This window comes from Natronococcus jeotgali DSM 18795 (genome assembly GCF_000337695.1).
Classification (GTDB): domain Archaea; phylum Halobacteriota; class Halobacteria; order Halobacteriales; family Natrialbaceae; genus Natronococcus; species Natronococcus jeotgali.
In genome coordinates this window covers 1-86673 of record NZ_AOIA01000158.1, presented here as the reverse complement: position 1 = coordinate 86673, position 86673 = coordinate 1, and the positions used below count along the sequence as shown (strand labels likewise).

Sequence of the window (86673 nt, the reverse complement as noted above, 5' to 3'; positions counted from 1 at the left end):
CCGCCGTCGTCGCCGGCGCGCTCGAGGCGGACCGTCCCGTCGGCGATCCCGCCGACATCGTCCTCGCCGAACGAGACCGTTTCGTCCTCGGCGTCGACGTTCTGGCCGAGCGCACCCCTGAGCGCCTCGAGCGCGTCGGAGTCGCGGTCGATCTCGGCGGTCGGCCCCTCGACGGAGGCGACGACGCCGACCCGCTCCCCGTCCGCGGTCTCGACGGGTTTGCCGACGTCGTCCTCGGTGAGTTGCGTTGCCATGGTCGGGCTACCGTCGAGCGCGAAAAGTCGACAGTGCCTGCACGCGCGTGGTCCCCGGGACGGGAGCGCGGCCGTCAGCGCTGGCGGCCCAGATCCGCCGCCTTCTCGAGTTCGCTTCGCAGCGTCGTCGAGTCGAACTCGTGGTCGGGCCGCAGCCGGACGAAGTCAAGGAAGCGCCGGGCCGACAGCAGCGTCTCCGGATCGTACACCGAGAGAGCCGCCGCGACGACGTCTCGGGAGCCGAGGCGGGGCTCCAGCACCGCGAGCGCGCAGGCCAGATCGTACGCGGTCGTCTCCTCGACCCGGTCCTCGTGGACGCTGGTGGCGTCGATGAAGTACAGCTCGCCGTCGCACAGCAGGATGTTCTCGGCCCGCAGGTCGCCGTGGGCCATGCCGTGGTCGTGTAGCGTCGCCAGCATCTCGAAGAGGTCGCCCGCCTGCGCCGCAACGACGTCGTCGGAGACGTCGTCGAAGGACTCGAACGCCGGGAGGTACTCGAGGACGAGCACTCCGAGGCCGTTGACCTCGAAGGCGTCGATCGGCCGCGGCGCGTTGAGCCCGATCTCGCGCATCCGCCTGGTCGCCTCGTACTCGTGTTCGACCATCTCGCGGGGCGTGTCGAACCGGTCGAAAAAGCCCTCGGTTCCCGAGGAGAAGGCGCCGACGTTGCGCCCGGTCGTCAGGAGGGCGTGAACGAGCGCGTTCTGGCGGGAGACGATCTTGACGAACCACTCGTCGTCGATGACGCAGGGGGTCGACAGCCAGTTGTCGGCCTCGAGGAACTCGACGCGGACGTCCTCGCGGCCGTACCGGTCCGCCAGCGTCCGGACGACGCGCTCGATGCGGCCCCACTCGACGGTCCCGCGAGCGAGCTGGCGGATGTCCATACGTCGAACCCAGGTCGCATAGCGTTAAATGCCTCTCGAACTGGCATCGACGAAACCTGTTTTCGGGGCGTCTCGAGGCCCAGGAGGCGTCGTCCCCGCCACCGCGGGGCGACGGAACAGTATTATTATCAGCTGGGCGACGGTACGGTTCGGTACCCATGGACGCTGTCGACGACCTCGGCGACGCGATCGACGCGACGCGGAACTTCCTGACGCCGGTACGGGCGGGCCTGTGGCTCCGGCTGGCGCTCGTCGCGCTGTTCGTCGGCGGGTTCGGAACCGGCTTCCCGTCGGCGCCGGCGGGAGACGTCGGACCGACGACCGAGCAGGCGCCCGGACCCGGTCTCGGAGACGTGCCCCAGGAGGCGCTCGTCGCGGCCGCGATCGCCGTCGGCGTCCTGCTCGTGGTGTGGCTCGGGTACGCGCTCGTCGCGGCCGTCATGGAGTTCGTCTTCATCGAGTCGCTCCGGTCCGAGGAGGTCCACGTTCGGCGGTACGCGAACGCGAACGTCGGCCGCGGGATCAGGCTGTTCGGCTTCCGGCTGGCGCTGATCGCGGTCGCCGGGGTCGTCGGCGTCGGACCGGTCGCCCTCTCGATTCTCGGCGCCGGCGGCCTCGAGGGCAACCTCGGCGCGGTCGGGCTCGCGGTCCTGTTCGCGGCCGCGATATACCTCGTCTACGCCGTCGTCAACCGCTTCACCTCGGAGTTCGTCGCGCCCGTCATGCTGCTCGAGGATCGGGGGGTGCTCTCGGCGTGGCGTCGGTTCTGGGGGACCGTTCGCGCGAACTGGATCGAGTACGTCGTCTACCTCGTCCTCGTCTGGATCATCCGGGCCGCGGTCGGGATCGCCGTCGGCATCCTGATGCTGATCGCCGGCATCGTCGTCGCGATCCCGTTCGCCGTCGTCGGCGTCGTGTTGTTCGCGCTCGGTGACGTCGGCGCCGTCCTCGCCGCGGTAGCGTTTCTCGGCGCCGCCCTCGCGTTCGTGCTGGCCGCGTTGCTGATCCAGGTGCCCGTCGTCTCCTATTTCAAGTACTACGCGCTGTTGTTGCTCGGGGACACGAACGCCGACCTCGATCTGATCCCCGATCGGCGGGCGGCGATCCGGAGCGGCGGGGTCGCGCCGGATCGTCGCGATCCGGACCGACGAGCGGAGTCACGGGAGGACGACGACTGGTCGAGCGACTACGGCTGGATCGACGAGGACGGCGACGAGGGCGACGACACGGACCGCGCGGACGACGATCGGGACCGCGGCTGGTAGCGCAGTCTACCGGCCTCTCACGACCGAACTCGCTGGCGTTCGCGCTGGTTCTCTCTGTAATCGTTTTTCCGGAGCGTTTATTCCGGGTCCTGTGGCAAGTATTGCACATGGAGTTCGACCTGCCGGACGAACATCGGATGATCCAGGAGACGGTCAGGGAGTTCTGTCGGGGCGAGATCGAACCGATCGCCCAGGAGATCGAGGACGACCACCGGTTCCCCGAGGAGATCTTCGACCAGCTCGCCGAGCTGGACATGATGGGCGTGCCCATCTCCGAGGAGTACGGCGGGCTCGGCGGCGATACCCTGATGTACGCGCTGGTCGCCGAGGAGATCGGCCGGGTCTCGGGCTCGGTCGGCCTCTCTTATGTCGCCCACGTCTCGCTGGCCTCGAAACCGCTCGAGCTGTTCGGCACGCCCGAGCAGAAAGAGCGGTGGCTGCGCCCGCTCGCGGAGGGCGAACACATGGGCGGCTGGGCGCTGACCGAGCCCGGCAGCGGGTCGGACGCCTCCGACATGGACACCACCGCGGAGAAAGACGGCGACGAGTGGGTGATAAACGGCACCAAGCAGTTCATCACGAACGCCTCCGAGGCGGGCTCGGTGCTTGTCAAGGCCGTCACCGACCCCGGCGCGGGCTACGACGGGATCTCGACGTTCATCGTCGATCCCCGCGAGGACGACGGCTTCGAGGTGACGACGGTCTGGGACAAGATGGGCCTGAACGCCTCCCCGACCTGCGAGATCCAACTCGAGGACGTCCGCCTGCCCGAGGACCGCCTGCTCGGCGCGGAGGGCGAGGGGTGGGATCAGACCAAGAAGACCCTCGACGGCGGGCGCATCTCGATCGCGGCGCTGTCGACCGGGCTCGCCCAGGGCGCCTACGAGCACGCGAAGGCCTACAGTCAGGAGCGCGAGCAGTTCGGCCAGCCGATCTCGCAGTTCGACGCCGTTCGCGACAAGATCGTCGACATGCACCGCAAGACCGAGCGCGCCCGGCTGCTCACCCATCGGGCGGCCTCCCGCTACGACCAGGGCGAGCCCGTCACCCGCGAGTCGGCGCTGGCGAAACTCGACGCCAGCGAGGCCGCCCGCGAGGTCGCCGAGGACGCCGTCCAGGTGCTCGGCGGTTACGGTTACACGACCGACTTCGCGCCCCAGCGGTTCTACCGCGACGCCAAGCTGATGGAGATCGGAGAGGGAACCAGCGAGATCCAACACCTCGTCATCGGTCGCGAGCTCGGGCTGTAGAGGGTTTTCGCGACCGCGCTCGGGGCGGCCCTCCTCGCGGTCGATTGCCGCTGAGAGCCGCCCTAGCGACGGAAGAGTCCGAGTACGGCCGAAACCGTCGAGCGGTCGGGGCGGTCGCTCCCTCGTTCCCGGTGGGCTCTGGTCAGCCGAGCGACGACGGCGTAGCTCGAGACCGACAGCGCCGCGGCGAGCAGGAGGTTGCCGACGAGCAGTTGTCTGGCGGCGGTTCCGGCGATTTCGGTGATCGATCCCCGGGAAAGCGACGCGGCCGCGTCGACGGGACGCAGCGAACCGCCCCCGAGAAACGCGCCGCCGAGCTGGTAGCTCGCGACGTAGACCGCGGGCTTGATCAGGGGGTTGAGAACGGCGACCGCGGCGATGGTGGCGGGCTTGCTGACCCAGGATTTCCAGGCCGCGAGCCCGGCGAGCACGCCCAGCCCGAGTCCGCCCGTGGGCAGGGCCGTGACGAAGATCCCGACCGCGAAACTCAGCCCGATCTCGTGGGGCGTGTGCTCCTCGCGGAAGGCGGCCATCAGCTTCCGGCGGATGCGGGCACGGTGCCGGGCGAGCCGTTCTCGGATCACGCTCTGTCGAAGCGATCCGGTCGGCCCGGCCAAAAGGGTGTCGACGCGCGGTCGATCGCGTTCGCTACGGCTCGAGGCCGGTCACGGGAAGCTGCCGGCTTCCTCGAACGCGTCGGCGACGCGGTCGATCGCGACGACGTAGGCCGCGGTCCGGGGGTTCGACAGGTCGTTTTCCTCGATGGTCTCGACCAGGGCGTCGAAGGCGTCGACGATGTGGCCCTCGAGTTCCTCGTTGACTTTCTTCTCGGACCAGTAGAAGCGCTGGCGGTTCTGGACCCATTCGAAGTACGAGACGGTAACGCCGCCGGCGTTGGCGAGGATATCGGGGATGACGAAGACGTCGTCCTCGGCGAGGATGGCGTCGGCGTCCGGGGTGAGCGGACCGTTGGCGGCCTCCGAGATGACGTCGGCCGAGACGTCCTCGGCGAGGTCGGCGTCGATCGCGTTCTCGAGGGCTGCGGGGATCAGCAGGTCGACGTCCATCGTCAGGACGTCCTCGTTGGTGAGTTCCTCTTCGCTTTCCTCGTAGCCGACGATACTGCCGGTCTCGTTTTTGTGCTCCTTGGCGGCGACGGGGTCGAAGCCGTCGGCGTTGTAGATTCCGCCGCTGGAGTCGCTGGCGGCGACGACGGTCGCGCCCATCTCGTCGATCAGCTTGGCGGCGATCCAGCCGGCGTTGCCGTAGCCCTGGACCGCCACGGTCGCGCCCTCGAGGTCCTTGTCGAGGTAGTCGAAGGCCTCGCGGGCCGCGATCACCGTCGATCGCCCGGTCGCCTCGACCCGGCCCTCGCTGCCGCCGCTGGCGAGGTTTTTGCCCGTGACGACGCCCGGCTCGGTGGTGTTTTCCAGGGTCTCGTAGGTGTCCTTGATCCAGTTCATCTCCCGCTGGCCCGTGTTCACGTCGGGAGCGGGGATGTCCCGGTCCTCGCCGACCAGCGGGCGCAGCTCCTTCGCGAACGCGCGAGTGAGCCGCTCGAGTTCGGCCTCGGAGTACTCGCTCGGGTCGACGACGATCCCGCCCTTGCCGCCGCCGTAGGGGATGTCGACGGTCGCGCACTTGTAGACCATCCAGCCCGACAGCGCCTTGACCTCGTCGCGGTTGACGTCGGGGTGGTACCGGATCCCGCCCTTGTAGGGTCCGCGGTCGCCGTTGAACTGCGAGCGAAACGCCTCGAAGCGCTCGAGCGAGCCGTCGTCGAGTTCGATCGTGAGGTTCGTCTCGAGGACGCGCTCGGGGTGTTTGAGTCGCTCGAGGACGTCGGCGTCGACGTCGAGGTAGTCGGCAGCCTCGTCGATCTGTGACTGGAGACTCTCGAATGGATTCGCCTGCCCGGTCATACGAGGGGTGTTTCGGCGACTGGTGGATAAACGTAGCGAATACCAGTCACAATTAAATGCGTCTGAGATATTTTAGGATGTCTTAGGTCCTTCGTCGAATTCGTCCGACACCTTCGCCCGCTCGAGGATCCGCTCGGCCTGCGCGATCAGCGGCGCGTCGATCATCTCGCCGTCGACCTCGAAGACGCCCCGTCCCGCCGCGTCTGCCTCGCGTTCGGCCTCGAGGACGCGTCGCGCCCACTCGACGTCCGCGGGGTCGGGGGAGAAGGCCTCGTTGATCGGTCCGACCTGCGCCGGGTGGATCGCGAGCTTGCCGTCGTACCCCAGCTGAACGGAGGTGGCCGCGTCCTCGCACAGCAGCTCCTCGTCGTCGAAGTCGGTGACCAGCGTGTCGATCGCCTCGACCCCGCGGGCCGCGGCGGCGAGGACGACCCGCTGGCGCGCGTACGAAACCTCCGTCCCCTCGCGGGTCCGGGTCGCGCCGAGATCCGCGGCCAGGTCCTCTGCGCCGAAGACGAGCGCGTCGGTCGCGTCGGCGCCGGCGATCTCCGGGGCCGCGAGCACGCCCGCGGCGCTCTCGAGCAGCGCCAGGACGGGGCGGGCGAGACTCCGCTGCGCGAGCCCCGCCGCCAGGTCGCGGACGTCGGTTCCACCGGTCGTCTTCGGGAGCATGACGCTGTCGAGGCGCAGCGAGTCGGCCGCCGCGAGCGCGTCGAGGTCGCGCTCGATCTCGGCGGGCGCCGCGTTAACTCGAACACAGACCTCGCAGTCGGGATCGAACGCGGGGTCGGCCAGCACCTCCCGGACGGCCGCGCGGGCCTCGTCCTTGCGTCCCGGAGAGACGGCGTCCTCGAGGTCGAACGCGATCGCGTCGGCGCCGGCGTCGGGCGCCTTGCGGAGCATCTCCGGTCGATCCCCCGGGGTAAACAGCAGGCTTCGACGTACCATACCTCCGAGTGTGCGGACCGTCCCCGTGAATGTGGGGGTCCGATCGCGTCGGTTCGTCACGGGCGCGCCGTCGCGAACCGGAATTCAGGCCTCGAGGATCGAATCGAGGAGCTTGGTCTGGGCGGCCCCCACGTGCTCCGAGAACGTCGACCGCGAGATCCCCAGCGCCTCGGCGACGTCGCCGGCGTTGGCCCGCTTCGGGTACTCGAAGTACCCCATCTCGTGGGCGGTCTCGAGAACCTCCCGCTGGCGGTCGGTAAGCCGGCTCCGGTCGACGAGCGCGAGGTCGGTCGTCTCGCCCTCGCCGGTTCGGAGCAGCCGCTGGAGTTCGACCCCGTCGAACCGCTCGCGGAGCTCGCGGACGATCGCTGACAGCGCCTCCACGTCGGCGGCGCGAACGGTCAGGTACAGCGCCCCGTCCTCGGCCCGGATCGACGATACCGGCGTCCCTCCGGCCTCGACGATCTCGCAGGCACAGTCGCCGTCGAAGACACGCTCGAACCGGTACACGTCGCCGTGCTCGTTCGAGGAAACCGTCGACAGCTCGACCCCGACGGTCCCGTCCTCGAGCGGGTCCGCGTCGCCGTCGACCGCGAACTCCTCGATCGGCGGGATCCCCGGGCTCGAGGGAGAGGACCGGGAGACGTCCTCGATCGACTCGCCGGTGGCGCCCGTGGCGCGGGCGACCGGACAGTTCTCCGGGTCGGATAGCACGACCGTGGCGGACAGTCCACTCATACGGGACCGTTCGTCACGAACTCGGATTACTTCGGCCGTCAGTTCCCAGCCCGCGAAAAGAAGGGGACGGCTGCGGGTCCGTACCGTCATGGTAGACGGCGCCGCGCGGGGACGGTCCGAGCCGAACCCGATATTCTCTTAAACCTACCCGGATATGTTGGAGGCGACGACTTCCCTACCGCGAGCCAGTCTCTACAGGAGCACACGAGGAATGTCCGAATACGAGTTCACCTGCCCGGACTGCGGGCAACAGATCGAGGTCAATCCCCCGGTTCGCGAGGCGACGCTATCGCACGGCTGTCCGGTCTGTGGCGCGTCGGTTTCGCAGGAACACTTCGCGAAACAGTGAGCGGCCGCGAGTCCGGCCGAGCGACACCGAGACGTATCACCGAGGCCCCCGACGGAGGTTCGCTTACTCGTCTTCGCGTTCGATCTCGGTTCGTCGACCGCTCAGTTCCGACGGATCGAACTCGTAGAGTTTGATATCGAGGTTCTCTTTCGAGTCCCCCCAGATCTCGAACAGCGGCCGCTTCGCCTCGCCGTACTGCTCGATGTGGGAGGCGGTGAGCTCCGAGGGGTCGATCTCCTCGAGCGAGCCGACGGCGACGACGCTCCGGTAGGTCTCCCCGCCGTCGGTCTCCTCGTAGACGACGAGTCGGGCGTCCGGCGACGAGGCGAGAAACTGCCGCTTCTCGCTTTCGGGCGTCGAGACGAGGCGCATGTAGAAACGGCGGGCGTCGGCGTCGTACCCGTAGGAAACCGGGATCGCGTACGGACTCTCCGTTTCCTCCCCGGCCAGCGCCAGGACCCCGGTCTCGTGGCGGCTAAGGAACGCGTCGATCTCGTCGGCGGTCATCTCGGTCTCCTCGGCAAGTGCCATTGTCGTACGTCGTGGATCCGGGACACTAAACTACTTCCGTTCTCTCGACTCCCGGACTACGCGTCGGCCTCGAGGACGTCCTCGAGGAGTTTCCGCTGGGCCGCGCCGAGGTGTTCGGTGAACGTCGACTGGGTGATCCCGAGCGCCTCGGCGACTTCCGTGGCGTTGGCCCGCTTGGGACGTTCGAAGTAGCCCATCTCGTAGGCGGTCTCGAGGACCTCGTACTGGCGGTCCGTGAGCTTCCCCCGGTTGACGAACACGCGCTCCTCCGGGGTCCCCGACAGCGGCGGCTGGAGGAGGCTCCGGACGTCGACGCCGGGATATCGCTCGCGGAACTCGTCCATGATCGCCTGGAGCTGGTCGAACCCGTCGGCGTGAAAGACCAGCGTCACGTCCCCGTCGCTCGCCCGGTAGCGGTGGACTGGGCAGTCGTACGCGCCGAGACACTCGCAGGGACAGCGGCTCTCCTCGCCGTGGGAGCACCGGTAGAGGTTGGTCGTTCCGTACGAGAAGACGGGACCGGTCACCGCGTCGCCGAACTCGGCGTCGGCCTCCGCCAGAAACTCGGTCGTCGAACCCTTCGTTCCGCAGTTGACGCTCGTCGAAACCTGCTCGATCGTCGTCCCGGTTTCCCGCGAGAACCTCGCGATCGGGCAGGCTTCGGGGGTATCGATCTTCACGGTGGCGCGAATTCCCGACGACATAGGTACTACCGACGGGTTCGGGCTACGTCATATTTAAAGTGGGCAGCCGAGCGCCGGTGTTCCCAGGCTCTCGGAACGAGAAGCGGTACCTTATGGGTTGGGGCCGTAGCTATCGGTATGGGCACCTGCGAGAACCTGCAGTTCGTCTGTCCGGCCTGCACCCGGTCGATCGAGGTCACCGAGTCCGTGCGTGACGCGCTGGTCGAGAGCGGGTGTGTCATCTGCGGGACGGACGTCGACGACGGCGCGTTCGCCCTCGAGAAGACGGCGTGACGAGTCGAGCCCGAGCGCGTGTGACCCTCAGTAGCACGGGGTAATAAAGGGACCTCGATATCGGTGGTCCACACTGGTGGCGTTTCAGTGCCCACAGTGTCGTATGAGCCAATCGCTGACCGGAGCGCGTCGGACGTACGGCGAGGAGACGCTGGCGGACGAACCCCGGGTCGTCGCGGGCGAGGAGGATATCGGATCGATTCTCACCGCGCTCGACGACGCCGACTGCCGCACCATCCTCGAAGAACTCGATGACGACGCCTACCGCTCCGCGTCGGAGCTCTCCGAGCGCTGCGACGTTCCCCTCTCGACGATGTATCGAAAGCTCGAACTGCTCGAGGACGCCGGCCTGCTCGAAGAGCGGCTGCGGATTCGCCAATCGGGGAGACACGCCAGCGAGTACGCCCGGCGCGTCGAGGGCGTCCGCGTCGCGGTCGACGGCGACGACGGGATCGCGCTCGAGCTCTCATAGCGGGTCTCGAAACGGCAAGACAGATAGGCGGCCTCTCCTAACCTCGACCGATGGCAACCGCCGACGCGAGAGAGCGACTCCGGGAGCGGCCGATGGGCGTAACGATCCTGTTGACGATCGTCGGCTACGGACTCGTCATCGGAACCTTCGTCGCGGACGTTCCGATCTACCCCGATCTGACGAACGCGCAGGTCAACCTGTTCACCCACGCGATCGCGGTGATCAACTCCGTGACGACCGTCTTGCTCGGCGCCGGCTGGTACTGGATCCGGGCGGGCGAGGTCGACAAACACCGCGCGGCGATGACGGGGGCGTTCGCCACGATCGTGCTGTTCCTCGTCGTCTACCTGATCCGTGTCGGCGGCGGCGGGACGAAGGAGTTCGTCGCCGCCTCCCCGGTGTACGAGCTCTACCTCGCGATGCTCGCGATCCACATCGTGCTCTCGATCGTCGCCGTCCCGGTCGTGTTGTACGCGCTGATCCTCGGGCTCACCCACACGCCCGCCGAACTGCGCGAGACCGCCCACGCCAGGGTCGGCCGCATCGCCGCGGGGAGCTGGATCCTGAGTCTCGTGCTGGGCGTCGTCACCTACCTCATGCTCAACCACATCTACGACTACGAGTTCGCGATGCTCGTGCCCCACTTCTAAACGGGACCGTTCCCGTCCTCGGTTGCAGTTTACCGTTCTCGATCGCGGAGTTCCCGAAGGAGTTGCTCTCCCCACCGCGACTCCTGCTCGGGAGCGTCGCTCCAGAGCCACTTGCAGTACCGCAAGTGGGCGAGACACTCCTCGTGGGTGAGCTGACTTTTGCAGCCGGGGCAGGTCGGCATACCCGTCGAAACGTTTCCGGAACGAGAGTAGCTTCCGGTGGGCCTCACGTCGAATCGATCGACAACAAAGACTACCGAGCCGATCCGAGAGTCGTTCCGTGTTGTACGTTAGCAAGCGCTTTTCGGTCTGGAGAGTGCGGTAGCCGTATGCAGTTCCGCGCAGCGGCGATCGGACTCGGCGGGCTCGGCCAGCTCGAGCTCGAGGTGTTGGTCGGGCTCGAGGGCGTCGAACTGGTCGCCGGAGCCGACGTCTCCGGCGAGGCCCGGGAGGTTTTCGAACGCGAGTTCGACGCGCCGGCGTACGCCGACCACGACGCGATGCTCGCCGCCCACGGTGACGGGATCGACGTCGTACTGATCGTCACCCCCCACACGCTTCACTTCGAACAGGCCCGTGCGTGTCTCGAGGCCGGCGCTCACGTCTACCTCGAGAAGCCGATGGTGACCGACGTCGGCGACGCGGTCGAACTGCTCGAGCTGGCCGACGATCGGGGACTCGTCGTGCAGGTGGGGTACCAGCGACGCTTCCATCCGGGATTCGGCGAGGTCAAACGGCTCGTCGACGCGGGTCGAGTCGGCGAGGTCCACGCTGCGAACGCGTATCTCGGCCAGAACTGGTTCGAACTGCACGAGGGAACCTGGCGCGTCGATCCGACGCTCTCGGGCGGCGGACAGCTGTACGATACGGGATCGCACCTGCTCGACGCGCTCTGCTGGATCGTCGATGGGGCTCCGACCCGCGTCTCCGCCGACGTAACGTACGCGAAACCCGAGATCGATGTCAACAGCGCGCTCTCGATCGAATTCGACCGCGACGGACAGTCGATCCTCGTCGGGGTCACGATCAGCGGGGACGGCGTCGAACTCACGCCCGCGGAGGGGTACACGATCTGGGGGACGGACGGCAGGATCACCTTCGACGGCGAGCGGATCCGCCTCGCCGGGCGCGGCGCGACGGTCTACGAGAGCACGATCGACGCCCACACCGATTTCACGTCGCTGACGACGGCGAAACTCGAGAACTTCCTCGAGTCGATCGCGGGAACCGCCGCCCCGGCCGTCCCGGGATCGGACGGACTCCGGGTGACCGCGCTGACCGAGGCGACCTACCGGGCCGACGAACGGGAGTGTCGAGTCGACGTGCAGGCGCTGATCGACGAGACACGTTGAGCCGGACTCGAGAGCACGGCCCCTGGGATTGGTATGGGAGGATCCCGTCCGTTCGGTATGAAGGTTCGAGGCTCGCTCTCTCACGAGGACGTCGCGACGTTTCTCGACGAACGGACGATTCCGGTCCGGCTCGGCTGTCGAACGCCCGCGGGCCATCCCTGGATGGTATCGCTGTGGTATCGGCATCGGTCGATCGAGGCCGACGAGAGCGGTACCGAGAACGACGGCTGGGTACTCGAGTGTGCCACCGCCGCCTCGGCGGACGTCGTCGCCTACCTCCGGGAGACTCCCCAGGTGTCGTTCGAGGTCTCGACGAATCACCCACCCTACGCCGGGGTCCGCGGCCGGGGCGAGGCATCGGTCGAGCCCGATCCCGAGAAGGCGGTGCTCCGGGACCTGCTCGAGCGCTACCTCGAGGACACCGACTCGGAGCTTGCACGGACGCTGCTTCGTGAGGGCCGCGAGGAGGTGACGATCACGCTCGAGCCCGCGGTCGTCTACGGCTGGGACTTCTCCGATCGGATGTAGGAACCGCCACGAGGGAGGATTCGGGTGATCAGTTTCGGTTCCCGGACGGTCGCTCGTACCGGATCGGCAGCGACTCGACGCCGTAGATCAGCGAACTGCGAACCGGCTGCAGGTCGGTGTCGATCGTCTCGATCGTCGCCGTTCGGGCACACAGTTCCTCGAGGGCGACCGACGCCTCGAGCCGGGCCAGCGGGGCGCCGAGACAGTAGTGGGTTCCGTGGCCGAATCCGAGGTGTTGGTTGGGCGATCGGTCGGGAACGAACGCGCCGGCGTCCTCGAACTGCCGTTCGTCCCGGTTCGCGGAGCCGAGCCAGACGACGACTCGGTCACCCGATTCGATCTCGGCGTCCCGCAGCGTCACGTCTTCGGTCGCGACCCGGGACATCGCCTGGACCGGAGAGCGGTAGCGCAACACCTCCTCGATCGCCCGGCCGATCGCGTCGGGCTCCGCGCGGAGATCCTCGAACAGGTCGTGGGCGTCGAAACACCGGACCGCGTTCGTGACGAGGTTCGTCGTCGTGATATTGCCGGCGATGAGCAACAGGATACAGGTGCCGAGCGCCTCCTCCTCCGAGAGTCGCGATCCGTCCTCGAGCTCCCGCGTGACGATCTGAGTCATGAGATCGTCCCGGGGCGACTCGCGTCGGTCGGCGATCATCTCGAAGAAGTAGTTCGCCATCTCCATCTGGGCCTGCTGCTGGCGCTCGAGGAACGCCTCGGTCTCGTCGTCCGCGCTCGAGGACTCGACGAGCGTGTCCGACCACCGCTTGAACCGATCGCGATCCTCGGCGGGAACGCCGAGCAGCTCGGCGATGACGACCACGGGAAGCGGGTACGCGAAGTCGTCGACGACGTCCAGTTCGCCCCGGTCGTCGGCCAGCGCGTCGGAGAGGAGCTCGGCCGCCAGCCCGCGGATCTCCGGCTCGAGCTGCCGGATGGTCCGCGGCTCGAACGCGTCGTCGACGACGCCGCGGAGCTCGTCGTGTCGGGGTGGGTCCTCGAACAGCATGGTCTCGAAGATCAGCCCCTCTTCGGGCCGTTCCGGCTCCCGAAAGTCGTCGGCTAACCGTGGGTCGACCGAGAACGTCGCGTCGTCGTCGAGGACTCGCTTGACGTCCGCGTACCGAAAGACGTCCCAGGTTCGACGGTCCGGATCGTACCGGATGGGTTCGTTCTCGCGCATCTCCCGGTACCAGTCGAACGGTTCGAGCCACGCCTCACGGGATGCGAGCTCGTCGGGAAACGCCTGCAGTCCCTGTGGATCTGCACTACTCATGGGCACTGGACCACGAGGACGGACAAAACGTTCGGGGGTGGCGGACCCGGGTTCGCGTCAGTCGGTCGTCGGGATCGAGCGGGCGCCGAGCGCGAAGAAGACCGCCGCGAGAACCGCGAGGATTCCCAGGTTCGCCAGCGCGGGGTCGACCCCGGCGACCGCGGCCGTCGCCGCGTTCGGGTCGGTAGCCGCGCGCACCCCGCGGGCGAAGTACGTCAGCGGCGAGAGGTTCACGAGGGGTTCGAACCAGCCGGGCAGTTGCTCGAGCGAGATGAACGTCTCGGAGAGAAAGAGCAGGGGCAGGCCGATCGCGTTGCTGGCGGCGACGGCGCCGTCCTGGGAGTCGGTGTAGCTGCCCAGCATCGCGCCGACGCCGCAAAAGCAGACGACGCCGACCAGGATGTAGGGGACCAGCAGCGCCGAGAAGGCGATCTCGGCGCCCGTCAGGACGACCACGAGCGCGAGGATCAGCAGGCTCGCCAGCCCGATGATGACGGCGTTGACGACCGTCTGGGCGAGCAGCCACTCGGCTCTGGTCTGGGGGGTCGTCGCGAGCTTCTCGAAGCGACTTCCCTCGCGGTGGCGCGCGACCTCGCTGCCCAGTCGCGACAGGGGGGTAAAGAGGACGACCACGGCCAGGTAGCCGGGAACGTAGTACGCCGGCGGCTCGGCGAACAGTCCGCCCCCGCCGGGGTCGGTCCGGACCAGCGCACCGAAGATAACGATCAGGATCACCGGGAAGAAAAACGTGAAGAAGACCGCGGTTCGGCGACGAATGAACGCCCGCCAGCCGGCGCCGGTCTCGGCGCGGACGCGACCGAGCCGGCTCACGCCGTCTCACCCGCGCGAGCGAGGCCGGTACTGGCGGTTCGCTCGAGTTCGGTTTCGTCGGCCAGCTCGAGGTAGACGTCCTCGAGGTCGGGCTCGGCCCAGGAGAGCCCGGAGTAGTCGATCCCGCGTTCCTCGAGGTAGTCGACGACGCGACCGATCTCGGCGGGCGAGACCTCGCGGACGACGATCTCGCTCCCTCGCTCGGCGGTCGCGAACGGGAGATCCTCGAACGCCGCCGGGTCGGCGGGCGTCTCGATCGTGAGTCGGCTCGAGCCCGCGTGGTCGGCGATCAGTGCCGCGGGCGTCCCCCGAGCGACGAGTTCGCCGTCGGCGAGCAGTCCGACGCGGTCGGCGAGGCGTTCGGCCTCGGCCATGTCGTGGGTCGTCAGGAAGACCGTAGTTCCCGCATCGGCGAGGTCCTCGATCAGCCGCCAGACGGTTCGCCGGCCCGCAGGGTCGATGCCCGTGGTCGGCTCGTCCAGAAAGAGCACGTCGGGGTCGTTGACCAGCGCGGTGCCGACGCAGACCCGGCGCTGCTGGCCCCCGGAGAGGTTCTCGTACCAGGTGTCGTCGGCGTCGGCGAGTCCGACGTCGGCAAGCACGGCATCGGGATCGCGGTGGTCGTCGTACAGCCCCGCGTAGTAGGCCACCAGCTCGCGGGCGGTGAGCCGATCCGGGGGCGAGAACGACTGCGGGAGCACGCCCAGGCGGTCGCGGTCGACGGCCGACGGCGCCGCCCCGAGGACGCGCGCGCTTCCGGAATCGGGCTCGGTCGTTCCCGTGAGCGCGCGAACGAGCGTCGTCTTGCCCGCCCCGTTGGGGCCGATGAGCGCGAACACCTCGCCGCGCTCGACCGACAGCGACACGCCCGCCAGCGCCGTGGTCCCGTCGTATCGCTTCTCGAGTCCCTCGGCGACGACCGCGGTATCCATACGGGTCGCTATCAGCGCGGCCGGCGTAAGGGGTTCGATTCGCCTCTCGGAGACGCGCTGGCGTTTTCGTTTGCAAGTCCGTTTCCGATATCGTTTGCGTCCGTGTCAGGCTCTCTCGGAGTAAAACTGCCGAGTCGAGAGGACGGTTCGACGGAAGCCATCCCGCCCGTCGCGACCTCGAGTCCGTGTCGAAACACTGTAGGGCAACTCGAGGGTTGTCGCTATCGATGAGCCGGAGCGAACCCCTCGAGCGAGCTGACAGGGCGTGGTGGAAGGAAGCGGTCGTCTACCAGATTTACCCACGAAGTTTCAACGACAGCGACGGCGACGGTGTCGGCGACATTCCGGGCATCGCCGAGAAGGTCGACTACCTCGAACGACTGGGCGTCGACGTGATCTGGCTCTGTCCGGTCTACGACTCCCCGAACCACGACAACGGCTACGACATCCGGGACTACCGATCGATCCTGGACGCCTTCGGAACGATGGCCGACTGGGAGGAGCTGCTCGAGAAGCTACACGCTCGGGACATGCGCCTGATCATGGATCTGGTGGTCAACCACACCTCGAGCGAGCACGAGTGGTTCCGGCGATCCCGACGACGCGACGGGAAGTACGAGGACTACTACCACTGGGAGGAGGGCCGGCCGGCCGCCGAAGCCGACTACGAAACGGCCGACGGCCCCGCGGGCGAGGTCGCGCCGAACAACTGGGATTCGATCTTCGGCGGACCCGCCTGGAGCTACGACGAGGAGCGCGGCCAGTGGTACCTCCACATCTTCGACGCACACCAGCCCGACCTGAACTGGCGCAACCCCGCCGTCCGCGCGGACGTCGAGGGAGAGATCGAGTGGTGGCTCGAGAAGGGGATCGACGGCTTCCGCATGGACGCCATCGACCTGCTCTCGAAGGCGGAGGGACTCCCCGACGGCGACCCCGACGACGCCCTCGTCGGCTCGGAACACTACAGTCACGGCCCGCGCCTCCGCGAGTACCTGCGGGAGCTGTACGACGACGTCCTCTCGAACTACGACGCGATGACCGTCGGCGAGATGGGGATGGCCTCGGTCGAGGCGGCCGCCGACTCGATCGGCGAGAACGGAGACGGACTCGACATGGTGTTCCAGTTCGATCACATGAACGTCGACGCGGGCGAGAACGGGCCCTGGGGCCGGGCCGAACCCGGGGAGTGGAAGCTGACGGAGCTCAAGGAGATCGTCAGCCGCAAACAGCGCCGCCTCGAGTGGGACGCGCTGTTCCTGAGCAACCACGACGTCCCGCGGCTCGTCTCGCGGTTCGGCGACGACGACCGATACCGCGAGGAGAGCGCGACGCTGATCGCAACGTTCCTGCTGACGATGCGGGGCACGCCCTACGTCTATCAGGGCGACGAGATCGGGATGACGAACGCCGACTTCCGGAGCCGCGAGGAGATCGACGACCCCCAGACGCTCGGGACGATCGACGACCTGCTCGAGGCGGGCGCGATCGACTCCTACGAGGACGTCCGGGAGTTCGTCAACTACCGGAGCCGGGACCACGCGCGGACGCCGGTGCAGTGGACCGACTCACCCGGCGCCGGCTTCACCGACGGCGAGCCCTGGCTCAAGGTAAACGAGAACCGCTCGAGGATCAACGTCGAGGCCGCGATCGCGAACGGCGACTCGGTCTGGCACTACTACCGGCGGCTGATCGAGCTGCGGGACGCCGAGGACGTGCTGGTCTACGGCGAGTACGACCTGTTGCTCCCGGAGGACGAGCAACTGTTCGCCTACGTCCGAACGCTCGAGGACGAGCGAGCGCTGATCGTCCTCAACTGGTCGGCCGAACCCGCGGTCGTCGACGGTCTCGGAGTCGCTGCCGACGGTCCGGACGTTCTCGTCGGCAACTACGACGATCCGCCGACCGCTCCCGAAGGCAGCGAGCTCCGGCCCTACGAGGCGGTCGTCTACCGCCTCGGATGAGACCGCCGTCGCGCTCGCCTCTTGCCTTCGCAGGGCCAACGGTTAGACCCGCGTTCGTGGTAGTCCGGGTAGATGGTACAACTCGGATACACGCTCTCGAGCGAGGAACACGGGCCGAACGAGCTCGTGTCCATCGCACAGCGGGCGGAAGCGGCCGGTTTCGACTTCCTCTCGATCTCCGATCACTTCCACCCGTGGGTCTCGGCGCAGGGAGAGTCGCCGTTCGTCTGGTCGACGCTGGGCGGGATCGCGACCGCGACCGACGACATCGAGGTCGGCGTCGGCGTCACCTGCCCGACGATCCGGATTCACCCGGTCAACGTCGCCCACGCGGTCGCGACCGTCGACGAGATGTTCGGCGATCGGTTCACGTTCGGGGTCGGTACGGGCGAGAACCTGAACGAGCACGTCACGGGCGAGCGCTGGCCCGAACACGACGTCCGCCTCGAGATGCTCGAGGAGGCGATGGACATCATGCGGAAGCTCTGGACCGGGCAGACGACGAGCCACCGCGGCGAGCACTACACGGTCGAGAACGCGCGGCTGTACACCTGCCCCGACGAGCAGCCGACGACGATCGCCAGCGCCTTCGGGCCCCAGACGGCCGAGTGGGTCGCCGACAACGCCGACGGCCTCTGGTGTTCGGGACCGAAGGAGGGCCCCGTCGAGGCCTACGAGGACGCCGGCGGCGACGGGCCGACGTACACCCAGCTGCACGGCTGTTACGCCGACAGCGAGGACGAAGCCGTCGAGACGATCTACGAGTACTGGCCCAACGGGTCGATCCCGGGCGAGCTCGGCCAGGAGCTGCCGACGCCGGCCCACTTCGAGCAGGCCGCGGAGATGGTCGAGAAAGAGGACATCGCGGAGTCGGGAACGACGACGAGCCCGGACCCGCAGGACCACATCGACAGCATCGAGCAGGCGATCGACGCCGGCTACGACCACGTCTACGTCCACCAGATCGGCGACGAGCAGGAGAGGGCCATCGAGTTCTACGAGGACGACGTGTTGCCGTCGTTCCGGTGAGGTGGTGGCGGTGGGGGCTGGTACGGTTCTCGCAGCCGCCCGGCGGATCGTCAGCGCGATTCGATCTCGAGCGCCGACTCGGATACCGCCGTCACCTCGCCGGCGATAGACGCGTGTTGCGGGTTACTGATCCCATCAGTACTCGGGGTCGCGATCCGGTCGCCGACGGCCACGCGGTCGCCGACCTCGACTGCCGGTTCGGCGGGTTCCACGACGTCGGGCTCCGGGTTCGTCGCGAGCGGGATCCGGACGCGGGGCGGTTCGAGCGTCGCGGTCGGTTCGGTTTCCACCGCTCGGTCGGTCCACTCGTACTCCTCGAGCACGTCGATTCGCCCCTCGCCGAACGTGTTTTCCGCGACGGTCTCTCCGTCGAGGACGAGCAGGCAGTTCGTGTGCTTGCAAACGCCGTAGTCCGCCGGCGTCGCATCCACGGGAAAACACCAGCCGGGCCCGCCGTCGGCGAGCACCGCGTCCGACGGTAGCGCTTCGGGCGGGCGGCCGGCGGCTCGCAGCAGTTCGCTCGCGGGCGTGCCGATCGGCACCTCGAGGAACCGATCGCGCGCCACGTCGCCGCTGACGTGGACGTACTTGTGCGTCACGGGTTCGCCGTCGGAAAGCGCGCGGGAGATGTTGTACAGGGTCTCGGTGTTTTGGACGACCCAGCCGTGATCGGCGGGGAGGTCGGTCCCGACGACCGTGCCGTCGACGGTCTTGAGGAGGACGCTCTCCATCCCGTACTGGTACTCGTTTTCCGTGTACGCGAACACGACGCCCGATTCCTCGTCCCGATCGAGCGGCAGTTCGTTCGGCGGAATCACCGTCCCGTCGGTTTCGGCCTCGAGGTCCCGCACGTGTTCGTCGCGATCCTTCCACTTCGCGCTGACGACGATCGGATCGAACGCCTCCTCGAGCAGCACGTCGAACAGCGCGGCGAACGTCTCCGCGTGGGCTCTCCCGAGCCACTTGTCGACGTAGTAGTTCGGTTCGCTCTCCTGGTGGTTCACGAGGAGGGAATCGACCCCCTCGAGGTCCGTCCACTTCGCGTAGGACGGGAATCCGGCGCCGCCCGCGCCCGCGACGCCGGCCGCCCGGATCAGGCCGCACCCCTGCGCTCGAACGTCCGGCCACTCCGCGGCTCGAGTCGACTGCACGCGTGGAGTCGTCATGGCGTGTAACGGGAGGCCCGGCGCGATCGTACGCCTTTAGCCGCAGCTATGCGGGGTATTTATCCGTCGACGGGCGGCCCCTCCGCCCGTCTCGCGCAGAAATCGACCGCGCGAGCGAGTCGGTACGTTGTAGGCGCCGGCGGACGTATCCGGATGCGACGAAATGCGCTACCTCGACGTGAGCCTTCGGCAACCGCCGGCCGATCGGCATCCGATGCACCAGTTCCTCGTCGAGCACGACGATTACGACGCCTCGCGATTGCTCTACGGGAACCAGTACGCCGCCGACGAGCACGCGGTGCTGTTCTACGTCGACGGTCCCCCTCGGGAGTCCTACGAGAGCGCCCTCGAGGGCGTCCCGTCGGTACTCGCGTTCGAACTCGCCCCCTGTCGCGACGAGTCCTTTTACCTCTACGTGCGGGAACGGCTGACGGGCCCCGATCGGACGTTCGTGGACGCGGTCGAGCAACCGGGACTGATCCTCATCCCGCCGCTCGAGTACCGGGCCGACGGAACGATCCGACTGAAAGCGGTCGGTCCGGACGAGGCGATACAGACGATCGTCGACGACGTTTCCGAGGCGATGCGCGTCGACGTTCGGTCGGTCGGCGAGTACTGCGCCGGGCGGATCGACGCGCGAGTGGATCTGACCCGGCGCCAGTTCGAAGCCGTCTCGGTAGCTGTCGACTGCGGCTACTACCGCGAGACGCGCGACGGGTCTCTCGAGGACGTCGCCGATCGGCTCGGCTGCTCGAGCGGAACGGCGGGAGAGTTGCTCCGACGAGCCGAACGAACCGTCATGGCGGCGGTCGTCGACGGCGGGCCGTTCTGAGGGCACGTCTCGTCTCGGCTCGATTGCGGGACCGGAGCGTGCGGATTGCTTCGAAGGCAAGGCATACCCGAGACTATCCGCATCGGGTACACATGAACCATCGACGACTCGGTTCGACCGGATACGAGGTCTCGGAGGTCGGACTCGGCACCTGGAACATCGGCGGGAGCTGGGGCGACGTCGACGACGAGACCGGCCGCGAGGTCGTCCGCACCGCGCTCGAGGCGGGCGTCGATTTCCTCGACACGGCCGACGTCTACGGCGACGGCCGCAGCGAGCGCCACATCGGTCACGTGCTGGACGAGCGCGACGCCCACGACGACATCCTCGTGGCGACGAAGGCGGGGCGGCGGCTCGATCCCCACGAGGCCGACCGCTACACCTACGAGAACCTGTCCGGGTTCGTCGAGCGCAGCCAGGAGAACCTCAACGAGGAGCCGCTCGACCTCCTGCAGCTGCACTGTCCGCCGACCGAGGCCTACTACCGACCCGAGACGTTCGAGGCGCTCGAGCGACTCAGAGACGAGGGCGAGATCGCCCACGCGGGCGTCAGCGTCGAGAAAGTCGAGGAGGCGCTGAAGGCGATCGAGTACGACGTCGTCGAGACGGTCCAGATCATCGTCAACCCGTTCCGCCAGCGGCCGACGGAACTGTTCTTCGAGCAGGCGCGAAAGCGAGACGTCGGCGTCGTCGTTCGCGTCCCCTTCGCGTCGGGCCTGCTGACGGGCGCGCTCGAGCGCGACCAGGAGTTTTCCGAGGACGACCACCGCAACTTCAACCGCGAGGGCGAGGCATTCGACGTCGGCGAGACGTTCGCGGGCGTCCCCTACGAGGTGGGCCACGACGCCGTCGACGCCCTCGAGCCCCACGTCCCCGAGGAGCTGTCGCTGGCCGAGTTCACGCTGCGCTGGATCCTCGATCACGAGGCCGTCTCGACGGTCATCCCGGGAACGACCTCGCCGGAGCACGTTCGCTCGAACGCCGCGGCGTCCGCTCTCGAGCCGCTGTCGAACCTGGCCCACGGCGCGGCCCGGGACGTCTACGAGGACCACGTCGCGGCACACGTCCACCACCGCTGGTAGCGTCGCCGTCCCGACGCGAGGCGGTCGGTCGGTGAGCCTATCCGAGAGGATCCGCGATCGGTTCGCCGGTTCCCCACCCGTTTTGCCGTTCGCGACGGAACCCCCGCGTATGGAGTACACCACGCTCGGCGACACGGGTACGACCGTCTCGCAGCTGTGTTTCGGTACCTGGCGGTTCGGCCGCGCCACCGGCGACCTCGAGAACGAGACGACCCGCGAGGAGGCCCACGAACTGCTCGACGCGGCCCGAGATCACGGGATCAACTTCATCGACACCGCGAACGTCTACGGCGATCCCGACGGCACCAGCGAGGAGTGGATCGGCGAGTGGCTCGCCGACCGCGACGTCGACCGCGAGGACCTCGTCATCGCCTCGAAGGTCTACTTCGAGTTCGACGGCTGGGGCGAGCCCGGACCGAACGATTCGGGGCTCGGTCGCAAACATATCCGCGCCCAGATCGAGGGAACCCTCGAGCGGCTGGGCACTGACTACCTCGACGTCTACTACATCCACCGCTGGGACGACGAGACGCCCATCGAGGAGACGATGTCCGTTCTCACCGACCTCGTCCGCGAGGGGAAGGTCAACCACCTCGGCGCCTCGACGATGGCCGCCTGGCAGCTCACGAAGGCGCTGTGGACGAGCGACGTCGAGGGCCTCGAGCGCTTCGACGTCACCCAGCCGATGGTCAACGCCGCCCACTACGACGCCGTCGGCGACTACCTCGACGTCTGTGCCGACCGAGACCTCGCCGTCTGTCCGTACTCGCCGCTGGCGGGCGGATTCCTCACTGGCAAGTACGAGCGCACCGAAGACGGCGGCGTCGAGGCGCCGGACGGTTCGCGGGGCGCCTTCGACGACCTCTTCGAGGACCGCTACGCGACCGACCGGGCGTGGGACGTCCTCGAGGCCGTCGAATCGGTCGCCGACGAGCTCGAGGCCTCCCCCGCGCAGGTGTCGCTGCGCTGGCTGATGGAGCAGGACCGCTTCACGTGCGTCCCGATCGTCGGCGCGCGCTCGCCCGACCAGCTCGCGGAGAACGTCGGCGCCGTCGATCTCGAACTGAGCGACGAACAGTTCGAACGGATCGACGCGGCTCGCGACGGCAGCGAGTAACCCGCGAGCCGACGACGTCTCGGATGCCGAGGCGCTCCCGGGCTCCGTGAGGGGACCAACCGTCGTGGCGATACCCGTCCCGACGCCGGAGCGAGGGTCCGAAGGCGGTTCATCCGTCCGGATTCGATTCGCTCGCAGCCGCGGCGCCGTCCCGGCTCCGCTCGTCCGGGTAGAAAAGGCTTCATTGCACGGTCGGCAGATGTGATCCACATGGAACGGTGGCAACGGCGGGCGGCGAAAACGATCGGCGGAGTGGTGCTCCTCATCTTCCTGACGTCTACGGCGTATCACTACGTCGCGGTCGCCGTCGAGGGCCGCACACAGAGCTACGTCCACTCGGCGCAGGTCGTCGTCGAGACCGTCACCGGGACGGGGTACGGCTCCGATTCGCCCTGGGAGTCGCCCGTCGCGAACCTCTTCGTGATGGCGATGGACCTCGGCACGTTCCTGGTCCTGTTCATCGTCCTCCCGTACGTCTTCCAGCCGATCCTCGAGGAGACGCTGTCGCCCGAGATCCCGCGGACGACCGACCTGACCGACCACATCGTCGTCTGTGGCTACTCGTCTCGCGGCGAACGCCTCGTCGACGAGTTCGAGACCCGCGGGGTCGACTACGTCGTCGTCGCCGAGGAGGAAAGCGAGGTGCTGGCGCTTGCCGAGGCGGGCGTATCGGTGATCCACGGGGACGCCTCGTCGGTCGCGGCGCTCGATCGGGCCCGGATCGGCGAGGCCGCGTCGGTCGTGGTCGATACGGCCGACGAACTCGCGGCGAGCGTCGTCCTCGCCATCAGGGATCGCACCGAAGACTGCCGAATCGTCGTGTTGAGCACCGATCCATCGTTAGCGCGGCCGCTGCGGTACGCCGGAGCCGACACCGTCGTGACGCCGCGACACCTGCTCGGACAGCGGATCGCGGAACGGGTTCAGGCCGAGGTCGATCCCCGACTGAGCGACGTGACGAGCCTCGGTGGCGGGATCTCCATCGTCGAGGTGACGGTCTTCGAGGACGGCCCGATCTGCGGACGGACCCTCGACGAAACGGGGATCCTCGAGATGGACGACGCGTCGCTGGTCGGCCTCTGGACCGACGGCGAGTTCGTCGGTTCGCCGCCGTCCGATCGCACGATCGACGAGAACAGCGTGTTGCTCGTCGCCGGCAGCGAGTCGCGATTAAAACAACTCGAGGCGCTAACCGGGCCGACCCGAGCGAACGGCGCTCGCGTCGTCGTGGCCGGCCACGGCGAGGTCGGCACAACGGTGCGTGACTCCCTCGAGTCCGCGGGCGTCGAGACGACGGTCGTCGACATCGCTGACGCCGAGGACGTCGACGTCGTCGGCGACGTGACCGAGGAGTCGGTGCTCGAGGCGGCCGAGGTCGGGACGGCGACCGCCTACGTCGTCGCGATCGCGGACGACGACGAGGCGATCCTCTCGGTGTTGCTCGCCCGGGAGCTTTCGGCCGAACTCGACGTCGTCGTTCGCGTAAACGACTCGGCGAGCCAGGGAAAGGTCCGGCGGGCGGGCGCCGACTACGTGCTCAGCCTGCCCGACATCAGCGGCCGGCTGCTCGCGCTGGACGTCCTCCGGGAGGAGATCCTCTCGTACGACCGCCAGTTGAAGGTGGTCCGATTCGAGTCCGACGACTTCGCGGGCCGATCGCTCGCCGACACGAAGATCCCGGAAACCGACTGCATCCTCGTCGGCGTCGAGCGGTCGGGCGAGATCGTCAGGGACGTCCCGGCGGAGTTCGAGTTCGAATCCGGCGACAGCCTCCTGCTCGCCGGCGACGACGAAGCGATCAACGAGGTCGAATCCTGAACGGATCCGTTCTCAGGTCGGACTATCGTCGGGGGCGTCTCCGATCGGTCGCCTCGAGTCGCTCGAGCCCTCGCGACCCCGACGGCGCTAGCGTCGATCCGGGAACGGACGAGACGGAGCGGGTCGTCAGCGGCGGGGCCGACCGCCGATAGCTCTATCGCGCGTCTTCGACCGCCGCCACGATCCCGTCGGCGTCGAGCGGATCCTCGACGGACTCGCCGTCGACGACGACCGTCGGCGTGCGGTCGATTCCCTCCCCGTTCGCGGCCTCCCACTCGGCGGCCAGCGTCGGGTAGTAGGTGTTCTCCTCGAGGGCGTCCGCGACGACCGACGGGTCGATGCCGATCGTCTCCTCGGCGATGGCGGCCAGCTCCTCGTCGTCGGGCGTTCCCGCCTCCATAACCGCGCGCTTGTAGCTGAAAAACTGGCCCGTCGGTTCGTCGTCGGTACCGGTCGCCGCCTGGACCGCTCTGGCGGCGTTGGCCATCGGGACCGAGCGGTTCTCGTCGGCCGGAAGCACGAAATCGCGGTGGCGGTAGCTCGCCGTCCCGGGATCGAGCACCCGCTCCTCGAGTTCGGGAACGACGTCGGCCTCGAAGTCGCGGCAGTGGGGGCAGGCGAAGTCCTCGTAGACGTCGATCGACACGCCGCCCGACCCGATCGTCGGCGTCGGGAGCTGGTCGGGGTCGGGGTCGACGTCCGCGAGGGCGTCGGGAAGCGACGCGTCGAACAGCGCCGCGCAGCCGGCCAGCGCGGCCGACGCGCCGGCGGCGGTGAGCGTGAGAACGGAGCGACGGTTCATTCGCTCGAGCGTAGGGATCGGGCCGTGTTATCGGTGACGCTTCCGCCCGCTCAGAACGGCGCGGTCACCACGAGCGCGTCGACGAGGATCGCGACCAGCACGGCCCCGAGGAAGGCGTTCGAGGCGTGGAACGACCGAAACGCCGCGGCCTCGGTCTGCTCGAAGTGGAGGACGACGGCGGCCCAGAGGAAGATGCCGCCGAAGACGACGACCGTCGCCGCGTAGAGCGCGCCGAGCCCGGAGATCCAGGCCAGCGCCACGGTCCCGACCAGCGTCGCTGCGATGTAGTAGACGATGTGTTTGCGGGTCTCGGTCTCGCCACGGACCACCGGCATCATCGGGAATCCGCCGCGGGCGTAGTCGTCCTTGTACGCCAGCGCGAGGTTGTAGAAGTGCGCCGGCGTCCAGAGGAAGATCACGCCCGCGAGCGCGAGTCCCGGAACGCCGATCTCGTTGGTGACGGCGGCCCAGCCGATCAGCGCCGGGAGCGCCCCCGCGGCGCCGCCGATGACCGTGTTCTGAACCGTGTTGGGCTTGAGCAACAGCGTGTAGACGACGCTGTAGAACAGGATCGCGGCGAGTCCGAGGGCGGCCGCCAGCGCGTTGATCGTCAGGAAGACGGCCATCGACGCGGCCGAGAGGAAGAGGCCGAACAACAGGGCGTTGCGAACCGGGATCAGTTCGGTCGCGAGCGGTCGGTCCGCGGTGCGGGACATCCGCTGGTCGACGTCGCGCTCGAGGACGTGGTTGAACGTGCCCGAGGCACCGATCGCGAGGACGCCGCCGCCGAGCGTGGCGACGATCGTTGCGGCGTCGAGCGCGGGGCCGGCCGCCAGAGCCATCCCCGCTGCGGCGACGAGACAGAGCAGCCACATCAGCCGCGGTTTCATCATTTTGAAATAGGCGAACGCGGTGAGTCGGGCGCGGGCGAGCCGCCCCGAGGGCAGCGTTCGGCCGCCCTCGGGGGTCGGTTCGGGGTCGATCGGGTCCGGAGTCGCCATGACGTCGTCGTCGCTGCCGGTCGCCAGCTCGAGGTCCCGGGCGAGCGCGAGGACGACGGCCGCGAAGATCGCGATTCCCAGCGCGAGGTGGAGACCGGGGACGACCGCGGCCGGACCCAGCGTCGCGGTCGCGGCGCCGACACCGACCTGAACGACGTAGAGGGCAACGCCGCCGAGCAGGGCGGCCGTGACGCCCCTCGAGGCCGATCCGAACAGGGCGGCGACCGCCGACGCGGCCACGAGCAGGCCGACGACGACGGCGGCGAGCCGGTGTCCCCAGGCGATGGCCAGATCGGTCTGGCTCAGGGGGTCGACGGGAGCGTGACACGTCGGCCACGTCGAACACGCCGTGGCCGCGTTCGTGATCGAGGTCGTGGCACCGATGATCAACAGCAGGTAGACGCCGAGCGCGGTCGCTGCAAGCAGTGCTGAGAAGCGACGACGCGTTCGAATCGGACGAGGGAACGGATCGGTTGCCACGGCTACTCTCGTCTACACCGTTCGACTCGGCGTATTTAGGGTTCCCGCTTTTCCCGCTCGCGGTTCCCCCCGTCCGGGGCGTACAGCGACGGAGCCGAACACCTCCGGCGGCCCTCGAGGGCGACGGCGACGCGACGCTTACATCCCCATGTCCGCGGCCGCGTCCGGAACCGGGAGCTCGTGCGGCGGGACGCCCAGCAGTTCGCCGACGTGATCCAGCGCCATGTCGAACCCGTAGTAGCGTTCGAGCTCGTCGCCCTCTGGCGTCGGCCGCACCTTCAGCATCGCGTACCCCTCGAGGTTCTGGGCGACGGCCGCGGTCGCGGCGCCGGAGTCGGCGTCGACCCGCTCGAACGAGAGGCGCCGTTCCCCGTCGATCTCCTCGTAGCTGGCCGCGATCCCGTCGGCTTCGGCGGTTCGGTCTCCGTCGGTCATACCTGGCTCTGGTGGGTCGACCACCGGGAAGCTGTCGGTTTCGTCGGCGACCGACACCCCTTTCGTCCTACTCGCGAGAGTGGCGGGCGTGTCAGACGCGACGCCGAACGGGATCGACCGGGAGTCCGTCCCCGAGGAGCCGACCGAAACGGTTCGGCTCACCCGCTCGGTCGCCGTCGGACTGGTTCTCGTCTCGGTCGTCGCCGCGTTCGCCTCGGCCTACGCGTTCGCCCTCGTCCTCGCGGCGGTTCGCGGGGCCCCCCTCGAGCCGATCGTCCTCACGGCTCGGACGCTGTCGAACCGCGGCCTCCTGCTGGGCGCGATCGGACTGGGACTGGTCGCGGTCGGCGTCCACGAACTCCTCCACGGGGCGTTCATGAGCCGCTACGGCGATTCCCCGTCGTACGGGGTCGGCGTCGCCGCGTTTGTCCCCTACGCCTACGCTCGAGGCGGCCCGGCGAGCTACGAGCGAAACCAGTTACTCGTCGTGCTGCTCGCCCCCCTCGCGGTCGTGACCGCCGCTGGAACGGTCGCCATGGTGATCCACCCGTCGCCGGTCTGGCTCGTCCCGCTTTCGGTCAACGCCGCGGGCTCGGTCGGCGACCTCTGGATGGCGCTCGCGCTCGTTCGGTATCCGCCCGGCGTCCGGGTCGGCGATCACCCGCAGCCGACCGCCCGCGGCTTCGGCATCTACGCCCCCGACGGGCTCGAGCGCCGACCCGGCGCCGCCGCCCTCTCGAGGATCCTCGCGGGCGCCACGGGGACGACCGTCGCGCTCGCGGCGCTTCTGGGCGGGCTGGTCGTTCGCTCCCTGGCGGTCGGCACGGGGACCGTCGTCGTCGCCGTCGACGGGTGGACCGTGTTTCGCCACGAGCTACACGCCACCGCGGTCGTCCTCGAGGTCGGCGTCCCGCCCCTCGCGGCGCTGGCGACCGGGGGCGGGCTCGCCTGGGCGCTGCTGGGCGCGGTTCGGGACGCGCTCGCGAAACCGTAACGCTCGAGCGACCGCGCGCCGACGGGTCGGTATGAGCAAGTGGCTCCGGAGCGGCCGCCGTCGGGATCTCTGTTTCCTGCTCGCCGCCGAGGACGAACTGCGCGGCCAGCAACTCAAGTCCCGCCTCGAGGCCCACTACGACGACCGCATCGAGCCGAGGTCGTTCTACGGCTCGCTGTCGGCGCTGGTCGAGGCCGGGTTCGTCGAGAAGCGAACGGAGGGGCTCCACGACGTCTACGGGCTGACCGACGCGGGCGAGAAGCGGGTCCGCGAACACGGCCAGTGGGTGCGAGACTGTCTCGGAGAATCGTCGTAGGCGTCCCGCCGTCGGGGGCTACTCCTCGAGGACCTGGTCGCCGATCGTGTTGCGCAGCACCTCGCTCGTGCCTTCGTAGATCTCGTTCAACTTGGCGTCGCGGTAGAACCGCTCGGCCGGGAAGTCCTTGGTGTAGCCGTAGCCGCCGTGGATCTGGATCCCCTCGTTTGCCACCTCGCGGCTTACCTCGGAGGCGTAGAGCTTGGCCTGGGCCGAGGCCTTGATGTAGTCCTCGCCGCGGATCTTCCGGTCGGCGGCCTTGTGCATCAGCAGCTTCGCGGCCTGGATCTTCGTGTCCATGTCCGCGAGCTTGTGTTTGATCGACTGGAACTCGCCGATGGGCTGGTCGAACTGCTCGCGCTCGTTGGCGTAGTCGCGGGCCTCGTCTAGGGCCGCGCGGGCGATGCCGACCCCGCGGGCCGCGATGGTGATCCGCCCCCCATTGAGGGTCTTCAGCGCCTGGACGAACCCCTCGCCCTCCGCGCCGAGCAGGCGGTCTTCGGGGAGCCGGAGGTCGTCGAAGCGCAGTTCGGCCGTGGGACAGCCCTTGTCGCCGAGTTTCTCCTCGGTACCTTCGACGATGAACCCGTCGTCCTCCTCGGGGCGGACGACGAACGAGGAGATTCCCTTGTTGCCCGCGTCGGGGTCGGTCTTGGCGAAGACGGTGACGGTGTCGGCGACCGAGCCGTTCGAGATCCAGAGCTTGCCGCCCTCGAGAACGTACTCGTCGCCCTCTTTCGTTGCGGTCGTCTCCATCGCGGGGACGTCGCTGCCCGCACCGGCCTCCGAGAGCGCGAACGCGCCGACGTCGCGACCCTCGGCCAGCGGCGTCAGGTACGCCTCCTTCTGGGCGTCGTCGCCGAACTCGTAGAGCATGTTGCCCGCCAGCGAGGTGTGGGCGGCGACGACGGTTCCGAGCCCGCCCGAACCCCGCGAGATCTCCTCGAGGCCGATCGCGTAGGAGTGGTAGTCCAGTCCGGCGCCGCCGTACTCCTCGGGGAACGGCATCCCCATCAGGCCCAGATCGGCCATCTCGTCGACGAGGTCGGCGGGGAACTCGTCGTCGTGATCGATCTCGCTCGCGACGGGGACGACCTCCTCGTCGACGAACTCCGAGACCATATCCCGAATCTGGCGCTGCTCGGCCGAGAGTGCGAACTCCATACGCGAGTATTGCGAGGTTGATTATTTATGATTGTCTCTTGACCGACCGTCCCGGTCGGTCTCGCCGCACGGCCCGGTCGCGGGTCCGTCAGCTCGAGTCGACCCGCTCGAGGGCGCGCTCGATCGGCTCCTCGCCGGCCAGGAGCTCGAACGTCTCCCCGATCAGGGCGTCGCGCTCGAGTGCGGCGACCAGCACCGCGGCGACGTCCTCGCGCGGGATATCGCCCGAGCCCAGCTCGAGATCGGAGCCGACCCGGATCTCGCCGGTACCGGGCTCGTTCGTCAACTCGCCCGGGCGAACGATCGTGTGCTCGAGGGGACTCTCCCGGAGGTACTCGTCGGCCTCGGCCTTCGCCACGAGGTAGTCCCGGAGCGGTTCGGGTCCGGCCTCGGGATCGTCGGCGCCCATCGAGCTGAGCATCACGAACCGGTCGGCGCCCGCCTCGGTCGCGGCGTCGATCAATCGGATCGCGCCGTCCCGGTCGACGCCGGAGACGTCCTCGCCGCCCGAACCGGCCGCGAAGACGACGGCGTCACAGCCCTCGACGGCGTGGTCGACCGAGTCGGTCAGGTCCGCGACCGCCGCCGTGGCGCCCGTTCGCTCCATCTCCTCGACCTGGGAGTCGTCCCGAACCATCGCCCGAACCTCGCGGTCGCTCTCGGCGAGGCGTTCCGTGACGTGCTGGCCGACCTGTCCGTGAGATCCCGCGATCAGTACGGTCATCGTCCCGACTTGGCGATCGAGACGGGTAACTGTTGGTCCGCTGGACGCCGGAACCGGACGGGCGCTCGAACCGGAACGGTCGGTTCGTCGGGACGTCCCAAACGGAACAACGCGCCGCGACCGCGGCGCTTTTCCGGGATGAAAACGAAAGGATATCGAGTAGATGACAACGGGCCAGCCTGAAACAAACCTCGGTACCGACCTCGAGTGGTGCTACGAGGCGGTGCACGGGGTCTCGCGGACCTTCTCGATCACGATCGATCGCCTCGACGAGCCGATGGCGAGACACATCTGCCTCGGCTACCTCCTGTGTCGAGTCGCCGACACGATCGAGGACGCGGGTCACGTTCCGCCCGAGACCCAGACCGAACTGCTGAACGCGTACGATCGCCTGCTCGATCCGGCCGACCCCCTCGAGGTCGAGGCGTTCATGGCCGACGTCGAGCCCTGGATCCCCGAGGACCGCGACGCCGACTGGGAGGTCGTCGCCGAGACGCCCCGCGTCCTGCGAGCCTTCGAAGCCCTCGAGGAGGAGCCCCGCGAGATCATGCGCGAACCCGTTCGCGAACTCGTCGACGGGATGGCCATGTTCACGGACCGGTACGCCGAGGAGGGCGGCCTGCGCCTCCAGACCTTGGAGGAACTCGAGGAGTACTGCTGGTACGCCGCCGGCACCGTCGGCACGCTGATCACGGGGCTGGTCGCCCGCAGCGCCTCGCCCGACCGGGCCGACGAGATGCGCAAGAACGCCCGCTCCTTCGCTCTTCTCTTACAGCTGGTCAACATCGCCAAGGACGTCGAGGACGACTACCGCGAGGAGAACAACGTCTACCTCCCCGAAGAGTGGCTGGCAGAGGAGAACGTCGACGCCGAGGCCGTGACCGCAGCGGACAACCAGCGCGGCGTCACCAACGTCATCCAGCGGGTGACCGGTCGCGCCGAGCAGTACCTCGACGACGCCCACCGCTACCTCGAGGTCGTTCCCGAGCGCCACGGCAACCGGCTCTCGGCGTGGGCGATTCCCTACCTGCTCGCAGTCGGGACGATGCGCGAGCTCCGAAACCGACCCGAGGACGTCGTCCGCGAGGGCGACGTGAAGATCTCCCGGGCGGAGGTGTTCGCCGTCATCCAGCGGTTCGAGGAGGGCGTCTCCCGAGCCCAGCTCAGAGAGCTCCGCCGGGAGATGTCCGAGAAGCCGCTTCACCACTAGCAGGAACGGATCCGCGCGTCGAGCCCGCCGATCGCCGTCACGGCGATCGTAACGTGTGCACAGTCCGCCCCCCAGTTCGCGTCCGCGAGGCGCTCGGTGATCGTACTGGCCCCGATCTCGAGCGTTTCCTCCCCGTACTCGGCGCGAACGGTCCAGGTCGTCGGCGTCTCCGTCCACCGTCCCGGAAGCCGCGACCTCGCGTCCCCGCCGGCCGGCTCCAGTCGGACCGTCCGCTCGGCCTCGATCCCGTTGCCGTCGACGACGAGCTCGAGGGTGACGACCGCAGTCGACTCGTTGACGGCCTCGAGCGGGCGAAATCTGAGGTGATCGCGCCTGCGGTACCGGTTCCAGGCGTACCCGCCCGCGAGGAACGTCCCGCCGCCGGACGCGCTCGCTCCGAGGAGCCGTCGACGGCTGTAGCTGGACATCGGCCGTACGTTCTCGCGGATCGCGAAAAAGCTGCCGTCCGCATTCGGCTCGCGACGGCTCGGCTAGTCGTACTCGTAGAACCCCTCGCCCGTCTTCTTCCCGAGGTCGCCGGCCTCGACCTTGCGCTTGAGCAGGTAGGCCGGTTTGTACCGATCGCCCAGCTCCTCGTGGAGGGTCTCGGAGGCGTGCAGACAGATGTCGAGGCCGATGTGATCGGCCAGGGTGAGCGGTCCCATCGGGACGTTCGTCCCCAGCTCCATCCCCGCGTCGATGTCCTCCTTCGTCGCGACGCCCTCGTCGTAGGCCCGGATCCCCTCGTTGATCCAGGGCATCAGGATGCGGTTCGTGACGAACCCGGGTTTGTCGTCGGACTCCCAGGTCGTCTTGTCCAGCTTCTCGGCGAGGTCGTGGGCCAGTTCGGTCGCGTCGTCGGTCGTCTTCTCGCCGACGACGACCTCGACGCCCTCCATGATCGGGACGGGGTTCATGAAGTGCAGGCCGATCACCCGCTCCGGGCGGTCGAGTTCGGAGGCGATCGTCGTGATCGAGAGCGTGCTCGTGTTCGTCGCGAGCAACACGTCCTCGTCGCAGACTCGCTCCAGTTCCGCGAAGATCTCCCGTTTGACATCCATCTCCTCGAGGGCGGCCTCGACGACGAGGTCGCAGTCGCCGAGTTCGTCGATGGCGGTCGTCCCCTCGATCCGCCCGCGGATCCGCTCGGGATCCTCCTCGAGGGCGTCGCGGCTCTCGAGGCGGCCGAGGCTGTCCGCGATCGTCTCGAAGCCGCTCTCGACGAACTCCCGCTCGATGTCCCGGAGCACGACGTCGTAACCGGTCGTCGCGGCGACCTGCGCGATCCCGCTGCCCATCGTTCCCGCGCCGACGACGCCGATCCGATCGATCTGGTCGCGTACCATACGGCCGCCTTCGCCGATCGGCGCCGTAAACGTGCCGATCGACCGTGTAAATTCGGCGTCCGCTCGCCGAACGGCTCTCGGATCCGAGAGGTCCGGGTCCCCGAAAACGCGGTCGCTAGACGGACCAGGGCAGGCCTTACTACGGTTGTAGGTAATTTATATCACGCAGACCACCAGAGATATATAGCGACGCGGTGGACCGACTAACAGATGATTCCGATCGACGACGCTCCGATCGTTCGCGACGGCAAGTCACTGATCCTCGCGATGGACCACGGCCTCGAGCACGGCCCGGTCGACTTCGAGGACGTCCCGGAGAAGCTCGATCCGTCGACGGTGTTCGAGACGGCGACCCACGACGCGGTAACCGCGATGGCCGTCCAGAAGGGGATCGCCGAGGGCTACTACCCCAGCTACGAGGACGACGTCAACCTCCTGTTGAAGGTAAACGGTACCTCGAACCTCTGGATGGGCGAGTACGACTCCGCGGTGAACTGCTCGGTCGACTACGCGGCCGAGATCGGCGCCGACGCCGTCGGCTTCACCCTCTACGGCGGCTCGAACCACGAGGTCGAGATGGCCGAGGAGTTCCGCGAGGTCCAGGAGGCCGCCCGCGAGCACGACCTGCCCGTCGTCATGTGGTCGTACCCGCGCGGCCAGGGGCTCAAAAACGACACCAAGCCGAGCACCATCTCCTACGCGACCCGTCTCGGCCTCGAGCTCGGCGCCGACATCGCGAAGGTCAAGTACCCCGGCAGCCCCGAGGCGATGGAACACGCCTGCAGGGCGGCCGGCGACATGAAGGTCGTCATGAGCGGCGGCTCGAAGACCTCCGATTACGAGTTCCTCTCGACGGTCGAGGCCGCGATCAACGCCGGCGCGACGGGGCTGGCCGTCGGCCGCAACGTCTGGCAGCGCGAGGACCCCACCCGGCTCCTCGACGCCCTCGAGAAGGTCATCTACGAGGAGGAGACCGCCGACGCCGCCCTCGAGGAATGACGGACGGCGACCCCGTCGACGAGGTGATCGAGGTAATCGCGCAGTCGGCGACCGAGATCAGGCGGGGCCTCGTCGGCCGCCGGGAGGACGCCGACGCGGAAAATCCCAGCGGGGAGACCCAGGCCGAGGCCGACGTCTACGCCGACGAACTGCTCGCCGACCGCATCTCGTCGATCGACGGCGTCCGCCAGTACGGAAGCGAGGAACGGCAGGAGACGGTCGACTGCGGCGACGACGGCCTCTCGGTCGCCGTCGACCCCCTCGACGGCTCCTCGAACCTCAAGTCGAACAACACGATGGGGACGGTGTTCGGAATCTACGACGAGCCCCTGCCCGCGCCGGGAACCGCCCTCGTCGCCTCGGGCTGGATTCTCTACGGACCGATCACGACGATGGCTTGCGCCCGAGACGGAACCGTCCGGAAGTACGAGCTCGCGGGCGACGAGCGCAGCCTCGTCGACGACGGTATCACCCTCCCCGACGATCCGCTCGTCTACGGCTTCGGCGGCCGGGTCCCCGACTGGTCCGAGGCGTTCGAAGCCTTCACCCGGGAGGTCGAGTCCGACGACTCGCTCAAGCTCCGCTACGGCGGCGCGATGATCGGCGACGTCAACCAGGTGCTCACCTACGGCGGGATCTTCGCCTACCCCGCCCTCGAGGACGCCCCCCGCGGCAAGCTCCGCCTGCAGTTCGAGGGGAACCCGATCGCGTACCTCGTCGAAGCGGCCGGCGGCAGCTCCTCGGACGGCACCCAGTCGATCCTCGAGGTCGAACCCGACGACCTCCACGACCGAGTGCCCGTCCACGTCGGCAACGACGAGCTGATCGACCGCCTCGAGGACGCCCTCGAGTAAGCGGACGCCGCCGTTTTTCGTCGCCCACTGGGGCGGGAGCGACGCGTCCACGTCGACGAGGTCAGGACTCGGCCGTCGACCCGCCCCACCAGGCGGTGAACTGCACGTAGAGTCCGACCCCGCCGAGCAAGAGCGCGTAGAACAGCCACCGCGGCCAGTTCGTCGAGAGAAACAGCAGCGTCAGGAACAGGACCCAGATGCCGACGACGAGCGCGTCGAGGGCGATGCGGGTGCCGACGCCGACGGCCGCGGCGAGGCTGGCGAGGGCGCGGCGCGGTCGGGAGCGGTCGTCTGACGTCGCTGGTTCGTGCGTGGTATCGGGTTCCATCTCAGAAGTGATAACCGTGCTGCTCGGTGACCCGGTAGGCGGCGACTCCCCAGACGTAGTTCTGGCCGGGCCACCAAGTGCGCGCGTTGTTGAATCCGGCGATGAGAACGTCCCGTTCCCCGCCCTCGGGATCGGCGTAGTAGCTGACCGAGCCGCTGTCGCCGTCGGTCAGGTCCATCTCGCCGCCCCAGCGGATCTGGCCGCGCCGACAGAACTCCTCGGTAAAACAGGTCACCGCGTCGAACCCCTGCACGCGACCCGTCGTGTGGCCCGTCAGCGCGCCGACCTTCTCGAGGTCCTCGCCCCGGGCGACGAGGTCGGCGAGCCCCCAGCGCGTGAGCTGGCCGCGAATCCGAACCGGTTCGGGCGCGTCGATCCACGTCGACGGGGAGAGGCTGCCGCCCGGTTCGACGAGGGCGATGTCCTCGACCGGGTGGGCGCGTCTGACCGACCCGAGTTCGACGGGCGCCTCGGTCGAGACGGGCAACGACAGCGACGCGTCGGCGTCGCTCCGCTCGTCGTCGAAGGCGTGGTCCGCGGTCACGAAGTACTGCCGTCGGTCCTCGGGGTCGAACACGGCCGGGCCGAGCGTCGCGAGGCTCGAGGCCGTCTCGCAGGCGACGCCGGCGGGAACGCGGCTGTCGGTGACCGACTCGACCATCCGCGGCCGGTAGTGGTCGGAATCGTCCTCGAGCGAGTCGACGTCGAGGACGGTGCGGAGATCCAGCGACACGTCGTCTGCGATCTCGCCGATCGTCTCCCGGACCGAGTCGAGGTCGCCGGAGACGCCGACCGAGACCGCCGCGCCGCCCTCGTCGTAGGGGTCGGGGACGACCGCGCTGCCGAGGTAGCCGGTGAAGGCCGCCCGGGAGAGGCGGTCGTTGAGTTCGATCGCCTTCTCGACGGCCGCGTACCAGTCGGCGGGGACGTACGCCGTGCGCTCCTCGAGGGACCACGGATCGGCGGGATCGCGTCGGACGAGCGCGGTGACGACCGGGACTTCGCCGTCGTCGGCCGCGAGGAAGTCCTCGACCCCGAGGAGCCGGGCCATCCCGATCGCGTACCCGCCGGTGACGAGGGTTCGAACGAACTCGCGTCGGTCCATTCCGCTCTCCACCCGGTCGCGGATCGAAGCGAGCCGCGCCGCGGAACGTCGGGTCGCATCGGACATGCTACGGATCTCTCGAGCGCTGGCTCTCCGTCGTACCCCTCGGGCCGCTATAGCTAATCTTCACGTACTCCCGTGGGTCGGCACTCACTACCCGGTTGGACGAATTAGAGCATACCGGTTTTGCCTGCAGGTGCGACGCCGGTTTCGGCCTCGCTGGCGGTCGGGCTTCGGGACGACGGCGATCCCACGACCGCCTCGCGTTCGACGACCTCCTCGCTCGGATCCCGGCGCCCGCGAGGGAAAACGGTTTTGGGACCCCCCGCCGCAATTTTTGTCATGAAAGTTCGTATCGCCGCGGCGGCCGACGACGACGAGGCGGCCGCGATCGCGGCCGCGCTGGCCGAGCACGTCGGGAACGATGTCGAGGTGTACGTCGGCGACGGGGACGAACCGGCAGCGACCCACGAGGAACCGTCGGAATCCGAGCCGACCGCGGATCGATCGACGGACGGCCGCCACGCCGAGTCGCTCGGTCCGACCGACCGCGAGGAACTGCTGTGGGAGGAGATCGAGGACATCCTCGAGGGCGGGCCGAAGAAGTACCGCGAGCAACTCGAGGACGGCGAGAAGCTGTTCGTCCGCGATCGGCTCGACCTGTGGTTCGGCGGCGAGGACGGCAACCTGCTGTTCGAGGACGGGAAGTTCGCGGCGTTCGACGACTGGCACCCCCGCGGGGCCGACGCCGACGAGGAGACCGACGACCGACTGCCCGCGGACGGGCTCATCACGGGCGCCGCGGAGTTCGAGGGACGGGACGTCCACTTCATGGCCAACGACTACACCGTCAAACGGGGCAGCATGGCCGCCAAGGGCGTCGAGAAGTTCCTCCGGATGCAACAGCGAGCCCTGAAGACCGGCCGGCCCGTCCTCTACCTGATGGACTCCTCGGGCGGGCGGATCGACCAGCAGACCGGCTTTTTCGCCAACCGCGAGGGGATCGGGAAGTACTACTACAACCACTCGATGCTCTCGGGACGGGTGCCCCAGATCTGCGTGCTCTACGGCCCCTGTATCGCCGGGGCCGCCTACACGCCCGTCTTCGCCGACTTCACGATCATGGTCGAGGGGATGTCCGCGATGGCGATCGCCTCCCCGCGGATGGTGCGGATGGTCACCGGCGAGGACATCGACCTCGAGGAACTCGGCGGACCCGCGGTCCACGCCCGCGAGTCGGGGTCGGCGGATCTGGTCGCCCGCGACGAGGAACACGCCCGCGAGCTCGTCGCCCAGCTGATCACCTACCTGCCCGACAGCGCCGACGAGAAGCCGCCGAAACAGGAGCCGAAGCCACCGGCCGCGTCGCCGGAGGGGATCGACGCGATCGTTCCCCAGGAGCCGAACAAGGGGTACGACATGACCGACGTCATCGATCGGGTCGTCGACGAGGGATCCTACTTCGAGTTACGACCCGATTACGGCGAGGAGATCGTCACCGCCTACGCCCGGATCGACGGCCGCCCCGTCGGGATCGTGGCGAACCAGCCGGCCCACCGCGCGGGAGCGATCTTCCCCGACGCGGCCGAGAAGGCCGCGGAGTTCATCTGGAAGTCCGACGCCTTCGACATTCCCCTGCTCTACCTCTGTGACACGCCCGGCTTCATGGCCGGCTCGCAGGTCGAGAAGGAGGGCATCTTGGAGCAGGGAAAGAAGATGATCTACGCGACCTCGTCGGCGACGGTGCCGAAACAGACCGTCGTCGTCCGCAAGGCCTACGGCGCCGGAATCTACGCGATGGGCGGGCCCGCCTACGACCCCGAGAGCGTGATCGGACTGCCGTCCGGCGAGATCGCGATCATGGGCCCCGAGGCGGCGATCAACGCCGTCTACGCGCGAAAGCTCTCGGAGATCGACGACCCCGAGGAGCGCGAGCGCCGCGAGCGGGAGCTGCGCGAGGCCTACCGCGAGGACATCGACGTTCACCGGATGGCCAGCGAGGTCGTCATCGACGAGATCGTCCCGCCGAGCACGCTCCGCGAGGAGCTGTCGGCCCGCTTCGCGTTCTACGAGGGCCTCGAGAAGGACCTCCCCGACAAGAAGCACGGAACCGTCCTGTAGTCGGCCGCTGCGGTCGCCGACGGCGTAGTCCCTCGCCGACAGGCCCTCGAGGGGCGGCGGCGTTCGGGATCGGCAACCGTTTAGCAGCCGCCTATCCGATCGCTATCGCTCCCATAACAAAACCGCTCGCGCTCGAGAGCGAAACGCACGCTCCCGCGGGTTCGGGACCGGTTCGACTCCGGTCGGGAGCCTCATGGGTTTCGACGAGGGGCGGGCCGACGGGTGGCTGCCCGAGGAGACGACGTCGCGGGCGCTCGAGCGGGCGCTGTGGGTGCTCGTCGTCCTCTCGCTGGTCGGCGACGTCGTCACGACGTTCGTCGGACTCCGGATCGGACTGGCCGAGTCGAACCCGCTCGCCAGGAGCGTGATCTACAGCCACGGATTGATCGGAATGCTCGGACTGAAGGGGGCCGCCGTCGGCGTCGGCCTCGCCTGTCGTCCCCTCCTCCCGAGCGCGTACCGCGCCATCGTCCCCGCCGGGCTCGCGCTCCCCTGGGCAGTCGCGGTCGGGATCAACCTCTATACGATCTCGCGGATCGTCTGAGCTCCGTTCTCGCGGATCGCGACGGGGTCGCGTCTCCGTTACTGACGCCGTTCGTCCGTCTCTTCGAGGGCCGTTCGCCAGCCTCGAACCGCGTCCCGGATCGCCGCCCACCGCGCTCTCGATCCGGAACCCTTCCGGGACGCGACGCCGGCCGCGGCGCGCTCGAGTTCGGTCCGAACCGCGAGGGGATCGTCGATCGAACGGAACGCGATCGTCGATCCGCTGGCGGTCTCGATCGCGACCGTTCCGGCGCCGATCGCCCTGTCGATCGCCCCCTGTGTAACGGTCGTGTTCTGGACGCGCTCGAGGGCGACCGCGCGCACCGAGACGCCGAGGACGCCCCGCCTGACCGCCACCCGACGGTCGGTGATCGCGTAGGTCGTCCTGGCGATCCCGACGTAGCGCCACAGCGGCAGCGCCGCGAACGCCGGAAGGGAGAGTAGCGTCACAAGCGGGATCAGCTCGAGGGCGATTCCGGCGGCGACCGCGGCCATGCCGAGGGCAGCGATCGCGAGCCGCGGGTACACGGTCTGGACCCGCGGGCGACCGCACCACCGGACCCGCTCGCCGTCCTCGAGCGCCAGCCAGGGATCGACTCGCGCCCGAGTCGTCGACGCTTCGGGATCGGCCTTCGCGTCGGGATCGCGGTCGGCAGCGGGTTCGGTGTCCGATCGAACGCGGTCGGTCGTCATCGCCGCGAACGGTCGCCGTCGGACGAGCGGTCGTCGGACTGTCCCTCGGTCGGATCCTCGCTCGGGCCGTCCTCGAGCGGGTTCGTCTCGGACTCGCTCTCCGCAGTCGGTGCCGCGGAATCGTCGGGCGGCCGTTCCCTGCGAACGGGGGACCGCCGTTCCGGTTCGGGGTCCGATTCGCGCACGGGCTTCGAAGTCGAATCGGACAACCGCTCGCCCGCGACCGTCGGAGCGTCGCCGCGCCCGCTCGAGTCCTCGAGGATCGCGCGGATCGCCCGCAGCTCGGCGAGGATATCCTCGAGGACGTCGCTCTCGCCCGGCTCCGGCTCGCGGTGGCTCGCGACCCGTTCGCTGATGCGCTGCTGGACCGTCCGGGGGTCGGCGACCGATCGGAACGCCATCTCGACGCCGGCGCCGCCCGCGGTCGTGAGTTCGACGGTGCCGTAGCCGAACGCGGAGCCCAGCGCCGACTGGCTGTAAGAGATGTCCTGAACCTTCTCGTGGTCGATTCGCTTGACGTCCCGCGAGAGCACCCCCGTCTTTCGGTAGACGGCGGCGTCGGTGATCACGTAGACCGTGTTGCGAACGCGGAGGTACTCGCCGACGATGATCGGGATCCCGATCAGCACGAGCGAGAGGGGGATCCCGATCGCCAGCGTCGGAACCAGCGTGCGGCGGTCGGGACCGCCGACCCAGCGGATCTCCTCGTCGTCCTCCAGCGAGAGCCACTCGAGGTCGCGCTCGGGGGCCGCGCCACCGGAGGCCGACATCCTCACTCCGCCTCCGCGTCGCGTTTCAGCGAGAGGACGGTGCGGTCGAACTCGCAGACGAGGTCGTCGTCCTGGTTGAACGCCTCGACGCGCATGGTGACGACCCCGCGGTCGCCGTCGCTGGTCTCGCGCTTGTCGGTCACCGTCGACTGCACCCGGATCGTGTCGCCGTGGAACACCGGTTGGGGGTGTTCGACGTCGTCGTAGGAGAGGTTCGCGACGATCGTTCCGTCGGTCGTCTCCGGGATCGAGATCCCGACCGCCAGCGACATCGTGTAGAGGCCGTTGACCAGCCGATCGCCGAACTGCGTCTCGGCCGCGAACTCGGCGTCGAGGTGCAGGGGCTGTTGGTTCATCGTCATATCGCAAAAGCGCTGGTTGTCGCTCTCGGAGATCGTCCGTCGGCGCTCGTGCTCGATCGTCTCGCCGACCTCGAACTCCTCGTAGTACAGTCCCGTCACGCGTTCGACCTCCACGAGAGCGCACAAAAACGCGTCGAGATTTCGGGGCGTCTCCGGATCCCGAGGCGCCGCGTCGCAGCCGCGACGCGTCTCCGGATCTCGAGATCTCCCGACGTCCCGCCGCCCCGCTGTTTCGAGGGCGACTCGACGCGGACGGTCGAGCGATGCGGGGCCGCGCGTGCGGGTCGCAAGTATTGTTCGAATCCGGCCGAAGTAACAAGGACTATTGTGCGACGCGACGAGCGATCGGACCTAGACCTGCGCCGGACCGAATCGGCGACGGCGACGTCGGCCGCGTCGGCCGGTGCAGCGCCCCCACAATGACCACAGCCGAACCCACAACTGAACCCGAACCGGAGAGCGCCGTCGAAACCGCCCGCCGTCAGCTCGAGCGCGCGGCCGCCCACCTCGACGTCGACGACGGCGTCGTCGAGCGACTCCGTTACCCGACCGACGTCTACCGGGTGACGGTTCCGCTCGAGCGCGACGACGGCACCACCGAGATGTTCACGGGCTACCGGGCTCACCACGACAGCGTTCGCGGCCCGTACAAGGGCGGGCTGCGCTACCACCCCGGCGTCACCGAGGACGAGTGCGTCGGGCTCTCGATGTGGATGACCTGGAAGTGCGCCGTGATGGATCTCCCCTTCGGCGGCGCGAAAGGCGGCGTCATCGTCGATCCCAAGGAGCTGAGCCGGGACGAGAAGGAGCGGCTCACCCGTCGGTTCGCCGAGGAGCTCCGACCCGTCATCGGACCGATGAAGGACATCCCCGCCCCCGACATGGGGACCGATCCCCAGACGATGGCGTGGTTCATGGACTCCTACTCGATGCAGGTCGGCGAAACGACGCCGGGCGTCGTCACCGGGAAACCGCCCGTCATCGGCGGTTCGAAGGGACGCGAGAAAGCCCCCGGACGCAGCGTCGGGATCGTCACGCGGGAGGCACTCGACTACTACGACCGGGAGATCGAGGACACGACGGTCGCGGTCCAGGGATTCGGGAGCGTCGGCGCCAACGCGGCCCGCTACCTCGACGAGCGCGGCGCGACGATCGTCGCGGTCTCGGACGTCGACGGCGCGATCTACGACCCCGACGGGTTCGACACGAACGACGTCGAGGACCACGACGAGACGCCGGGGATGGTTTCGACCTACGACGCCCCCGAGAAACTCACGAACGCGGAGCTGCTCGAGCTCGACGTCGACGTGCTGATCCCGGCCGCGGTCGGCAACGTGTTGACCGCCGAGAACGCCAGGAACGTCCAGGCGGACATGATCGTCGAGGGCGCGAACGGCCCGACGACCTCGGCCGCCGACCAGGTCTTCGAGGATCAGGGCGTCGCCGTGATCCCCGACATCCTCGCCAACGCCGGCGGCGTCACCGTCTCGTACTTCGAGTGGCTTCAGGACATCAACCGCCGCGCCTGGAGCTTAGAGCGAGTCCACGAGGAACTCGAGACCGAGATGCTCCGGGCCTGGGAGTCCGTCCGCGGAGAGTACGACGCCCGCGACGTGACCTGGCGAGACGCCACTTATCTGGTCGCGCTCTCGCGGATTTCGGAGGCTCACGACGCCCGCGGTCTGTGGCCGTAGCGAGGCGGTCGGCCGCAATAGCCGTGTGGGGACAGTCGGCCGCGGTCGTCGAGTCGCAAGGCAGCGTCGGACCGAAATCGACGCCGTTGGACCGAAAGCGGCGACGAACCGCCGACGAACGGCGGAAATCCCCGACCGACTCGCCGCCGGGCGTGTCCCGGACCCACACCCCTCGTTCAGAGTGAAACGGTCGCGAACGACGTCCCCCTCCCCCGCCCCTCCTCGAGCGAGGGGGGAGAGTGGTTCGAGGAGAACGCCCACGACTGAAGTCGTGAGAAGATATCAGGAGAACGTCGAGAGGTCGACCCGACCGCGAGCCGACTCTCCGCTGTCGGCGAGCGTGTCGTAGGGCGGCAGCTCCCCGAGGGAGTCGTCCCGGCGGACGGCCTTGACGATGTGTTTCGGATCGGTCACGAGCCGGTGGAGGAGGTAACTCCCCTGGGAGCGGCCGCCGCCGGTCTTCTCGGATTCGATGACGCCCAGGAACGCCTGCTCCTTGAGCTGACGGTAGAGCCCGTTCTCGGTGATCGGATCGGTCGCGACCAGTTCGCAGATGTCGGCGTAGCGCTCGTAGATCTCGCGGGTCTTGTATGTCTCGCGATCGCCCGTAACGATACAGCTCGCCAGCGCGTACAGCGCCAGTTTCGCGTGAGCGGTCGCTCCGCTGGTGAGTTCCTCGATCCGGTTGATCTCGGCAACCTCCTGGGCCTGCTTGATGTGTCGCTCGGAGACTGCCTCCGAGGCGGTCCGCCGGGCGAGCTCGCCGGCTTCCTTGAGGATCTCGATCGCCTTGCGCGCGTCGCCGTGTTTCTTCGCCGCCAGCGCCGCACAGAGCTCGATCGTTCCGTCCTCGAGCACGTCGGGCTGGAAGGCGTCCTGCCGGTTCCGCATGATCTCCCGGAGCTGGGCCGCGTCGTAGGGGTGAAAGAACAGCTCGCGGTGGCCGAAGCTGCTGTCGATGCGCTCGTCTAAGGTCTCGCGGTACTGGACCTTGTTCGAAATGCCGATGACGCCGATGTAGGCGTCGGTCTTGCGGGCCTCGCGGGCCCGCGAGAGCTGCATCAGGATGTTGCTGTTGTCGAGCTTGTCGATCTCGTCGAGGATCACGATCACCGAGTCGAAAAACCGCTCGAGCACCGACCAGATGTGCTGGTAGTACTCCATGGTTCCGACCCCGCGGACGGGGATGTGATCGTCGTAGCTGGTCTGGTCGGCGAGGCTGAGCGCCAGCTGGCGAGTCGCTCGCGTCTCGGTGTTGGCCTCCGAGCAGTCGACGTAGAGGACGCCGCAGTCGATCTCGTTTTCCTCGGCGGCGTCCCGGGCCCGCGTCGCGACGTGGCGGGAGATGAGACTCTTCCCGGTCCCCGTTTTGCCGTAGATCATCACGTTGTTCGGCGGGTCGCCCCGGGTGATCGCCCCGATTTCGGAGGCGACCGACTGGATCTCGTCGTCGCGACCGACGATCCGGTCCTCGTCGGGAACGTGGCCGACGTGCAGGAGTTCCTTCCGATCGAAGATCGGATCCTGCGACTGGAAGAGGGGGTCTCCACCGGCCTGTTCGGTCATGTTGCTGTCCTTGGAGAGTCGTCTAATAAAACTATGGAAGGTGGATCAGACTGATAACGAGCCTCGAGCGGCGTTGAACCGGCGTATTTCCGGAGAGTCGATAAGAGAGGTGCGGAGGCCGCGTGCAGACTGAACTGCACCCGGACTCGTTCCTGCACCCGGACTCGTTCGCGTTTTCCCGCATCCCGAGTCGGCCTTCCTCACCCCACCCCCACCCCTCGTTCAGAGTGAAACGGCTCGAGAGAGTGGGGGTGGGGGTGGAGCGGAGTGGAGGGGTCGGCGAACAAAGAGGGCGGAGTGAAGTGAGTCGGTGAACGAAGAGGGTGGAGTGGAGCAGGTCGGCGAACGAAGGGACGAGACAGCAATTGTCACGAGAAGACCTAGCAGTACCACTCCTCTCTGTTGGGCTACCTCTATCTATCTGAATAGATGTTATATCTAGTTAGATATCCTAGTTAGTACTCTCTATCTCCTAGTACTTCTATCTCCTAATACTGTATATACTACTATCACTACTCGCTCCAGACGAAGCCTGCTAGTTAGTATTATATTTTTTGGTAGAGGTTATTATTGCAGCTGCTCGAGTAACGTCTAGTGTGGATCTAGTTAGGAACTATATCTATCTAGATATCTACCCATCTAGATGTTACCTATCCTGAACGAATTTGAGGGAGTGGTGTATCTTCGATCCTCCTGGTTCGATCGGTCGATCGACCAGAGCCGCCTCGAGACGGCTCGAGCGTGGCCGTTCCGGCCGAGAAGCCGTCCCTCGAGCGGACACGACCCGTATCGTCGCCCCCCGGGGAGGGGGACACCTTCGAAGCCGCTTTCACTCTGAATCGGGGGTGGGGGAGGGTACACACCCGATTCAGAGTGAACCGTCGTACCCTCCCGGTTTCCCGCTCGAGCCGTTACACTCTGAACGAGGGGACCGGGGGCCGCGACGGTACGTCTACTGCCGTCCGGACGACGGGACCGAACCCGTCCGCCGTCGTCTTCCCAGCCCGTGGGAAGAGACGCCGGGGGAAATACCGTCCGCACCGAACACACGCTCATGACGGACGAGACACCGCGGTCGGACGACGAGATCAAACGCGCAGTCGTCGACAGAACCCGGGAGGTACGGGTAGCCGACGGCGACCCGGTCGGCGAACAGTTGCTCGAGGACGTCTCCGTCGAGGACGGGGTCGTCACGTTCACGGTCGTTTTCGATCGCCTCGATCGACGGCTGAGCGAGCGGCTCTCGGATCAGCTCCGCGGAGCGGGCCTCGCTACCGAGGGGATCGATCACGTCCGGATCGAGGCGGCCGACGCCGAGGCCCCCGAGAGCGGCCTTCCCGTGACGGGAGTCGACTCCCTGATCGCGATCGGGAGCGCGAAAGGCGGGGTCGGCAAGACGACGATCACCGCCGCGCTCGCGCGGGCGCTCGACGCGTCCGGACTCGAGGTGGCGGTCTTCGACGCCAACGTCTACGCACCCGACGTTCCCGACCTGCTGAACGCGGAGGGCCCGGTCCGGAACACGCCCTCGGGGCGACCGCAGCCGGTCGACGCCGACGGGATCGAGGTCGTCAGCCTCGATCTGATCGCCGAGGACGGCCCCGTCGCCTGGCGCGGCGCGATGGTCCACGACGTTCTCAAGGACCTCCTCGGGGACGCGACCTGGGACGACAGGGACGTCCTCCTGGTCGACCTCCCGCCGGGGATCGGCGACGCCGTCTACACGATCGTCCAGCAGGCGCCCCTCGACGGCGCCTTGCTCGTCAGCACGCCGACCGACGCCGGCGTTCGGGCGACCGAGCGAACCGGCGCGCTGTTTACCGCCAACGACGTCGAGACGATCGGCGTCGTCCCGAACATGACCGGGACGGGAACGGAGCCGTCGCCCTACGACGGCGACGGGCGCGAGCTCGAGGACGCGATCAACGAGGACGCGGCCGCGTCGATCGATCCCGTCCCCTTCGACCCCGCGCTCCGGACGCCGACGGCGTGTTCGTTCGCCGAGGACGGCTCCCCCGGCGAGCGGGCGATCGCGGACCTCGGCGAGACCGTCGCCTCGTTCGTCGCCGGCCGCGGCGGGAGTCGCGCGCCCGAGGCCGCGATCGATCTGCGGGGACTCCCGCCCGCGACCTGCAGACGACAGGCGGTCACGGAGCTGGCGGCCGCCGACGGCGACGTCTCCCTGCTGTGCCGGCACGATCCCGAGGAGCTGATCGACTCGACCGAATCGGCGCTGACCGCCGACGGGAACCGCCTCGAGCGCTCGGACGTTACGGACCTCGGACAGGAAGGCTGGCTCCTCGAGCTCGAGACCGAGTCCCTCGCGCGCTCGGCGTCCCCGGCCTGATCGCCGTCGTCGACCCCCGTCGGCGCCCCCAGCCGGACCTCCCGTCGTCGACCCCCGTCGGCGGACCGTCGACCGTTCGGAGTCGTTTTTCGACCGGTTTCGATCGGTGTCTCATCTCCTTATAAATCACCCGCTATACCGAGGTTTCGGAGCCGTTCGTCCCCGTTCGCTGGGAACGGCCGCGTCCGGTTAAGGAGTCGCTACCCAACGGTCTCGTGTATGGAGCACCAACACTCGGAACCCGCGGGGCGGCAGCCGCGTTGGAAGACGACCGTACCGTCCGCCGGCTCGCTCCGAGCGGCGCTGGCCGGGTGGTACCATGGCTGAGGACGACGCCGGCCTCGAGATGACCCGCCGCGAGCTCGGCGCCGCGGCGGCCGGGGTCGCCGGCGCGTCCGGGCTCGGCCTGCTGGGTTACCGGCGGCTCTCGGACGACGCGGACGAAACGACGGACGAGGGGCCGATGAACCCCCTCGAGGAGTACCCGAACCGGGACTGGGAGGAACACTACCGGAACGTGTGGGAGCCCGACGACTCCTACATGCTCACGTGTACGCCCAACGACACCCACAACTGCTACCTCGAGGCCTCGATCAAGAACGGCCAGATCACCCGTCTCGGCCCGTCGATGAACTACGGCGAGGCGACCGACCTCGAGGGCAACCAGGCGAGCCAGCGCTGGGATCCCCGCGTCTGTAACAAGGGACTGGCGATGGTCGAACGCTTCTACGGCGAGCGTCGCGTCCACGCGCCGATGGTTCGCGAGGGGTTCATGCAGTGGGTCGACGACGGCTTCCCGCGGGACGACGACGGCTCGATGCCCGAAGAGTACGCTCAACGCGGCGAGGACGACTTCGTCGAGGTCTCCCAGGACGAGGCCCACGAGTACGCCGCCCGCGCGTTCCTCGAGATCGCCGAGCAGTACAGCGGCGACAGCGGGATGCAGCGGCTGCTCGAGCAGGACTACGACGAGCGCGTGGTCGAGGAGACCCAGGGCGCCGGCGTCCGGACGATGAAGTTCCGCGGCGGGATGCCGCTTCTGGGCGTCATCAAGCTGTTCGGCCAGTACCGCAACGCCAACTCGATGGCGCTTCTGGACAACTACGTCCGCGACGTCTCGGAGGACGAGGCCCTGGGCGCGATGGGGCTCGACAACTACTCGTTCCACACCGACCTGCCGCCGGGCCACACGATGGTCACCGGCCAGCAGACGGTCGACTTCGACCTCGCGAGCATCGAGTACGCCGACCACATCGTCCTCGACGGCGTCAACTACCTGACCTCGAAGATGGCCGACTGCCACTGGCTGACCGAGGCCAAGCTCAAGGGGTCGAAACTCACCGGCATCTTCACCGACTACAACGCCACGGCCTCGAAGTGCGACGAGCTGATCACGGTTCGGCCCGCGACCGACTCGGCGCTGTTCCTCGGCGCCGCGCGGGTCATCATCGAGCAGGAGCTGTACGACGAGGAGTACGTCCGGAAACACACGGACCTCCCGCTGCTGGTCCGGATGGACGACAACGAACTCCTGCGGGCCAGCGACGTCTTCCCGGACTACGAGCCCGCCGACCTCGAGAAGACCGACGCCGTCGGCGACGAGGCCGACCGCCCCGGCGTCGACGTGACCGACATCGACGAGCAGGTCATCACCGAGGAACTGCGCCGCGAGTGGGGCGACTTCGTCGTCCACGACGCGGAGGGCGACGCCTTCGAAGCGATCACGCGCGACGACATCGGCGACGACTTCGACGTGTCCGCAACCATCGAGGGCGAGTTCGAGGTCGAGCTCGCCGACGGCGAGACCGTCGCGGTGCGGACGGTCTTCGACCTCATCAAGGAGTACCTCGTCGGAACCTGGGACCTCGAGTCGACCGCCGAGGTCACGGGCACCGCTCCGGAGGCCGTCGAGAACCTGGCTACCGACTTCGCCGACAACAAAGAGAGCACGATGCTGCTGACCGGGATGGGCCCGAACCACTACGCGAACGCCGACCAGCACGGGCGCGCCGCGTTCCTGCTGGCGTCGCTGACGCGCAACGTCGGCTATCAGACCGGGAACGTCGGCTCCTACTCCGGGAACTACCGGATGGCCTACTTCAACGGCGTCGGCCAGTACGCCCACGAGGACCCGTTCGACGTCGAGCTCGACCCCGACCAGCCGGCCCGGACCGACAAGCGCTGGGACGCCCACTCGGCGCACTTCTATACGAACCTCGACAAGCCGCTGAAGGTCGACGGCGAGTACTTCCAGGGCGACACCCACATGCACACGCCCACGAAGTCCATCTGGGTGTCGGGGTCGAACTCCATCCTCGGCAACGCGAAGGGGACCTACAAGATCATCGAGCAGATGCTGCGCAACGGGAAGATCGAGGCGTTCTTCACCAACGAGTGGTGGTGGTCGATGACCTGCGAGTACTCCGACATCGTCTTCCCGGCGGACTCGTGGGCCGAACACCACGTCCACGACATCACTGCCTCGGTCACGAACCCCTTTATCACGACGATGCCCGAGACGGAGCTGGATCGGATCTACAACACGCTCAACGACGCCCAACACTACAAGGGCGTCGCCGAGCAGCTCGCGGAGCTCACCGGCGACGACCGCTTCGCGGACTACTGGGCGTTCGTCGACGAGGACGAGTACAGAGCCAAGCCCTACCTCCAGCGCATCCTCGACCACTCGAACGCGGTCAAGGGCTACGACGTCGAGAACCTGCTCGAGGACGCCCGCGAGGGGACGCCGGCGATCATCATGACCCGGACCTACCCCAAACACGTCGGCAACGAGCAGACCCAGGACTCCCAGCCCTGGTACACGAAGACGGGTCGGCTCGAGTTCTTCCGCGAGGAGGAGGAGTTCGCCGAGGCCGGCGAGCACATCCCGCTACACCGGGAACCGATGGACGCGACGCCGTACGAGCCAAACGCCATCGTCGACGACAGCGACAGCCCGGTCGTCGCGCCCCAGACGCCAGAAGACCGGGGCTGGGACAGCGAGGCGAAGGCCCGCGACACCAGCGACCGACAGGTCCGCAACGTGGTTCGGTCGCCGTCGGAACTGGTCGACACGACCCACCCGCTGACCGACCTCGAGGACGGCTACAACTACGTCTACATGACGCCGAAGTACCGCCACGGGACCCACACCTTCGGCAGCGACCTGCCGAACATCGCGGTCTGGTGGAGTAACTACGGGGACATGAGCCGCCACGCGGGTCTCCGGGGATCCTTCGACCAGCGCAAGCCCTACATCGGCGAGGGGTACGTCGAGATGAACCCCGCCGACGCCCGCGAGGAGGAACTGCAGGACGGCGACTACGTGTGGGTCGACGCCGACCCGTCCGACCGACCGTACCCGGAGTACGACCCCGACGACGAGGACGACGACTACACCCGGGCGCTGATGCGGATCCGGTACCAGCCCAGCCTCCCGCAGGGGGTGACCCGCAGCTGGATGAACGTCTCCCAGACCTCCCACAAGACCTACGCGGCCCAGCAGGAGCGCGACGACGGGAAGGCCAAAGCCGAGGACACGAACTACGCGTCGATGTACCGCAGCGGCGGCCACCAGTCGATGACGACGACCTGGCTGCGTCGCACCTGGATGACCGACTCGATGCCCCGCAAGGACATGCTCGGACAGAACATGGACGTCGGCTTCGAGCCCGACGTCCACGCCGCCAACGGGGCGCCCAAGGAGTCGTTCGTCAGGATCGAGAAGGCCGAAGACGGCGGCCTCGAGGGCGAGGGCGACTGGGAGCCCGTCGACCGCGGCATCAGACCGACCAACGAGGACGAGACGATGGAAGAGTACCTGGGCGGCAACTACGTGACGACTTCCGACGACTAACACAAGGTGAGTACCAATGGCTGAAGTTTACAACTGGCAGATCGGACGCGAGATGGAGTACCCCTACGCCGAGTCCCGACCGGAGAAGCAGTGGGGCGCGGTGTTCGACATCAACAAGTGTATCGCGTGCCAGACGTGTACGCTGTCGTGTAAGACGACCTGGACCCACGGCGAGGGCCAGGAGCACATGTTCTGGAACAACGTCGAGACCAAACCCTACGGCTCCCACCCCCTCGAGTGGGACAAGGAGATTCTCGACCGCCTCGGCGTCCAGGAGTGGACCGAGGAGGACGGCGAGTACGTCTACGAGGGCGACACCATCTTCGAGGCCAACGACGTCGACTGGGAGGAGATGGCGCCCGACGACGATCCCGAGAACATCCACGGCCAGGACATCGAGGGCTACCGCCCCGACGACGAGGACTGGGCCCACCCCAACATCGGCGAGGACGAGCCGACCGGAGAGGCGATCGAGTCGGACACCCACATCCCCGAAGGGGAGGAACACCCCACGTGGTTCTTCTACCTCCCGCGGCTGTGTAACCACTGCTCGTTCGCGGGGTGTGCCGGCGGGTGTCCGATCCAGGCCGTCTACAAGCGCCAGGAGGACGGAATCGTCCTGATCGACGAGGAGAGCTGCCAGGCGTTCCAGGAGTGCGTTCGGGCCTGTCCGTACGGGAAGTCCATCTTCAATCCCGAGAAGGGCAACTCCCAGAAGTGCGTCGGCTGCTACCCGAAGGTCGAGCAGGGGCTGGTCCCGCAGTGCTTCGAGAACTGCCTCGGAAAGATCCGCCAGCACGGCTGGATCAACCCGCCAGAGGAGGCCGACTCCTCGAACCCGATCGACTACCTGGTCCACGACGCCGAGGTCGCGTTGCCGCTGTACCCCCAGCTCGGCCTCGAGCCCAACGTCTACTACATCCCGCCGATCAACGTCCCCGACGACTACCTCGTCCAGATGTTCGGCCCCCGCGTCACGGAGGCCAAGGAGACCTACCAGGCCGCCCGCCGCGGCGACGAGGAGTACCGCAAGCTCCGCGGGCTCATCCACCTGATGGGGTCGACCGAGTGGCGCGTCGAGGAGTTCGAGGTCACCGACGAGGAGGCGATCGGCTACGACGGGGACGGGTCGACCGTCGCCCGCGTCCCGATGGAGGAACCGCAGTACGAACGCGACCGCTTCGACGAGGACAACGACGCCTACCGGCTCGACATCGCATAACGATGACTGAACCCAATACCGAATCCACGACCGCGCTCGATCACGTCCATCGCGCGCGACTGTACAAGCTCGCCTCGCTGGCGTTCGATCGCCCCGACGAGGAACTCGAGGAGGCGCTGGTCTCGGGAACCTTCGCCGACCAGCTGCTCGAGTCCGCCGCCGCGCTCGAGAACGACGACCTCGAGGAACACGCGAGGGCGGTCGTCGAGGCGTCCCCGACCGACGCCGCCGGCGTCGACGAACTCTACTCGGACTGGAGCTCGCTGTTCGGGTTCGAGACCGGCGGCGACATCCGACAGTACCAGATCGAGTACAGCCCCGGCACTCTCGTCACCAGCGGCGACACGCTGGCGGACATCGCCGGCTTCTACAGGGCGTTCGGGCTGTCGATCGCGGAGGGGAACCGCGAGCGCGCCGACCACCTCTGCATCGAGCTCGAATTCCTCTCGCATCTGGCCCTGCAGACGGCCTACCTCGAGAACGAGGGCGACGAGACCGGCGTCGCGGTCGTGACCGACGCGCAGGGCGACTTCCTCGAGGACCACCTCGGTCGCTGGATCGGCAGCTTCCGCGAGACGGTCGCCGAGGAGGTCGACGTCGAGTTCTACCGGGCGCTCGGAGCGCTGGTCGACACCCTCGTCGGCGACGACACCGATCGGTTCGGCGCCGAACCGAAGACGTTCGAGGAGACGCCCCCCTCGCCCCTCGAGGGGCTCAACGACGGGGAGGGCGACTTCCGCTGTGGGACCTGCGGTCCGACGTCCTCGGGATCGACCCCGGAAATGCCGATGGGCGATCGGGACGGCCCTTACTGATCCGTTCGCCTCGCAGCCGACGCTCCGTTCGCCTCGCGTCGTTTCGGTGTCGCCGATCTCTCGCGAGCGCTCCCTCTCAAGATAACTACCCTCACATAAATGGCCCCGTATATTCGGGACCCCGTTTGGTACGGATCCCGCCAAAAGGAGGGACCAGAACGACGATGTCCGCGACGAGCCCCACCACCGATTCCGCCGCCCCGCTTTCGACCGAGACCGACGCCGACGCCGGCGCCGTCCTCGCGGCCCTCGAGGACGCCGACTGCCGAACGATCCTCGAGGCGACGGCCGACGAGGCGCTGACGGCTACCGAACTCGCGACGCGCTGCGAGATCCCCTCCTCGACGGTGTACCGCAAGCTCGAGTTGCTGACCGACGCCGGCCTGCTCGAGGAGCGAATCCGCATCCAAATGGGTGGCAAACACGCGAGCGAGTACTGCCGGCGCTTCGAGGAGATAACCATCTCCGTTTCGGATTCCGACGGCGTTTCGATCGACGCCCCGGCGCGGGAGTCGGGCGCGCTCTCGGACTGACGACCTCGAACGATCGGTGCCGAAACGGCGTTCGCGCCGCTCTCGTCGAGTACCCGACGGTCGTTCGAATCCGCGCCTTCTCAGAGGTGCAGCTCCATCTCGTGTTCGCCCCGCCCGCTTGCCGTCGTCTCGAAGCCGGCCGACCGGTAGAGGTTCATCGCGATCCGGTTGCTCCGCGAGACGGTCAACCAGACGTGCTCGACGCCCCGTTCCTGTCCCTGGCCGAGCAGCCCGCGAATGAGCTGCGTGCCGATCCCCGCGGCCTGATACTCCGGACGGACGAAGATCGCCAGTTCGTACAGCTCGCCGGAGGGCACTAACACCGCGTGGCCGACCACGTCCTCGCCGTGGCGCGCGACGGTGTTCTGTCCCTTCTCGAGCAGGTCCTCGAGCCACTCGCGGGTTCGAGAGTCCGTGCGGGGCGGCAGCCCCTGCGATCGGGACTCCTCGTCGAAGTGGCCGTACATCTCCACGAGCGGCTCGATGCCGCCGTCGTAGGGCTCGACCGTTACCGTTCGGCCCTCGTCGTCGTCGGCCGTCGTCGGCGGACGCGGGAACCGCGGTCGCTGGTCGGGCGGGGGAGTCATGTCGTCACCTACGGAGCGAACGTTCCTAAGCCTGTCTCGCGTTCCCGTCGACTGGGAGCGACGGTCGGACCGCCGCTCGAGGCGAGAACTCGGATCGGGTGCTGGAGAACGTTCCCGTCGGTGGTTGTTCAATCGAGCTCCGTGCGGTGTTCCTGCGGGGAGTGTTTCTCGAGGTCGTCTCTCGAGTCGAACGTGTCTCCGCAGATCGGGCACTCGTGGTTCCCGGACGCGGACGATATTCCCGCCCGCCAGCAGAAAATACTGCAGCCCTTCGCGTGCTACCGATCGCGGCGTCTCGGGTTCGCCCGTCCGGCTGCTCGACGTAAGGCGATGGCCCTCGCTTCGCGTCGCTCCCCGATCCGAATCGGTAGGGCCCCTTCTCGTCACTCGATATTTCTTGAAAAGTAGTCCCGGCCTGATTCGGACTAATATGGTATTGCCGTGTACAAACTAGATGGCGAGCGACGATATTACAAACATGACATCCACGCTATCCAAAGGATAGAGTCATGGTATTCTGAATAAGTGTTAGATAGTCCAATTTAGTATAGCAGGGGAAAATGCCTCAAAATACGACACCAGTTCTGCTCACCTAATCCCTTAGTTTCTCATGACGTTCAATCATCTTGTCAGTCAAGAACTCCACCACATCGGCGGCGGCCTCATATGCCGCTCTCGCCTCTTCTTCGGAAGGCACGTATCCTTCGTGAACAACCCGGTTCCGCATCTCCCTCGTTTTCTCGTCCCACGCCTCGAACTCATCAGTTGCCTCAAAGTCAAAGTGGAGCGTTTTAGGCACTGTCTCCTTCGCAAGCGTCGTAATGGAAGTGTAGTCTCCGTCATCTACAAACACTGACTCTATCTTGTCGTCCGGCATACCTTGGGCCGTCATTAGGTCCTTTAGCCCGTCCTTGAGGAATGCTTCAAACATCGTCCCAGCGGTGATGACCGCGAGCCGATATTCGCCCAAATCGAGCTTGTCCTGAGCGTCCAAACGAAGAGAAATCGTGATTGGGACTTTGTGTTCTGTGTCCAGTCGGGCTTCGATTGTATCGTGGGCCTCTTTGTCGATGGTTGAACTTCCGGGCGTCAGTGCGTTCCCCGGATACATCGTGCCGTGGTCGTACGTGTCTCCATTCTCGGACACCGTTGCCCGCATGAAGTAAACGACCTCTGAGGGGCTAACACCACGAATCCAATAATATCCCAGAGAGGCACGATACACTTCCAAGAATTGGTTCACGTGGTCTACTGCGGCGCGAATGATTCGCCCTTCTCGTCCGTCGAGGTTCTTCAGCCACTTGGTTGGGCCACCCTCTTTCACGGCCTCAAAATCGTCATCAAGGTCGTCGGGAAGAGTGTCAAGCAACTGCCTGTCGAACCCGACCTTGACCTTCGTATAGGAGACATTCCCTAATCGGTCGCCCTCAACCTGTCCAAACATCATCCCCGGCCTTTCGCCCTCTTCACCCTCGCGAGCTTCCTTTTTGAACTGAAGCTCGGCTGGCACGCCTTCGACACTGGAACGAAATCGTGCGGCCTTGTTGCCCTCGAAAGAGTCCTCGACCTGTAGTATATACGGAATCTCGAATTGAACCCACTCAGCGGCAACTTCCATGAAGGATGATAGAATGGTGGTCGTTTTGTAGCTATCCCCGGCCGTCAAACCGCTGAAGGAGTATCCCAACCACGAGCGCGGCACCGGATACGACCGTGCCGAGACCTCTCGGGCGACGGTCGCGTGGCTCGTCGTAACAGGAACCACCCCAAAATGCGGCAATAGTGGCTTGACTTTGAGTGTACTTTCAAGTTAGCTAGAATCCCCTGAACTACGCTCAACTCTCCAATCTTCCAGGTGGGCTTCCACTTGTAAGTCTCTATGTATGTGTGCTGCAATATCGTTTTCTTCCACTACTATTTCTTCTCCCCATCGCTCCAGTTCCTTGGCGTCTGATAGAAGAAAAACTAACTCGTCCGTAATACCGTCTGTAGTGGATTCTATGTCATCTAATCTCTGGAGCAACTCTTCAACGTCATCGTTGAGTTGGTTCTGTTCTTCCTCAAGCCCATAATATCGTTCTTCAGGCGATTGGTTTGCAGTTTGTAGAGACTCCCGAGCGATTCGAATGATTGTTTCTCGCGCATCTAATTCCCCCTCTACTGCTCTGTATGTGGTGGATTGTTCAAGCAACCAATCTCGCCAATTCTCAGCCTCCCTTCGAGCTTCTTGAAGTGGTTCTCGTGGTGGGTTATAGTTAAAATCGTGGTCCACTTCGTTGCTAATATCGTTTATTTTGTAGGGAATAGAGTTCAATTCGTCCGGAGCTTCAAAATTATCCAGAACTTCAAGTCTTGTTTTAATCTGATTCCACTGCTTCTTCGGCCCTTGTTTCCGAATGCTGGGAGAAAAACCCAAATAATTCTGACCGACTTCGCTGAGCGTTGCCCCATAGTAGTCTCGGAGTGCATAGGCGGCGAGACGACGTTGAACCATATGGTCAAGGTCCAAATTATCGAACTGGTCAAGTGATTCACTGGGTGACTCTCGCTCTGGCATACTGGTTATCAGTTACTTTGGACTTCAATAACTATGCAACGATTGGCTCTGTCGGTCGGTTGTGTAGAGAGTAGAATCTCCACTCGCTTTGCTCAATCGAAGATTAAGCAGTACTCCGGTCAGTCCAGTCAAAAATGGGATTCGATACCTTGGGTATATAGTCCCGGGCGGATTCGAACCGCCGTCATGGGCTGTCTCCCGTGACGGACTGAACCGAACACGTCCAAAGGCCCATATGATTGGCCACTACACCACGGGACTTCTCACTTCGTTCGAAGTTCCCGCGTACCTCGCGATTCCTTCGGAATCGCTTACCACCACGGGACTTCACTCGCGGAATAGACTCCCACCGCACAATAGTGTTACTTTTCGCCCCGAGGAACTCGAGCGGGACCGGCTACAGGTAGCCTTCGTCGGCCAGTCGCTCGATACCCTCCTGCAGGCGTTCCTCGCTCGCGGCGTAGGAGATGCGGGCGTAGCCCGGCGTGCCGAACGCGCTGCCGGGGACCGTGGCGACGTGGGCGTCCTCGAGCGCGCCCTCGCACCACTCCTGGTCGTCCTCCGCTACCGGGAGCATCATGTAGAACGCGCCGTCGGGTACCGCGACGTCGACGTCGTGGCCCTCGAGCAGGTCGACGACCAGGTCGCGGCGCTCGGCGAAGTCGGCGACCATCTCGTCGACGGCTTCGTCGGTGTTCTCGAGCGCTTCGATCCCGGCGTGCTGGACGAAGTTCACCGCCGAGGACACCGAGTGGCTGTGCAGTTTGCCGGCCTGGTCGATCAGCTCCTCGGGGCCGGCGAAGTAGCCCAGCCGCCAGCCGGTCATCGAGTACGCCTTCGAGAAGCCGTTGACGGTGACGGTGCGGTCGGCCATCCCCTCGAGCGTGCCCAGACTCGTCGGTTCGACGCCGTAGGTAATCTCCTTGTAGATCTCGTCCGAAATTACGGTCACGTCGTGCTCGACGGCGAGGTCGCGCACGCCTTCGAGCGCGTCGTCGGAGTAGACGGCGCCCGTGGGGTTCGACGGCGAGTTGACGATCAGCAACTCGGTGTCGTCCGACACGGCGGCCTCGAGGTCCTCGAGGGCGGGCTCGAGCTGGAACTCGGTCTCGGAGAGGTCGACCCGCGAGAGCGAGCCGCCAGCCATCTTGACCATCGCCTCGTAGGAGACCCACGCGGGGTCGAGCAGGACGACCTCGTCGCCGTCCTGGACGAGGGCCTGGACGATCTCGTAGAGTGCCTGCTTCGCCCCGGGCGTGACGATGATCTCGTCGGTGCCGTGCTCGAGGCCGTCGTCGGCGAGTTTCTCGGCGATCGCCTCGCGCAGCTCGAGGATCCCCGCCGACGTCGTGTAGCCGGTGTGGCCGGCGTCCATCGCGTCCTTGCCGGCCTCGACGACGTTTTCGGGCGTGGGGAAGTCGGGCTCGCCGACCGAGAGGTCGACGACGTCGGCCCCTTCGTTCTCGAGTTCGGTCGCGAGCGCGGAGATGGCAAGCGTTGCGGACGGTTCGACTCGGGTCAGACGGTCGGTGAATTCCATCGTCATCGTTGATCTGGGTCGGGTAACTCGGCGGCGAGGTCGAGCGCGCCGTCGACGGCCTTGGCCGCGTTCTCGACGCGTTCGCGGGCCTCCGCCGCGGACATTCCGGGCCCGGTGACGCCGAGCGTTACGGGAGTGTCACGCTCGAGACTGACGTCGGAGAGTCGCTGTGCGGTCGCGTCGGTGATCACCTGATCGTGGTCGGTGTCGCCGGTGATGACGGTGCCGATCACGGCGACGGCGTCGACGGCCTCGAGGCGGGCGAGCCGGTCGGCGGCGAGCGGGGCGTCGTAGACCCCGGGAACGCGGACCGTCTCGTACACCTCGGCGCCGGCCTCGTCGGCGGCCTCGCGGGCGACGGCTTCCATCTGCTCGGTGATCTCTCGGTTGAACTCCGCGACCACCAGTCCGAGCGTGGTCATACTCGAGCGGTCGGGTGGGGAGTTCAAAGAGGTACCGTTCTCGGCGGGCGACGGCGGTTCTCGCGGCGGGGACACAACCCGCTGCGAACCGAGTGTTCGGTCGACGGCCGTCTGCGGACGGATATTCACGAACGTGCAGATTGCAGGCGTCCCCTCTCCCTTAAATCGGCAGGATTGAGAATACTTAAGCGACGGCCCGTCCAATCCACGCCCGATGACGACGCTACGGACGCCGGGGCCGACCCTCGGCGTGGTCGGTGGCGGACAGCTCGGACGAATGCTCGCCGAGGCGGCCGCGCCGCTCGGTGTCGAGGTCGTCGTGCTCGATCCGACACCCGATTGTCCGGCCGCGCCCGTCGCGCGCGACCAGATCGTCGCCGACTTCGACGACGAGACCGGCATTCGGGAACTCGCCGCGCGAGCCGACGCCCTCACCTTCGAGATCGAACTGGCCGACCAGGACGTCCTCGAGCGGGTCGCCGAGGACTCGGGGACGCCCGTCCACCCCGACCCCGCGACCCTCGAGACGATCCACGACAAGCTCGTCCAGAAGCGCGCGCTGGAGGAGGCGGGCGTACCCGTCCCGCCGTTTCGGGCGGTCGAGGACGCCGACGATATTCGCGACGCGATCGACGACTACGGCGCGCCCGTCATGCTGAAGGCCCGTACTGGCGGGTACGACGGGCGCGGGAACGTGCCCGTCGAGTCGAAAGCTGACGCAGTCGAGGCCCTCGAGTCGGTCGCCGGCCCCGCGATGGTCGAGTCGTTCGTCGACTTCGAACGGGAGATCTCGGTGATCGCGGTCAAGGGCGACGGCGAGACCGCCGCCTTCCCCATCGGCGAGAACGTTCACGAGGACGAGATCCTCCGGGAGACGATCGTCCCCGCGGGCTCCGACGAGGCCGTCGAACGGCGGGCTCTCGAGGTCGCCGAGGACGTCCTCGAGGTGATGGACGGGCGGGGTGTCTACGGGATCGAACTGTTCGAAACGACCGGAGGAGAGGTGCTACTCAACGAGATCGCCCCCCGCCCCCACAACTCGGGGCACTGGACGATCGAGGGCGCACAGAGCTCGCAGTTCGAACAGCACGCTCGAGCCGTGCTGGGCTGGCCGCTGGCGGCGACCGACCTGCGCTCGCCGACCGTCTCGGTGAACCTGCTCGGCGACGTCGCGGAGTCCCGAGACGCCGAACTCCGGAACGTCGACCGTATCCTCGAGACGCCCGCGGCGAACCTCCACTGGTACGGGAAGCGACAGGTTCGACCGCTGCGGAAGATGGGCCACGTCACGATCGCCGGGCGCGAGGGCGAGACGCCCGACGAGCTACTCGAGACCGCGCGCGAACTCGAGCGCTCCGTCACGTTCACGTCGGAGTAACCAGCACTGCCTACCATGAGCGACACCGTCGAGGAGCTGATCGACCGTCTGCACCGCGAGGCCGAACTGGACCTGCCCGACGCCGAGACGCCCGACGTCGGCATCGTGATGGGCAGTGACTCCGACCTCGAGGTGATGTCTACGGGCGGACGGCGCCGCGGCGCCTACGACGCGTTCGTCGACGAACTCGGCTTCGAGGAGCAGACCGACTACGAGAACCCGCCCGACGCCCGGTTCACCTTCGAGACCTCCGTCACCTCCGCCCACCGCACCCCCGATCTGATGGCAGCGTACGCCGAGACGGCCGAGGACCGCGGGCTCGAGGTGATCGTCGCCGGTGCAGGGGGCAAGTCCGCCGATCTGCCGAACATGACCGCCTCGATCGCCTACCCGTTGCCGGTGATCGGCGTTCCAGTTCAGGAGAAATCCGTCGACAGCGTCATCGGAATGCCGACGGGGGCGCCGCTGGTCGCGGTCGACGCCGGCAAGTCGTTTAACGCCGCGCTGTCGGCCGCCCAGATCCTCGCCCGGCAACACGAGCCGGTACGGGAGCGACTCCTCGAGTACCACGAGAGCTTACGGGAGGAGGTCGGCGAGGTCTCCCGGCGACTGCACGACGAAGGGACCGCAGGCTTCTCGAGCGAGTAGCCGACCGTCGCGGCGGTCGATCCGAACGAACGTCCGTTGGGGAGCGTCCGCGTTCGGTGCGGCGATCGGAACCCCTCCGGAGTCCGAACTCGGATTTTTCGGGGTGAGCCGGTCAGGAGTTGTGCTGACGATCGTTCAACGGTGTCCTCGATCGACGAAAACGGATGCTGATGCTCCTACCGGCCGAAACGTCGAGAATCAACCCTTATATGCGTGGGGTCTGAACCTTCGAACGTTCACGAGATGAATGACTGGATCGCTATCGGCGCGCTCGCGCTCGTGGGACTGCTGATACCGCTCGGGATGATGGCGGTATCGTTCCTCCTGCGGCCGAGCGTTCCCGAAACGAGCAAACGTGCCACCTACGAGAGTGGCGAGGTGCCGACCGGCGGGACGCGCATCCGATTCAACATCCAGTACTACATGGTTGCGCTTCTGTTTCTCGTCTTCGACATCGAAACCGTCCTCCTGTTTCCGTGGGCGGTCGTCTACCAGGATGCGCTCGCGGCCGAGGAGTACGGGATCGTTCACGCCCTCGGGCCGATGATCGCGTTCGTCGTCATCCTGCTGATCGGATTCGCCTGGGCGTGGCGGACCGGCGCCGTCCAGTGGGCACGCACGCCGGAACAGGTCGAAGCCGGAGCTGATCGATAATGAGCAGTGACAAACCGCGCCAAGAGATCTACGACAGTACCGCTCCGTCGTCCGACACCCGCGAGTCGCGGATGGGTGCCGGCCCCGACGACCGATTCAACTCGAGGCTTCGGGAGGCGTTCGGCGCGACGCCGTTCATCCTCACGAAGTTCGACCAGTTCATGAACTGGGTTCGGGGGAACTCGATGTTCATGCTGCAGTTCGGAATCGCCTGCTGCAGCATCGAGATGATGCACACGTACGCGATCAAACACGACCTGGACCGGTTCGGCGCGGGCGTTCCTCGGGCCTCGCCGCGCCAGGCCGACGTGATGATCGTACCGGGGACGATCGTCTCGAAGTTCGGCCCCCGGATGAAACGGGTCTACGACCAGATGCCCGAACCCAAGTTCGTCGTCGGGATGGGGTCGTGCACGATCTCCGGGGGGCCGTTTCAGGAGGGGTACAACGTCGTCAAAGGCGCCGAGGAGATCATCCCCGTCGACATCCACGTCCCCGGCTGTCCGCCCCGACCGGAGGCGCTGGTCTACGGCGTCGCCAAACTGCAAGAGCGGATTCGCAACGGCGAGACCTCGCCGGTCGTCGTCAAGCCGTACGAACTCGAGCAGTTCGGCGACCTGCCGAAGGACGAACTCGTACAGAAACTCGCGAGCGACATCGACGAGGACGACCTCGTCATGCGGTACAACTGGGCTGATTCGCCATGAGCACGGGACTCGAACGACAGGGACGGGAAGTCACCGAGGACGACCTCGAGGCGCTGATCGGCGACCGGGCGCTCGGACGCGACGATCACCTCAACGCGCCGGGCTTCGTCATCCGCCCCGACGACGTCCAGGACGTCCTCTTCGACCTTCGCGACGAGGCCGGATTCGACCACCTCTCCTGTCTGACCGCACAGCAGTACGAGGACCGCTACGAGTCGATCTACCACATGAAAAAGTACGCCGACCCGACCCAGGAGGTCTCGGTCGTCGTGCCGACGTCGATCGACGATCCCGTCAGCCAGTCGGCCGAACCCGTCTTCCGGACGGCCGACTGGCACGAGCGGGAGGCCTTCGACCTCGTGGGGATCGACTACGAGGGCCACCCCGACCCGCGACGGATCCTCCTGCCCGAGACCTGGCAGGGCCATCCCCTCTCGAAGGACTACGATCAGGAACAGCCCCAGGTCGTCACGCTTTCCGAACACGCCAACCCGATCCAGCCGGACCACCACGACCAGGAGTCGGATACGATGTTCCTGAACATCGGCCCCCACCACCCGGCGACCCACGGCGTGCTCCACCTCGAGACGGTACTCGACGGCGAGACCGTCGTCGACGTCGACCCCGACGTCGGCTACCTGCACCGCTGCGAGGAGCAGATGTGTCAGTCGGGCACCTACCGCCACCAGATCATGCCCTACCCCGATCGGTGGGACTACGTCTCGGCCGGCCTGTTAAACGAGTGGGCCTACGCCCGAGTCGCGGAGGATCTGGCCGATATCGAGGTGCCGGAGTACGCCCAGGTTATCCGGACGATGGGCGCCGAACTCTGCCGGATCGCCTCGCACATGCTCGCGCTGGCGACGTTCGCCCTCGACGTCTACGGCGACTTCACCGCCGTCTTCCAGTACGGGATGCGCGACCGGGAGGTCGTCCAGGACATCCTCGAGGATCTCACCGGCCAGCGGCTGATGTTCAACTACTTCCGGCTGGGCGGGGTCGCCTGGGACCTGCCCGAACCCCGAGGGGAGTTCCTCGAGAAGACGCGGGACTTCCTGGACGGGCTCCCCGCGAAGGTCGACGAGTACCACGACCTGCTCACCGGTAACGAGATCTTTCAGGTTCGGACCCACGACACCGGCGTCCTCGAGCCCGAGGTCGCCAAATCCTACGGCTGCACGGGCCCGGTCGCTCGCGCGTCGGGGGTCGACTACGACCTCCGGCGGGACGACCCCTACGGGTACTACGAGAACCTCGAGTGGGACGTCGTCACCCGCCAGGGCTGTGACAACTACGCTCGGGTGCTCTGTCGGATGGAGGAGGTCGAGGAGTCCGCGAAGATCATCGAGCAGTGTGTCGACCTGCTCGAAGACTGGCCCGAGGACGACCGCGAGATCCAGGCCAACGTTCCCCGGACGCTCAAGCCCGATCCCGACACGGAGGTCTACCGCGCCGTCGAGGGCGCGAAGGGCGAACTCGGTATCTACATCCGCTCGGACGGTACCGACAAACCCGGTCGGTTCAAGATCCGCAGTCCGTGTTTCCACAACCTCTCGGCCCTCGGTGAGATGAGCGAGGGCGAGTACGTTCCCGACCTGATCGCCTCGCTGGGCAGCCTCGACATCGTCCTCGGAGAGGTGGATCGATGATCGAGGGGACGCCGCTGCAGGCCGGCGACACGGTCTTGCTCCCCGAGCGGATCGGCGACCTGACCGGCCTGGACCAGTTCGGGCTCGCCGGCGAGTTGCTCGCGACGTTTCTCGCCGCCTTTCTCGTCGGCAACCTGATGCTGGCGATGACCGGCGTCGCCGGCCCGTGGGCGAAACGGAAGATCACGGCCGCGTTCACGGACCGGATCGCCGTCAACCGACTCGGGCCCGCCGGACTGTTCATCATCGTCGCCGACGCGGTTCGACTGCTCTCGAAGGAGCTGATCGTCCCGGAGAACGCCGACCGTCCGGCGTACGACCTCGCACCGATCGTGGTCGCGTCCTCGGCGCTGCTCGGTTTCGCGGTGATTCCGATGGGGAGCGGAATCCACCTCGCCGACCCCGAGGTCGGACTGGTGTTCACGTTCGCGGTCGCGGGCATCGCAAGCGTCGGTCTGGTTATGGCCGGCTACTCCTCGGCGAACAAGTACTCGCTGCTCGGGGGACTGCGGGCGGTCGCACAGAACGTCGCCTACGAGATCCCGCTCATCGTCACCGGGATGTCCGTGGTAATCTTCACCGGCACCCTGCAGATGAGCGAGATCGTCGCCGTACAGAACGAACCGCTCGTCGACCTCGGACTCGTTGCGATCCCGCAGTGGTTCGCGATCGTCAACCCATTCGCGTTCGTGCTGTTCCTCGTGGCGAACTTCGCCGAGGTCGGCCGGAACCCGTTCGACACGCCCGAGGCGCCGACCGAGATCGTCGCGGGGTACCAGACCGAGTACTCCTCGGTGTACTTCGTGTTGATCTACCTCGGCGAATTCCTGCACATCTTCCTGGGCGGTGCGATCATCGCGACGATCTTCCTCGGCGGCCCGGCGGGCCCGGGTCCCGAGGCGATCGGCATCGTCTGGTTCCTCGTCAAGATCTGGGGCGTCTTCTTGCTGACCCAGTGGCTCCGCTCGGCGGTGCCCCGGGTCCGGATCGACCAGCTGATCGAGATCGGCTGGAAGGGACTGCTCGTCCTTTCGTTCGCGAACCTCGTACTGACCGCGGTAATCGTGGGGCTGATAGCATGATCGGGATACTCAAATCGATGGCAACGACGATGAAACACGCGCTGGACGGCTCGACGTTCACGGTCGAGTACCCCGAGACCGCCCCGGACGTCTCGCCGCGCTTTCGGGGGGTCCACAAGTTCAGCCAGGAGCGCTGTATCTGGTGTCGCCAGTGCGAGAACGTCTGTCCGAACGACACCATCCAGATCGTGATGGACGACCAGCGCAACGGCGAACAGTACAACCTCCACATCGGACAGTGCATCTACTGTCGGCTTTGCGAGGAGGTCTGCCCGGTCGACGCCATCCTGCTCACCGAGAACTTCGAGTTCACGGGCGACACCAAACACGACCTGGTGTACAACAAAGAGCAGCTGAAGGCGGTGCCGTGGTACAAGGACATCGACCCGCTCGAGTCCCGCGAACCCGACCGGGGCGCGTGGATCGGCGAGGGCGAAGGGGAGGTCGATTACCAGTGACGGGTTACCCGTCCCCGAGAACGGGTATTTCATTCCAACAATGACATACGAGCTGATCGCGTTCGCGCTGTTCGCGTTCGTCACGCTCGCCAGCGCGCTCGGCGTCGTGTTACTCGTCGACCCCTGGCACTCGGCGCTGATGCTCGGCGTGACGCTGGTCAGCGTCGCGGTGTACTACGTGATGCTGGCGGCGGAGTTCGTCGCCATGATGCAGATCCTCGTCTATGTCGGCGGGGTGCTCATCCTCATCACGTTCGCTGTGATGCTCACCCAGCGCGAGGAGACGGACGCGGAGACCGACGAGGTGGTACGGACATGACGAACAGACCCCGACTTCGACTCGGGCAGTCGCTCGCCCCGGGCGTCCTCGCCGTCGCGCTGTTCGGCGCGATGGCGATGATCGTCCTGAACACGGGCTTTGCCGACGAGATGGTCGGCTTTCCGGCGGGGATCTCGGTGACTTCGGAGATCGGCTACGCGCTGTTCGATTTCACGGCCCTGCAGTCGGCCGAGGGCTCGATCGGTGACACCGAGCCGTTCCTCGCCGCGTTCTTGCTCGTCGCGGTCGTGTTAGACGCCGCGTTAGACGCCGCGCTCGTGCTCGCGAAACGCGAGACCGAGGGCGAGCCCGTCGCGGCGCTCTCGAGCCGTACCGGCGCTACCCCGGGTACCACGGGAAGCGATCAGGTCGCCGCCACGGACGGTAGCGGTCGCCGCCGCGAGTCGGCCGACGAGTCGGCGGCGTCCGACACCGCCGCGGAGTCCGGAGGTGACTCCTGATGGACGTCCCCATCGAGTACTTCGTGTTACTGTCGATGGCGCTGTTTTCCATCGGTCTCTTCGGGATCCTGACGCGTCGAAACGCGCTGCTGTTCCTGATGTCCGTCGAGATCATGGTAAACGCGGCCAACGTCAATCTGATCGCGTTCGCGTTCTACCACGGCAATCTCACGGGGCAGGTGTTCGCGCTGTTCGCGATGGCGCTTGCCGCCGCCGAGGTCGCGATCGGACTCGGGATCGTCCTGGTACTGTACCGCAACTTCCGTGACGTCGACGTCACGGTGCCGACGACGATGAGGTGGTAAGATGGAAGGGTTATTCGACTACGCACCGGCGATCGCGCTGTTCCCGCTTGCGGCGTTCGTCATCGCTCTCGCCTTCGGGCCGAAATTGCCGAAGAAGGGGGCGATCCCGGGCATCGTCGCGACGGGCGGCTCGTTGCTGCTCTCGCTTGCGATGCTGGCGGCCGTCGCGGGCGGCGAAGAAGGATACTACCACGAGACGCTGTTCACGTGGGCGGCCGGCGATGCCGCCGGCGAGATCGGTACCGACGCCATCGAGTTCACGTTCGGCATCCTGATCGATCCGCTGGCCGCGCTGATGCTCGTGATCGTCTCGCTCGTCGCCTTCCTCGTTCACGTCTTCAGCCTCGAGTACATGAACGCCGAGGGCGAGACCGGCCTGCCGCGGTACTACGCCGGGCTCGGCCTCTTTACGTTCAGCATGCTCGCGTTCGTCTACGCGGACAACCTGCTGATGGCGTTTATGTTCTTCGAGCTGGTGGGGCTGTGCTCGTTCCTGCTGATCGGGTTCTGGTTCCGCACCCGTTCGGCGCCCTCGGCCGCGAAGAAGGCGTTTCTGGTCACCCGCTTCGGCGACTACTTCTTCCTGATCGGGGTCGTCGCCATTGCCGCAACCTTCGGCACGGTCCAGTTCGCGGGCGAGGACTCGTTCGTCGCCGCGGCCGCGGCCGCAATCGACGACGGCGGGCAGCTGTTCGGGTTCGACGCCGAGACGTGGGTGACGATCACCGGACTGCTCGTCCTCGGCGGGGTCATCGGCAAGTCGGCACAGTTCCCGCTGCACACCTGGCTGCCCGACGCCATGGAGGGTCCCACGACCGTCTCGGCGCTGATCCACGCGGCGACGATGGTCGCGGCCGGGGTCTACCTGGTCGCCCGGATGTTCGGCTACTACGCGCTCTCGCCGACGGCGCTTGCGATCATCGCGTTCGTCGGCGGCTTCACCGCGCTGTTCGCGGCGACGATGGGCGTCGTCAAAGACGACATCAAGCAGGTACTGGCGTACTCGACGATCAGCCAGTACGGCTATATGATGCTCGGACTGGGCGTCGGCGGCTACGTCGCCGGGGTCTTCCACCTCATGAACCACGCCTTCTTCAAGGCGCTGCTGTTTCTCGGCTCCGGCGCCGTCATCGTGCTCATGCACCACGAACAGGACATGTGGAAGATGGGCGGCCTCAAGGACAAGGCGCCCGTCACCTACTACACGTTCCTCGCCGGCGCGCTCGCCCTGGCGGGAATCGTCCCGTTCTCGGGCTTCTGGTCGAAAGACGAGATCCTGTACGACGCCCTGATCGTCGGCTTAGAGCAGCCCCTGATCATGGCGGCCTACGCGATGGGGCTGATCGCCGTCTTCTTCACCGGCTTCTACACGTTCCGGATGGTGTTTCTCACCTTCCACGGCGAACCGCGAACGGAGACGGCCGAGGATCCTCACTCGGTCGGCTGGGCGATCAAGGCACCGCTGCTCGTGCTGGGCGTCCTCGCGACGGTGGCCGGCCTGGCGAACCTCGCTCCCGTCGCCAAACTCACCGGCGCGGAGATCTCGTTCCTCGAGTACTGGCTCGACGGCGAGTACGGCGGCCTCGAGGCGCTGACCTATCACTCCTACCACGAGACGGTGCCCTTCGAGGAGGGAGCGATCGGATCCGAGACCACCACCATGCTCCTCGGCGCGGGACTGTCGCTCGGGCTGGCGCTGGCCGGAGCGTTCACGGCCCATGCACTGTACAACGTCCCGTCGCCGACCCGCCACACCGAGAAGCTCGGCGGCGCCTACGACGTTCTGCGGAGCAACTACTACCAGGACGAGTACCAGGTCTGGCTCGCCGAGGGTCTGACGTTGCCGGTGGCCCGCGCTGCGGATCGGTTCGACCAGACCGTCATCGACGGCGCCGTCGACGGCGTCTCGTCCGTGAGCCTGTTCGGAGGCGATCGAGTCAAGCGGATACAATCGGGTATCGTCACTAACTACGCGGCTTTGCTCGTCGCCGGGTTCATCGCCTTGCTTATCGTGCTCGGATTCCTCGGAGGGTGGTTCCTATGATGATCGAAGCGCTGCTCGCGGTCACGCTGGTCGGCGCGCTGGTAACGTTCGTCGCGCCGAATCGTATCGCCGGTAAACTGGCCTTCGCCATCAGCCTGCTCCCCGCGGGGCTCGGCCTGTGGCTGTTCTCGGCGTTCGACGGCAGCGGGAACGCCCTGCTCGAGGGCGAACTCGCCTTCGAATCTCGGGTCGAGTGGATCCAGATCGGCGAGTACACGGTCTCGTGGTTCGTCGGTCTCGACGGCATCAGCCTCCCCCTGGTCGTGTTGACGACGATCCTCTGTACGCTCGCGATCGTGAGCTCCTGGACGCCGATCGACGACCGCGAGTCGCAGTTCTACGGGCTCGTGCTGTTCATCGAGGCGAACCTGATCGGCGTCTTCGCGGCGCTGGATTTCTTCGTCTGGTTCATCTTCTGGGAGGCCGTGTTGATCCCGATGTACCTGCTGATCGGGATCTGGGGCGGCCCGCGCCGCAAGTACGCGGCGATCAAGTTCTTCGTCTACACGAACGTCGCCTCCCTGCTGATGTTCGGCGCGTTCATCGTGCTCGTCTTCAGCCTCGGCGACGCCGTCACGAGCTTCGCGCTCCCGGAGATCGCGACGGCGATGCTCGAGGGCGGGCCCGAGGCGTTCATGGGCGTCGCCGGTTCGACGATCGCCGCGGCGGTGTTCGTCGCGATGTTCGTCGGGTTCGCCGTGAAGGTACCCGTCGTCCCCTTCCACACCTGGCTGCCCGACGCCCACGTCGAGGCGCCGACGCCCGCGTCGGTGCTGCTGGCTGGCGTCCTGCTGAAGATGGGGACCTACGCCCTGCTGCGGTTCAACTTCACGATGTTCCCCGAGCAGGCCGAGGCCTTCGCGGTGCCGATCGCCGCGATCGCGGTGATCAGCGTCATCTACGGTGCGATGCTCGCGCTCGCCCAGACCGACCTCAAACGGATCGTCGCCTACTCGTCGGTGTCGTCGATGGGCTACGTCATTCTCGGGCTGATCGCCTACACCCAGTTCGGGGTCGGCGGCGCGACCTTCCAGATGGTCAGCCACGGGCTGATCTCCGGACTGATGTTCATGGCGGTCGGGGTCATCTACAACGCCACCCACACCCGGATGGTCACCGATATGTCCGGGATGGCCGATCGGATGCCCGTCGCCGTCGGCATCCTCGTCGCCGGCGCGTTCGGCTACATGGGGCTGCCGCTGATGAGCGGCTTCTTCGGCGAGTACGCGATCTTCTTCGGCTCCTTCGGCTCCGGACGGCTCCCGTACTCGCAGGTCTTTACCCCGCTGGCGATGTTCGGCATCGTCATCGTCGCCGGCTACCTGCTCTTTGCGCTCCAGCGGACCGTCTTCGGCCCGTATCACCTGGAAACCGACTACGACGTGGGACGCGCGCCGCTGCACGACGTCGCGCCGATGTTCGTATTGCTGGCGATCATCATCGCTCTCGGCGTCGCGCCCGAACTGATCTTCGAGATGATTACCGACGCAGTCGACCCGATCCTGGAGAACGGAGGTGAGCTGTGATGGCGGTGCTCGAGTTACCCCAATGGACCGCGCTCGCGCCGGCGCTGGTGTTCGTGGCGACGGCGCTCGCGCTGTTCGTCATCGACAGCATCAACCCGCACACGAGGAACCGCTCGCTGCTGGCCGGGACGACCGCGGTCGGCGCGCTCGCGGCGCTGGGCGTCACCGTCTGGTTCATGCTCGCCGGCGTCGGCACCCCGACCGCGGAGGGCGGTCTCGGCGTCGTGGAGCTGTTCGGTGGCCAGTTCGTCGTCGACCAGATGACGCTGTTTTTCACGACCGTCGTCTCGATCGTCACCGCGCTCGTCGCCGTGGCGAGTTACGACTACATGGCCGACCACACCTACCAGTCGGAGTACTACTCGCTGATCATGCTCGCCGCGACGGGGATGGCCGCGATGGCCGCGGCCAACAGCCTCGTGACGGTCTTCATCGCCCTCGAGCTGGCGAGCCTTCCCTCCTACGCCCTCGTGGCGATCCTCAAGGACAACCGCGGGAGCGTCGAGGCGGGCTTGAAGTACTTCCTGATCGGCGCGCTCTCCTCGGCGATCTTCCTCTACGGCATCTCGCTGGTCTACGGCGCGACGGGCCACCTCCAGCTCGAGGCGATCGCGGACAACCTCGACGGCGCTGACGCCTACGGCGGTCTGCTCGGGCTGGGAATCCTGATGCTGATCGGCGGGTTCGCGTACAAGACCGCGAGCGTCCCATTCCACTTCTGGGCGCCCGAGGCCTACGAGGGTGCGCCCGCGCCGATCTCGGCGTTTCTCTCCTCGGCCTCTAAGGCCGCGGGCTTCGTGATCGCCTTTCGCGTGTTCACGACGGCGTTCCCGGTCGAGGCGACGACCGCCGTCATCGGGATCGACTGGACGACCGCCTTTGTCGTCCTCGCGATCGTCACGATGACGCTCGGGAACTTCGCCGCGGCGACCCAGGACAACGTCAAGCGGATGCTCGCGTACTCCTCGATCGGCCACGCCGGCTACGCGCTGATCGGGCTGGCCGGCCTCTCCGCGGACGGCGGCGAGCTCGTGATGGGCGCGGCGATGATGCACCTGTTCGTCTACGGGTTCATGAACACCGGCGCCTTCCTGTTCGTCGCCCTCGCGGAGTACTGGGGCGTCGGCCGAACCTTCGAGGATTACAACGGGCTCGCACGGCAGGCGCCCGTGGCCTGCGCCGCGCTCGGAATCTTCATGTTCAGCCTCGCCGGCATCCCGCCGCTGGGCGGCTTCTGGAGCAAGTATATCCTCTTCACCGAGACGATCGGCGCGGCGGGAACGAACGGCGCCATGCTCGTCGTCGCCGCGGCGCTGGTGGTCAACAGCGCGCTCTCGCTGTACTACTACTCGCGGCTGGTCAAAGCCGTCTGGATCGAAGACCCCATCGGCGAACGGGACGCGCTCGCCCAACCGATCGGGCTGTACGCGGCGATCGTCGTCGCCGCCGTGTTGACCGTCGTCGCGCTGCCGGCGTTCGGCCCGATTGCCGACGCGGCACAGCAGGCGGCGGCCGTCGCGATCGGGTGACCGTCGGCTCGGTCTCTCACCCCGGCTACGCCGTCGGCATCCGATCAAGCCGGTAGCTTTTACCCGACGGGGTTGCAAGCCGCACCGTATGGTTTTCCGGCTCGTCCTCGGGTGCGGAACCGTCGGCCGTCAGACGATCGGACGACTGCCCGAGTGTGACGACCGGTTGCTCGTCGTCACCGAGGACGAACAGATCGTCGAAACGCTCCGCGACAGGAGCGTTCCCGCTCGAGAGGCCGATCCAACCGACCCCGGAGTGCTCGAGGGCGTCGAGCGGCCGGCCCTCGTCTTCGTCGCCGGCGACCGCACCGACCGCAACCGGATCGCCCTCGAGCGGGCCCGAGAGCGGTTCCCGTCCGCGACGATCGTCGCCTACCTCGGCGGGAAGCCGACGCCCGAAGATCGGGCGGCGTTCGACGAACTTGCCGACCGCGTGGTCGACCCCGAGCGGGCGCTGGGCGGCGCCGTCCTCGAGGCGACGACGAGTCCGGCCGCCGACGCCGCGATTCGGCTGCGACAGCGCCTCCTGCAGATCGACGGGCGGCTCGCGGTCATGATGCACGACAACCCTGACCCCGACGCGATCGCGAGCGCCGTTGCGCTGGCCGAGATCGCCGAGTCGGTCGGCGTTCCGGCCGACCCCTGTTACTTCGGACAGATTTCCCACCAAGAAAACAGGGCGATGGTGAACGTCCTCGGACTCGACCTGCGAAACCTCGAGCCCGGGGCCACCCTCGAGGAGTACGACGCCGTCGCGCTGGTCGACCACTCCAGACCGGGGGTCAACGACCAGCTCTCCGAGGACCGCCACGTCGACATCGTCATCGACCACCACCCGCCCCGGGGGCCGGTACCCAGCGACTACGTCGACCTGCGGGAACACGCCGGCGCCACGAGCACGGTGCTGACCGAGTACCTCGAGCAGTTCGGGCCGGGGTTCGACCGGGCGACCGCGACGGCGCTTTTGTACGGGATCCGGGTCGACACCGACGAGTTCACCCGGGAGGCGTCCTCGGCCGACTTCGAGGCCGCGGCGACGCTGTGGTCCCACGTCGACACCGACGTGCTCCGCCGGATCGAACGGCCCTCGCTCGAGGGCGAGACCCTGGACACGATCGCCCGCGCGATCAAAAACCGGGAACAGCGCGGCCCGGTGGCGGTGGCCAGCGCCGGGCGGATCGGCGACCGCGACGCGTTGCCCCAGGCGGCCGACCGACTGCTCACGATGGAGGGGGTCGACACGTCGCTCGTGTTCGGCTTCATCGACGAGATGGTGTTCGTCTCCGCGCGGTCGCGGGCGGGCGACGTCGACCTCGGCGAGGTGGTCCGGGACGCCTTCGATCGGATCGGCAGCGCGGGCGGCCACGCCGACATGGCCGGCGCCCAACTCGAGATCGGCATCCTCGGCGCCGCCGACGACGAGCAGGTCGACTCGATCGTCAGCGTCGTCGAGGAGGTGATCACGGACCGCTTTTTCGAGGCGATCGAGAGCCAGCCCGGGACGCCGGTCGGCTCCTACACCCAGACCAGCGAGGTACTGTTCACGCTCGAAGACGAGGAGTGACACGTAGCGAGCGGAAGCCCACCCCTTCAGGGGTGGGAGGATGTCAACGCGACGGCAGCGCTTTTGCACCGGGGTCGCCTTGAGGCGGTATGGACGTTGCGTCGGATCGGACCAAACCCCAGGTCGAAGACTACATGACCCGCGACGTGGCGACGGTTTCGCCGGATACCACCGTCGGCGAGGTCGCCAACCGGATCGCCGAGACCGACAACCACAGCGGGTTCCCCGTCTGCGAGCGCCGTCGCGTGGAGGGGTTTATCAGCGCGCGCGATCTGCTGTTGGCCGACGACGACGATCCCATCTTCAAGGTGATGACGACGGACCTGCTGGTCGCCCATCCCGAGATGAAAGTCACCGACGCCGCCCGGGTGATCCTGCGCTCGGGGATCCAGAAGCTGCCCGTCGTCGACGACGCGGGCAACCTCGTCGGCATCATCTCGAACGCCGACGTGATCCGCAGTCAGATCGAGCGCGCGACGCCCAAGAAGGTCGGCAAGCTCGTCAACACCTTAGAGCAGATCCACGAGGTCGAGCTACGCCAGGAGCGACGGACGGTCCCCCTCGCCGAGCTCACGCCGACCCAGGGTCGGGTCTACGCCGACGAGCTCGAGGGCCGACGGTACGAACTCGAGCACGGCCTGGCCGAACCCCTCGTCGTCATCGACAACGCCGGCACCCTGCTGCTGGCCGACGGCCACCACCGCGTGCTGGCGGCCGACCGCCTCTCGATCGACGAGATGGACGCCTACGTCATCGTCATCGACCGCCCGATCGATCTCGGGATGGCACGCACGGCAAAGAAGGAGGGGCTCGAGGGAATCGACGACATCGAGGTCGTCGACTACGCGCGCCACCCGCTGGTCCAGACGACCGAACGCCTCCAGTCCGAGGAGTAGTCGAACCGGTCGCTTCGCTGATCACTGGGCAGGGTTTTCCCGCTCGGGCGAGTACGCCGTTCGATGACCGATGACAGTTCACCGCGCGTACTTATCGCGGGAGCGAGCGGCGATACCGGGACCGAACTGCTCGCCGTTCTCCGACCGACGGATCTCACCGTCCGCGCGACGACCCGCTCGTACGCGACCGTCGAGAGCCTCGAGCGCCTCGGCGCCGACGAGGTCGTCGTTGCCGACTTCTTCGAACCCGGCGACGCGGTCGCGGCCGTCGAGGGCTGCGACGTCGTCTGCTGTGCGGTCGGCACGCCCCCGAGTTACCGCCACACCGTCGGCGGCAAGCTGGTCGATCGAACCGGCGTCAGCAACCTCCTGACGGCCGCCGTCGGCGAGGGCGTCTCACACTTCGTCCACGAGAGCGCGATCGGCGTCGGCAGCTCGAGGGCGGGGCTCCCGCTCCCGGCGCGGCTCCTCATCCGGGGCTCGCTGAAGGCGAAAGGCGACGCCGAGACCGCGATCCGCCGATCGGGGATCGACTACACGATCGTTCGTCCGGGCCGGCTCACGAACGAGCCGCCCAACGGCGAGATCCTGGTCGGGGAGGGCGGCGACTCCGTCGCGGGGTCGATCCCCCGGGCCGACGTCGCCCGCGTGATGGCCGCGGCGCCGTTCACCCCGGACGCGCGAAACCGCACCCTCGAGATCGCCAGCCGCGACGGGCTCTCCGGACCACCGAAACGCATCGTCGACGTCGACTGGGCGTTCGACCGCGTCGAGGCCGACCGCGATCGGATGCGCCTGTAGCCGCTACCCGGAATCCTTAATGGACTGTCCGGCAAAAATTACGATCATGTACGACGATGAGGATCTCGAGTCGATCCGCCAGGCCGGCGAGGAGTGGGAAGAAGCGACCCTCGAGCCGACGCTCGAGGCCCACGGCGAGCGCCAGGATCGGTTCGCGACCGTCTCGAACCTCGAGGTCGATCGGCTCTACACGCCCGAGGACGTCGCCGATCTGGACTACCTCGAGGATCTGGGCTTCCCGGGCGAGGAGCCGTACACCCGGGGGCCGTACCCGACGATGTACCGCGGGCGCACCTGGACGATGCGCCAGTTCGCCGGCTTCGGGACCGCCGAGGAGACCAACGAGCGCTTTCACTACCTGATCGACGAGGGCCAGACCGGACTGTCGGTAGCCTTCGATATGCCGTCGCTGATGGGGCTGGACTCGGACGATCCGATGAGCGAGGGCGAGATCGGCAAGGAGGGCGTCGCGGTCGACACGCTGCGGGACATGGAGATCCTCTTCGACGGGATCGACCTGGCGGAGATCTCGACCTCGTTTACGATCAACCCCTCCGCACCGGTGATCTACGCGATGTACGTCGCGCTCGCGGATCGGCGGGGCGTCCCCCGCGAGAAGATCCGCGGCACCCTCCAGAACGACATGTTCAAGGAGTTCATCGCCCAGAAGGAGTGGGTGATCCCGCCCGAGCCCTCGCTGGAGCTGGTGACGGACACGATCGAGTTCTCGACCGAACAGACCCCCAAGTTCCACCCCGTCTCGATCTCGGGCTATCACATCCGCGAAGCCGGCTCGACCGCGGTTCAGGAGCTGGCGTTCACGCTCGCCGACGGCTTCGGCTACGTCGAGGACGCGATCGATCGGGGCCTCGAGGTCGACGAGTTCGCTCCCCGACTCTCCTTTTTCTTCAACTGTCACAACTCCTTCTTCGAGGAGATCGCGAAGTACCGGGCGGCCCGGCGGATCTACGCCCGCGTGATGGACGAGTGGTACGACGCCGAGCGCGCGGAGTCGAAGCGGCTGAAGTTCCACACCCAGACCGCGGGCCAGTCACTGACCGCCCAGCAGCCGCTGAACAACGTCGCCCGCGTGACGATCCAGGCGCTGGCGGGCGTCCTCGGTGGCACCCAGTCGCTGCACACGAACAGCTTCGACGAGGCGCTTGCTCTGCCCGGCGAGAAGGCGGTTCGCGTGGCGCTTCGCACCCAGCAGATCATCGCCGAGGAGTCCGGTGCCGCCGACATCGTCGACCCGCTCGGCGGCAGCTTCGCCGTCGAGGCGCTGACCGACCAGGTCGAGGCGCAGACGATGGCCTACATCGAGGAGATCCGCGAGATGGGCGAGGGCTCGGTTCGGGACGGCATCCTCGAGGGGATCGACCAGGGCTATTTCCTGCGGGAGATCCAGGAAGCCTCCTACGAGTACCAGGAACGCGTCGAGCGCGGCGAGGAGGTCGTCGTCGGGGTCAACGAGTACACGATCGAGGAGGACACCAGCCCGGAGATCCTCCAGGTCGACGAGGACACCGCCGACCGCCAGCTCGGCCGGCTCGAGGAGGTCAAGGCCGAGCGCGACGACGACGCCGTCGAGGACGCCCTCGAGGAGCTCCGTGAGGCGATCGGCCACGGCGAGAACGCGATGCCGTACATCGTTGACGCGGTGAAAGCGTACGCGACGATGGGCGAGATCATGGACGTCTTCGAGGCCGAGCACGGCGCCTACAGCGAGCAGATCGGGCTGGCGTAAGTACGCCAGCCTCGGGTCGACGGCGCGCTCAGACGTCCCGATCGATGACGAACCGGGTGAACTCCCGGAGCTTGCGCTCGTTCTCGGGGTCGAACCCGAGCCCGTCGATCTCCGCGCGGGCCTGGGCGGCCAGCTCGAGGGCCCGATCGCGGGCGTACTCGACGCTGCCGGCTTCCTCGAGGATCCCGAGGGCGTCGCCGATCTCCGCGTCGGTGTTGTCCTCGGCCTCGAGGATCGCCTCGAGGCGCGCGGCGGTCTCGGGGTCGCTCTCCTCGACGGCGTGGATCACCAGCAGGGTCTTTTTCCCCTCGCGGACGTCGTTGCCGAACTCCTTGCCGAACTCGCCGGCCCGCCCCAGCGAATGCTCGACGTCTAGGATATCGTCGCCGATCTGGAACGCGACGGCGGTCAACTCGGCGTAGCTGGCGACCGCTTCCTCGACGTCGGCGGGCTGGTCGGTGAGGATCGCGGCCAGTCGGGCGACGATCCGCCCCAGACAGCCCGTCTTGCAGGCGCACATCTCGAGGTACTGTTCGGGCGTTGCGCGCACCTCGCTTTCGTTGTGCCAGTGGATGTCCATCCCCTGGCCGAGGTGGGTCCGGTTGAGTTCGTCCATCAGCATCTCGTAGGCGGCCAGCCGTCTGTCGGCCGGCAGATCCGCCTGCTCCCGGGTCAGGATCTTCAGCGGCAGGAAATACATCGCGTTGCCCGCGTTGAGCGCGACGTCCTCGTCGAAGACGTGGTGAAGGGCCGGCTCCCCGCGACGCATGGCGGCCTCGTCCTCGACGTCGTCGACGATGATCGTCCCGTTGTGCAGGATCTCCGGAATGCAGGCGTAGCGCAGGTACTCCTCGGGATCTTCGCCGAACGCGTCGACGAAGACCAGAAACAACACGGCTCGCCACCGCTTCCCGCCCCGATCGAGCAGTTCCCAGAGCGGGTCCGACAGCGCCCGCTGGATCCCCTCGGAATCGTACTCGTAGGTCGGCTCGCCGAAAAAGTCCTCGAGGTACTCCCCCTCGACCTCGCGCGGCACGAGATCGGCGATCGCCTCGTCGACGGCCGGCCGCCACTCGGCAAGCGTCTCCCGCATACCTCTCCCGAGTGCGAGCGGCGTGAAAAAGATTCAGATCTCCCGTTCCTCCGGCGCGAGCGGACGGTCGTCCGCGGCGAACCGTCCGACGGGGCGACCGAACCGCGGAAGCCGATACCGTTACCCCGCGGCGGGGAGACGGTGCGGGTATGAGCGCGTGGATCGGCGACCTGTTCACCAGCGACGTCGGATGGACCCACCTCGAGGACCTGGTCGACATCGGCAACCGGATGGCCGGCAGCCCGGGCGAGCGCGAGGCTGCCGAACGAACGCGGGACGCTCTCGAGGCCGCCGGCGCCGAAAACGCCCGCCTCGAGACGTTCGAGATCCAAGGCTGGACTCGCGGCGGGAGTTCGATCGCCGCGGGCGAGACGGCCCAGGACTGCATCGCGCTGCCGCGCAGCCCCGCCGATAGCGTCGAGGCACCGCTGGTCGACCTCGGTTACGGCCTGCCCGAGGCGTTCGAGGCTGCCGACCTCGAGGGCAAGATCGTCACGGTCCGAAGCGACATCCCCAGCTACGCGGACCGATACGTCCACCGCCGGGAGAAGTACTACCGCGCCGTCGAGGGCGGCGCCGTCGGCTTCGTCTACCGCAACCACGTCGAGGGCTGTCTGCCGCCCACGGGCAGCGTTGGAACGGCCGAGGACCCGATCGGCGAGATTCCGGCCGTCGGCGTCTCGAGCGAGGTCGGCGCGCGGCTGGTCCGGCGGTTCGAGGGCGAGCCGATTACGGTGTCGGTCGAGGCCGAGATCGGCGACGCCGAGAGCCAGAACGTCCACGCCGAGCTCGGTCCCGACACCGACGAGCGCGTCCTCGTGACGAGCCACGTCGACGCCCACGACATCGCCGAGGGGGCGCTGGACAACGGCGCGGGGACCGCGATGGTCGTCGAACTGGCGAACGCCCTCGCCGACCGCGAGGACGCCCTCGAGGCCCGCGTCGAGTTCGTCGCCTACGGCGCCGAGGAGGTCGGACTGGTGGGTTCGAACTACCACGCCGAGACCGCCGACCTCGCCGCGATCGCGGCGATCGTCAACAACGACGGCGTCGTCGGCGATCGCACCCTCGAGTTCACGACCCACGGCTTCGAGGGACTCGCCGACGCCGTCGAGGCGGTCGCCGATCGCTACGACCACCCCGTCGAGACGGTGCCGCGGCTCGGCCCCCACAGCGACCACTGGCCGTTCGTCCAGCGGGGCGTACCGGGGTATCACGTCAAATCGACCTCCGACGAGGTCGGCCGGGGCTGGGGCCACACCTTCGCCGACACGCTCGAGAAACTCGAGAAACGGGATCTGCGCGAGCAGGCGATCCTCCTGACCGATCTCGTGGTCGATCTGGCGGGCGAGGACCGAACCGTCGAACGCCGCTCGCCCGACGAGATCGCCGCCGACCTCGAGGCTCAGGACCTCGCGGCGGGGATGAAGGTCACCGGCGACTGGCCCTACGACGGGTAGCGAGCAACCGCACGCTTTTGGACGGGCCGCGTCAACTCGGGGGTATGGACGCTGCGTGGGAACCGCCGGACGAGGTGCCCGTCGTCGGAGTCGTACACGAGGACGGCGACCGCGAGCCGTCCGTCGTCGATCGGCTCGCGAACGTCCTCGAGCCGCGGGACGGAACGGTCCGGACGGGGACGGCCGCGACGCTTTCGGACGCCCCGGTCTCGCTGCTGGTCGCCGTCGGCGAGGCTGCGCTGTCGGCGACCGTCCGCGAGGATCCCGACGTTCCGGTGCTCCCGGTCGGGGAGATTCCCGGCCTCGAGTCGGTCGCGCCCGGCGAGGCGGCGCCCGCGCTCGAGGCGGCGCTGTCGGGCGCCGCGGAGGTGCGCCCGCAGCCGATCCTCGAGGCCGTCCTGGAGGGCGAGCGCTACCGCGGACTGTTCGACGCCGCGCTGGTGACGTCGGAGCCGGCCAAAATCTCGGAGTACAGCGTCCGGACGAACGGCGAACCCGTCGGCTCGGTCCGCGCTGACGGCGTCGTCGTCGCAACGCCTGTCGGCACGCACGGCTACGCGGGGGCCGTCGACGCGCCCGCGCTCTCGCCCGCACTCGAGGCGGTCGCCGTCGCCCCGATCGCGCCGTTCGCGACGAGTGCCCGGCAGTGGGTGCTCCCGGACGAGGGGCTCGAGCTCCGGGTCGAGCGCGACGAGTGCTCGGTGACGCTCGTCGTCGACGACCGGGCCGTCGGTTCGGTTCCGACCGGGACGCCGGTCCGGATCGGCGCCGACGGGACGGTGCCGACGCTGGGCGTCCCGTCGGGATCGGCAAAAACGAGTCGGGAGGGCGGCGAGGGCCGTTAGCTCTCGAAGGGCTCCTCGTCGCGGTGGTTGTCCGGGTTGACGTGCTCGCGGGCGTCGTCCTCGCGGTCGTCGGACTTGTGCTCGATGTCCTGGCGCCGCTGTTCTTCCGCCTGCTTCTCGCGGGCCTCCTGCTCCTCCTCGGTGAGCCCCTCCTCGTCCTCGTCTTCGGCGTCGGTGTCCTCGTGAGTTAGCTCGACGTCCCGTCCGTGCTCGTCCGTGCCGCTCTCGTCGTTGTCGGACATAGTGTTCTCACCCGAGTTTCACACGGTTCGCGAAAAGACGTTGGGCTTGCAACGGACGGCTACGACCGGCCGGAGTCCGTCGGTGCGACTACCAGGGCTCGCCCGACGCGAGGTCGACCTCGCCGTCGCCCCGCTCGGAGGGACAGATATCCGCCAGCACGCAGTCATCACAGTCCGGACTGCGGGCGGTACAGGTCGCTCGCCCGTGGTCGATACAGAGGTGGGTAAAGCCCTGCCAGTACTCCTCGGGGACGATCTCCATCAATTCCCGTTCGATCGCCTCCGGACGCTCCTCCTCGGTAAGCCCGAGCCGTCTCGACAGGCGCTGGACGTGCGTGTCGACGACGATCCCCTCGACGACGTCGTGGCCGTGCTGGAGCACGACGTTGGCGGTCTTCCGGCCGACCCCGGAGAGCTCGGTCAACTCCGCCATCGTGTCCGGCACCTCGCCGTCGTGTTCCTCGAGGATCGTCTCGCAGGTGCTCTTGATGTAGCCGGCCTTGCTGTTGTAGTAGGTGATGGAGTTCAGGTCCTCGGCGAGTTCCTCCTCGTCGACGGCGGCGTAGTCCTCGGGCCCGTCGTACTTCTCGAAGAGGTGCTCGGTCTCGGCGTTGACCCGTTCGTCCGTACACTGCGCCGAGAGGATGACCGCGATCAACAGCTCGAGTCGGTTCGAGTACCGCAGCGAGATCGTCGAGTCGGGGTACTCGGCCTCGAGTCGGTCGACGACCTCGGCGGCCTGCTGCTCGGCGGTCTCCAGCGGGGTTCCCATTACGCCGCTCTTTCGACGGCGTCCATTTCAGGGGTTCGGTTCGGCGCCCTTCGGGTCGAAAGCCGACTCGGCGAGCACCCGAATGCCGTGGGTTTTAAGCGCGCTTCGGCCAGCTATCCGGTATGAAAGCGACCGCGATCGCCCACCCCATCCAGGGCCTCGTCAAGTACCACGGGATGCGCGACGACGAGAAGCGCCTGCCGTACCACGACAGTATCAGCCTCTGTACGGCGCCGAGCCACACGAAAACGACCGTCGAGTTCTCGAGCGAGTTCGACGCCGACACCTTCGTCGTCGACGGCGAGACCCTCGAGGGCCGAGCCGCCGAACGGGTCGACAGCGTCGTTGCGAAGGTTCGAGAACGGGCCGACGCCGACCTCGCCGACGAACCGGTACGCCTCGAAAGCGAGAACAGCTTCCCGACGAACGTCGGGCTGGGCTCGTCCTCGTCGGGCTTCGCCGCCGCGGCGATGGCGCTTTCCGAGGCCGCGGGCCTCGAGGCCGACCTCGAGACGGTCTCGACGATCGCCCGCGTGGGATCGGCCTCGGCCGCCCGCGCGGTGACTGGCTCGTTCTCCCAGCTCCATACCGGACTGAACGACGCGGACTGTCGCTCCCGGGAGATTCCGAGCGACCTCGACGAGGACCTGCGGATCGTCGTCGGGCTCGTCCCCTACCACAAGGAGACCGAGGACGCCCACGACGAGGCCGCCGACAGCCACATGTTCCAGGCCCGGAACGCCCACATCCACGGCCAGATCGCCGAGATGCGCGACGCGTTGCGAAGCGACGACTTCGATCGGACCTTCGAACTCGCAGAGCACGACTCGCTGTCGCTGGCCGCGACGACCATGACCGGTCCGTCGGGGTGGGTCTACTGGCAGCCGGCGACGCTCGAAATTTTCAACCGGGTACGGGAGCTCCGCGAGGAGGAGGGGATTCCGGTCTACTTCTCGACGGACACCGGCGCCAGCGTCTACGTCAACACCACCGAGGAGTACGTCGACCGCGTCGAACGGGAAGTCGGCGACTGCGGCGTCGAGACGATGGTCTGGGAGGTCGGCGGCCCGGCCCGACTCGTCGACGACCACCTGTTCTGATCGAACGGTTCGACCGTCACCGTTCCGTGACCGTCGTTTGCGAGAACGGTGTCGGCTGCCTCACGGCGGTGCCGTCGGCGAGAACGACCGTTCGACTGACGAAACGGCACGGGTCGGCTCGCTGCGGAGTCGCGCTTACGTCCAGCGATCCAGTCCCGTCTGCGTGGCGTACTCTTCGATGCGCTCGAAGCTACGCTCGACCTCGCCGGCCGCGACGCTCCACTCGTCGGTGACGTACGCGCGTGCGGCCTCGAGATCGGGCTCGATCGTCGTCTCGAAGCCGTAATCGTCGGTGACGTTCGGATCGCGAAACAGCTGGCGGACCCGATCGCCGTACTCGATAGTATCCCCGCGGGCCTCGAGCACGCTCCAGAGGTCGCCGCGCTCGGTGATCTCGCTGATCGCCGTCTTCGGACCGATCCCCGAGACGCCCTCGTTGAAATCGGTGCCGATCAGGATGGCGGCGTCGATCAGCTGTTCCAGCGTGAGGTCGTGGCGCTCGAGGGTCGCTTCGAGATCCATCAGCTCGGGGTCGCCCTTGCTGGTCAGCTGGCGCAGCGTCAGCGGCGCGCCGAAGAGCAAGGCGTCGTAGTCCTCCGAGCCGACGTAGTCGGCGTCGCCGCGCTTGACGAGGTGGGCGGCCTGGGCCTCCCCCTCCGCGGGCGCCTCGACGACGGGAACGTCGAGTAACTCGAGCAGCTCGCGACTGGTCTCCTGTATCGTCGGCGTCAGCCGCTGGGTCCGGGACTCCAGTTGGGCGATCGCGACCTCGTCGCCCTCCTCGCGGGCGGTCTCGAGTTGCTCCTCGTACGTTCGGCGCTGCTCGCGCCTGGACTCGATCTCCTCGGACTTGAGCTGGGAGGGGCCGCCGTCGAACACCATCACCGGCGTCACGTCGTGTTCGAAAAACCGCGCGAGTCCCTGCACGATGCCGATGAGGTTCGCGACCTCGGTACCGTCGGCTGTGGTGTACTTTTCGCTTGCGGTCCACTTGACCGTCGTCGTCAGATACCGATAGAGCCAGTTGTGGGCGTCGACGGCGATGACGCCCTCGATCTCGTCGAACGGCACGTCCTCGATGACCGCGATGTCCCGCAGCGCTGCGTTACCCATTATCGGTCGTTGGACGCGTCGGGGTTTGAATCGTTGGCTTCCCGGGCGCCCGTCGGCCGCGAACCGCGGACCGACAGCGGAGACGCTCAGGCGTCGGGCGGATCCGCGCCGCGCCGGGCCTCGAGGAACGCCTCCTCCTCGGCCGAGAGGTCGCGGTCGCGAAACTCCTCGAGCCCGTCGCGGTACCGGACGCCGCTCGAGCCGTCGTCCGTCCCGTCGACGGGTACGGGATACTCGAGGACGAGCTCGGCGATCCCCGTCCGCTCGCCGGTGTAGCCAAAGCCCGCCCGGTACAGCGCCTCGTAGGCGAAGGGGTTGTTGACCGCGATCCGCAGGCGGTCGTACCCCCGCTCGAGCGCGCGATCCCGAACCAGAGCGACCAACTCGGGGCCGATCCCCTCGCCGCGGCGGTCGCCGGCGACGGTGACGTACCGCAGCCAGAGGGTCGCCTCGTCCGTGCGGTCCTCGTTGAACGCGACCGCCGCGACGAGGTCGTCGCCGTCGCTCGCGACCGCCTTGCCGGTGTTCGTCATGACGAACTTCCCGGCGTAGCTGAACCGCTCGTAGTCGAGTCGCAGTTTCGGTCCGTCCGGCGGCCAGCCCAGCAGTTCGTACTCCACGGTCGGGCGTTCGCCCGCGCGGGTGCTAAGCGTCACGCCTCGGGATCGATCCCCGGGACGTCGCTCGCGCCGACGCCGCGCGCGAGGCCCAGATCGGCCGAAAGTGGCGCATTCAACGGGCGGCTTTTTCCGCCGCCGTCCCGTCCGTAGAGACGATGACAGACGACGAACCCGAGACCGAAGAACCCGAGGACGAGGAGGAAGAGGAAGACGAGGAAGAGGAACTGATCGAGGCCGAACTCGATCGGTCCCCCGATCAGGCCGCCGACTGGCTGCGCAACCTCGCCGACGAGCTCGAGGACGGCGGCGAGCTGACCGTCTCGACCGACGACGAGTCCGTCACGGTCGACCTGCCCGAAGACGACCTCGAGTTCGAGGTCGAGCTCGAGCGCGAGCCCGAGGACGACGAGTACGACGAACTCGAACTCGAGATCGAACTCGAGTGGCTCGTTCCGAGCGCCGAGGCCGACGAGGAGTAGCCGACCGTCCTCGAGGCGATCGAACGAACCGCTTTTGCGGTGCCGTCCGCGTCGTTTATCGCTCCGAGCGGTGGGACCGCCGAGCGCGAACGCCCCGTTCTCGGTGTCGAGGCGGTTCGATCGGCGTCGCCTCGGCTACGGACGGATCGGAAGTGGTTATGAAGAGTGTGGAGCTCGCGACTGCAGTTAGTACAAGGACCCGTTGTCCGATAGCTTTGATCCCAAAACAGATAGGCTCCGATTCGACTGCTCGGACGAGCCGTTCGGTATCGTCGTCGCGCCGAGGCCACGGAACCGAGGCCCGAACGCGTCACCTCCGATCTCGTCCGAGAGCGATCGGCAGCCAAAAAGCGTCGGCTGCGGGCGATCAGAACCGGTTCCGCCAGCGCTCGCTCCGGATCACTTCGTCTTTCATCGCCGAGCAGTGCTCCTTCGCGCGGTCCTCCCCGAACTCGTCGGTCATGTCGTCGACGCAGGACTCCCAGGAGCCCCCGATCGACGACCAGTACTCGAGGACGCTGTCCCGATCCCACCCCTCGGGCAGCCCGTCGAGGCCGTCGACGTCCTCGTCGACGACCTCGGTCAGCGACTCGCCGTCGGTCTCCTCGGTGGCGTCCTCGTCCTCGAGGTCGCTGGTCTCGAGCGCCGAGGCGCGGTAGACCGCCGAGCCGACGGTCTCGAGGCCGACGACGTAGGCCGGCTGATCGTCGCTCGCGGAGACGTCGGCGAGCTCGTCCCCCTCCTGGGGAAACTCGAGCGATTCGGTCAGGACGGCCGCGACGACGCCGCGACCGTCGGGCGTTGCGACGACGTCTCCCTCCTCGTATCTGGTACCCATATCCGGCCCTCAGACGGTCGCTCCGGTATGGTCGCTGCCGGGAGTTGCAAGGGCGGTCCGGAACGGACGTGGGTTCTCGGAGAGACGGTTTCGGTGCTCGAGTAGTGTCTTCGGTAAACGACGCGGACCGGGATTCCTGTCGCTCACGGAGTTGTTCGCGACAGGAATGCGCGGACCGGGATTTGAACCCGGGCCATGAGCTTGGAAGGCTCAGGTCCTACCACTAGACCATCCGCGCGCACTCTCCGATTTTCGCTCCTCGTTTAAGGCTATTCCGTTTCAATGCGACAGTCGATCCTCGAGTCTCGAGCGCCGACCGAACGGTCGAGTCGACTACCGCTCGAGGACGGTCCCGCCGGCGCCGACGGCGACGTCGACGTCGCCGCGTGCGATCGCCTGGAGGTTCTCGCCGGTGGGCGTCTGATTTCGCGTCCAGTCGCCGCCGTCGTACTCGAAGGTCGTCCCGCCGCCGCCGACGGCGTACCCTTCACCGTGGTCGGTGTCGACATCGAGGAGGTCGGCGTCGCCGAGGCTCTCGGGGACCCACTGGCTGCCGTCGTACTCGTGGACGGTCGCGTTGCCGCCACTGACCGTGACATCGTCCGGGGCGTCGCTATCGAGCCCGTAGAAGGTCGCGTTCGCGTCCTCGATCCCGATCGGCTCCCAGGTGACGCCGTCGTCGGTCGCGTAGACGCGGCCGTCGGTGTCGACGGCGTGGCCCGAGCGGGCGCCGTGGAACTCGATCGCGGGGAGGCCGGAGCCGCTTCCCGGCACCGCGTACTCCCAGGTGCCCTCCGCACCGTTCTCGAAGCTGTAGTGGATCGATCCGGAGTCGTCGGCCACGTAGACGTCCGCGTCGCCCGCAGGGCCGGTGACCGCGACGTCGTTGAAGTTGGCCGTGAAGTCGTTGGGCGCGGAGCGATCGACGAGGTTCCCGGTCGTCACGTCGTACTCGCCGATCGCGCCGCTCGCGCCGACGATCCAGAGTCGCTTCCCGTCGTCGGTGACGGCCGCGCCGAAGAGGTCGTTGCCGTTCCCGGTGGGGCCGCCTCGGTGGACGACCTCCCAGCGGTCCGCGCGGCGCTCGACGAGGACCCCGCCGTCGCCGACCGCGTGTACGTCGGTCGCCGTATCGGCGGCGTCGTGAAGCGTGCTGTCGACCGGCGTCTCGACTGCCGTCCAGCCGTCCTCGCCGGCGGCGACGGCGGGAACGGTAGCTGCGGCGAGCGATGCTCCTGCGAGCTGCAACGCCGAACGACGAGTCAGACGCGTCATAGCGCACTCGAGATTCGAAACTGGAACTTCATAAAATCTGTACATTATTTTTACTGCTCAGGAAGGATGGGAAAGACGCCGGCGGCGGGACGACTACGCTTCTCCCGGCTCCGCGCCGGCGACCGTCGCGTAGCAGTTCCCGCTCGAGAGTTCCCACTCCAGCAGCTCGAGGTCGCTCGCCGCGAGGTCGCGTTCGAACTCGGCGATGTCGTAGATGTGGTAGAACCGATCGACGGTTTCCCCGCCGGGGAGGGTCCACTCGACGGTCGTGTCGAACCCTTCGGTTTCGTCGAAGCGGTCGTGGGCGGTCGACCAGGCGCTGACGAGCGCGCGCCCGTCGGGGACCAGTACGCGCGCGAGCTCGTCCAGGCTCGCCAGTCGCGCCGCCCGCGTCGGCAGGTGGTGTAGCGTCGCCACGTAGACCGCGACGTCGATGCTGTCGTCGGCCAGGGGCAGGGCCGCGGCGTCGCCCTGGACCAGCGCGACGTCGAACCCTCGCTCGCGGGCTCGTTCCCGCCCGGTCTCGAGCAGACCGCGGCTGACGTCGAGACCGATCGTTCGCTCGATACCCGCGGACTCGGCGAGCAGCTGGGCGTGCCGGCAGTTTCCGCACCCGAGGTCGAGCCCGACGGCCCGCTCGACATCGCGGTCCGCGAGGAACGCCTCGACCTCCGGCCAGGCGTACTCGCGGGTCGAGGCGAAGTGGGCGGCGATCCGGTCGTAGGTGTCGCGGACGGCCCTCCGGCGGTTCATCTCGCTCGATGCGAGCGCGCGAGCGGAAAAAAGCCGTTCGATGCTCCGGCCGCACGGCCGACTACGTTTGCCCACGCGAGCGGTGTCCGACCGCCGATCTATCGCACTCCCGAGCAGTTTTGCGTTACGTTCATACGGCGGGAGTACCAACTGACGGTACGGAATGAGGCGCGAGCACTTCACACTGGACGTTAGCAATGTCGACTGGGTCGAGACCGACGGCGAACCGGCGAAACCGTCGGTATCGATCGACTTCACCGGCCCAGCGACGGATCTCCGCGAGCGCCTTACCGGCCCGGACGGCGACGTCCTCGAGGCGAGCGAGACCGACGCCGCCCTGCGGCTGCAGGGGCCGCTCGGGGAGGACACCGACGGTGTCGTGAGCCTCGCCAACCGGACGACCGGCGAGTTCCTCCTGGAACTCAACGAGGACGCCGACAACGTCTTGCGGTTCATCCGCGCCGCCCGGGGGTACGGCGAGGACGAAACCGACGAGGGACGGTACGAGATCGAGATCCTGTTCGACGGCGAGGAGTTCGTCAGCTACGAGAAGGGAACGTTCCTGGTCTACGACGAGGACGGGAACCTCCTCCGCCAGCACAGTCTCATCCCCAGCGGCATCGAACTCTAGCCAGCGGCCGGGAACCGACCGGCAGTTATAAGTGTTTTAGGGACGCCTAAACCGAATGTACGCCGGCACACGCCGGAAATCGATATGGCGAACGGACACCTACTCCTGTCTCTTATACACATCTCTGA

88 protein-coding genes, 2 tRNA genes and 1 pseudogene are annotated in these 86673 nt (G+C 67.2%); 49 read left to right on the top strand and 42 right to left on the bottom strand.

Annotation, left to right across the window (positions count from 1 at the left end; genetic code table 11):
- Both C492_RS19055 and C492_RS19050 read right to left on the bottom strand, forming a co-directional pair.
- A pseudogene (locus tag C492_RS19055) lies at positions 1-254 on the bottom strand (hypothetical protein); the annotation flags it as partial.
- A gap of 74 nt (positions 255-328) precedes the next feature.
- Positions 329-1141, bottom strand: coding sequence for an RIO1 family regulatory kinase/ATPase domain-containing protein (locus tag C492_RS19050; RefSeq protein ID WP_008426622.1), 813 nt, complete (start codon positions 1139-1141; stop codon positions 329-331).
- 158 nt (positions 1142-1299) lie between these two features.
- Between C492_RS19050 and C492_RS19045 the strand changes: the two genes are divergently transcribed.
- On the top strand, positions 1300-2406 hold the full coding sequence (locus C492_RS19045) for a DUF7544 domain-containing protein (protein WP_008426621.1): 1107 nt from the start codon (positions 1300-1302) through the stop codon (positions 2404-2406).
- Between the two features lie 107 nt (positions 2407-2513).
- The gene (locus tag C492_RS19040; RefSeq protein ID WP_008426620.1) at positions 2514-3656 is read left to right on the top strand and encodes an acyl-CoA dehydrogenase family protein; all 1143 of its coding nucleotides are present in this window, start codon (positions 2514-2516) and stop codon (positions 3654-3656) included.
- A gap of 62 nt (positions 3657-3718) precedes the next feature.
- On the opposite strand, the gene C492_RS19035 is transcribed toward C492_RS19040, so the two are convergent.
- The 4 genes from C492_RS19035 to C492_RS19020 form a co-directional block, all read right to left on the bottom strand.
- Positions 3719-4240, bottom strand: a complete 522-nt coding sequence (locus tag C492_RS19035) for a DUF2062 domain-containing protein (protein WP_049893194.1) — start codon at positions 4238-4240, stop codon at positions 3719-3721.
- A gap of 81 nt (positions 4241-4321) precedes the next feature.
- Complete coding sequence (locus C492_RS19030) at positions 4322-5578, bottom strand: Glu/Leu/Phe/Val family dehydrogenase (protein WP_008426618.1); 1257 nt, start codon at positions 5576-5578, stop codon at positions 4322-4324.
- A gap of 72 nt (positions 5579-5650) precedes the next feature.
- Positions 5651-6526 (bottom strand): HpcH/HpaI aldolase/citrate lyase family protein, encoded by an 876-nt coding sequence (locus C492_RS19025; RefSeq protein ID WP_049893191.1) that lies wholly within the window; start codon positions 6524-6526, stop codon positions 5651-5653.
- Between the two features lie 84 nt (positions 6527-6610).
- Positions 6611-7264 (bottom strand): helix-turn-helix domain-containing protein, encoded by a 654-nt coding sequence (locus tag C492_RS19020; RefSeq protein WP_008426616.1) that lies wholly within the window; start codon positions 7262-7264, stop codon positions 6611-6613.
- Between the two features lie 211 nt (positions 7265-7475).
- Here C492_RS19020 and C492_RS19015 point away from each other — a divergent pair, with 211 nt between their 5' ends.
- Positions 7476-7613 carry a DUF7560 family zinc ribbon protein gene (locus tag C492_RS19015; protein ID WP_008426615.1) on the top strand — a complete coding sequence of 46 codons (138 nt, stop codon included), beginning with the start codon at positions 7476-7478 and terminating at the stop codon, positions 7611-7613.
- A 63-nt stretch (positions 7614-7676) separates the two neighbouring features.
- Here the strand turns inward: C492_RS19015 and C492_RS19010 are convergent, their stop codons facing one another.
- Both C492_RS19010 and C492_RS19005 read right to left on the bottom strand, forming a co-directional pair.
- Complete coding sequence (locus tag C492_RS19010; protein ID WP_008426614.1) at positions 7677-8144, bottom strand: pyridoxamine 5'-phosphate oxidase family protein; 468 nt, start codon at positions 8142-8144, stop codon at positions 7677-7679.
- Between the two features lie 56 nt (positions 8145-8200).
- Positions 8201-8848 (bottom strand): DNA-binding protein, encoded by a 648-nt coding sequence (locus C492_RS19005; RefSeq protein WP_008426612.1) that lies wholly within the window; start codon positions 8846-8848, stop codon positions 8201-8203.
- 117 nt (positions 8849-8965) lie between these two features.
- On the opposite strand from C492_RS19005, the gene C492_RS24770 reads away from it, so the two are divergent.
- The 3 genes from C492_RS24770 to C492_RS18995 all read left to right on the top strand — a co-directional run bounded on the left by C492_RS24770 (position 8966) and on the right by C492_RS18995 (position 10243).
- Positions 8966-9121, top strand: a complete 156-nt coding sequence (locus C492_RS24770; protein WP_008426607.1) for a DUF7560 family zinc ribbon protein — start codon at positions 8966-8968, stop codon at positions 9119-9121.
- A gap of 103 nt (positions 9122-9224) precedes the next feature.
- Positions 9225-9593, top strand: coding sequence for an ArsR/SmtB family transcription factor (locus C492_RS19000; RefSeq protein ID WP_008426605.1), 369 nt, complete (start codon positions 9225-9227; stop codon positions 9591-9593).
- A 50-nt stretch (positions 9594-9643) separates the two neighbouring features.
- Positions 9644-10243, top strand: a complete 600-nt coding sequence (locus tag C492_RS18995; RefSeq protein WP_008426604.1) for a DUF420 domain-containing protein — start codon at positions 9644-9646, stop codon at positions 10241-10243.
- A 29-nt stretch (positions 10244-10272) separates the two neighbouring features.
- Here the strand turns inward: C492_RS18995 and C492_RS24310 are convergent, their stop codons facing one another.
- A complete protein-coding gene (locus C492_RS24310) occupies positions 10273-10425 on the bottom strand; it encodes a hypothetical protein (protein WP_160167011.1) in 153 nt (50 codons plus the stop codon).
- Between the two features lie 147 nt (positions 10426-10572).
- Between C492_RS24310 and C492_RS18990 the strand changes: the two genes are divergently transcribed.
- Positions 10573-11595 (top strand): Gfo/Idh/MocA family protein, encoded by a 1023-nt coding sequence (locus C492_RS18990; RefSeq protein WP_008426602.1) that lies wholly within the window; start codon positions 10573-10575, stop codon positions 11593-11595.
- A 57-nt stretch (positions 11596-11652) separates the two neighbouring features.
- Complete coding sequence (locus C492_RS18985) at positions 11653-12123, top strand: hypothetical protein (protein WP_008426600.1); 471 nt, start codon at positions 11653-11655, stop codon at positions 12121-12123.
- Positions 12124-12151: 28 nt separating this feature from the next.
- Here the strand turns inward: C492_RS18985 and C492_RS18980 are convergent, their stop codons facing one another.
- From C492_RS18980 to C492_RS18970, 3 genes are read right to left on the bottom strand one after another with little or no spacing between them, the layout of a single operon-like run.
- Positions 12152-13399: a cytochrome P450 gene (locus C492_RS18980; protein ID WP_008426598.1), complete on the bottom strand. Its 1248-nt coding sequence runs from the start codon at positions 13397-13399 to the stop codon at positions 12152-12154.
- A gap of 57 nt (positions 13400-13456) precedes the next feature.
- Positions 13457-14230 carry an ABC transporter permease gene (locus tag C492_RS18975; protein ID WP_008426596.1) on the bottom strand — a complete coding sequence of 258 codons (774 nt, stop codon included), beginning with the start codon at positions 14228-14230 and terminating at the stop codon, positions 13457-13459.
- A complete protein-coding gene (locus tag C492_RS18970) occupies positions 14227-15162 on the bottom strand; it encodes an ABC transporter ATP-binding protein (RefSeq protein ID WP_008426594.1) in 936 nt (311 codons plus the stop codon). Before C492_RS18970 ends, C492_RS18975 begins: the two co-directional genes overlap by 4 nt.
- A 227-nt stretch (positions 15163-15389) precedes the next feature.
- Here C492_RS18970 and C492_RS18965 point away from each other — a divergent pair, with 227 nt between their 5' ends.
- Together C492_RS18965 and C492_RS18960 are read left to right on the top strand one after the other, a co-directional pair.
- On the top strand, positions 15390-17126 hold the full coding sequence (locus tag C492_RS18965) for a glycoside hydrolase family 13 protein (RefSeq protein WP_008426592.1): 1737 nt from the start codon (positions 15390-15392) through the stop codon (positions 17124-17126).
- Between the two features lie 72 nt (positions 17127-17198).
- A complete protein-coding gene (locus tag C492_RS18960; protein WP_008426591.1) occupies positions 17199-18155 on the top strand; it encodes a TIGR03557 family F420-dependent LLM class oxidoreductase in 957 nt (318 codons plus the stop codon).
- A 50-nt stretch (positions 18156-18205) separates the two neighbouring features.
- On the opposite strand, the gene C492_RS18955 is transcribed toward C492_RS18960, so the two are convergent.
- Entirely contained in the window at positions 18206-19321 is a 1116-nt protein-coding gene (locus C492_RS18955; RefSeq protein ID WP_049893190.1) for an NADH dehydrogenase, read from the bottom strand.
- A gap of 214 nt (positions 19322-19535) precedes the next feature.
- Between C492_RS18955 and C492_RS18950 the strand changes: the two genes are divergently transcribed.
- The 4 genes from C492_RS18950 (at position 19536) to C492_RS18935 (ending at position 24170) form a co-directional block, all read left to right on the top strand.
- Positions 19536-20153 carry a helix-turn-helix domain-containing protein gene (locus tag C492_RS18950; protein WP_239643459.1) on the top strand — a complete coding sequence of 206 codons (618 nt, stop codon included), beginning with the start codon at positions 19536-19538 and terminating at the stop codon, positions 20151-20153.
- Between the two features lie 92 nt (positions 20154-20245).
- Complete coding sequence (locus C492_RS18945) at positions 20246-21235, top strand: aldo/keto reductase (RefSeq protein WP_008426587.1); 990 nt, start codon at positions 20246-20248, stop codon at positions 21233-21235.
- Positions 21236-21344: 109 nt separating this feature from the next.
- Positions 21345-22352, top strand: coding sequence for an aldo/keto reductase (locus C492_RS18940; RefSeq protein WP_008426585.1), 1008 nt, complete (start codon positions 21345-21347; stop codon positions 22350-22352).
- Between the two features lie 210 nt (positions 22353-22562).
- Positions 22563-24170 carry a potassium channel family protein gene (locus tag C492_RS18935; RefSeq protein ID WP_008426583.1) on the top strand — a complete coding sequence of 536 codons (1608 nt, stop codon included), beginning with the start codon at positions 22563-22565 and terminating at the stop codon, positions 24168-24170.
- A 154-nt stretch (positions 24171-24324) separates the two neighbouring features.
- On the opposite strand, the gene C492_RS18930 is transcribed toward C492_RS18935, so the two are convergent.
- The 3 genes from C492_RS18930 to C492_RS18920 form a co-directional block, all read right to left on the bottom strand.
- Positions 24325-24972, bottom strand: coding sequence for a DsbA family protein (locus C492_RS18930; RefSeq protein ID WP_008426582.1), 648 nt, complete (start codon positions 24970-24972; stop codon positions 24325-24327).
- Between the two features lie 50 nt (positions 24973-25022).
- Positions 25023-26453, bottom strand: a complete 1431-nt coding sequence (locus tag C492_RS18925) for a heme o synthase (RefSeq protein WP_008426580.1) — start codon at positions 26451-26453, stop codon at positions 25023-25025.
- A gap of 138 nt (positions 26454-26591) precedes the next feature.
- Positions 26592-26888 carry a DUF7111 family protein gene (locus C492_RS18920; RefSeq protein WP_008426577.1) on the bottom strand — a complete coding sequence of 99 codons (297 nt, stop codon included), beginning with the start codon at positions 26886-26888 and terminating at the stop codon, positions 26592-26594.
- Positions 26889-26967: 79 nt separating this feature from the next.
- On the opposite strand from C492_RS18920, the gene C492_RS18915 reads away from it, so the two are divergent.
- Positions 26968-27882 (top strand): DUF3267 domain-containing protein, encoded by a 915-nt coding sequence (locus C492_RS18915; protein WP_008426575.1) that lies wholly within the window; start codon positions 26968-26970, stop codon positions 27880-27882.
- A gap of 31 nt (positions 27883-27913) precedes the next feature.
- Positions 27914-28198, top strand: coding sequence for a helix-turn-helix transcriptional regulator (locus tag C492_RS18910; RefSeq protein WP_008426573.1), 285 nt, complete (start codon positions 27914-27916; stop codon positions 28196-28198).
- 18 nt (positions 28199-28216) lie between these two features.
- Here C492_RS18910 and C492_RS18905 read toward each other — a convergent pair whose 3' ends face one another.
- Positions 28217-29362 carry an acyl-CoA dehydrogenase gene (locus C492_RS18905; protein ID WP_008426571.1) on the bottom strand — a complete coding sequence of 382 codons (1146 nt, stop codon included), beginning with the start codon at positions 29360-29362 and terminating at the stop codon, positions 28217-28219.
- An 88-nt stretch (positions 29363-29450) separates the two neighbouring features.
- Positions 29451-30086: an SDR family oxidoreductase gene (locus C492_RS18900; RefSeq protein WP_008426570.1), complete on the bottom strand. Its 636-nt coding sequence runs from the start codon at positions 30084-30086 to the stop codon at positions 29451-29453.
- A gap of 163 nt (positions 30087-30249) precedes the next feature.
- Here C492_RS18900 and C492_RS18895 point away from each other — a divergent pair, with 163 nt between their 5' ends.
- Complete coding sequence (locus tag C492_RS18895) at positions 30250-31296, top strand: phytoene/squalene synthase family protein (protein WP_008426568.1); 1047 nt, start codon at positions 30250-30252, stop codon at positions 31294-31296.
- Here C492_RS18895 and C492_RS18890 read toward each other — a convergent pair.
- Both C492_RS18890 and C492_RS18885 read right to left on the bottom strand, forming a co-directional pair.
- Entirely contained in the window at positions 31293-31724 is a 432-nt protein-coding gene (locus tag C492_RS18890) for a hypothetical protein (RefSeq protein ID WP_008426566.1), read from the bottom strand. The two genes, C492_RS18895 and C492_RS18890, sit on opposite strands and share 4 nt — an antisense overlap.
- 63 nt (positions 31725-31787) lie before the next feature.
- Entirely contained in the window at positions 31788-32642 is an 855-nt protein-coding gene (locus C492_RS18885) for a 3-hydroxyacyl-CoA dehydrogenase family protein (protein WP_008426563.1), read from the bottom strand.
- Positions 32643-32852: 210 nt separating this feature from the next.
- Between C492_RS18885 and C492_RS18880 the strand changes: the two genes are divergently transcribed.
- Complete coding sequence (locus C492_RS18880; RefSeq protein ID WP_008426560.1) at positions 32853-33641, top strand: class I fructose-bisphosphate aldolase; 789 nt, start codon at positions 32853-32855, stop codon at positions 33639-33641.
- Complete coding sequence (locus C492_RS18875) at positions 33638-34495, top strand: class 1 fructose-bisphosphatase (protein ID WP_008426558.1); 858 nt, start codon at positions 33638-33640, stop codon at positions 34493-34495. The genes C492_RS18880 and C492_RS18875 overlap by 4 nt, the downstream gene beginning before the upstream one ends.
- Before the next feature lie 61 nt (positions 34496-34556).
- Here C492_RS18875 and C492_RS18870 read toward each other — a convergent pair whose 3' ends face one another.
- From C492_RS18870 to C492_RS24305, 3 genes are all read right to left on the bottom strand, one after another.
- Positions 34557-34823 (bottom strand): hypothetical protein, encoded by a 267-nt coding sequence (locus tag C492_RS18870; RefSeq protein WP_008426557.1) that lies wholly within the window; start codon positions 34821-34823, stop codon positions 34557-34559.
- Between the two features lies 1 nt (position 34824).
- Positions 34825-35994, bottom strand: coding sequence for a hypothetical protein (locus tag C492_RS18865; RefSeq protein ID WP_008426554.1), 1170 nt, complete (start codon positions 35992-35994; stop codon positions 34825-34827).
- 104 nt (positions 35995-36098) lie between these two features.
- On the bottom strand, positions 36099-36272 hold the full coding sequence (locus C492_RS24305; protein WP_160167010.1) for a hypothetical protein: 174 nt from the start codon (positions 36270-36272) through the stop codon (positions 36099-36101).
- Between C492_RS24305 and C492_RS18860 the strand changes: the two genes are divergently transcribed.
- The gene (locus tag C492_RS18860) at positions 36271-38049 is read left to right on the top strand and encodes an acyl-CoA carboxylase subunit beta (protein WP_008426552.1); all 1779 of its coding nucleotides are present in this window, start codon (positions 36271-36273) and stop codon (positions 38047-38049) included. The two genes, C492_RS24305 and C492_RS18860, sit on opposite strands and share 2 nt — an antisense overlap.
- A gap of 193 nt (positions 38050-38242) precedes the next feature.
- Positions 38243-38593, top strand: a complete 351-nt coding sequence (locus C492_RS18855; RefSeq protein ID WP_008426550.1) for a DUF5658 family protein — start codon at positions 38243-38245, stop codon at positions 38591-38593.
- Positions 38594-38631: 38 nt separating this feature from the next.
- On the opposite strand, the gene C492_RS18850 is transcribed toward C492_RS18855, so the two are convergent.
- The 3 genes from C492_RS18850 to C492_RS18840 are packed head-to-tail and all read right to left on the bottom strand — an operon-like array spanning position 38632 to position 40516.
- Positions 38632-39285, bottom strand: a complete 654-nt coding sequence (locus C492_RS18850; RefSeq protein WP_008426548.1) for a PH domain-containing protein — start codon at positions 39283-39285, stop codon at positions 38632-38634.
- The gene (locus C492_RS18845) at positions 39282-40055 is read right to left on the bottom strand and encodes a PH domain-containing protein (RefSeq protein WP_008426546.1); all 774 of its coding nucleotides are present in this window, start codon (positions 40053-40055) and stop codon (positions 39282-39284) included. Before C492_RS18845 ends, C492_RS18850 begins: the two co-directional genes overlap by 4 nt.
- A 2-nt stretch (positions 40056-40057) precedes the next feature.
- The gene (locus tag C492_RS18840) at positions 40058-40516 is read right to left on the bottom strand and encodes a MaoC family dehydratase (protein WP_008426545.1); all 459 of its coding nucleotides are present in this window, start codon (positions 40514-40516) and stop codon (positions 40058-40060) included.
- Between the two features lie 320 nt (positions 40517-40836).
- Between C492_RS18840 and gdhB the strand changes: the two genes are divergently transcribed.
- A complete protein-coding gene (gene gdhB, locus C492_RS18835; protein WP_008426543.1) occupies positions 40837-42111 on the top strand; it encodes a glutamate dehydrogenase GdhB in 1275 nt (424 codons plus the stop codon).
- Between the two features lie 282 nt (positions 42112-42393).
- On the opposite strand, the gene C492_RS18830 is transcribed toward gdhB, so the two are convergent.
- Positions 42394-43677 (bottom strand): Cdc6/Cdc18 family protein, encoded by a 1284-nt coding sequence (locus tag C492_RS18830; protein ID WP_008426541.1) that lies wholly within the window; start codon positions 43675-43677, stop codon positions 42394-42396.
- 1054 nt (positions 43678-44731) lie between these two features.
- Between C492_RS18830 and C492_RS18825 the strand changes: the two genes are divergently transcribed.
- From C492_RS18825 to C492_RS18805, 5 genes are all read left to right on the top strand, one after another.
- Positions 44732-46024 carry a P-loop NTPase gene (locus C492_RS18825; RefSeq protein ID WP_008426539.1) on the top strand — a complete coding sequence of 431 codons (1293 nt, stop codon included), beginning with the start codon at positions 44732-44734 and terminating at the stop codon, positions 46022-46024.
- A gap of 319 nt (positions 46025-46343) precedes the next feature.
- Positions 46344-49880 (top strand): molybdopterin-dependent oxidoreductase, encoded by a 3537-nt coding sequence (locus C492_RS18820; protein ID WP_008426537.1) that lies wholly within the window; start codon positions 46344-46346, stop codon positions 49878-49880.
- A gap of 16 nt (positions 49881-49896) precedes the next feature.
- Positions 49897-51102, top strand: coding sequence for a 4Fe-4S dicluster domain-containing protein (locus tag C492_RS18815; RefSeq protein ID WP_008426535.1), 1206 nt, complete (start codon positions 49897-49899; stop codon positions 51100-51102).
- Between the two features lie 2 nt (positions 51103-51104).
- Positions 51105-51917, top strand: coding sequence for a TorD/DmsD family molecular chaperone (locus C492_RS18810; RefSeq protein WP_008426533.1), 813 nt, complete (start codon positions 51105-51107; stop codon positions 51915-51917).
- Positions 51918-52081: 164 nt separating this feature from the next.
- The gene (locus C492_RS18805) at positions 52082-52450 is read left to right on the top strand and encodes a winged helix-turn-helix domain-containing protein (RefSeq protein ID WP_008426532.1); all 369 of its coding nucleotides are present in this window, start codon (positions 52082-52084) and stop codon (positions 52448-52450) included.
- 80 nt (positions 52451-52530) lie between these two features.
- Here the strand turns inward: C492_RS18805 and C492_RS18800 are convergent, their stop codons facing one another.
- From C492_RS18800 to ribH, 6 genes are all read right to left on the bottom strand, one after another.
- On the bottom strand, positions 52531-53037 hold the full coding sequence (locus C492_RS18800) for a GNAT family N-acetyltransferase (protein ID WP_008426530.1): 507 nt from the start codon (positions 53035-53037) through the stop codon (positions 52531-52533).
- 592 nt (positions 53038-53629) lie between these two features.
- Positions 53630-54655 carry a hypothetical protein gene (locus C492_RS18795; protein ID WP_008426528.1) on the bottom strand — a complete coding sequence of 342 codons (1026 nt, stop codon included), beginning with the start codon at positions 54653-54655 and terminating at the stop codon, positions 53630-53632.
- A gap of 192 nt (positions 54656-54847) precedes the next feature.
- Positions 54848-55594: a hypothetical protein gene (locus C492_RS23975; protein WP_152424959.1), complete on the bottom strand. Its 747-nt coding sequence runs from the start codon at positions 55592-55594 to the stop codon at positions 54848-54850.
- Between the two features lie 158 nt (positions 55595-55752).
- A tRNA-Gln gene (locus C492_RS18785) sits at positions 55753-55855 on the bottom strand.
- Positions 55856-55991: 136 nt separating this feature from the next.
- Entirely contained in the window at positions 55992-57140 is a 1149-nt protein-coding gene (locus C492_RS18780; RefSeq protein ID WP_008426525.1) for a pyridoxal phosphate-dependent aminotransferase, read from the bottom strand.
- Positions 57137-57556 (bottom strand): 6,7-dimethyl-8-ribityllumazine synthase, encoded by a 420-nt coding sequence (gene ribH / locus C492_RS18775; RefSeq protein ID WP_008426523.1) that lies wholly within the window; start codon positions 57554-57556, stop codon positions 57137-57139. Before ribH ends, C492_RS18780 begins: the two co-directional genes overlap by 4 nt.
- A 214-nt stretch (positions 57557-57770) precedes the next feature.
- Between ribH and C492_RS18770 the strand changes: the two genes are divergently transcribed.
- From C492_RS18770 to C492_RS18690, 17 genes are all read left to right on the top strand, one after another.
- Positions 57771-58934, top strand: a complete 1164-nt coding sequence (locus tag C492_RS18770; protein WP_008426522.1) for a 5-(carboxyamino)imidazole ribonucleotide synthase — start codon at positions 57771-57773, stop codon at positions 58932-58934.
- A gap of 15 nt (positions 58935-58949) precedes the next feature.
- The gene (locus tag C492_RS18765) at positions 58950-59582 is read left to right on the top strand and encodes an AIR carboxylase family protein (protein ID WP_008426521.1); all 633 of its coding nucleotides are present in this window, start codon (positions 58950-58952) and stop codon (positions 59580-59582) included.
- Positions 59583-59825: 243 nt separating this feature from the next.
- Entirely contained in the window at positions 59826-60236 is a 411-nt protein-coding gene (locus C492_RS18760; RefSeq protein WP_008426520.1) for an NADH-quinone oxidoreductase subunit A, read from the top strand.
- Positions 60236-60943, top strand: a complete 708-nt coding sequence (locus C492_RS18755) for an NADH-quinone oxidoreductase subunit B (RefSeq protein WP_008426519.1) — start codon at positions 60236-60238, stop codon at positions 60941-60943. Before C492_RS18760 ends, C492_RS18755 begins: the two co-directional genes overlap by 1 nt.
- Entirely contained in the window at positions 60940-62592 is a 1653-nt protein-coding gene (locus C492_RS18750; RefSeq protein ID WP_008426518.1) for an NADH-quinone oxidoreductase subunit D, read from the top strand. Before C492_RS18755 ends, C492_RS18750 begins: the two co-directional genes overlap by 4 nt.
- Complete coding sequence (locus tag C492_RS18745; RefSeq protein WP_008426517.1) at positions 62589-63674, top strand: complex I subunit 1/NuoH family protein; 1086 nt, start codon at positions 62589-62591, stop codon at positions 63672-63674. The genes C492_RS18750 and C492_RS18745 overlap by 4 nt, the downstream gene beginning before the upstream one ends.
- Positions 63671-64132, top strand: coding sequence for a NuoI/complex I 23 kDa subunit family protein (locus C492_RS18740; RefSeq protein WP_008426515.1), 462 nt, complete (start codon positions 63671-63673; stop codon positions 64130-64132). The genes C492_RS18745 and C492_RS18740 overlap by 4 nt, the downstream gene beginning before the upstream one ends.
- A 40-nt stretch (positions 64133-64172) precedes the next feature.
- A complete protein-coding gene (locus C492_RS18735) occupies positions 64173-64451 on the top strand; it encodes an NADH-quinone oxidoreductase subunit J (RefSeq protein ID WP_008426513.1) in 279 nt (92 codons plus the stop codon).
- Entirely contained in the window at positions 64448-64912 is a 465-nt protein-coding gene (locus C492_RS18730; RefSeq protein WP_008426512.1) for a hypothetical protein, read from the top strand. Before C492_RS18735 ends, C492_RS18730 begins: the two co-directional genes overlap by 4 nt.
- Positions 64912-65217: an NADH-quinone oxidoreductase subunit NuoK gene (gene nuoK / locus C492_RS18725; protein WP_008426510.1), complete on the top strand. Its 306-nt coding sequence runs from the start codon at positions 64912-64914 to the stop codon at positions 65215-65217. The genes C492_RS18730 and nuoK overlap by 1 nt, the downstream gene beginning before the upstream one ends.
- 1 nt (position 65218) lies before the next feature.
- On the top strand, positions 65219-67261 hold the full coding sequence (gene nuoL / locus C492_RS18720) for an NADH-quinone oxidoreductase subunit L (RefSeq protein WP_008426508.1): 2043 nt from the start codon (positions 65219-65221) through the stop codon (positions 67259-67261).
- A complete protein-coding gene (locus tag C492_RS18715; RefSeq protein WP_008426506.1) occupies positions 67258-68787 on the top strand; it encodes a complex I subunit 4 family protein in 1530 nt (509 codons plus the stop codon). The genes nuoL and C492_RS18715 overlap by 4 nt, the downstream gene beginning before the upstream one ends.
- Entirely contained in the window at positions 68787-70316 is a 1530-nt protein-coding gene (locus tag C492_RS18710) for an NADH-quinone oxidoreductase subunit N (RefSeq protein ID WP_008426504.1), read from the top strand. Before C492_RS18715 ends, C492_RS18710 begins: the two co-directional genes overlap by 1 nt.
- Positions 70317-70404: 88 nt before the next feature.
- Positions 70405-71880 (top strand): DHH family phosphoesterase, encoded by a 1476-nt coding sequence (locus C492_RS18705; RefSeq protein WP_008426502.1) that lies wholly within the window; start codon positions 70405-70407, stop codon positions 71878-71880.
- 89 nt (positions 71881-71969) lie between these two features.
- Positions 71970-72776, top strand: coding sequence for a CBS domain-containing protein (locus C492_RS18700; RefSeq protein WP_008426500.1), 807 nt, complete (start codon positions 71970-71972; stop codon positions 72774-72776).
- A 63-nt stretch (positions 72777-72839) separates the two neighbouring features.
- Entirely contained in the window at positions 72840-73577 is a 738-nt protein-coding gene (locus tag C492_RS18695; RefSeq protein WP_008426499.1) for an NAD(P)-binding oxidoreductase, read from the top strand.
- Between the two features lie 46 nt (positions 73578-73623).
- Positions 73624-75324 carry an acyl-CoA mutase large subunit family protein gene (locus C492_RS18690; RefSeq protein WP_008426498.1) on the top strand — a complete coding sequence of 567 codons (1701 nt, stop codon included), beginning with the start codon at positions 73624-73626 and terminating at the stop codon, positions 75322-75324.
- 28 nt (positions 75325-75352) lie between these two features.
- Here C492_RS18690 and C492_RS18685 read toward each other — a convergent pair whose 3' ends face one another.
- A complete protein-coding gene (locus C492_RS18685) occupies positions 75353-76417 on the bottom strand; it encodes a polyprenyl synthetase family protein (RefSeq protein ID WP_008426497.1) in 1065 nt (354 codons plus the stop codon).
- A gap of 149 nt (positions 76418-76566) precedes the next feature.
- Here C492_RS18685 and C492_RS18680 point away from each other — a divergent pair, with 149 nt between their 5' ends.
- Both C492_RS18680 and C492_RS18675 read left to right on the top strand, forming a co-directional pair.
- Positions 76567-77877, top strand: coding sequence for a M28 family peptidase (locus C492_RS18680; RefSeq protein WP_008426496.1), 1311 nt, complete (start codon positions 76567-76569; stop codon positions 77875-77877).
- Between the two features lie 44 nt (positions 77878-77921).
- The gene (locus C492_RS18675) at positions 77922-78722 is read left to right on the top strand and encodes an NAD(+)/NADH kinase (RefSeq protein WP_008426495.1); all 801 of its coding nucleotides are present in this window, start codon (positions 77922-77924) and stop codon (positions 78720-78722) included.
- On the opposite strand, the gene C492_RS18670 is transcribed toward C492_RS18675, so the two are convergent.
- Positions 78719-78964 carry a hypothetical protein gene (locus C492_RS18670; protein ID WP_008426494.1) on the bottom strand — a complete coding sequence of 82 codons (246 nt, stop codon included), beginning with the start codon at positions 78962-78964 and terminating at the stop codon, positions 78719-78721. The two genes, C492_RS18675 and C492_RS18670, sit on opposite strands and share 4 nt — an antisense overlap.
- Before the next feature lie 88 nt (positions 78965-79052).
- Positions 79053-79736 carry an endonuclease III gene (gene nth / locus C492_RS18665; protein WP_008426493.1) on the bottom strand — a complete coding sequence of 228 codons (684 nt, stop codon included), beginning with the start codon at positions 79734-79736 and terminating at the stop codon, positions 79053-79055.
- Positions 79737-79858: 122 nt separating this feature from the next.
- On the opposite strand from nth, the gene mvaD reads away from it, so the two are divergent.
- The gene (gene mvaD, locus C492_RS18660; RefSeq protein WP_008426492.1) at positions 79859-80836 is read left to right on the top strand and encodes a phosphomevalonate decarboxylase MvaD; all 978 of its coding nucleotides are present in this window, start codon (positions 79859-79861) and stop codon (positions 80834-80836) included.
- Positions 80837-80971: 135 nt separating this feature from the next.
- On the opposite strand, the gene fen is transcribed toward mvaD, so the two are convergent.
- The gene (fen, locus tag C492_RS18655; protein WP_008426491.1) at positions 80972-81949 is read right to left on the bottom strand and encodes a flap endonuclease-1; all 978 of its coding nucleotides are present in this window, start codon (positions 81947-81949) and stop codon (positions 80972-80974) included.
- 86 nt (positions 81950-82035) lie between these two features.
- Positions 82036-82569 carry a GNAT family N-acetyltransferase gene (locus C492_RS18650; protein WP_049893192.1) on the bottom strand — a complete coding sequence of 178 codons (534 nt, stop codon included), beginning with the start codon at positions 82567-82569 and terminating at the stop codon, positions 82036-82038.
- A gap of 155 nt (positions 82570-82724) precedes the next feature.
- On the opposite strand from C492_RS18650, the gene C492_RS18645 reads away from it, so the two are divergent.
- The gene (locus C492_RS18645; protein ID WP_008426489.1) at positions 82725-83048 is read left to right on the top strand and encodes an amphi-Trp domain-containing protein; all 324 of its coding nucleotides are present in this window, start codon (positions 82725-82727) and stop codon (positions 83046-83048) included.
- A 367-nt stretch (positions 83049-83415) separates the two neighbouring features.
- On the opposite strand, the gene C492_RS18640 is transcribed toward C492_RS18645, so the two are convergent.
- The 4 genes from C492_RS18640 to C492_RS18625 form a co-directional block, all read right to left on the bottom strand.
- The gene (locus tag C492_RS18640; protein ID WP_008426488.1) at positions 83416-83886 is read right to left on the bottom strand and encodes a hypothetical protein; all 471 of its coding nucleotides are present in this window, start codon (positions 83884-83886) and stop codon (positions 83416-83418) included.
- Between the two features lie 167 nt (positions 83887-84053).
- A tRNA-Gly gene (locus tag C492_RS18635) sits at positions 84054-84124 on the bottom strand.
- A gap of 95 nt (positions 84125-84219) precedes the next feature.
- The gene (locus C492_RS18630; RefSeq protein WP_008426487.1) at positions 84220-85161 is read right to left on the bottom strand and encodes a beta propeller repeat protein; all 942 of its coding nucleotides are present in this window, start codon (positions 85159-85161) and stop codon (positions 84220-84222) included.
- Between the two features lie 93 nt (positions 85162-85254).
- The gene (locus C492_RS18625) at positions 85255-85914 is read right to left on the bottom strand and encodes a class I SAM-dependent methyltransferase (protein ID WP_008426486.1); all 660 of its coding nucleotides are present in this window, start codon (positions 85912-85914) and stop codon (positions 85255-85257) included.
- Positions 85915-86077: 163 nt separating this feature from the next.
- Between C492_RS18625 and C492_RS18620 the strand changes: the two genes are divergently transcribed.
- Positions 86078-86545, top strand: coding sequence for a DUF5793 family protein (locus tag C492_RS18620; RefSeq protein WP_008426485.1), 468 nt, complete (start codon positions 86078-86080; stop codon positions 86543-86545).
- The last annotated feature ends 128 nt before the right edge of the window (positions 86546-86673 follow it).

Coding starts and splice junctions, on each gene's coding strand:
- C492_RS18890 (WP_008426566.1), bottom strand. CDS start 31,724: ATGTCCAGCTACAGCCGTCGACGGCTCCTCGGAGCGAGCGCGTCCGGC.
- C492_RS18870 (WP_008426557.1), bottom strand. CDS start 34,823: ATGGAACCCGATACCACGCACGAACCAGCGACGTCAGACGACCGCTCC.
- C492_RS18805 (WP_008426532.1), top strand. CDS start 52,082: ATGTCCGCGACGAGCCCCACCACCGATTCCGCCGCCCCGCTTTCGACC.
- C492_RS18845 (WP_008426546.1), bottom strand. CDS start 40,055: ATGTCGGCCTCCGGTGGCGCGGCCCCCGAGCGCGACCTCGAGTGGCTC.
- C492_RS18750 (WP_008426518.1), top strand. CDS start 60,940: ATGAGCACGGGACTCGAACGACAGGGACGGGAAGTCACCGAGGACGAC.
- C492_RS19050 (WP_008426622.1), bottom strand. CDS start 1,141: ATGGACATCCGCCAGCTCGCTCGCGGGACCGTCGAGTGGGGCCGCATC.
- C492_RS18700 (WP_008426500.1), top strand. CDS start 71,970: ATGGACGTTGCGTCGGATCGGACCAAACCCCAGGTCGAAGACTACATG.
- C492_RS18730 (WP_008426512.1), top strand. CDS start 64,448: ATGACGAACAGACCCCGACTTCGACTCGGGCAGTCGCTCGCCCCGGGC.
- C492_RS18645 (WP_008426489.1), top strand. CDS start 82,725: ATGACAGACGACGAACCCGAGACCGAAGAACCCGAGGACGAGGAGGAA.
- C492_RS18810 (WP_008426533.1), top strand. CDS start 51,105: ATGACTGAACCCAATACCGAATCCACGACCGCGCTCGATCACGTCCAT.
- C492_RS18960 (WP_008426591.1), top strand. CDS start 17,199: ATGGTACAACTCGGATACACGCTCTCGAGCGAGGAACACGGGCCGAAC.
- C492_RS18795 (WP_008426528.1), bottom strand. CDS start 54,655: ATGGAAGTTGCCGCTGAGTGGGTTCAATTCGAGATTCCGTATATACTA.
- C492_RS18770 (WP_008426522.1), top strand. CDS start 57,771: ATGACGACGCTACGGACGCCGGGGCCGACCCTCGGCGTGGTCGGTGGC.
- C492_RS18860 (WP_008426552.1), top strand. CDS start 36,271: ATGAAAGTTCGTATCGCCGCGGCGGCCGACGACGACGAGGCGGCCGCG.
- fen (WP_008426491.1), bottom strand. CDS start 81,949: ATGGGTAACGCAGCGCTGCGGGACATCGCGGTCATCGAGGACGTGCCG.
- C492_RS18935 (WP_008426583.1), top strand. CDS start 22,563: ATGGAACGGTGGCAACGGCGGGCGGCGAAAACGATCGGCGGAGTGGTG.
- C492_RS18620 (WP_008426485.1), top strand. CDS start 86,078: ATGAGGCGCGAGCACTTCACACTGGACGTTAGCAATGTCGACTGGGTC.
- C492_RS18630 (WP_008426487.1), bottom strand. CDS start 85,161: ATGACGCGTCTGACTCGTCGTTCGGCGTTGCAGCTCGCAGGAGCATCG.
- C492_RS18875 (WP_008426558.1), top strand. CDS start 33,638: ATGACGGACGGCGACCCCGTCGACGAGGTGATCGAGGTAATCGCGCAG.
- C492_RS18735 (WP_008426513.1), top strand. CDS start 64,173: ATGACATACGAGCTGATCGCGTTCGCGCTGTTCGCGTTCGTCACGCTC.
- C492_RS18880 (WP_008426560.1), top strand. CDS start 32,853: ATGATTCCGATCGACGACGCTCCGATCGTTCGCGACGGCAAGTCACTG.
- nuoK (WP_008426510.1), top strand. CDS start 64,912: ATGGACGTCCCCATCGAGTACTTCGTGTTACTGTCGATGGCGCTGTTT.
- C492_RS18670 (WP_008426494.1), bottom strand. CDS start 78,964: ATGTCCGACAACGACGAGAGCGGCACGGACGAGCACGGACGGGACGTC.
- C492_RS18830 (WP_008426541.1), bottom strand. CDS start 43,677: ATGACCGAACAGGCCGGTGGAGACCCCCTCTTCCAGTCGCAGGATCCG.
- C492_RS19015 (WP_008426615.1), top strand. CDS start 7,476: ATGTCCGAATACGAGTTCACCTGCCCGGACTGCGGGCAACAGATCGAG.
- C492_RS18690 (WP_008426498.1), top strand. CDS start 73,624: ATGTACGACGATGAGGATCTCGAGTCGATCCGCCAGGCCGGCGAGGAG.
- nuoL (WP_008426508.1), top strand. CDS start 65,219: ATGGAAGGGTTATTCGACTACGCACCGGCGATCGCGCTGTTCCCGCTT.
- C492_RS18685 (WP_008426497.1), bottom strand. CDS start 76,417: ATGCGGGAGACGCTTGCCGAGTGGCGGCCGGCCGTCGACGAGGCGATC.
- C492_RS18970 (WP_008426594.1), bottom strand. CDS start 15,162: ATGGATACCGCGGTCGTCGCCGAGGGACTCGAGAAGCGATACGACGGG.
- C492_RS18680 (WP_008426496.1), top strand. CDS start 76,567: ATGAGCGCGTGGATCGGCGACCTGTTCACCAGCGACGTCGGATGGACC.
- C492_RS18990 (WP_008426602.1), top strand. CDS start 10,573: ATGCAGTTCCGCGCAGCGGCGATCGGACTCGGCGGGCTCGGCCAGCTC.
- C492_RS18895 (WP_008426568.1), top strand. CDS start 30,250: ATGACAACGGGCCAGCCTGAAACAAACCTCGGTACCGACCTCGAGTGG.
- C492_RS24770 (WP_008426607.1), top strand. CDS start 8,966: ATGGGCACCTGCGAGAACCTGCAGTTCGTCTGTCCGGCCTGCACCCGG.
- C492_RS18745 (WP_008426517.1), top strand. CDS start 62,589: ATGATCGAGGGGACGCCGCTGCAGGCCGGCGACACGGTCTTGCTCCCC.
- C492_RS18950 (WP_239643459.1), top strand. CDS start 19,536: ATGCACCAGTTCCTCGTCGAGCACGACGATTACGACGCCTCGCGATTG.
- C492_RS18955 (WP_049893190.1), bottom strand. CDS start 19,321: ATGACGACTCCACGCGTGCAGTCGACTCGAGCCGCGGAGTGGCCGGAC.
- C492_RS18920 (WP_008426577.1), bottom strand. CDS start 26,888: ATGACCGACGGAGACCGAACCGCCGAAGCCGACGGGATCGCGGCCAGC.
- C492_RS18820 (WP_008426537.1), top strand. CDS start 46,344: ATGGCTGAGGACGACGCCGGCCTCGAGATGACCCGCCGCGAGCTCGGC.
- C492_RS18825 (WP_008426539.1), top strand. CDS start 44,732: ATGACGGACGAGACACCGCGGTCGGACGACGAGATCAAACGCGCAGTC.
- C492_RS18985 (WP_008426600.1), top strand. CDS start 11,653: ATGAAGGTTCGAGGCTCGCTCTCTCACGAGGACGTCGCGACGTTTCTC.
- C492_RS18815 (WP_008426535.1), top strand. CDS start 49,897: ATGGCTGAAGTTTACAACTGGCAGATCGGACGCGAGATGGAGTACCCC.
- C492_RS23975 (WP_152424959.1), bottom strand. CDS start 55,594: ATGCCAGAGCGAGAGTCACCCAGTGAATCACTTGACCAGTTCGATAAT.
- C492_RS19000 (WP_008426605.1), top strand. CDS start 9,225: ATGAGCCAATCGCTGACCGGAGCGCGTCGGACGTACGGCGAGGAGACG.
- C492_RS18760 (WP_008426520.1), top strand. CDS start 59,826: ATGAATGACTGGATCGCTATCGGCGCGCTCGCGCTCGTGGGACTGCTG.
- nth (WP_008426493.1), bottom strand. CDS start 79,736: ATGGGAACCCCGCTGGAGACCGCCGAGCAGCAGGCCGCCGAGGTCGTC.
- C492_RS18800 (WP_008426530.1), bottom strand. CDS start 53,037: ATGACTCCCCCGCCCGACCAGCGACCGCGGTTCCCGCGTCCGCCGACG.
- C492_RS18640 (WP_008426488.1), bottom strand. CDS start 83,886: ATGGGTACCAGATACGAGGAGGGAGACGTCGTCGCAACGCCCGACGGT.
- C492_RS18865 (WP_008426554.1), bottom strand. CDS start 35,994: ATGTCCGATGCGACCCGACGTTCCGCGGCGCGGCTCGCTTCGATCCGC.
- C492_RS18945 (WP_008426587.1), top strand. CDS start 20,246: ATGAACCATCGACGACTCGGTTCGACCGGATACGAGGTCTCGGAGGTC.
- C492_RS18765 (WP_008426521.1), top strand. CDS start 58,950: ATGAGCGACACCGTCGAGGAGCTGATCGACCGTCTGCACCGCGAGGCC.
- C492_RS19020 (WP_008426616.1), bottom strand. CDS start 7,264: ATGAGTGGACTGTCCGCCACGGTCGTGCTATCCGACCCGGAGAACTGT.
- C492_RS19005 (WP_008426612.1), bottom strand. CDS start 8,848: ATGTCGTCGGGAATTCGCGCCACCGTGAAGATCGATACCCCCGAAGCC.
- C492_RS18885 (WP_008426563.1), bottom strand. CDS start 32,642: ATGGTACGCGACCAGATCGATCGGATCGGCGTCGTCGGCGCGGGAACG.
- C492_RS18740 (WP_008426515.1), top strand. CDS start 63,671: ATGATCGGGATACTCAAATCGATGGCAACGACGATGAAACACGCGCTG.
- C492_RS18905 (WP_008426571.1), bottom strand. CDS start 29,362: ATGGAGTTCGCACTCTCGGCCGAGCAGCGCCAGATTCGGGATATGGTC.
- C492_RS18855 (WP_008426550.1), top strand. CDS start 38,243: ATGGGTTTCGACGAGGGGCGGGCCGACGGGTGGCTGCCCGAGGAGACG.
- gdhB (WP_008426543.1), top strand. CDS start 40,837: ATGACCACAGCCGAACCCACAACTGAACCCGAACCGGAGAGCGCCGTC.
- C492_RS24305 (WP_160167010.1), bottom strand. CDS start 36,272: ATGACAAAAATTGCGGCGGGGGGTCCCAAAACCGTTTTCCCTCGCGGG.
- C492_RS19025 (WP_049893191.1), bottom strand. CDS start 6,526: ATGGTACGTCGAAGCCTGCTGTTTACCCCGGGGGATCGACCGGAGATG.
- C492_RS18695 (WP_008426499.1), top strand. CDS start 72,840: ATGACCGATGACAGTTCACCGCGCGTACTTATCGCGGGAGCGAGCGGC.
- ribH (WP_008426523.1), bottom strand. CDS start 57,556: ATGACCACGCTCGGACTGGTGGTCGCGGAGTTCAACCGAGAGATCACC.
- C492_RS24310 (WP_160167011.1), bottom strand. CDS start 10,425: ATGCCGACCTGCCCCGGCTGCAAAAGTCAGCTCACCCACGAGGAGTGT.
- C492_RS18710 (WP_008426504.1), top strand. CDS start 68,787: ATGGCGGTGCTCGAGTTACCCCAATGGACCGCGCTCGCGCCGGCGCTG.
- C492_RS18930 (WP_008426582.1), bottom strand. CDS start 24,972: ATGAACCGTCGCTCCGTTCTCACGCTCACCGCCGCCGGCGCGTCGGCC.
- C492_RS18675 (WP_008426495.1), top strand. CDS start 77,922: ATGGACGCTGCGTGGGAACCGCCGGACGAGGTGCCCGTCGTCGGAGTC.
- C492_RS19040 (WP_008426620.1), top strand. CDS start 2,514: ATGGAGTTCGACCTGCCGGACGAACATCGGATGATCCAGGAGACGGTC.
- C492_RS18625 (WP_008426486.1), bottom strand. CDS start 85,914: ATGAACCGCCGGAGGGCCGTCCGCGACACCTACGACCGGATCGCCGCC.
- C492_RS18995 (WP_008426604.1), top strand. CDS start 9,644: ATGGCAACCGCCGACGCGAGAGAGCGACTCCGGGAGCGGCCGATGGGC.
- C492_RS18850 (WP_008426548.1), bottom strand. CDS start 39,285: ATGACGACCGACCGCGTTCGATCGGACACCGAACCCGCTGCCGACCGC.
- C492_RS19030 (WP_008426618.1), bottom strand. CDS start 5,578: ATGACCGGGCAGGCGAATCCATTCGAGAGTCTCCAGTCACAGATCGAC.
- C492_RS18980 (WP_008426598.1), bottom strand. CDS start 13,399: ATGAGTAGTGCAGATCCACAGGGACTGCAGGCGTTTCCCGACGAGCTC.
- mvaD (WP_008426492.1), top strand. CDS start 79,859: ATGAAAGCGACCGCGATCGCCCACCCCATCCAGGGCCTCGTCAAGTAC.
- C492_RS18900 (WP_008426570.1), bottom strand. CDS start 30,086: ATGACCGTACTGATCGCGGGATCTCACGGACAGGTCGGCCAGCACGTC.
- C492_RS18755 (WP_008426519.1), top strand. CDS start 60,236: ATGAGCAGTGACAAACCGCGCCAAGAGATCTACGACAGTACCGCTCCG.
- C492_RS18965 (WP_008426592.1), top strand. CDS start 15,390: ATGAGCCGGAGCGAACCCCTCGAGCGAGCTGACAGGGCGTGGTGGAAG.
- C492_RS19045 (WP_008426621.1), top strand. CDS start 1,300: ATGGACGCTGTCGACGACCTCGGCGACGCGATCGACGCGACGCGGAAC.
- C492_RS18940 (WP_008426585.1), top strand. CDS start 21,345: ATGGAGTACACCACGCTCGGCGACACGGGTACGACCGTCTCGCAGCTG.
- C492_RS18715 (WP_008426506.1), top strand. CDS start 67,258: ATGATGATCGAAGCGCTGCTCGCGGTCACGCTGGTCGGCGCGCTGGTA.
- C492_RS18910 (WP_008426573.1), top strand. CDS start 27,914: ATGAGCAAGTGGCTCCGGAGCGGCCGCCGTCGGGATCTCTGTTTCCTG.
- C492_RS18705 (WP_008426502.1), top strand. CDS start 70,405: ATGGTTTTCCGGCTCGTCCTCGGGTGCGGAACCGTCGGCCGTCAGACG.
- C492_RS19010 (WP_008426614.1), bottom strand. CDS start 8,144: ATGGCACTTGCCGAGGAGACCGAGATGACCGCCGACGAGATCGACGCG.
- C492_RS18780 (WP_008426525.1), bottom strand. CDS start 57,140: ATGACGATGGAATTCACCGACCGTCTGACCCGAGTCGAACCGTCCGCA.